General features: G+C 72.8%; 99 protein-coding genes, 1 tRNA gene, 2 pseudogenes and 1 riboswitch (1 of these 103 running past the window's edge). Of the genes and pseudogenes, 46 read left to right on the top strand and 56 right to left on the bottom strand.

Annotated features, from left to right (window positions below; translation table 11 throughout):
• Window positions 1–136: 136 nt before the first annotated feature.
• The 9 genes from pssA to IG86_RS0125445 form a co-directional block, all read right to left on the bottom strand.
• Window positions 137–997 carry a CDP-diacylglycerol--serine O-phosphatidyltransferase gene (gene pssA, locus IG86_RS0125485; RefSeq protein ID WP_376506802.1) on the bottom strand — a complete coding sequence of 287 codons (861 nt, stop codon included), beginning with the start codon at window positions 995–997 and terminating at the stop codon, window positions 137–139.
• Entirely contained in the window at window positions 984–1,640 is a 657-nt protein-coding gene (locus IG86_RS0125480) for a phosphatidylserine decarboxylase (RefSeq protein ID WP_030649744.1), read from the bottom strand. Before IG86_RS0125480 ends, pssA begins: the two co-directional genes overlap by 14 nt.
• A gap of 186 nt (window positions 1,641–1,826) precedes the next feature.
• Complete coding sequence (locus IG86_RS0125475) at window positions 1,827–3,032, bottom strand: acyl-CoA dehydrogenase family protein (RefSeq protein ID WP_030027413.1); 1,206 nt, start codon at window positions 3,030–3,032, stop codon at window positions 1,827–1,829.
• A gap of 2 nt (window positions 3,033–3,034) precedes the next feature.
• Window positions 3,035–3,547 (bottom strand): MaoC family dehydratase, encoded by a 513-nt coding sequence (locus tag IG86_RS0125470; protein WP_030027414.1) that lies wholly within the window; start codon window positions 3,545–3,547, stop codon window positions 3,035–3,037.
• Between the two features lie 5 nt (window positions 3,548–3,552).
• Window positions 3,553–4,527: an HpcH/HpaI aldolase/citrate lyase family protein gene (locus IG86_RS0125465; protein WP_030027416.1), complete on the bottom strand. Its 975-nt coding sequence runs from the start codon at window positions 4,525–4,527 to the stop codon at window positions 3,553–3,555.
• Window positions 4,524–6,602, bottom strand: coding sequence for a protein meaA (locus IG86_RS0125460; RefSeq protein ID WP_030825489.1), 2,079 nt, complete (start codon window positions 6,600–6,602; stop codon window positions 4,524–4,526). Before IG86_RS0125460 ends, IG86_RS0125465 begins: the two co-directional genes overlap by 4 nt.
• 31 nt (window positions 6,603–6,633) lie before the next feature.
• Window positions 6,634–7,971 (bottom strand): crotonyl-CoA carboxylase/reductase, encoded by a 1,338-nt coding sequence (gene ccrA / locus IG86_RS0125455; RefSeq protein WP_030825492.1) that lies wholly within the window; start codon window positions 7,969–7,971, stop codon window positions 6,634–6,636.
• A 389-nt stretch (window positions 7,972–8,360) separates the two neighbouring features.
• Entirely contained in the window at window positions 8,361–9,173 is an 813-nt protein-coding gene (locus IG86_RS0125450; RefSeq protein WP_030649720.1) for a TetR family transcriptional regulator, read from the bottom strand.
• Window positions 9,174–9,336: 163 nt separating this feature from the next.
• A complete protein-coding gene (locus IG86_RS0125445; RefSeq protein WP_030825495.1) occupies window positions 9,337–11,133 on the bottom strand; it encodes a 3-hydroxyacyl-CoA dehydrogenase family protein in 1,797 nt (598 codons plus the stop codon).
• Between the two features lie 397 nt (window positions 11,134–11,530).
• Between IG86_RS0125445 and IG86_RS0125440 the strand changes: the two genes are divergently transcribed.
• Window positions 11,531–12,085, top strand: coding sequence for a HEAT repeat domain-containing protein (locus tag IG86_RS0125440; RefSeq protein WP_030899963.1), 555 nt, complete (start codon window positions 11,531–11,533; stop codon window positions 12,083–12,085).
• A gap of 12 nt (window positions 12,086–12,097) precedes the next feature.
• A complete protein-coding gene (locus IG86_RS0125435) occupies window positions 12,098–12,511 on the top strand; it encodes a RidA family protein (protein ID WP_030825499.1) in 414 nt (137 codons plus the stop codon).
• 49 nt (window positions 12,512–12,560) lie between these two features.
• On the opposite strand, the gene IG86_RS0125430 is transcribed toward IG86_RS0125435, so the two are convergent.
• Both IG86_RS0125430 and IG86_RS0125425 read right to left on the bottom strand, forming a co-directional pair.
• The gene (locus tag IG86_RS0125430; protein ID WP_030899961.1) at window positions 12,561–14,135 is read right to left on the bottom strand and encodes an alpha/beta hydrolase; all 1,575 of its coding nucleotides are present in this window, start codon (window positions 14,133–14,135) and stop codon (window positions 12,561–12,563) included.
• Window positions 14,136–14,247: 112 nt separating this feature from the next.
• Entirely contained in the window at window positions 14,248–15,279 is a 1,032-nt protein-coding gene (locus IG86_RS0125425; protein WP_030899958.1) for an Rv2578c family radical SAM protein, read from the bottom strand.
• 164 nt (window positions 15,280–15,443) lie between these two features.
• Here IG86_RS0125425 and IG86_RS0125420 point away from each other — a divergent pair, with 164 nt between their 5' ends.
• From IG86_RS0125420 to IG86_RS0125405, 4 genes are all read left to right on the top strand, one after another.
• The gene (locus IG86_RS0125420; protein ID WP_030649710.1) at window positions 15,444–15,893 is read left to right on the top strand and encodes an SRPBCC family protein; all 450 of its coding nucleotides are present in this window, start codon (window positions 15,444–15,446) and stop codon (window positions 15,891–15,893) included.
• A gap of 188 nt (window positions 15,894–16,081) precedes the next feature.
• Complete coding sequence (locus tag IG86_RS0125415; RefSeq protein WP_030825502.1) at window positions 16,082–16,918, top strand: M55 family metallopeptidase; 837 nt, start codon at window positions 16,082–16,084, stop codon at window positions 16,916–16,918.
• 1 nt (window position 16,919) lies between these two features.
• Window positions 16,920–18,302 carry a M20/M25/M40 family metallo-hydrolase gene (locus IG86_RS0125410; RefSeq protein WP_107056280.1) on the top strand — a complete coding sequence of 461 codons (1,383 nt, stop codon included), beginning with the start codon at window positions 16,920–16,922 and terminating at the stop codon, window positions 18,300–18,302.
• Window positions 18,303–18,315: 13 nt separating this feature from the next.
• A complete protein-coding gene (locus IG86_RS0125405; RefSeq protein ID WP_030899953.1) occupies window positions 18,316–20,313 on the top strand; it encodes a S9 family peptidase in 1,998 nt (665 codons plus the stop codon).
• Between the two features lie 3 nt (window positions 20,314–20,316).
• Here the strand turns inward: IG86_RS0125405 and IG86_RS0125400 are convergent, their stop codons facing one another.
• Window positions 20,317–21,375, bottom strand: coding sequence for a vWA domain-containing protein (locus tag IG86_RS0125400; RefSeq protein WP_030899950.1), 1,059 nt, complete (start codon window positions 21,373–21,375; stop codon window positions 20,317–20,319).
• A gap of 200 nt (window positions 21,376–21,575) precedes the next feature.
• On the opposite strand from IG86_RS0125400, the gene IG86_RS0125395 reads away from it, so the two are divergent.
• The 3 genes from IG86_RS0125395 (at window position 21,576) to IG86_RS0125385 (ending at window position 25,137) form a co-directional block, all read left to right on the top strand.
• On the top strand, window positions 21,576–22,133 hold the full coding sequence (locus tag IG86_RS0125395; protein WP_030899948.1) for a GNAT family N-acetyltransferase: 558 nt from the start codon (window positions 21,576–21,578) through the stop codon (window positions 22,131–22,133).
• Between the two features lie 69 nt (window positions 22,134–22,202).
• Window positions 22,203–23,102: an arginase family protein gene (locus IG86_RS0125390; protein WP_030825511.1), complete on the top strand. Its 900-nt coding sequence runs from the start codon at window positions 22,203–22,205 to the stop codon at window positions 23,100–23,102.
• A 64-nt stretch (window positions 23,103–23,166) separates the two neighbouring features.
• The gene (locus tag IG86_RS0125385) at window positions 23,167–25,137 is read left to right on the top strand and encodes a DUF5107 domain-containing protein (RefSeq protein WP_030899945.1); all 1,971 of its coding nucleotides are present in this window, start codon (window positions 23,167–23,169) and stop codon (window positions 25,135–25,137) included.
• Between the two features lie 108 nt (window positions 25,138–25,245).
• On the opposite strand, the gene IG86_RS0125380 is transcribed toward IG86_RS0125385, so the two are convergent.
• Entirely contained in the window at window positions 25,246–26,112 is an 867-nt protein-coding gene (locus IG86_RS0125380) for a methyltransferase domain-containing protein (protein WP_030899942.1), read from the bottom strand.
• 192 nt (window positions 26,113–26,304) lie between these two features.
• Between IG86_RS0125380 and IG86_RS0125375 the strand changes: the two genes are divergently transcribed.
• From IG86_RS0125375 to IG86_RS0125365, 3 genes are all read left to right on the top strand, one after another.
• The gene (locus tag IG86_RS0125375; RefSeq protein ID WP_030825517.1) at window positions 26,305–26,877 is read left to right on the top strand and encodes a TIGR03086 family metal-binding protein; all 573 of its coding nucleotides are present in this window, start codon (window positions 26,305–26,307) and stop codon (window positions 26,875–26,877) included.
• A 122-nt stretch (window positions 26,878–26,999) separates the two neighbouring features.
• The gene (locus IG86_RS0125370; protein WP_030899939.1) at window positions 27,000–28,217 is read left to right on the top strand and encodes an aminotransferase class I/II-fold pyridoxal phosphate-dependent enzyme; all 1,218 of its coding nucleotides are present in this window, start codon (window positions 27,000–27,002) and stop codon (window positions 28,215–28,217) included.
• Between the two features lie 62 nt (window positions 28,218–28,279).
• Window positions 28,280–29,431 (top strand): MBL fold metallo-hydrolase, encoded by a 1,152-nt coding sequence (locus IG86_RS0125365; protein WP_078906027.1) that lies wholly within the window; start codon window positions 28,280–28,282, stop codon window positions 29,429–29,431.
• On the opposite strand, the gene IG86_RS0125360 is transcribed toward IG86_RS0125365, so the two are convergent.
• Window positions 29,428–29,886 (bottom strand): winged helix DNA-binding protein, encoded by a 459-nt coding sequence (locus tag IG86_RS0125360; RefSeq protein WP_030899936.1) that lies wholly within the window; start codon window positions 29,884–29,886, stop codon window positions 29,428–29,430. The genes IG86_RS0125365 and IG86_RS0125360 overlap by 4 nt on opposite strands.
• Before the next feature lie 235 nt (window positions 29,887–30,121).
• On the opposite strand from IG86_RS0125360, the gene IG86_RS0125355 reads away from it, so the two are divergent.
• Complete coding sequence (locus tag IG86_RS0125355) at window positions 30,122–31,066, top strand: virginiamycin B lyase family protein (RefSeq protein ID WP_167751166.1); 945 nt, start codon at window positions 30,122–30,124, stop codon at window positions 31,064–31,066.
• Window positions 31,067–31,082: 16 nt separating this feature from the next.
• Here IG86_RS0125355 and IG86_RS0125350 read toward each other — a convergent pair whose 3' ends face one another.
• Together IG86_RS0125350 and IG86_RS0125345 are read right to left on the bottom strand one after the other, a co-directional pair.
• Window positions 31,083–31,679: a VTT domain-containing protein gene (locus IG86_RS0125350; protein WP_030899931.1), complete on the bottom strand. Its 597-nt coding sequence runs from the start codon at window positions 31,677–31,679 to the stop codon at window positions 31,083–31,085.
• A gap of 62 nt (window positions 31,680–31,741) precedes the next feature.
• Window positions 31,742–32,518, bottom strand: a complete 777-nt coding sequence (locus IG86_RS0125345) for an MBL fold metallo-hydrolase (protein ID WP_030899928.1) — start codon at window positions 32,516–32,518, stop codon at window positions 31,742–31,744.
• Window positions 32,519–32,658: 140 nt separating this feature from the next.
• Between IG86_RS0125345 and IG86_RS0125340 the strand changes: the two genes are divergently transcribed.
• From IG86_RS0125340 to IG86_RS0125315, 6 genes are all read left to right on the top strand, one after another.
• The gene (locus IG86_RS0125340) at window positions 32,659–33,063 is read left to right on the top strand and encodes a hypothetical protein (protein WP_030825535.1); all 405 of its coding nucleotides are present in this window, start codon (window positions 32,659–32,661) and stop codon (window positions 33,061–33,063) included.
• A 111-nt stretch (window positions 33,064–33,174) separates the two neighbouring features.
• A complete protein-coding gene (locus tag IG86_RS0125335; RefSeq protein WP_078906026.1) occupies window positions 33,175–35,340 on the top strand; it encodes a phage holin family protein in 2,166 nt (721 codons plus the stop codon).
• A 75-nt stretch (window positions 35,341–35,415) separates the two neighbouring features.
• Entirely contained in the window at window positions 35,416–36,789 is a 1,374-nt protein-coding gene (locus IG86_RS0125330) for an amino acid permease (RefSeq protein WP_030899923.1), read from the top strand.
• Window positions 36,790–36,843: 54 nt separating this feature from the next.
• A complete protein-coding gene (locus tag IG86_RS0125325) occupies window positions 36,844–37,278 on the top strand; it encodes an SRPBCC family protein (protein WP_030825545.1) in 435 nt (144 codons plus the stop codon).
• A gap of 100 nt (window positions 37,279–37,378) precedes the next feature.
• Window positions 37,379–38,440 carry an ATP-binding protein gene (locus IG86_RS0125320; protein ID WP_030825548.1) on the top strand — a complete coding sequence of 354 codons (1,062 nt, stop codon included), beginning with the start codon at window positions 37,379–37,381 and terminating at the stop codon, window positions 38,438–38,440.
• Window positions 38,437–40,254, top strand: a complete 1,818-nt coding sequence (locus IG86_RS0125315) for a vWA domain-containing protein (RefSeq protein WP_030899918.1) — start codon at window positions 38,437–38,439, stop codon at window positions 40,252–40,254. The genes IG86_RS0125320 and IG86_RS0125315 overlap by 4 nt, the downstream gene beginning before the upstream one ends.
• Before the next feature lie 59 nt (window positions 40,255–40,313).
• Here IG86_RS0125315 and IG86_RS39045 read toward each other — a convergent pair.
• Both IG86_RS39045 and IG86_RS0125305 read right to left on the bottom strand, forming a co-directional pair.
• Window positions 40,314–41,835: pseudogene (locus IG86_RS39045) on the bottom strand (RNA polymerase sigma factor).
• 215 nt (window positions 41,836–42,050) lie between these two features.
• Entirely contained in the window at window positions 42,051–42,812 is a 762-nt protein-coding gene (locus IG86_RS0125305; protein WP_030899914.1) for a methyltransferase domain-containing protein, read from the bottom strand.
• A gap of 57 nt (window positions 42,813–42,869) precedes the next feature.
• A riboswitch (ZMP/ZTP riboswitch) is annotated at window positions 42,870–42,968 on the top strand.
• Between the two features lie 72 nt (window positions 42,969–43,040).
• Between IG86_RS0125305 and IG86_RS0125300 the strand changes: the two genes are divergently transcribed.
• Window positions 43,041–43,886, top strand: a complete 846-nt coding sequence (locus tag IG86_RS0125300) for a bifunctional 5,10-methylenetetrahydrofolate dehydrogenase/5,10-methenyltetrahydrofolate cyclohydrolase (RefSeq protein WP_030825557.1) — start codon at window positions 43,041–43,043, stop codon at window positions 43,884–43,886.
• An 89-nt stretch (window positions 43,887–43,975) separates the two neighbouring features.
• On the opposite strand, the gene IG86_RS42420 is transcribed toward IG86_RS0125300, so the two are convergent.
• The 4 genes from IG86_RS42420 to IG86_RS0125280 are packed head-to-tail and all read right to left on the bottom strand — an operon-like array spanning window position 43,976 to window position 48,369.
• Window positions 43,976–45,184: an MAB_1171c family putative transporter gene (locus IG86_RS42420; protein ID WP_037943007.1), complete on the bottom strand. Its 1,209-nt coding sequence runs from the start codon at window positions 45,182–45,184 to the stop codon at window positions 43,976–43,978.
• The gene (locus IG86_RS0125290) at window positions 45,181–46,695 is read right to left on the bottom strand and encodes an NAD(P)/FAD-dependent oxidoreductase (RefSeq protein WP_037943005.1); all 1,515 of its coding nucleotides are present in this window, start codon (window positions 46,693–46,695) and stop codon (window positions 45,181–45,183) included. The genes IG86_RS42420 and IG86_RS0125290 overlap by 4 nt, the downstream gene beginning before the upstream one ends.
• 16 nt (window positions 46,696–46,711) lie before the next feature.
• The gene (locus IG86_RS0125285; protein WP_157854882.1) at window positions 46,712–47,347 is read right to left on the bottom strand and encodes a toxin-antitoxin system, toxin component; all 636 of its coding nucleotides are present in this window, start codon (window positions 47,345–47,347) and stop codon (window positions 46,712–46,714) included.
• Window positions 47,344–48,369, bottom strand: a complete 1,026-nt coding sequence (locus IG86_RS0125280; RefSeq protein ID WP_030899904.1) for a hypothetical protein — start codon at window positions 48,367–48,369, stop codon at window positions 47,344–47,346. Before IG86_RS0125280 ends, IG86_RS0125285 begins: the two co-directional genes overlap by 4 nt.
• A 258-nt stretch (window positions 48,370–48,627) precedes the next feature.
• Here IG86_RS0125280 and IG86_RS0125275 point away from each other — a divergent pair, with 258 nt between their 5' ends.
• Complete coding sequence (locus IG86_RS0125275; protein WP_030825572.1) at window positions 48,628–49,044, top strand: hypothetical protein; 417 nt, start codon at window positions 48,628–48,630, stop codon at window positions 49,042–49,044.
• On the opposite strand, the gene IG86_RS0125270 is transcribed toward IG86_RS0125275, so the two are convergent.
• Entirely contained in the window at window positions 49,030–49,824 is a 795-nt protein-coding gene (locus IG86_RS0125270) for a helix-turn-helix domain-containing protein (protein WP_030825576.1), read from the bottom strand. The genes IG86_RS0125275 and IG86_RS0125270 overlap by 15 nt on opposite strands.
• A 46-nt stretch (window positions 49,825–49,870) precedes the next feature.
• Entirely contained in the window at window positions 49,871–51,664 is a 1,794-nt protein-coding gene (locus tag IG86_RS0125265) for a hydroxysqualene dehydroxylase (RefSeq protein ID WP_030899901.1), read from the bottom strand.
• A gap of 175 nt (window positions 51,665–51,839) precedes the next feature.
• Between IG86_RS0125265 and IG86_RS0125260 the strand changes: the two genes are divergently transcribed.
• Together IG86_RS0125260 and IG86_RS0125255 are read left to right on the top strand one after the other, a co-directional pair.
• A complete protein-coding gene (locus tag IG86_RS0125260) occupies window positions 51,840–52,145 on the top strand; it encodes a 4a-hydroxytetrahydrobiopterin dehydratase (RefSeq protein ID WP_030825582.1) in 306 nt (101 codons plus the stop codon).
• A 29-nt stretch (window positions 52,146–52,174) separates the two neighbouring features.
• On the top strand, window positions 52,175–52,909 hold the full coding sequence (locus IG86_RS0125255; protein ID WP_030825585.1) for a class I SAM-dependent methyltransferase: 735 nt from the start codon (window positions 52,175–52,177) through the stop codon (window positions 52,907–52,909).
• Window positions 52,910–52,957: 48 nt separating this feature from the next.
• Here IG86_RS0125255 and IG86_RS0125250 read toward each other — a convergent pair whose 3' ends face one another.
• The 7 genes from IG86_RS0125250 to IG86_RS0125220 form a co-directional block, all read right to left on the bottom strand.
• Window positions 52,958–53,383, bottom strand: a complete 426-nt coding sequence (locus IG86_RS0125250; protein ID WP_030825587.1) for an RICIN domain-containing protein — start codon at window positions 53,381–53,383, stop codon at window positions 52,958–52,960.
• A gap of 10 nt (window positions 53,384–53,393) precedes the next feature.
• Window positions 53,394–54,242, bottom strand: coding sequence for an aldo/keto reductase (locus IG86_RS0125245; RefSeq protein ID WP_030899898.1), 849 nt, complete (start codon window positions 54,240–54,242; stop codon window positions 53,394–53,396).
• A 120-nt stretch (window positions 54,243–54,362) separates the two neighbouring features.
• Entirely contained in the window at window positions 54,363–55,133 is a 771-nt protein-coding gene (locus IG86_RS0125240) for an ABC transporter ATP-binding protein (protein ID WP_030899896.1), read from the bottom strand.
• The gene (locus tag IG86_RS0125235) at window positions 55,130–57,805 is read right to left on the bottom strand and encodes an ABC transporter permease subunit (RefSeq protein WP_030899894.1); all 2,676 of its coding nucleotides are present in this window, start codon (window positions 57,803–57,805) and stop codon (window positions 55,130–55,132) included. Before IG86_RS0125235 ends, IG86_RS0125240 begins: the two co-directional genes overlap by 4 nt.
• Window positions 57,806–57,814: 9 nt before the next feature.
• Window positions 57,815–59,083 carry an ABC transporter substrate-binding protein gene (locus IG86_RS0125230; RefSeq protein ID WP_030899891.1) on the bottom strand — a complete coding sequence of 423 codons (1,269 nt, stop codon included), beginning with the start codon at window positions 59,081–59,083 and terminating at the stop codon, window positions 57,815–57,817.
• A gap of 134 nt (window positions 59,084–59,217) precedes the next feature.
• Window positions 59,218–61,041: an AMP-dependent synthetase/ligase gene (locus IG86_RS0125225; protein ID WP_030899889.1), complete on the bottom strand. Its 1,824-nt coding sequence runs from the start codon at window positions 61,039–61,041 to the stop codon at window positions 59,218–59,220.
• A 276-nt stretch (window positions 61,042–61,317) separates the two neighbouring features.
• Window positions 61,318–62,169, bottom strand: coding sequence for a LysR substrate-binding domain-containing protein (locus tag IG86_RS0125220; protein WP_030649589.1), 852 nt, complete (start codon window positions 62,167–62,169; stop codon window positions 61,318–61,320).
• 159 nt (window positions 62,170–62,328) lie between these two features.
• On the opposite strand from IG86_RS0125220, the gene IG86_RS0125215 reads away from it, so the two are divergent.
• The 3 genes from IG86_RS0125215 to IG86_RS0125205 are packed head-to-tail and all read left to right on the top strand — an operon-like array spanning window position 62,329 to window position 64,291.
• Entirely contained in the window at window positions 62,329–63,369 is a 1,041-nt protein-coding gene (locus IG86_RS0125215) for a bile acid:sodium symporter family protein (RefSeq protein WP_030899885.1), read from the top strand.
• Between the two features lie 9 nt (window positions 63,370–63,378).
• A complete protein-coding gene (locus IG86_RS0125210) occupies window positions 63,379–63,810 on the top strand; it encodes a hypothetical protein (RefSeq protein WP_030899883.1) in 432 nt (143 codons plus the stop codon).
• 1 nt (window position 63,811) lies between these two features.
• Window positions 63,812–64,291, top strand: a complete 480-nt coding sequence (locus tag IG86_RS0125205) for a hypothetical protein (RefSeq protein ID WP_030825611.1) — start codon at window positions 63,812–63,814, stop codon at window positions 64,289–64,291.
• Here IG86_RS0125205 and fdhD read toward each other — a convergent pair.
• The gene (gene fdhD, locus IG86_RS0125200) at window positions 64,281–65,108 is read right to left on the bottom strand and encodes a formate dehydrogenase accessory sulfurtransferase FdhD (protein ID WP_030825614.1); all 828 of its coding nucleotides are present in this window, start codon (window positions 65,106–65,108) and stop codon (window positions 64,281–64,283) included. The two genes, IG86_RS0125205 and fdhD, sit on opposite strands and share 11 nt — an antisense overlap.
• 206 nt (window positions 65,109–65,314) lie before the next feature.
• Here fdhD and IG86_RS0125195 point away from each other — a divergent pair, with 206 nt between their 5' ends.
• The gene (locus IG86_RS0125195; RefSeq protein WP_030899879.1) at window positions 65,315–66,256 is read left to right on the top strand and encodes a beta-ketoacyl-ACP synthase III; all 942 of its coding nucleotides are present in this window, start codon (window positions 65,315–65,317) and stop codon (window positions 66,254–66,256) included.
• Here the strand turns inward: IG86_RS0125195 and IG86_RS0125190 are convergent.
• On the bottom strand, window positions 66,243–67,424 hold the full coding sequence (locus IG86_RS0125190) for a low temperature requirement protein A (RefSeq protein WP_051785395.1): 1,182 nt from the start codon (window positions 67,422–67,424) through the stop codon (window positions 66,243–66,245). The genes IG86_RS0125195 and IG86_RS0125190 overlap by 14 nt on opposite strands.
• Window positions 67,425–67,703: 279 nt before the next feature.
• On the opposite strand from IG86_RS0125190, the gene IG86_RS0125185 reads away from it, so the two are divergent.
• Window positions 67,704–67,788 (top strand) — tRNA-Leu (locus IG86_RS0125185).
• Window positions 67,789–68,193: 405 nt separating this feature from the next.
• On the opposite strand, the pseudogene IG86_RS45115 reads toward IG86_RS0125185, so the two are convergent.
• Window positions 68,194–68,937 (bottom strand): annotated as a pseudogene (locus IG86_RS45115) (IclR family transcriptional regulator domain-containing protein); the annotation flags it as partial.
• A 773-nt stretch (window positions 68,938–69,710) separates the two neighbouring features.
• Complete coding sequence (locus tag IG86_RS0125175) at window positions 69,711–70,286, bottom strand: sigma factor-like helix-turn-helix DNA-binding protein (protein WP_234315975.1); 576 nt, start codon at window positions 70,284–70,286, stop codon at window positions 69,711–69,713.
• Between the two features lie 461 nt (window positions 70,287–70,747).
• Between IG86_RS0125175 and metG the strand changes: the two genes are divergently transcribed.
• The gene (metG, locus tag IG86_RS0125170; RefSeq protein WP_030825629.1) at window positions 70,748–72,463 is read left to right on the top strand and encodes a methionine--tRNA ligase; all 1,716 of its coding nucleotides are present in this window, start codon (window positions 70,748–70,750) and stop codon (window positions 72,461–72,463) included.
• An 81-nt stretch (window positions 72,464–72,544) separates the two neighbouring features.
• Here the strand turns inward: metG and IG86_RS0125165 are convergent, their stop codons facing one another.
• Window positions 72,545–72,982: a hypothetical protein gene (locus tag IG86_RS0125165; protein ID WP_030825632.1), complete on the bottom strand. Its 438-nt coding sequence runs from the start codon at window positions 72,980–72,982 to the stop codon at window positions 72,545–72,547.
• Between the two features lie 239 nt (window positions 72,983–73,221).
• On the opposite strand from IG86_RS0125165, the gene IG86_RS42415 reads away from it, so the two are divergent.
• A complete protein-coding gene (locus tag IG86_RS42415) occupies window positions 73,222–73,821 on the top strand; it encodes a hypothetical protein (RefSeq protein WP_030899869.1) in 600 nt (199 codons plus the stop codon).
• Between the two features lie 84 nt (window positions 73,822–73,905).
• Window positions 73,906–74,682 (top strand): bestrophin-like domain, encoded by a 777-nt coding sequence (locus tag IG86_RS0125155; RefSeq protein ID WP_030825636.1) that lies wholly within the window; start codon window positions 73,906–73,908, stop codon window positions 74,680–74,682.
• Window positions 74,683–74,761: 79 nt separating this feature from the next.
• On the opposite strand, the gene IG86_RS0125150 is transcribed toward IG86_RS0125155, so the two are convergent.
• From IG86_RS0125150 to IG86_RS0125140, 3 genes are all read right to left on the bottom strand, one after another.
• Window positions 74,762–75,931: an MAB_1171c family putative transporter gene (locus IG86_RS0125150; RefSeq protein ID WP_030899866.1), complete on the bottom strand. Its 1,170-nt coding sequence runs from the start codon at window positions 75,929–75,931 to the stop codon at window positions 74,762–74,764.
• Entirely contained in the window at window positions 75,928–76,485 is a 558-nt protein-coding gene (locus IG86_RS0125145; RefSeq protein WP_030649553.1) for a hypothetical protein, read from the bottom strand. The genes IG86_RS0125150 and IG86_RS0125145 overlap by 4 nt, the downstream gene beginning before the upstream one ends.
• Window positions 76,486–76,549: 64 nt before the next feature.
• Window positions 76,550–77,218, bottom strand: coding sequence for a helix-turn-helix domain-containing protein (locus IG86_RS0125140; RefSeq protein WP_030825642.1), 669 nt, complete (start codon window positions 77,216–77,218; stop codon window positions 76,550–76,552).
• Between the two features lie 216 nt (window positions 77,219–77,434).
• Between IG86_RS0125140 and IG86_RS0125135 the strand changes: the two genes are divergently transcribed.
• The 4 genes from IG86_RS0125135 (at window position 77,435) to IG86_RS0125120 (ending at window position 82,980) form a co-directional block, all read left to right on the top strand.
• The gene (locus IG86_RS0125135; protein ID WP_234350460.1) at window positions 77,435–78,427 is read left to right on the top strand and encodes a helix-turn-helix domain-containing protein; all 993 of its coding nucleotides are present in this window, start codon (window positions 77,435–77,437) and stop codon (window positions 78,425–78,427) included.
• A 231-nt stretch (window positions 78,428–78,658) separates the two neighbouring features.
• On the top strand, window positions 78,659–80,014 hold the full coding sequence (locus tag IG86_RS0125130; protein WP_030899858.1) for a family 4 glycosyl hydrolase: 1,356 nt from the start codon (window positions 78,659–78,661) through the stop codon (window positions 80,012–80,014).
• 96 nt (window positions 80,015–80,110) lie between these two features.
• On the top strand, window positions 80,111–82,207 hold the full coding sequence (locus IG86_RS0125125) for an MDR family MFS transporter (protein WP_030899856.1): 2,097 nt from the start codon (window positions 80,111–80,113) through the stop codon (window positions 82,205–82,207).
• A 107-nt stretch (window positions 82,208–82,314) separates the two neighbouring features.
• Window positions 82,315–82,980, top strand: a complete 666-nt coding sequence (locus tag IG86_RS0125120; RefSeq protein WP_030899853.1) for a GOLPH3/VPS74 family protein — start codon at window positions 82,315–82,317, stop codon at window positions 82,978–82,980.
• A gap of 4 nt (window positions 82,981–82,984) precedes the next feature.
• Here the strand turns inward: IG86_RS0125120 and IG86_RS0125115 are convergent, their stop codons facing one another.
• The 3 genes from IG86_RS0125115 to IG86_RS0125105 form a co-directional block, all read right to left on the bottom strand.
• Window positions 82,985–83,410, bottom strand: a complete 426-nt coding sequence (locus IG86_RS0125115; protein WP_030899850.1) for a hypothetical protein — start codon at window positions 83,408–83,410, stop codon at window positions 82,985–82,987.
• Between the two features lie 154 nt (window positions 83,411–83,564).
• A complete protein-coding gene (locus IG86_RS0125110; RefSeq protein ID WP_030899846.1) occupies window positions 83,565–84,071 on the bottom strand; it encodes an NUDIX domain-containing protein in 507 nt (168 codons plus the stop codon).
• Window positions 84,068–84,685: a helix-turn-helix domain-containing protein gene (locus IG86_RS0125105; RefSeq protein WP_030899844.1), complete on the bottom strand. Its 618-nt coding sequence runs from the start codon at window positions 84,683–84,685 to the stop codon at window positions 84,068–84,070. The genes IG86_RS0125110 and IG86_RS0125105 overlap by 4 nt, the downstream gene beginning before the upstream one ends.
• Before the next feature lie 64 nt (window positions 84,686–84,749).
• Between IG86_RS0125105 and IG86_RS0125100 the strand changes: the two genes are divergently transcribed.
• Complete coding sequence (locus tag IG86_RS0125100; RefSeq protein WP_030899841.1) at window positions 84,750–85,760, top strand: NAD(P)/FAD-dependent oxidoreductase; 1,011 nt, start codon at window positions 84,750–84,752, stop codon at window positions 85,758–85,760.
• Between the two features lie 112 nt (window positions 85,761–85,872).
• Window positions 85,873–87,285 carry an NAD(P)-binding protein gene (locus tag IG86_RS45110; protein WP_030899838.1) on the top strand — a complete coding sequence of 471 codons (1,413 nt, stop codon included), beginning with the start codon at window positions 85,873–85,875 and terminating at the stop codon, window positions 87,283–87,285.
• 88 nt (window positions 87,286–87,373) lie between these two features.
• On the opposite strand, the gene IG86_RS0125090 is transcribed toward IG86_RS45110, so the two are convergent.
• Window positions 87,374–88,447 (bottom strand): ATP-dependent DNA ligase, encoded by a 1,074-nt coding sequence (locus IG86_RS0125090; protein WP_030899836.1) that lies wholly within the window; start codon window positions 88,445–88,447, stop codon window positions 87,374–87,376.
• Between the two features lie 75 nt (window positions 88,448–88,522).
• Between IG86_RS0125090 and ligD the strand changes: the two genes are divergently transcribed.
• Complete coding sequence (gene ligD, locus IG86_RS0125085; RefSeq protein WP_030899833.1) at window positions 88,523–89,542, top strand: non-homologous end-joining DNA ligase; 1,020 nt, start codon at window positions 88,523–88,525, stop codon at window positions 89,540–89,542.
• Window positions 89,543–89,684: 142 nt separating this feature from the next.
• Window positions 89,685–89,936, top strand: a complete 252-nt coding sequence (locus IG86_RS0125080) for a WhiB family transcriptional regulator (protein ID WP_030649504.1) — start codon at window positions 89,685–89,687, stop codon at window positions 89,934–89,936.
• 1 nt (window position 89,937) lies between these two features.
• Here the strand turns inward: IG86_RS0125080 and IG86_RS0125075 are convergent, their stop codons facing one another.
• The 9 genes from IG86_RS0125075 to ssgD all read right to left on the bottom strand — a co-directional run bounded on the left by IG86_RS0125075 (window position 89,938) and on the right by ssgD (window position 97,415).
• Window positions 89,938–90,519: a hypothetical protein gene (locus tag IG86_RS0125075; protein WP_030899830.1), complete on the bottom strand. Its 582-nt coding sequence runs from the start codon at window positions 90,517–90,519 to the stop codon at window positions 89,938–89,940.
• Window positions 90,516–91,136 carry a hypothetical protein gene (locus IG86_RS0125070; protein ID WP_030899829.1) on the bottom strand — a complete coding sequence of 207 codons (621 nt, stop codon included), beginning with the start codon at window positions 91,134–91,136 and terminating at the stop codon, window positions 90,516–90,518. The genes IG86_RS0125075 and IG86_RS0125070 overlap by 4 nt, the downstream gene beginning before the upstream one ends.
• The gene (locus IG86_RS0125065; RefSeq protein WP_030899826.1) at window positions 91,133–92,266 is read right to left on the bottom strand and encodes a hypothetical protein; all 1,134 of its coding nucleotides are present in this window, start codon (window positions 92,264–92,266) and stop codon (window positions 91,133–91,135) included. The genes IG86_RS0125070 and IG86_RS0125065 overlap by 4 nt, the downstream gene beginning before the upstream one ends.
• Complete coding sequence (locus tag IG86_RS42410; RefSeq protein WP_037695436.1) at window positions 92,259–92,561, bottom strand: hypothetical protein; 303 nt, start codon at window positions 92,559–92,561, stop codon at window positions 92,259–92,261. Before IG86_RS42410 ends, IG86_RS0125065 begins: the two co-directional genes overlap by 8 nt.
• Before the next feature lie 77 nt (window positions 92,562–92,638).
• Window positions 92,639–93,610, bottom strand: a complete 972-nt coding sequence (locus IG86_RS0125055; RefSeq protein WP_030825697.1) for an acyl-ACP desaturase — start codon at window positions 93,608–93,610, stop codon at window positions 92,639–92,641.
• Between the two features lie 166 nt (window positions 93,611–93,776).
• Window positions 93,777–94,079, bottom strand: a complete 303-nt coding sequence (locus tag IG86_RS45395; RefSeq protein WP_324618451.1) for a hypothetical protein — start codon at window positions 94,077–94,079, stop codon at window positions 93,777–93,779.
• Between the two features lie 25 nt (window positions 94,080–94,104).
• Window positions 94,105–94,956, bottom strand: a complete 852-nt coding sequence (locus IG86_RS0125045) for a helix-turn-helix domain-containing protein (RefSeq protein WP_030899823.1) — start codon at window positions 94,954–94,956, stop codon at window positions 94,105–94,107.
• Window positions 94,957–95,089: 133 nt separating this feature from the next.
• A complete protein-coding gene (locus IG86_RS0125040) occupies window positions 95,090–96,730 on the bottom strand; it encodes an ABC-F family ATP-binding cassette domain-containing protein (protein ID WP_030825706.1) in 1,641 nt (546 codons plus the stop codon).
• A 268-nt stretch (window positions 96,731–96,998) separates the two neighbouring features.
• Window positions 96,999–97,415 carry a spore wall synthesis regulator SsgD gene (ssgD, locus tag IG86_RS0125035; RefSeq protein WP_030825709.1) on the bottom strand — a complete coding sequence of 139 codons (417 nt, stop codon included), beginning with the start codon at window positions 97,413–97,415 and terminating at the stop codon, window positions 96,999–97,001.
• 329 nt (window positions 97,416–97,744) lie between these two features.
• Here ssgD and IG86_RS0125030 point away from each other — a divergent pair, with 329 nt between their 5' ends.
• Entirely contained in the window at window positions 97,745–98,827 is a 1,083-nt protein-coding gene (locus tag IG86_RS0125030; protein ID WP_338116755.1) for a WD40/YVTN/BNR-like repeat-containing protein, read from the top strand.
• Between the two features lie 77 nt (window positions 98,828–98,904).
• On the opposite strand, the gene IG86_RS0125025 is transcribed toward IG86_RS0125030, so the two are convergent.
• Window positions 98,905–99,204, bottom strand: coding sequence for a YciI family protein (locus tag IG86_RS0125025; protein ID WP_030825714.1), 300 nt, complete (start codon window positions 99,202–99,204; stop codon window positions 98,905–98,907).
• Window positions 99,205–99,229: 25 nt separating this feature from the next.
• Between IG86_RS0125025 and IG86_RS0125020 the strand changes: the two genes are divergently transcribed.
• Window positions 99,230–99,907, top strand: coding sequence for an endonuclease V (locus tag IG86_RS0125020; protein WP_030899816.1), 678 nt, complete (start codon window positions 99,230–99,232; stop codon window positions 99,905–99,907).
• A gap of 13 nt (window positions 99,908–99,920) precedes the next feature.
• On the opposite strand, the gene IG86_RS0125015 is transcribed toward IG86_RS0125020, so the two are convergent.
• Complete coding sequence (locus IG86_RS0125015) at window positions 99,921–101,120, bottom strand: saccharopine dehydrogenase family protein (protein ID WP_030899814.1); 1,200 nt, start codon at window positions 101,118–101,120, stop codon at window positions 99,921–99,923.
• A 168-nt stretch (window positions 101,121–101,288) separates the two neighbouring features.
• A complete protein-coding gene (locus tag IG86_RS40590; protein WP_063761566.1) occupies window positions 101,289–102,896 on the bottom strand; it encodes a PKD domain-containing protein in 1,608 nt (535 codons plus the stop codon).
• Between the two features lie 362 nt (window positions 102,897–103,258).
• On the opposite strand from IG86_RS40590, the gene IG86_RS0125005 reads away from it, so the two are divergent.
• The 5 genes from IG86_RS0125005 (at window position 103,259) to IG86_RS0124985 (ending at window position 110,133) form a co-directional block, all read left to right on the top strand.
• Complete coding sequence (locus tag IG86_RS0125005; protein WP_030825723.1) at window positions 103,259–104,422, top strand: CaiB/BaiF CoA transferase family protein; 1,164 nt, start codon at window positions 103,259–103,261, stop codon at window positions 104,420–104,422.
• The gene (locus IG86_RS0125000; RefSeq protein WP_030825727.1) at window positions 104,422–105,447 is read left to right on the top strand and encodes an LLM class F420-dependent oxidoreductase; all 1,026 of its coding nucleotides are present in this window, start codon (window positions 104,422–104,424) and stop codon (window positions 105,445–105,447) included. Before IG86_RS0125005 ends, IG86_RS0125000 begins: the two co-directional genes overlap by 1 nt.
• Window positions 105,448–105,486: 39 nt before the next feature.
• The gene (locus IG86_RS0124995; RefSeq protein ID WP_030899811.1) at window positions 105,487–106,629 is read left to right on the top strand and encodes an acyl-CoA dehydrogenase family protein; all 1,143 of its coding nucleotides are present in this window, start codon (window positions 105,487–105,489) and stop codon (window positions 106,627–106,629) included.
• 73 nt (window positions 106,630–106,702) lie between these two features.
• On the top strand, window positions 106,703–107,917 hold the full coding sequence (locus tag IG86_RS0124990; RefSeq protein WP_030899809.1) for an acetyl-CoA C-acetyltransferase: 1,215 nt from the start codon (window positions 106,703–106,705) through the stop codon (window positions 107,915–107,917).
• A 44-nt stretch (window positions 107,918–107,961) separates the two neighbouring features.
• Complete coding sequence (locus IG86_RS0124985) at window positions 107,962–110,133, top strand: 3-hydroxyacyl-CoA dehydrogenase NAD-binding domain-containing protein (protein WP_030825734.1); 2,172 nt, start codon at window positions 107,962–107,964, stop codon at window positions 110,131–110,133.
• 54 nt (window positions 110,134–110,187) lie between these two features.
• Here IG86_RS0124985 and IG86_RS0124980 read toward each other — a convergent pair whose 3' ends face one another.
• Window positions 110,188–110,416, bottom strand: the final stretch of a protein-coding gene (locus tag IG86_RS0124980) for a maltokinase N-terminal cap-like domain-containing protein (RefSeq protein WP_030825737.1). The gene runs 443 nt beyond the window's last position; the window shows 229 of its 672 coding nt (coding positions 444–672); its start codon lies beyond the right edge, outside the window; the stop codon is at window positions 110,188–110,190.

The following is a 110,416-nucleotide window of genomic DNA, read 5'->3' as shown; positions in this document are numbered from 1 at the left end:
GTCCTGGGGGATCCCGCCGGGGGGCCATGAATCATGCCTACCCCGGACCCTCCCCGCCCCGCCGCCGGCCCCCACCCCCGGACATGCAGAAGGCCCCGGACGCCATGGCGTCCGGGGCCTTCTCACATCTGCCGAGCTAGCGCAGCGACGTCGCGCGCGCTTCGCGGCGGTTGTGGCGGAAGGTGTTGGCCCTCCGCGTCGTCGCGAACAGCGGAATGGTCGCCGCCATCGCGATCTGCAGGGCGCAGCCGGTCTGGAGCAGCAGCTGACCGCCCGGGGCGTCGAACGCCCAGGCCGCCAGCAGCCCCATCGCGCTGATGATCCAGCAGAGCATCGCCACCGCGAGGACACCCCGCGGCTTCGGGTACTCGACCCGGCTCACCATCAGCCACGCCACCCCGATGATCGCCAGCAGCGTCGGGATGAACGGGAGCTCCAGCAGCACGATCGAGACGACCGTCAGGGCGCCGAAGGGGCTCGGCATGCCCTGGAACATGCCGTCCTTCATGGTCACGCAGCTGAATCTCGCGAGCCGGAGCACCACGGCGAGCAGCACCACGATCGCGGCCAGCGCCGACATCTTCTGGTCGGCGTCGACGGCGACCATGCCGTAGACGAGGACGAAGTAGGCCGGGGCCAGGCCGAAGCTGATCAGGTCGGACAGGTTGTCCAGCTCGGCGCCCATCGGGGAGCTGCGCAGCTTGCGGGCCACGATGCCGTCGAAGAGGTCGAAGACCGCGGCGAGCAGCATCAGTATCACCGCCGTGGCGGCGCTGTTACGGGCCATGCCCGTCTCGCCGCTCCCGGTGAGGTGCGGGATGAGGATTCCGGTGGTGGTGAAGTACACCGCCATGAATCCGCACGTCGCGTTGCCGAGGGTGAGGGTGTCCGCTATCGACAGCCGCAGCGAGAGCGGCATGTCGTCCTCGGCGGACTCCTCCTCGGCGGACTCGGGCACCCAGCCGGTGGCCGGAGTCTCAGGGTCAGTCACGGTCAATTCGTGTCACCCCCGCGGTGGTGGCCTGACCGACCTCGACCGCGACCTCGACGCCCTCCGGGAGGTAGATGTCGACGCGGGAGCCGAAGCGGATCAGACCGATGCGTTCGCCCTGCTCCACCTTGGTGCCGGCCGGCAGGTACGGGACGATGCGCCGGGCGACGGCGCCGGCGATCTGCACCATCTCGATGTCACCGAGCTCGGTGTCGAAGTGCCAGACAACGCGCTCGTTGTTCTCGCTCTCCTTGTTGAAGGCCGGGACGAATCCGCCGGGGACGTGCTCCACGGACGTCACCGTGCCCGCGAGGGGCGCGCGGTTGACGTGGACGTTGAGCGGGCTCATGAAGATCGCGACCCGCGTCCGTCCGTCCTTCCACGGCATGATGCTCTGCACCACACCGTCGGCGGGCGAGATGACACGGCCCTGAGCGATCTCACGCTCGGGGTCGCGGAAGAACCACAGCATGCCCGCGGCGAGCGCGGTTGCGGGCACGGCCACAGCGGCCCAGCGCCCGGACTTGCGGGCCCGGGTGAGGCTGAGCGCCGCGGTGGCGACGGTCGGCAGAAGCCACGGCGATGCTCCGCGGGCGAGACGTACGCCGAGTCGGCTGTCGCGAGGTGCAGAGGTTTGGCTGTGGGGCATGGATGACCTTCGTAGCGGGTGATTGCCGCGCCGCAAACAGGGGGACGGGACGGCGGCTTTACTGGAATGCTATCGGTTGCGCGCAACAACTGGGCAAGCCAGAAGCCGAGTCGATGACCGTCGGCCAGTGACTGGGAGTGACCTTGTTGCGACGGACCCAGGGAGGATCCGTCGCAAAAGGGACTTTCAGCCCTGGAGTCGGTACTCCTCGAGCAGGCGTCGCCCGATGATCATTTTCTGGATCTCGGCGGTACCTTCACCGATCAGCAGCATCGGAGCCTCGCGGTAGAGGCGCTCGATCTCGTACTCCTTCGAGAATCCGTATCCACCGTGGATACGGAAGGCGTCCTCCACCACCTCCTTGCAGTACTCGGAGGCGAGGTACTTCGCCATCCCTGCTTCGAGGTCGTTTCGTTCCCCGGAGTCCTTTTTGCGTGCTGCATTCACCATCATCGCATGAGCGGCTTCGACCTTGGTAGCCATCTCGGCCAGCTTGAACTGGATGGCCTGGTGTTCGGCGATCGCCTTGCCGAAAGTGTGACGTTGCTGGGCATACGAGACACCCAGTTCGAAAGCACGCTGCGCGACGCCACAGCCACGCGCCGCCACGTTGACGCGGCCGACCTCGACCCCGTCCATCATTTGGTAAAACCCTCGGCCCGTCTGGCCGCCGAGGACGCGATTGGCCGGAATGCGCAGTCCGTCCATGATGAGCTCGGTCGTGTCGACGCCCTTGTAGCCCATCTTGTCGATCTTGCCGGGGATGGTCAGGCCGGGGCGGACCTCACCGAAGCCGGGCTCCTTCTCGACGAGGAAGGTCGTCATCGACTTGTGGGGCGCGGTGCCCTCGGGGTGTCCTTCGTCACTTCGCACGAGAACGGCCACCAGGGTGGAGCTGCCGCCGTTCGTCAGCCACATCTTCTGGCCGTTCAGGACGTACTCGTCGCCGTCCTTCACCGCCTTGGAGCTGATGGCCGAGACGTCGGAGCCCAGCGCCGGCTCGGACATCGAGAACGCGCCGCGCACCTCGCCCAGCGCCATGCGCGGGAGGAAGTGGTCCTTCTGTTCCTGCGTGCCGTGCTGCTTGAGCATGTACGCCACGATGAAGTGCGTGTTGATGATGCCCGAGACGGACATCCAGCCCCGCGCGATCTCCTCGACGCACAGGGCGTAGGTGAGGAGCGACTCACCCAGGCCGCCGTACTCCTCCGGGATCATCAGCCCGAAGAGGCCGAGCTCCTTGAGGCCGTCGACGATCTGCTGCGGGTACTCGTCGCGGTGCTCCAGCTCGGTGGCGACCGGGATGATCTCCTTGTCGACGAACTCGCGGACGGTCTTGAGGATCTCCCGCTGGACGTCGGTCAGCCCGGCGGTCTGGGCGAGTCGGGCCATGGCTACTTCTCCTGGGTCTTCAGCTGGGGGCGGCCGGGCTGCTCGCCGCCGCGCTCCTTGATGTACGTCTCGGTCGGGACCATCACCTTGCGCCGGAAGACGCAGACGAGGGTGCCGTCCTGCTTGTAGCCCTTGGTCTCGACGTAGACGATGCCGCGGTCGTTCTTCGACTTCGACGGGGTCTTGTCGAGGACCGTGGTCTCGCCGTAGATCGTGTCGCCGTGGAAGGTCGGCGCCACGTGCCGCAGGGACTCGATCTCCAGGTTGGCGATGGCCTTCCCGGAGACGTCCGGCACGGACATGCCGAGCAGCAGCGAGTAGATGTAGTTGCCCACGACCACGTTCTTGCCGAAATCGGTGGTGTTCTCGGCGTAGTTCGCGTCCATGTGGAGCGGGTGGTGGTTCATGGTCAGGAGACAGAAGAGGTGGTCGTCGTACTCGGTGACCGTCTTCCCGGGCCAGTGCTTGTAGACCGCCCCGACCTCGAACTCTTCGTACGTGCGTCCGAACTGCATGGCGGTCAGGCCTCCGGGATCTCGAACTTGGTGGTGCGCTGCATGCCCGCGGCCCGGCCCTTGCCCGCGATGACCAGGGCCATCTTGCGGCTGGCTTCGTCGATCATCTCGTCGCCGAGCATCGCGGAGCCCTTCTTGCCGCCGGCCTCCGAGGTGCACCAGTCGTAGGCGTCGAGGATCAGCTCGGCGTGGTCGTAGTCCTCCTGGGAGGGGGAGAAGACCTCGTTGGCCGCGTCGACCTGGCCGGGGTGCAGCACCCACTTGCCGTCGAAGCCCAGCGCCGCCGCCCGGCCGGCCACCTCGCGGTAGGCGTCCACGTCGCGGATCTGGAGGAAGGGGCCGTCGATCGCCTGGAGGTTGTGCATGCGCGCCGCCATCAGGATCCGCATGAGGATGTAGTGGTAGGCGTCCGCCGGGTAGCCGGGCGGCTGCATGCCCACGACCAGGGACTTCATGTTGATGGAGGCCATGAAGTCGGCCGGGCCGAAGATGATGGTCTCCAGCCTGGGGGAGGCGGCGGCGATCTCGTCGACGTTCACCAGGCCCTTGGCGTTCTCGATCTGCGCCTCGATGCCGATCTTGCCGACCTCGAAGCCCATCGTCTTCTCGATCTGCGTGAGCAGCAGGTCCAGGGCGACGACCTGCTGGGCGTCCTGGACCTTCGGCAGCATGATGCAGTCGAGGTTCTGGCCGGCGCCCTCGACGACCGTGACGACGTCGCGGTAGGTCCAGTGGGTGGTCCAGTCGTTGACGCGCACGACGCGGGTCTTGCCGGTCCAGTCGCCGTTGTTCAGCGCGTCCACGATCGTGTGGCGGGCGCCTTCCTTGGCGAGCGGCGCGCAGGCGTCCTCCAGGTCCAGGAAGACCTGGTCGGCCGGCAGGCCCTGGGCCTTCTCCAGGAACCGCGGGTTCGATCCGGGCACCGCGAGGCAGGAGCGGCGCGGGCGAAGGCGGTTCACCGGGTGGACTGGCGTGGTCATGCGGGGACCTCCGTGCTTGCAATGATTGCGGCGTTGTCGAGTGGGTCGAGCTTGTTGGCCTTGCGGATCTCGTCGACGATACGGCCGATGATCTCCGTGATGCCGAAGTCCTTCGGCGTGAAGACGGCGGCGACCCCCGCGGCCTTGAGCGCGACGGCGTCGGCGTTGGGAATGATGCCTCCGACGATGACGGGGATGTCACCCGCCCCCGCCGTGCGCAGCCGTTCCAGGACGTCCGGGACGAGGGCGCTGTGCGATCCGGACAGGATGGACAGTCCCACGCAGTGCACGTCCTCGGCCAGCGCGGCGGAGGAGATCTCCTCGGGCGTCAGCCTGATGCCCTGGTAGACCACCTCGAAGCCGGCGTCGCGGGCGCGGACGGCGATCTGCTCGGCCCCGTTGGAGTGGCCGTCCAGGCCGGGCTTGCCGACCAGCAGGCGCAGCCTGCCCGAGCCGAGCTCGTCGGCGGTGCGGGCCACCTTCTCGCGGACCTCGTGCATCGGGGTGCCCGGCTCGGCGGTCACGGCGACCGGGGCCGAGGAGACCCCGGTCGGTGCGCGGAACTCGCCGAACACCTCGCGCAGCGCGCCCGCCCACTCGCCGGTGGTGACACCGGCCCGGGCGCACTCCAGGGTGGCCTCCATGAGGTTCTCGGTGCCCGCCGCGGCCTCCTTGAGGCGCTCCAGCGCCTGCTGGGTGGTGGGGAAGACGAACGGGTCGCCGTTCCCCTGGCGGTCCGAGGACTCCTGGCGCTCGGCGCGCCAGCGGCCGATCCGCTCGACGGTGAAGGCCTCCACGGCCCCGTCCACCGTCATGATGGCGCCGTCGAGGTCGGCCGTCAGCGGGTTGGGCTCGGTCTGCTCGAAGCAGTTCACGCCGACGATCTTGTCCTCGCCGGCCTCGATGCGCGCGCGCCGCTCGGCGTGCGAGGAGACCAGCTGGGACTTCAGGTACCCGGACTCGACGGCGGCCATCGCGCCGCCCATCTCCTGGATCCGGTCGATCTCGGCCAGGCAGTCGGCGACCAGGGAGTCGACTTTGGCCTCGATGACGTGGGATCCGGCGAAGATGTCGTCGTACTCCAGCAGGTCGCTCTCGTGGGCGAGGACCTGCTGGATGCGCAGCGACCACTGCTGGTCCCAGGGCCGGGGCAGGCCCAGCGCCTCGTTCCAGGCGGGCAGCTGCACCGCGCGGGCGCGGGCGTCCTTGGAGAGGGTGACCGCGAGCATCTCCAGCACGATGCGCTGGACGTTGTTCTCCGGCTGCGCCTCGGTCAGTCCCAGGGAGTTGACCTGGACGCCGTAACGGAAGCGGCGCTGCTTCTCGTTCTCGATGCCGTAGCGCTCCTTGGTGACCTTGTCCCAGATGCGGCCGAAGGCGCGCATCTTGCACATCTCCTCGATGAAGCGGACACCCGCGTTCACGAAGAAGGAGATGCGGGCGACCACCTCGCCGAAGCGTTCCTCGGGGACCTGTCCCGAGTCGCGCACCGAGTCGAGGACGGCGATCGCCGTGGACATGGCGTACGAGATCTCCTGGACCGGTGTGGCCCCGGCCTCCTGCAGGTGGTAGCTGCAGATGTTGATCGGGTTCCACTTCGGGATGTGGTTGACCGTGTACGCGATCATGTCCGTCGTCAGCCGCAGGGACGGCCCCGGCGGGAAGACGTGCGTCCCGCGCGAGAGGTACTCCTTGACGATGTCGTTCTGGGTGGTGCCCTGGAGCTGGGAGATGTCCGCGCCCTGCTCCTCGGCGGCCACCTGGTAGAGCGCCAGCAGCCACATGGCGGTGGCGTTGATCGTCATCGAGGTGTTCATCTGCTCCAGGGGTATGTCCTGGAACAGCCGCCGCATGTCGCCCAGATGGGAGACCGGGACCCCGACCCGGCCCACCTCGCCGCGGGCGAGGATGTGGTCGGGGTCGTAGCCGGTCTGCGTCGGCAGGTCGAACGCGACCGACAGGCCGGTCTGGCCCTTGGCGAGGTTGCGGCGGTACAGCTCGTTGGACGCCTCGGCCGTGGAGTGGCCGGCGTACGTCCGCATGAGCCACGGACGGTCCTTCTGGCGCTCTGTCATCTCAGGCTGTCCCTTAGGCCTTTGAACGGTCTCAGACGTTGCGGAAGCGGTTGATGGCGTCGAGGTGCTCGGCGCGCATCTCGTGGTCGCGGACGCCCAGGCCCTCCTCGGGGGCCAGCGCGAGGACGCCGACCTTGCCCTGGTGGAGGTTGCGGTGGACGTCGTAGGCGGCCTGGCCGGTCTCCTCCAGGGAGTAGACCTTCGACAGCGTGGGGTGGATCTTGCCCTTGGCGATCAGGCGGTTGGCCTCCCACGCCTCGCGGTAGTTGGCGAAGTGGGAGCCGACGATCTTCTTGAGCGACATCCACAGGTAGCGGTTGTCGTACTGGTGCATGTAGCCGGAGGTCGAGGCGCAGGTGGTGATGGTGCCGCCCTTGCGGGTGACGTAGACCGAGGCGCCGAAGGTCTCGCGGCCCGGGTGCTCGAAGACGATGTCGATGTCCTCGCCGCCGGTCAGCTCGCGGATCTTCGAGCCGAAGCGCTTCCACTCGCGCGGGTCCTGGGTGTTCTCGTCCTTCCAGAACTTGTAGCCCTCGGCGTTGCGGTCGATGACCGCGGTGGCGCCCATGGACCGGCAGATGTCGGCCTTCTCGGGGGAGGAGACGACGCAGATGGGGTTGGCGCCGCCGGCCAGGGCGAACTGGGTGGCGTAGCTGCCGAGGCCGCCGCTGGCGCCCCAGATCAGGACGTTGTCGCCCTGCTTCATGCCGGCGCCGTTGCGGGAGACCAGCTGGCGGTAGGCGGTGGAGTTGACCAGGCCGGGGGAGGCGGCCTCCTCCCAGCTGAGGTGGTCGGGCTTCGGCATCAGCTGGTTCGACTTGACCAGGGCGATCTCCGCCAGGCCGCCGAAGTTGGTCTCGAAGCCCCAGATGCGCTGCTCGGGGTCGAGCATCGTGTCGTTGTGGCCGTCGGAGGACTCCAGCTCGACGGAGAGGCAGTGCGCGACGACCTCGTCGCCCGGGTTCCAGGCGTTGACGCCGGGGCCGGTGCGCAGGACGACGCCCGCGAGGTCGGAGCCGATGACGTGGTACGGGAGGTCGTGGCGCTTGGTGAGCTCCGACAGGCGCCCGTAGCGCTCCAGGAAGCTGAAGGTGGAGACGGGCTCGAAGATGGAGGTCCACACCGAGTTGTAGTTGACCGAGGAGGCCATGACGGCCACCAGGGCCTCGCCCGGGCCCAGCTCGGGGAGCGGGACGTGGTCCAGGTGCAGGGACTTGCGCGGGTCCTTCTCGCGCGTGGTGAGCCCCGCGAACATCTCGGCCTCGTCCTTGTGCACGGTGATCGCGCGGTAGGAGTCGGGCAGCGGCAGGGCCGCGAAGTCTGCGGCGGTGGCGGACTGCGACTGAATCGCGTCCAGGATGTCCTTCACGGTGAGCCTCCGGCTAGCGCTGATGAGGGTGCGCTGAGGTAAAGGGGGTGCGTGGAGCGGTTGCGGTGTGCCGTCGGTCCGGCGGTGCTGTGGTGCTGGGCGCCGCCCGTGGTGGGGCGTGCGGGTGCCTGGTGACGCAGGCGTCCGGGGCGCGTTCCGTGCCGTGTGGGCGTGGGTCGCGGGGACATCCGGACGAGATTCAACGTATGGCACCCCGTGTCACCCGGCAAGGCACCGCGTGCCAAAACTTTCTCTCATTTGCCTATTGACCTGCGCAGATGAGCGATGATCGATCAGAGTTACCGGCGAGTAGGGGCAAGCCGGACATACGAAAGCGGCCGCCCCCGGTTCGGGGACGGCCGCTGTGACGAGCATCGCTTCCTGTGTCGCTACCTCGGGCGCAGTGCCTCTTCGATGGTCCGCATGACCTCGTCCAGGGGCGCGTCGGTGCGGGCCACCGCCACCAGCACCTCGCCCTCCGTACGGACGGCCGCCGGAGCCGACGGCGCCGGGCTCAGGGTCCGGCCCGCGCCGATCCCCGTACCGAAGGTCTTGCGCACGATCGAGAAGGCGTGGTCCAGCTGCGCCTCCACGTCACCCTGACCGCCGGCCCGCAGCCAGCGCCGCAGCACGTGGTTGTGGGCCGTGACCACCGCCGAGGCGGCCACCTCGGCCAGCAGCGGGTCGTCGTTGCCGTCGTGGTGGTCGGTCTCGTCGAAGTGCGCCAGCAGGTAGCGCGTGAACAGCCGCTCGTACCGGGCCACGGAGGCGATCTCCCGCTCCCGCAGCGCCGGCACCTCGCGGGTGAGCCGGTAGCGCTCCACCGACACCGCGGGCGAGGCGGCGTACATCTTCATGACTTCCTTGATCCCGCGGCACACCGTGTCGAGCGGGTGCTCGTGCGCCGGGGCGACGTCGAGGACCGCCTCGGCGCGGATCAGGGTGTCGTCGTGGTCCGGGAAGATCGCCTCTTCCTTCGACCGGAAGTGCCGGAAGAAGGTCCGCCGCGCGACCCCGGCGGTCGCGGCGATCTCGTCGACCGTCGTCGCCTCGTACCCCTTGGTGGCGAACAGTTCCATGGCCGCCGTGGCGAGCTCGCGGCGCATCTTGAGCCGCTGGGCGGCAGCCCGGGTGCCGGCCGCGCTCTCCGGGGCGTCGGGGGCCGAGGAGGCGCGGGGCGAGGTCTTGGCGGGCTGGGACATAGAGCGAAAGTACTTCATTCGCGCAGGGGAGCGCGCCTGAGGGGGGTGGGAGAGGGGTGGATGCGGGGGAGAGCCCGCACTGGGCTCGGGAGGGTCAGTCCGCCGTGAGGGTCCGGCGGACCCGAGCAGCCCTCCCCACGCATCCGGCTCGTGGCCCGCTCGGTTACCGCCGGGCGTACTCACGGAATCCGCGGCCGGTCTTCCGGCCCAGGCAGCCCGCCGCCACCAGGTGCTCCAGCAGCGGGGACGGGGCCAGGCCCGGGTCGCGGAACTCCTTGTGGAGGACCTTCTCGATGGCCAGCGAGACGTCCAGGCCGACCACGTCGAGCAGCTCGAACGGTCCCATCGGGTAGCCGCCGCCCAGCTTCATCGCCGCGTCGATCTGGTCGAGGCTCGCGTAGTGCTCCTCGACCATCTTGATCGCGTTGTTGAGGTACGGGAACAGCAGCGCGTTCACGATGAAGCCGGCCCGGTCCCCGCAGTCCACCGGGTGCTTGCGCACCTTCACGCAGATCTCGCGGACCGTGGCGTGCACGTCGTCGGCCGTCAGGACGGTCCGGACCACCTCGACCAGCTTCATCGCCGGGGCCGGGTTGAAGAAGTGCATGCCGATCACGTCCTGCGGGCGCGAGGTCACCCGGGCCACCGCGATCACCGGCAGCGAGGAGGTGGTCGTGGCCAGCACCGCACCCGGCTTGCAGACCTTGTCCAGCGCCGCGAACAGCTCCTGCTTGACCGCCAGGTCCTCGGCGACCGCCTCCACCGCCAGGTCCACCTCGGCGAAGGCGTCCAGCGACCCGGCCGGGGTGATCCGGCCCAGGGTCTCGTCCGCCGCCTCCTGCGTCAGCCTGCCCTTGGACACCGCACGGCCCAGGGACTTGCCGATGGCGGCCTTGGCGGCCTCCGCCTTCTCCTGGCTGCGCGCCGCCAGGACCACGTCGAACCCGGACTGGGCGAACACCTGCGCGATGCCGCTCGCCATGGTGCCGGAGCCGGCCACGCCGACCGAGCTCACCGGGCGGCCCGCGCCCAGCAGGGACCCGTCCAGCGGGGTCTGCAGGTCGCGCACGATCACCGAGCTGCCGGGAGCCTCGTACGTGTAGAAACCGCGCCCGGACTTCTGCCCCGCCAGGCCGGCCTCGGCCAGCTGCCCCAGGATCGGGGCCGGGGCGTGCAGCCGGTCGCCGGAGGAGGCGTACATGGCCTCCAGGACCGTGCGGGCCGTGTCCACGCCGATCAGGTCGAGCAGCGCCAGCGGACCCATGGGCAGGCCGCAGCCGAGCCGCATCGCCGCGTCGATGTCCTCGCGGGAGGCGTACTTCGCCTCGTACATGGCGGCGGCCTGGTTCAGGTAGCCGAAGAGCAGGCCGTCCGCGACGAAACCGGGCCGGTCGCCGACGGCCACGGGCTCCTTGCCGAGCTCGCGGGCCAGCTCCGTGACCGCCTCCACGGCCGTCGGGGCGGTCAGGACGCAGGACACGACCTCGACCAGCTTCATCGCCGGGACCGGGTTGAAGAAGTGCAGGCCCAGAACGCGCTCGGGGCGCTGGGACTCGGCGGCGAGCCGGGTCACCGACAGGGCGTTGGTGCCCGTGGCCAGGATCGTGTCGGGCCGCACGACCGCGTCGAGCTCGCGGAAGACCTGCTGCTTGACCTCGTACGACTCCGGCACGACCTCGATGACGAGGTCGGCCTCGGCCGCGGCGGCCAGGTCGGAGAAGGTGCGGAAGCGGGCCAGGACGTCGGCGCGCTCCTGCTCGGTGAGGCGCTCCCGGGCGACGGAACGCGCCGTGGCCGCGGCGAGGGAGGCCGAGGCCCGGCGGGCGGCGCTCTCGCTGATGTCGATGCCGATGACCTCGCGGCCGGCGCGGGCGAGGACCTCGGCGATGCCGGTGCCCATCGTGCCGAGGCCGACGACGGCGATGGTCTGGAGGGTGGGCTGACTGGACTGACGGTCCATCGAGGGACTCCAGTGGAAGAGGGTGACGACTGAGGGAGCGCGCGGCGCACAGCGCGCGCGGATGCCGTACGGAGTGCCGTGCGGTGAGGAGCCCGGGGCGGGAACGGCCCGGACGGGAACCCGGCGGGAAAGAGCCCCGGGGGTGGAAGCGGCACGACCCTGTCCCGGGGTCATACCGTGCATGCGAAAACGAACCGACCGGCACGAGGCGGCTGCGTCACCAGGCCGCCCTCGTACGTGTTGCAACGACAGTAACTCGCCGGTAACTCGTGCGCCAGAGCGCGGAGATGTGACCTGTACCGCCGAAATGTACCGATCATCGATCATCGATCAACCGGGGCCGGTCATCTGCGCGAACCCGGCGTGGCGGCGGCCCCGCCCCCCTAGGGTGGGCCGGGTGAACGACGTGCTGGAGCGCCTGCGGGCGGAGGCGGGCGGATCGCCCGAGTACGAGGTGCTGCTCGCGGCCGGCCCCGACGGGCTGGCGGCCTCCCTGGCCTCCGCCGGGCTGCCCCTGTGGGCCCGCGAGCTGGCCGCCTACCGGCTCGGCCTCGCCGGGGACCGGCGCGCCTTCGAGTCCCTCGTGCTGCTCCTCAACCACCGCGACCCGCCCCGCTGCGCGGCCGCCGCCGAGGCCCTGGCCGTCCTCGGCGACCCGCGCACCGCCCGCGCCGCCGCGGCCCTCGCCACCAACGGGCTGCGCACGGCCTACGCCCTCCAGCCCGTCCGGCTGCTCACCGCCCTGCGCGCCCCCGAGTCCGTACCGGCCCTGATCACCACCCTGTCGCGGCTGCTGTCCCCGAACGACCCCTACTGGCGGGTGGCCCTGGCCTGCGTCGAGGGCCTGGGCGCACTCGCCGACCCCCGCGCCCGCGAACTCCTCACCCGCGCCCAGTCCCACCCCCGCCTGGCGGTGGCGGCGACGACAGCGCTGCGGGGCCTCGCGGACTGACAAGATCGGTCCATGACCGATCACAGCGGAAGCCACCTGACCCGCATATCCGCACCCGAAGGGGTCAGCCCCGGCGCCCACTACAGCCACGTCGTCCTCGGCACGGGACGGTTCGTCGCCGTCTCCGGGCAGTGCGCCCTCGACGAGAAGGGGTCGGTCGTCGGCGAGGGCGACGCCCGCGCGCAGGCCCGGCAGGTCTTCGAGAACCTACGGCGCTGCCTGGCCGCCGCCGGAGCCACCTTCGACGACGTCGTGAAGCTGACGTACTTCGTCACCGACGTCGCGCACCTCCCGGCGGTGAGGGAGGCACGCGAAGCCGTCATCCCCGCCGACCGGCTGCCCGCGTCCTCGGCCGTCCAGGTCTCGGCCCTGTTCCGGCCGGAACTCCTGCTGGAGGTGGAGGCCTTCGCGGTGCTGCCGGACTGAGGCCCGGCCGGCGGGCCGGCCGCTTGGCCGGCCCGCCGGCCCCGGACGGTCAGCCGCGGAAGCCGAGCAGGCCGTGCAGGGCCGCGCCGCCCGCCGAGGGGGGTACGGCCCGGGTCGCCGCCGTCGGCTGCGGGGCCGCCTGCGCGGGGCAGGTGGCGTCCGCGGCCTGCCCGGTCCTCAGGTAGGCCGCCACCTTCTCGTCCAGGCACTTGTTCCCGCTCAGGGCGATGCCGTGGTTGCCGCCGCCCTCCTCGACCACCAGGGCCGAGCCCGACAGCTTCTCCCGCATGCTGACCGCGCCGTCGAAGGGGGTCGCCGCGTCGTCCGTCGCCTGCAGGAGGAGGGCGGGCGGCAGGTCCGCGTTGGTCACGTCCGGCGCCCGCAGCGGCTCCGTCGGCCAGAACGCGCACGGGGCGTTGTACCAGGCGTTGTTCCAGGTCATGAACGGCGCCTTGGCGTGCGTGCGCCACATGTCCGCGCGCCACTCGTTCCAGTCCCGGGGCCAGGCCGAGTCCCGGCACTGGACCGCCGTGTACACGCTGTAGCTGTTGCCCGCCGAGGGCTCCACCGCACCGAACCGCTCGTACGCCGCCACCAGGGGCTTGGGGTCCTCCTTCACCGAGTACGCCGCGAAGGCCTCGGCGAGGCTGGGCCAGTAGCCGTTGTAGTAGCCGCCCGGCATGTAGGTGTCCTCCAGCTCCGACGGGCCCACCTTGCCGCCGGCCGGGGTCCGGCGCAGCGCCTGCCGCATCGCGTACCAGCGGGTCTCCACCGCCGCCGGGTCGGCGCCGAGCCGGTAGGTGGCGTCGTGCTGCGCCACCCAGGCCAGGAACGCCTTGTGGCGGGCGTCGAAGGCGAGGTCCTGGGAGAGGTTGTCCTCGTACCAGACGCCGGTCGGGTCGACGACGGAGTCCAGGACGAGCCGGTGCACCCGGCCCGGGTGCAGCTTGGCGTACACCGCGCCCAGGTAGGTCCCGTAGGAGTAGCCGAAGTAGCTGATCCGTTCCGCGCCGAGGGCGGTGCGCAGCACCTCGATGTCCCGGGCGGCGGAGACGGTGCCGATGTGGGGCAGTACGTCGGCGTGCTTGGCGCCGCAGGACTCGGCGAAGGCCCGTACGCGGTCCAGGTTGGCCCGCTCGGTGGCCTCGTCCTGCGGTACGGAGTCGGGCCGTACGGGGGTGAAGTGCCCGGACCCGCAGTCGAGGGCGGGCTCGCTCTTGCCGACCCCGCGGGGGTCGAAGCCGATCACGTCGTACTGCGCGGCGACGTCCTTGGGCAGGGCGGAGGCGACGAAGCCGGCGAGTGCGCGTCCGCTGCCGCCCGGCCCGCCCGGGTTGACGAGCAGGGGGCCCTGGGAGGTCTTGGCGGTGTGGGGGACCCGGGTCAGCGCGAGCGTGATCGTCCGGCCGGCCGGCCGGTCGTGGTCGAGAGGCACCTTGAGGGACGCGCACTGGAGCGTCGGGTAGCGGGGGGTCGCGCAGCCGGTCCAGCGCAGCGCGGCCTGCGCGGCCGTCCCGGCCGGGGCGGGCGCGGCCGGGGCGGCCGTCACCGGACTCGCGAGGGCGGCGGCGACGGTGGAGATCGCCAGCAGGACGGCGGCGCGCTTCTTCAAGGGGTGGAGCATGGGGCCTCCCAGCCGAGTGTTCTGGGCGGAATCGTCCCGGAAACCGTGCCTGGAAGACGGGATTGGAAGGGCTATTGGCCCGATGTGATGACCGTTCAGGGCGTGATGGACGTCAGAGGAGGGTCAGCTGCGTCGCCCCGGCGGGCGCGGGCCCGTCCGGGCCGTCGGGGCCGGCGATCCTGCGGGCCGCGCCCCGCCGGGCCGGCCCGATGCCGAATTCGGCCGCCAGTTCGTGGACTTGGCGGGTGATCATCCGCTGGTACCAGGTGGGTGCGTAGGCGCCGCCCGCGTACATCCGCTCGTACCGTTCGACGAGGTGCGGGTGGTGCTCGCCCAGCCAGGCGGTGAACCACTCGCGGGCCCCGGGCCGCAGATGGAGTACCAGGGGTGTCACGGAGGTGGCGCCGGACTCGGCGACGGCCCGGACGGTGTCCCGCAGCTGTGCGGGGGAGTCGCCGAGGAAGGGGATCACCGGGGCCATCAGCACCCCGCACTCGATTCCGGCGTCGGTCAGCGTCCGTACGGCGTTCAGCCGGGCGGCGGGGGAGGGCGTCCCGGGCTCCACGGTCCGCCACAGGGCCGCGTCGGTGAAGCCGACGGAGACGGAGATCCCGACGTCGGTGACCTCGGCGGCCTCGCGCAGGAGGGGGAGGTCGCGCAGGATCAGCGTGCCCTTGGTGAGGATCGAGAAGGGGTTGGCGCGGTCGCGCAGTGCCTCGATGATCCCCGGCATCAGCCGGTAGCGGCCCTCGGCCCGCTGGTAGCAGTCCACGTTGGTGCCCATGGCGATGTGAGCACCGGTCCAGCGGGGCGCCGCCAGCTCGCGGCGCAGCAGTTCGGGGGCGTTGGTCTTGACGACGATCTGGGAGTCGAAGCCGAGGCCGGTGTCGAGGTCGAGATAGCTGTGGGTCTTGCGCGCGAAGCAGTACACGCAGGCATGACTGCAACCGCGGTAGGGGTTGACGGTCCATTCGAACGGCATGCGCGAGGCGCCGGGCACCCGGTTGACGATCGACCGGGCCCGTACCTCGTGGAAGGTGATCCCCCGGAACTCGGGGGTGTCGATCGTGCGGGTCACGACGGCGTCGGCCTCGAAGAGCGCGGCCGGCCCCGCGGGGCCCTCGGTCAGGTTCTCCCAGCGCATGGTGCGCCTCCCTCGGTAGCTCTGCCGAGAGAATAGAACAAACGTTCCCATGATCGTGCGGCTCCGGAGCCCCGCCGGCCGGCGGCCGGCCCGGATTTGGGCCACCGCCCCGGAGGTGGTTGGCTTCGCCGTGACGAGCGGACACAACTGCTGGAGGAACAGGTATGGCGCAGGTCGAGGCCACCACGGAGCGCATCATCGGGGCCGACGCGGAGACGGTCTTCGACACGCTGGCCGACTACAGCGGGACCCGGGGCAAGCTGCTGCCCGAGCACTTCAGCGAGTACGAGGTGCGCGAGGGCGGCGACGGCGAGGGCACCCTGGTGCACTGGAAGCTGCAGGCCACCAGCAAGCGCGTGCGCGACTGCCTGCTGGAGGTCACCGAACCCACCGACGGGCAGCTCGTGGAGAAGGACCGCAACTCCTCCATGGTCACCACCTGGGTGGTCACCCCGGCCGGCGAGGGCAGGTCCAAGGCCGTCGTCACCACCGTCTGGAACGGCGCCGGCGGCATCGGCGGCTTCTTCGAGCGCACCTTCGCCCCCAAGGGCCTCGGCCGGATCTACGACACCCTGCTGGCCAACCTGGCCGCCGAGGTCGAAGGCAAGGCCTGAGCAAGCCCGTTGCCCGGGCCCGGGCGGGCCCGGGCGGGGTCTGGCCACCTCACCGGTTCGGGTGGACTTTCCGCCCCGCCCCCGCCCGCGCGCTGATCCGCCGGGGAGCGCGGGACAGGACTTAGGGTGGGCGCAGTGCGTGCCGTCCGCGTCGCGCGCGACCGCGCTACCGACCGCACGGGGGCCCGATGAAGATCCTCATCTCCGCCGACATGGAAGGCGCCACCGGCGTCACCTGGCCCGCCGACGTGCTGCCCGGCACGCCCCAGTGGGAGCGCTGCCGGGCCATGTTCACCTCCGACGTCAACGCCGCCGTGCTCGGCTTCTACGACGGGGGAGCCGACCGGGTCGTCATCAACGAGGCCCACTGGACCATGCGCAATCTGCTGCTGGAGCGCCTCGACGCCCGCGCGGAGATGCTCACCGGCCGCCACAAGTCCCTCTCCATGGTCGAGGGCGTCCAGCGCGGCGACGTCGACGGCATCGCCTTCGTCGGCTACCACACGGGCGCCGGGTCCGAGGGCGTGCTCGCCCACACCTACCTCGCCAACTCCATCACCGGGGTCTGGCTCAACGGGACCCGCGCGAGCGAGGGACTGCTCAACGCGCACGTCGTCGCCGAGTACGGAGTCCCCGTCATCCTGGTCACGGGCGACGACCTGACCTGCGTGGACGCCGCCGGCTACGCCCCCGGGGCGGTGACCGTCGCGGTCAAGGACCACGTCTCGCGCTACGCCGCCGTCTGCCGCACCCCGGCCCGCACCGCCGCCGACATCCGGGCCGCGGCCAAGGAGGCCACCGCCCTCGCCGTCCGGCGCGACCCCGTGCCGGGCGGCGGCCCGTACACCGTGGAGCTGGAGTTCGACGCCGAACACCTGGCCATGTCCGCCACGGTCGTCCCGGGGGTCCGGCGCAGCGGGGAGCGCAGGGTCGCGTACACCAGCGAGACGATGTACGAGGGGATCCGCGCCTTCAAGGCGGTCACGACGGTCGTCTCGGCGGCCGTGGAGGAGCAGTATGGCTGACATGCGCGCAATCGAAACCGGGGCCCCCGTCGACGCCGACGGCGCCACCGTGGACGGCGTCACCGCGGTGGTGGACGCGGTGGCCCTCGACGAGGCCGTCGGCTTCACCTCGGACCTCATCAGGATCGACACCACCAATCGGGGCGGCGGCGACTGCCGCGAGCGGCCCGCCGCCGAATACGTCGCCGAACGGCTCGCGGCCGCCGGCCTGGAGCCGCTCCTGCTGGAGCGCACCCCGGGCCGCACCAACGTCGTCGCCCGCGTCGCGGGCGACGACCCCTCCGCCGACGCCCTCCTCGTCCACGGCCACCTCGACGTGGTCCCCGCCGAAGCCGCCGACTGGAGCGTGGACCCCTTCTCCGGCGAGGTCCGGGACGGTGTCGTCTGGGGCCGTGGCGCCGTCGACATGAAGAACATGGACGCGATGGTGCTGGCCGTCGTACGCGCCTGGGCGCGCGCGGGAGTCCGCCCGCGCCGGGACATCGTGATCGCCTACACCGCCGACGAGGAGGACAGCGCCGTCGACGGCTCCGGCTTCCTCGCCGACCACCACCCGGAACTCTTCGAGGGCTGCACGGAAGGCCTGAGCGAATCCGGCGCCTTCACCGTCCACACCGGCCCCGGGCGGACCCTCTACCCGATCGCCGCCGGCGAACGCGGCACCGCCTGGCTCAAGTTGACCGCGCGCGGCACCACCGGCCACGGCTCCAAGCCCAACAAGGCCAATGCCGTCAGCCGGCTCGCCGCCGCGGTCGCCCGGATCGGCGCGTACGAATGGCCGGTCCGGCTCACCGACACCGTCACCGCCTGCATCACCGAACTCGCCGCCCTCCAGGGCCTGTCGGTCGACCCGCGGCGCCCCGGCTTCGACCTCGAATCGGTCCTCGGCAAGCTGGGCCCGGCCGCCGCCCTCGTCGAGGCGACCGTCCGCAACAGCGCCAACCCGACCATGCTCAGCGCCGGTTACAAGCTGAACGTGATCCCCGGCGAGGCCACCGCCTTCGTCGACGGCCGCATGCTGCCCGGTGGCGAGGCCGAGTTCATCGCCACCCTCGACGAGCTCACCGGCCCCGACGTCACGTGGGAGTTCCACCACCGGGAGGTCGCGCTCCAAGCGCCCGTGGACGGGCGGACGTACGCCGTGCTGCGCGAGTGCGTCGAGCGGTTCGACCCGGACGGGCACGTGGTGCCCTTCTGCATGGCGGGCGGCACCGACGCCAAGCAGTTCTCCCGGCTCGGCATCACCGGCTACGGCTACTCCCCGCTGAAGCTGCCACCCGGCTTCGACTACTGGTCCCTCTTCCACGGCGTGGACGAGCGGGTCCCCGTCGAGGCCCTCCACTTCGGCGTCCGCGTCCTCGACCGCGCGCTGCGCACCCTGTGAGCGGGGCCCGGTGATGTCCGCCGCGCAGACCTGTCCGTACGGGAGCTGGCCCTCGCCGATCGACGCGAGCCTCGCGGCCTCGCTCGACGGACGGCCCGAATACCTCGGCACGATCGGCCCCGAAGTGTGGTGGACCGAGCCCCGGCCGCGGGAGGCGGGCCGCCGCACCCTGGTGCGCCGCCGCCCCGCCGGCACCGGCAGCGAGGTCAGCGAGCTGCCCGCACCGTGGAACGTGCGCAGCCGGGTCACCGAGTACGGCGGCCTGCCCTGGGCGGGGGCCGAGCGGGAAGCCGGCGGACCCCTGCTGGTCTTCGTCCACTTCGCCGACCAGCGGCTGTACGCGTACGAGCCGGACGCGCCCGGCGCCCCCGACCCGCGGCCCCTGACCCCCGTGTCCGCGACGGGCGGCGGGCTGCGCTGGGCCGACCCGGTGCTGCGCGGCGACGAAGTGTGGTGCGTACTGGAGGAGTTCACCGGACCCGCCCCGACCGATGTGCGCCGGGTCCTGGCCGCCGTACCGCTGGACGGGTCGGCGGCCGGGGACCGGACGGCCGTGCGGGAGCTGGGCGACGACCGTCACCGCTTCACCACCGGCCCCAGGCTCTCCCCGGACGGCCGGCGGGCGGCCTGGCTCGTGTGGGACCACCCCCGGATGCCCTGGGACGGCACCGAGCTGCAGCTGGCCGAGGTCACCGCCGACGGACGGCTGGCCGGGGTGCGGACCGTCCTCGGCGGCCCCGACGAGTCCGTCGCCCAGGTCGACTGGACGGCCGACGGAACCCTCCTCGCGGTCAGCGACCGCGGCGGCTGGTGGAACCCGTACCGGGTGGACCCGGACACGGGGTGGGCGGTCAATCTGTGCCTGCGGGAGGAGGAGTTCGGAGGAGCCCTGTGGAAGCCCGGACTGCGCTGGCTCGCCCCGCTCCCCGACGGGCTCGTCGCCGTGCTGCACGGCCAGGGCTCCTCGGTGCTCGGCATCCTGGACCCGGAGAGCGGCGACCTGGTGGACGCGGCCGGGCCGTGGACGGCCTGGCAGCCGACGCTCGCCGTGCACGGCAGCCGCGTCTACGGGGTCGCCGCCAGCCCGCGCAGCGCCTACGAGGTGGTCGAGCTGGACACCGCCAGCGGGCACGCCAGGGTCGTCGGCGCCCAGGGTGCGGACCCGGTGGACCCGGCCTACTACCCCGAGCCGCAGAGCCGCACCTTCCTCGGCCCGGACGACCGGCAGATCCACGCGCACGTCTACCCGCCGCACCACCCGGCCTGCCGGGCCGCCGCCGACGAACTGCCCCCGTACGTGGTGTGGGCGCACGGCGGTCCCACCGACCACGTGCCGCCCGTACTCGACCTGCACATCGCCTACTTCACCTCGCGCGGGATCGGCGTGGTCGAGGTGAACTACGGCGGCTCCACCGGCTACGGCCGCGCCTACCGGGAGCGGCTGCGCGAACAGTGGGGCGTGGTGGACGTGGAGGACTGCGCGGCGGTGGCCCGGGCGCTGGCCGTCGAGGGCACCGCCGACCCCGTCCGGCTCGCCATCCGCGGCGGCAGCGCGGGCGGCTGGACGGCGGCGGCCTCGCTGGCCGCGACCGACCTGTACGCGTGCGCGGCGATCATCTACCCGGTGCTGGACCTGGTCGGCTTCGCCGAGGAGACCCACGACCTGGAATCCCGCTACATCGACGCTCTGGCGGGGCCGCCGCAGACGCTGGCCGTCCTGTGCCGCGAGCGCTCCCCGGTGGCCCGGGCGGACCGGATCACGGCGCCGTTCGTCCTGCTCCAGGGGCTGGACGACCCGGTCTGCCCGCCGGCGCAGGCGGAGCGGCTGCTGGCCGCGATGCGGGGCCGGCCGGTGCCGCACGCGTATCTGGCCTTCGAGGGCGAGGGCCACGGCTTCCGCCGCGCGGACACCATGGTCCGGGCGCTGGAGGCGGAACTGTCGCTGTACGCGCAGGTCTTCGGGATCGAACGCACCGACGTGCCGCGGCTCGCGCTGGAGACCTCTTCGTGAATCTCAGACCATGACGAGCAGGCGGGTCTTCGCCTTGAGCTTCCTGTTCACCGAACGGCTCTGCACGTAGACCTCCAATTCCGGGTTGTGGCCCGCCTTCACGGAGACGGTCCCCTGAATGCCCGTGCCGAAGAGGAGGCTGCGCGCCGCGTCGCCCGTGTAGGCGCGGTCGGTGTTCTTCTCGACGACGATGACCTCCTTGTCGGGCTGCACCTGGACCCGGTTTCCCAGCTGGTAGTAGCAGGAGCCGCGTTCGTAGGTCACGTCGGGGTGGGAATCCACGAAGAGGCGGATGGCCATGTCCGCGTCGACCTCCAGCAGCCGGTACTTGTCCGCCGCGATCGGTTCGAGATTCGCCCGCACGTCGTCGACGGAAATGTCCTGGCCGACCGCGAACAGGTTCTTCGTGCCGCGCACGCCCTTCTCCCGGCCGCGCAGGAAGCTGGTGGCCGCGGCGCGCACGGTGCCGATGGCCTCCTTGACGCCCTCCTGGGAATCCGCGTCCCAGATGGCGATGTTCCCCGCCGGGAAGCCGTAGTTCTGGGCGGTCCGCTTCGCCAGGGAGTTCGGAACGAGGATCGCGGAGGTCCAGTGCTCCGGGAGCGAGCCCATCGTCGCCGCGATCCGGTCGAGCCACGGGCCGAGGATGGCCATGTCGCCGTCGTGCCGGCGGTCGCCTCCGGAGGCGTTCTCCTCGCCGTCGGTCACCACGATCTGGAGGAAACTGTGCTCGCCGTATTCCTCCCAGATGTGTCCCAGGTCGTCCAGGGATTTCAGGGAAGCCTCGATGAGAGCCGTGGCTCCGTTCTTCACCTTGTAAAGGCCGCGCATGGACGGCAGGTGTTTCACGTCCATGTCCCAGACCAGGTTTTCCACCCTGTGGTCGAAGGAATAGAGGCTGATCCGCGTCTCGTGGCCGAGGCTGTCCGACTCCGCCTTCAAGCCGGCCACGAACTCGTCCACGACGCGGATGAGTTGATTCTGGTGCTGACGCATGGAACCCGAACAGTCCACTACCAGCGCGACGTGATTCACCTTGTGCTGGATCCTGTTTGCGGACATGATTGCGCCCCTTTTCCGAAGCTCCCCGAGTGATGTGTCCACACTATGGGGAGCCACTGACAACGGAGCTTGACGGACGATCAGCCGTCGTGCCTCGAAGAGCACCTCGAAGCCGTCCCCCGCCAGGTCCACGGCGGCGAAGCTGTCCCTCACCGAGCAGCCGGGGGGAGCCGGTGCCGGGTTCGTCCTAGCCTTGTCCGATGACCCATTCCCTTCACGTCCGGGAGGGCGCCCGTGTCGGCCTGCGGCCCTACCGGCTCTCCGACGGGCCCGAGTTCACCGCGCGGGTGCGCGAGAGCCGGGACCTCCACCGCCCCTGGCTGTTCCCGCCGTCCACCATCGAGGAGTACGAGCCCTACGCGGCCCGGCTGACCGGGGACGACACCCGTACCGGGTTCCTCGTGTGCGAGCTCGCCACCGGCGCCCTGGCCGGCTTCGTCAACGTCAACAACATCGTGCGGGGCGCCTTCCGGTGCGGGGCCCTCGGCTACGGTGCCTTCGCGCACGCCGCCGGCCGCGGACTCTTCCGCGAAGCCCTCGGCCTGGTCCTCGACCACGCCTTCGCCCCCGTCGGGGAGGGCCTCGGCCTGCACCGGCTGGAGGCCAACGTCCAGCCCGGCAACACGGCCTCGATCGCGCTGGTCCGCGGCGCCGGATTCCGGCTGGAGGGGCTCTCCCCCGACTTCCTCCACGTCGACGGCGCCTGGCGCGACCACGAACGCTGGGCCGTCACGGCCGGGATGCGGCGCGCGGGGTGACGCCGCCCGGCGCGGCGGGCGACCGGCGATTGCTCCCCGCCCCGGCGCCGGATCCCGCAGGATGGAGGGATGCGCACCCTCGTACTGCTCGATGCACCGTCCAACCTGGGCCTGCGGCCGCCCGCGCCCGGGACCGTCCCCGGCGTCTACAAACTCGCGGGCGCCCTGCGCGAACAGGGCCTGCTGGGCAGGCTCGGGGCGCGCGAGGGAGGCGTCGTGGTGCCGCCCCGCTACGACCGCGGTGACTGGGCGGAGGGCGACGGCGTCTTCAACGCGGAGGCGCTCGCCGCGTACACCGTCACCCTCGCCGACCGCATCGAACGCCACCTGCGGGCCGGGGAGTTCCCCGTGGTCCTCGGCGGGGACTGCTCCATCCAGCTCGGCGCCTCGCTCGCCATGCGCCGCACCGGCCGCTACGGTCTCGCCGCCGTCGACGGCTCCGCCGACTTCCGCCACCCGGGCAACACCGCCGTCAACGGGCCGGTCGGGGCCGCGGGCGGCGAGGAGCTGGCCCTGGCCACCGGCCGCGGGCAGGCCTCCCTCAGCGACCTGGAGGGGCTCGCGCCGTACCTGCGGGACGAGGACGTGCGGCTCTTCGGGCTGCGCGACGGGGACGCGGACCTCCTGGAACTGGCGGAGGCCGGGATCTTCGCCGCCACCGTCGGCGAGATCCGCCGCAGGGGCGCGGAGGCTGTCGCGCGGTCGGCCCTGGACGGCCTGCACCCGCCCGTCACCGACGGGTTCTGGGTGCACCTGGACGCCGACGTGCTCGACCCGGAGGTGATGCCCGCCGTCGACAGCCCCGACCCCGGCGGCCTGCGGCCCGACGAGGTCGCCGGACTGCTGGCCGTCCTGGTGGGGTCACCGCGCTGCGTCGGGCTGAACGTCACCATCTACGACCCGGACCTCGACCCGGACGGCCGTGCGGGCGCGCTGCTGGCGGATCTGGTGGCGGGGGCCTTTGCGTAATCCTGACCGGTGGTGATCCGCGGAACCCCTGTGCACCGGCCGCCGTGACGTGTTCCATTTCCTCATGGCCACCACCGTCCGACGCGCCGTACTGACCCTCCCCGCAGCCCCGTTGGGCTCCGACAACCCGCTGCCCGCCCTGCGCGCCCCCGACGGCGTGCACGACCTGGACGAGCGCTCCCGCGACGGCCTGCCGCGCGACATGGCCCGGCAGATCGGCTACGAACCGCTGCGCTCCCTGCTGCCCGTACAGATCCGCGACGGGTACCGGCGCGAGCGCGCGGAGCGGGAGTTCGAGGCCGTCGTCATCGAGAACGAGCACCTGCGGGTGACCGTCCTCCCGGGCCTGGGCGGGCGCGTCCACTCGCTCGTCCACCTGCCGACCGGCCGCGAACTGCTCTACCGCAACCCGGTGTTCCAGCCCGCGAACTTCGCGTTGAACGGCGCCTGGTTCTCCGGCGGCATCGAGTGGAACACCGGCGCGACCGGCCACACCACGCTCTCCTGCGCCCCGCTGCACGCCGCGCTGGTGCCGGCCCCGGACGGCGGCGTGATGGTCCGGCTGTGGGAGTGGGAGCGGCTGCGCGACCTGCCCTTCCAGGTGGACCTGTGGCTGCCGGAGGACTCGCGGTTCCTGTACGTCGGCGTCCGCGTCCGCAACCCGCACGAGCGGCCCGCCCCCGTGTACTGGTGGTCCAACATCGCCGTCCCCGAGGACCCGGGCAGCCGCGTCCTGGCCCCCGCCGACGAGGCCTGGCACTTCGGGTACGAGCGCTCGCTGCGCCGGATCCCCGTGCCGGAGTGGGAGGCGGCGGACCGCACGTACCCGCTGCGCAGCGAGTACCCGGCGGACTACTTCTACGAGGTCGCCGACGGGGCCCGGCCCTGGATCGCCTCCCTGGACGCCGCCGGGCACGGCCTCGTGCAGACCTCCACCGGGCGGCTGCGCGGGCGCAAGCTGTTCGTGTGGGGCGCGGGCAGCGGCGGCCGGCGCTGGCAGGAGTGGCTGACCGAGCCGGGCACGGGCGGCTACGCGGAGATCCAGGCCGGACTGGCCCGCACCCAGCTGGAGCACGTACGGCTGGAGGGCGGGGCGGAGTTCAGCTGGCTGGAGGCGTACGGGCCGCTGTCGGCGGAGCCGGCGGCGGTGCACGGCGCGGACTGGCCGGCGGCCCGCACCGCCGCCGAGGACGCGCTGGAGGCCGTACTGCCGCGCGAGCGCGTGGACGCGGCGTACGAGGCGTGGCGCGGCCGCGCCGACACCGAACCGGGGGAGCGGCTGGCGGTGGGCTCGGGCTGGGGGGCGCTGGAGGTGCTGTGCGGGGGCCACCGGCTGCCGGGTACGCCCTTCGAGGAGTCCACGCTGGGCGACGAGCAGGAGCCCTGGCTGGAGCTGTGGCGCACGGGCGTCCTGCCCGCCCCGCGCCGGGTGGTGCCGCCGGGCCCGAGCCTGGTCGCCGCGCACTGGCGGGACATGCTGGAGACGGCCCCCGCGGACCCGCTGACGGAGTACCACCTGGGCGTGGCCCAGTGGCACGCGGGGGACACCGCCCAGGCGGTGCGCAGCTGGGAGCGCGGGCTGGCGCTGGCCCCCTCGCAGTGGCCCCTGCTGCGGTGCCTGGCGGTGGCGGACGCGCTGGCGGGCGACGCGTCGCGGGCCGCCGACGGATTCGCGGCGGCCTTCGAGGACCTGGCCGCGGAGAGCCGCGGGGGCGAGCCGTGGACGGCGGCGGAGTCGGCGCTCGGCCAGGAGGCGATGGCCGCGCTCCTGACGGCGGGACGTCTGGCGCAGGCCCGGTCCGTCTGGGACCGGCTGCGGCCGGCCCTGCGCGAACAGGGCCGCTTCCGGCTGCTGGCGGCCCGGCTGCTGGCGGCGGAGGGCCATGTACGGGCGGCCCGCCGGGTCTTCGAGGACGGCTTCGAACTCCCCGACCTGAGGGAGGGCGAGGAGACCCTGTCCGAAGTCTGGTCGGCCCTCACCGACTGCCCCCTGCCGGCCCGCTACGACTTCCGGATGCGGCCCGCCACCTCTTGATCCCGTCGAGGAGCCGATGCCGTCTGCACGGGGTGGTGCCCGGTGACGGCACGGCCCCTTCCGGTGAGCGGTGAGCGGTGAGCGGTGAGCGGTGAGGACGGGGCGGGGTCAGGCCCGGCAGAGGATTTCGGCGTTCAGGACCGAGAACCAGCCGTCCGGGGAGGCGCCCCAGCTGTGCCAGGCGTTCGCGGCCGCCTCCAGGTCGGCGGCGCTCGCGTGGCCGCCGTGGACGGCGATGTCCGCGTACGCGGAGGCCTTCGTACGGTCGGCCCACAGGGCGGACCACCACGCCGTCTCCTCCGGGGTGGCGAAGCACCAGGCGGTGGCCGAGGAGGTCACGTCCGTGAAACCGGCCTGCCGGGCCCAGGCCCGCAGGTGGCGGCCCGCGTCGGGCTCGCCGCCGTTGGCGCGGGCCACCCGTCGGTACAGGTCCAGCCACGCGTCCAGTCCCGGCGTCGCCGGGTACCAGGTCATCGCCGCGTAGTCGGCGTCGCGCGCGGCGACGACCCCGCCCGGCCGGCACACCCGCCGCATCTCGCGCAGCGCCCGTACCGGGTCCCCGACGTGCTGCAGCACCTGGTGGGCGTGGACCACGTCGAAGGAGTCGTCCGGGAAGTCCAGGGCGTGCACGTCCGCGACGGCGAAGGTCACGGAGCCGTCCAGGCCGCGCTCCTCCACATGGGCCCGGGCCTGTGCCAGGACGTCCTGGGCCGCGTCGACGGCGGTGACCCGGCCGCCCGGTGCGACCAGCTCCGCCAGGTCCGCCGTGATCGTGCCCGGCCCGCAGCCGACGTCCAGGACCGCCATCCCGGGGCGCAGCTCGCCGATCAGGTAGGCGGCGGAGTTCCGGGCCGTGCGCCAGCGGTGCGAGCGCAGGACCGACTCGTGGTGACCGTGCGTGTAGACGGCGGTCTCCCCGGCGGCGTTCGCGGCGGCGTTCGTAGCGGCGTTCGTGGTGGCGTGCGTGGCGTCCATGACCTCGGCCCCTCCTCGTCGAAGCGTTGGCACCACCGTAAGCGATCAGTTCGTCATGTGAGATATGCGTTTTGACATGTGGACACGCTGCTTGCCTGCCAACAGGGTTGGGCGGGGCGGTGGCAGGGCCGGGTGGGGGCGAGGAGAGTTGCTGCAGGGGGATGTCACCCCCGGCGGAGGGCGGTGGGAGCCATGTCCGACGCGCTGCTCGAACGGCACGCCGAAGCGCTGCGCCTCTTCGGCGAGCGGGTGCGCGCCGTCAGGGCCGACCAGTGGGGCGCGCCCACCCCGTGCACGGAGTGGACCGTGCGGGACCTGGTCAACCACGTCACCGGTGAGCAGCTCTGGATCCCGCCGCTGATCACCGAGGGCCGCACGATCGAGGAGCTCGGCGACGCCTTCTCCGGGGACGTGCTGGGCGACGACGCGGTCGCCGCCTGGGACCGGGCCTCGGGCGCCGCGCACGCCGCCTTCGCCGCGTCCGGCGCGCTGGACCGGACCGTGCGGCTCTCGTACGGGCCCGCGCTCGGTTCCGCGTACTGCTCGGAGCTGACCGCCGACTGCGTCGTGCACACCTGGGACCTCTGCCGCGGCATCGGGGTCGACGACCGGCTGCCCGACACCCTCGTGGAGTTCTCCGTCAAGGAGGTCATGCCCTACGCCGACGGGCTCGCGGCCAGCGGTATGTACGCCGAGCCGGTCGACGTCCCGCCGGGCGCGGACGCGCAGACCAGGCTGCTCGCGATGGTGGGGCGCAAGGGCTGAGCCCCGAGGGGCGGCCGACGGGCGGCGCCCGACGACGGGCATAGCCGTCCAAATAATCGTATAAAGGTCAGGGTCGGCGGAGTGCGGCGCGACGAAGCGGAAGGCGGACAGCGGTGGAGGGGATGCAGCGCACGACGGCGGAGGGCCGCGGCCCGGTCCGCTACGGCCCGCCCACGCCGCAGCCGGGCCTGCCCGTGCTCTCCGAACTGATCTCCGTCCTCGGCGCGGCCGCCGGGCGTTCCTCGCCCCAGCCCGCGGGCGGCGGGGCATCGCTGCGCGAGGCCGCCTGCCGGTACTGGGGCCGACGCGGACTGGCCACCTCACCGGAGAACGTGGCGGCGGGTCCGGGCGCCCCGGCCCTGCTCCTGGCCCTCCTCGGGGCGTACGGGGGCGACGTGATGCTGCCCCGGCCCTGCCCCGCCTGGTGGACCCCTCAGGTCCGGCTGCTCGGCCGGCGGGCCTACCACGTACCCACCCCCGCCGAGTGCGGCGGCGTACCGGACCCCTACGCCCTGCTGGAGACCGTACGGCGGGTGCGCGCCGAGGGCGGCGCCCCGCGGGTGCTGCTGCTGTCGGTCGCCGACGACCCGACCGCGACCGTGCCGCCGCCCGAGCTGGTGCGCGAGGCGTGCGAGGCCGCCGAGGCCGCCGGGCTGTTCGTCGTCAGCGACGAGAGCTGGCGCGACACCGTCCACCGGCCCCACGACGACATCGTCCTCAGCCCCGCCGAGATGCTGCCCGACCAGGCGGCCGTCCTCGTCGACCTGTCCGGCGCGCTGCTGCCCGCCGGCTGGCCCGCCGCGGTGGTCCGCTTCCCCGCCACGGGGCAGGGGGCCCTGCTGCGCGCCCACACCCTCGACGTCCTCACCGCCACCGGCGCGATGGTCGCCGGGCCCGTCGCCGGCGCGGCCGCGCACGCCCTCGACGAACCCGACGCCGTCGCCGCCCGCTCGTACGCGGCCGCCCGCCTGCACGGCCTGGTGGCCGCCGCCGCGCACCGCGAGATCCGCGCCGCGGGGGCCCTGGCCCGGCCCCCGCAGGCCGGGCGGCACCTCTACGCCGACCTCACCCCGCTGCGCGCCGGACTCGCCAGGCACGGGGTCGGCGACGCCCTGGAGCTGGAGGACTGGCTCGGCGGCCGGCTCGGCGCACCCACTCCCGGCGGACAGCGGTTCGCGGACGAACTGGGCGCGCTGCGGGTGAGGTTGTCCACCGGCCCGCTGCTGGGCGCCACGCCTGAGGAGCGGCTGGCCGCCCTCACCGCCCGCGATCCGCTCGAACTGCCGCACGTGCGGAGTTCCCTGGACCTCCTCGGATCGGTCCTGGCCGGGCTGGCCTGACCCCCGGGGCCGGCCGTCCCGGCCCGTCCCGACCCCTCGACCAAGGAGAACGGAGACTCTCGATGAGGGACCGGACGGACGCCGCCCCCGCACCCGCCCCGGCCGCCCCCTCCGCGGGGCCCGTACGCCCGGCCGCCACCCCGCGGGCCCCCCGCCCGTCCGCGCCGCGCCCCATCGGCGAACACCGCCGCTGGCCCCGCTCGTTCGCCGACCGGCTGACCACCCCGCTCCCCGGCGTCCGCGCCTTCGCCCGGCTCGCCCGCGAGGGCGCCTTCCGGCCCGGCCCCGAAGGGCTGCGCGGCATCCCGGACCTGCCGTACGAGCCGGGCCCGCTGCCCGGGGCGGGCCCCGGCACGGTGTCCGTCACCTGGGCCGGGCACGCCAGCTGGGTCGTACGGACCGGCGGACTGACCGTGCTGACCGACCCCGTCTGGTCCCGGCGGATCCTCGGCACCCCGGCCCGGATGACGCCCGTGGGAGTGCGCTGGGAGGACCTGCCGCCCGTGGACGCGGTCGTGATCAGCCACAACCACTACGACCACCTCGACGCCCCCACCCTCAGGCGGCTGCCCCGGGACACGGCCCTCTTCGTCCCGGCGGGCCTCGCGGGCTGGTTCCGCCGCCGCGGATTCACCCGGGTCACCGACCTCGACTGGTGGGAGGCGGCCGAACTGGGCGGCGTACGCTTCGAGTTCGTCCCCGCCCACCACTGGTCGAAGCGGTCCCTGACCGACACCTGCCGGTCCCTGTGGGGTGGCTGGATCCTCACCGACACCCTGAGCCCGGTCCCGAGGAAGGTCTACTTCGCCGGGGACACCGGCTACGGCCGGTGGTTCCGCGAGATCGGCCGCCGCCACCCCGGCATCGACCTCGCGCTCCTGCCCGTCGGCGCCTACGCCCCGCGCTGGTGGCTCGGCGACGTGCACGCCGACCCGGAGGAAGCCGTCCAGGCCTGTCTCGACCTCGGGGCCCGGCGGATGGCCCCCATGCACTGGGCCGCCTTCGTGCTCTCCGCCGAACCGGTCATGGAGCCCCTGCACCGCACCCTGGCCGCCTGGTCGCGTACGGGCCTGCCCCGGGAGGACCTCTGGGACCTCCCGGTCGGAGCCTCCCGCACCCTGCCCGACCCCCAGCCGGCCCAGAACCCCGGCCCCGGCCCGGAGCCCGACCCGGACCCGGACCCGGGCCCCGGTCCGGGTCCGGACACCCCCTAGTGGTGCCAGGCCCGACCGCCCGTGTTGTGGACGAAGCGCTGCAGCACCTTGAGGGTGATCAGGTACTCCTCGTCCGAGACGCCCTCGTGCCGCTCGTCCCACAGCTCCTTCTGGAGCGCCTCGGCGCGCCCGTAGAAATCCAGGCCCTCCGGAGTGAGCCCGAGGCGCCCCTCGGCGTCCTGCGTGATCCAGCCCCGTGCCACGGTCGTGTCGATCTCCTCCGCCAGGGCCTCGTCGCCCACGGAGAGGTAGCCGCGCAGGGTCCGCGTCACCTCCTCACGGGTCTTCACCTCCTCGGCCCGGGCCACCTGGGCCAGGACCCACCACTGGGGCTGGGTGGTGCCGATCCCGGCGAGCGCGCTCCGGGTCCGGTTGACGACCGCGTCGTAGGCGGCCCAGCTCCAGTAGCCGATGGGCTGCCGCAGCAAGCCGGCGTCGTCGTGCGAGTACTCCATGGCGATCAACTCCCCGTTGACGGTTCAGATGTCGTGCTGGTCCGCTCCGGGCAAGACCCTACGAACTCAACCGCACTTGAGGTCCAGCGTTCCGTGGCCCGCGACGGCGCGCATTGGAGTGGCCGGGTCCCGTGCCGTGGCGTGGCTCCCGCACCGGCGGGCGGGGGTTCCTAGGGTCGGCGGGGGTACGGCACCGGGCCGACCGTCCAGATCAGGTGGGTGAGTCGTGGAACGCATGACGGCCGAGTCGCGAACGATCGACCCCCCGGCCCCCGCGGGCCGCACCGCCGCCCGCCGGTGGACGCGCCGGCTGGCCGCCGCCGTCGGACTGCTGGTGCTGTGCGCGCTCCCCGTGGGGTCGGCGGGCGCCGCACAGCCGGGGGACGCGGGATCGCCCGCCGGCCGGCCGCTGTACGTGTCCGACTACGGCAACAACCGCGTGGTCGCCCTGCCCGCGGACGGCGGCGACCAAACCACCGTGCCCCTCGACGGCCTCGTGCGGCCGACGGGCATGGCCTGGGACGCCGCGGGCCGCCTCTACGTCTCCGACACCGGCAACAACAGGGTGCTCGTCCTGCCCCCGAACGGCGGGCAGCAGTCGGTCGTTCCCACCGTGGACCTGTCGCGCCCGCTGGGACTCGCCGTCGACGCCGCCGGGGACCTCTTCATCGCCGACAGCTTCAACGACCGGGTCGTGAAGGTCCCGGCGGACGGGAGCGGACAGACCACCGTCCCCACCACCGGCCTGCTGCACCCCTGGGGGCTGGCGACCGCGCCCGACGGGAGCCTGTACGTCTCCGACTTCGTCAACGACCGCGTCGTGAAGGTGGCCGCGGACGGGAGCGGCCAGAGCACCGTGGCGACGACCGGACTCTCCCAGCCGACCGGGCTGGCCCTGAACGCCGCCGGTGACCTCTACATCGCGGACAGCGGCAACAACCGGGTCGTGAAGGTGCCCGCGGGCGGCGGCCCGCAGAGCACCGTGCCCACCACCGGCCTGAACTCCCCGCTCGGCCTCGCGCTCGACGGGTCCGGCGGCCTGTACGTGGCCGACGGCTTCAACAACCGTGTCGTGCGGGTCCGGGAGAGCGGCGGCGGACAGGTCACGCTCGCCTTCACCGGCCTCAACACGCCGACGGGCCTCGCCTTCCCCCCGACCACCGCCCGACCGAAGGACTAGGAGGTGCCCGGGCGGATCAAGGCCCGCTCCGGGGGCGCAGGCGGCGCCAGGCCGCGGGGGCCGTGCTGATCAGCAGCGTCAGGCCGACCGCCAGGGCCACGCCCTTCCACGGCTCCGAGAACAGCGAACCGCCCAGGATGCCGATCAGGCAGTACGTGGCGGCCCAGGCCAGGCACGCGGGGCCGTCCCCGCGGCCGAACCGGCGCAGGGGCAGCTCCGCCAGCAGGCAGGCCAGCATCACCGGGATCCGGCCGGCCGGGACCAGGCGGGAGAGCACCAGCACCATGACCCCGTGCTCGTCCAGCTTGGTCTGCGCCTGCTCCAGCCGCTCGGGCGCGGCCCGGTCGCGCAGGGCCTCCAGCCACCGCGAGCCGCCCCGTGACCGCACCCCGCGCCGCCCGAGCCAGTACAGCGCCAGGTCCCCGGTGAAGGCCGCCAGCGCCGACACCGCGAACACCAGCAACACCCCGTACGGCGACTGGTGGTGGAACGCCACCACCGCCGCTGAACTCACCAGCGCCCCGGTGGGAATCACCGGCACCAGCGCGCCCAGCGCCACCAGCACGAACAACGCCGGGTAGCCCACCGCCTGCTGGGTGGTCTCCGGCGGCACCTGGCCGGTCCCCGCCGCCGAGGCCGCCGCGGCCAGTGCCGCCGCCGTGAGGTCGTGGAGCGTCACGGCAGCCGCACCCGCTCGCCGTGCGCCGGTACCCGTACGGTCACCTTCGGCGCCAGCCGCCGCGCGAGCCGCTCGAACTCCGCGCCCGGTGCGTGGAACTCGTGCGGCCGCACCGCGTCCATCCCCACCGGCCAGTACGTCCCGTAGTGGACCGGTACCGCCGCCGCCGGTGCCAGCCGGGCCAGCGCCTGCGCCGCCCGCCCGGGGTCCAGGTGCCCGGGCCCCAGGTACGGGCCCCAGCCGCCCACCGGCAGCAGGGCCACGTCCACCGGCCCCACCTCCTCGGCCATCGTGTCGAACAGCCCGGTGTCCCCGGCGAAGTAGGTCCGCGCCGCGCCCTGCACCACGTATCCGAGGGCCGGCGCGAGGCGCGGCCCGAACGGCAGCCGCCGCCCGTCGTGCCGGGCGCTGACCGCGCGGACCCGTACGCCCTCCCCGACGTCGCTCTCCTCGCCCGGCGCCGTCTCCGTCACCGCGAGCCCGCGCTGCCCGGCGAGCCGGGCCAGTCCCGGGACCGCCCGCCGCGCCCCGCGCGGCACCAGGAGCCGCGTCCCCGGCGCGAGCCGCGCCAGCGAGGGCAGGTGCAGATGGTCCGCGTGCAGGTGAGACACCAGCACCACGTCCGCCACCGCCGCCTCGGGCGGCGGGAGCGCCCCGCGGCGCCGCCGCAGGTGCGCGAGCCGCCGTGTGAACAGCGGGTCGGTCAGCACCCGCACCCCGGAATCCTCGACGGTGCACGCCGCATGGCCCCACCAGGTGATCTCCACCGGCACCAGGCCCTCCCTCCCTCGCCGTCCCAGCAGCCCGGACTGTTCCACCCATCATGCCGGGCCCGAGGCTCCCGCCACCGCTTCGGAACAGGAACCCGGCAGCCCCTCCTCTCGGGCGGCGGATCGGAGTAGGGTCCGGCGGCATGGAAGAGTTGCGCGTGGCCTCGATCGCCAGCCTGGCCCCGCTCGAGGACCTGGACGCCGACCCCTTCGCCGTGGACACCCGCGGCCAGTACGCCGTGTGCGCACGCTGGGCGGCCGACCGGGGCTACGTCGTGACCAAGCAGCTGCTCGTCTACGGGTTGCGCGCGGACCACTGCGGCTTCTGGTCCGACATCGACGCCGCCGGGGTCGATCTCTTCGTCGCCGCCAACCAGCGGGTGCTGGCCCGCGCCCTGAGCTGCGTCGAGGAGTTCACCGCCGAGTGCGAGCGGCGCGGCGTACGGCTGGAGACCGCCGGGGACGAAGAGCCCCGGTACACCTCCGAGATGAAGGCCGAGGTGCACCGGCGGCTGTCCATGCCGACCGCCGGCTACGACGGCACCTGACCGCCGCACCCACCCGGCCGCGGCCGCCCCGGATCCGCCCTTTCCCGTCGCCCGGCCGGGCCGCCGCCGCTGTGCGAGCCTGGAGGCGGAGACGACCCAGGGGGTGGCGCGGTGCGGCGACGAAGGTGGCGGACCACGGGCAACGCCCTGGTGCGGGTGCTCCTGGTCTGGGCGGTGTCGACCCTCACGATGCTGGCCCTGGCGGGGATCCTGCCGGACTTCAGGCTCCGGTCCGACGACCGCGACAGCGTCACGCAGATCGGCCTCACCGCGGCCTGGGGGGCCGGCGCCTTCGGTCTGCTGAGCGCCCTGGTCTGGCCCGTGGTCGTGCGGGCCCTGCTGCTCGTGCCGGCCCTCGTGCTCGGGCTGCTCGTCTTCTTCCTGAACGGCTCGCTCCTGCTGATCGCTCTCAGGCTGATTCCCGACGGGCGGGGCGAGGCGGCCCCCGAGACCGCGGTCGTCGTGGCCGCCGTGATGTCCGCGGTGGCCTCGGCGACCTCCACCGCGCTCGCGGTGCGCGACGACGAGGCGTACCGGCGCCGGCTCTACCGGCTCGCCGACCGCCGCCGTAGACGGCAGGGCCGCGGGGCCGCGCCCCGGAGCGGGGCGCCCGCGCCCGGGCTGGTGGTCATCCAGCTCGACGGGGTCGGGTACGAGGTGCTGCGCGGGGCCTGCAACAGCGCGCTGATGCCCACCGTCGCCGGCTGGCTGGAGCAGGGCCACCGCGTCATGCCGTGGCGCACGGACTGGTCCAGCCAGACCGGCGCCAGCCAGCTCGGCATCCTGCACGGCTCCACCTTCGACGTGCCCGCCTTCCGCTGGTACGAGAAGGAGACCGGCGAGGTGATGGTCTGCAACCGGCCCACCAGTGCCGCGGAGCTCCAGCGGCGGGCCGTCGAGCGCACCGGTGACGGCGGACTGCTCACCCTCGACGGGGCCAGCCGCGGCAACCTCTTCAGCGGCGGCGCGGACCAGCTGGCGCTCGTTCTCTCGGTCTCGGCGCGGCGGGGCCGGGCCAACCGGTCCCGCGCCGGCTACTTCGCGTACTTCTCCGATCCGGCCAACGCCGTGCGCACCGCCCTGTCCTTCGTCTCCGACGCCGTCCGGGAGATCGTCCAGTCCCTGCGGGCGCGGATCCGCGGCGACCGGCCCCGGGTGTCGCGCGGCGGGCTCTACCCGCTGATCCGGGCCTTCGCGACCGTGGTCGAACGGGACGTCGTCGTGGCGGCGGTGATCGGCGACATGCTCGCCGGGCGCGCCGTGGTCTATGCCGACCTCGTCGCCTACGACGAGGTCGCGCACCACTCGGGCCCGCGCGGCCGGGACACCGACCAGGTGCTGGAACGCCTCGACCGCAGCCTCGCGCTGATCGCCCGGGTCGCCGAGCACGCGCCGCGCCCGTACCGGATCGTGCTGCTGTCCGACCACGGCCAGAGCCCGGGGGAGACCTTCCTGGCGCGGTACGGGCTGACCCTCAAGGACCTGGTGCGGGCGGGCTGCGGACTGCCCGTCTCCCGCAAGGCCGGCCGTACCCGCAGTGGCGCCGAGGCCCGCGCCGCGGTCCTCGCGGCGCTGCACCGGCCGGTGGAGGAGGACGAGGAGGCCCGCCCGGGGCCGGGCTCCGACCCGGTGGTGCTGGCCTCGGGCAACCTCGCCCTGATCTCCTTCCCCGACGTCCCCGGCCGGGCCTCGCGGGCCCGCATCGAGCGCACGCACCCCGCGCTGCTGGCGACCCTGGCGAACCACCCGGGGGTGGGCTTCCTGCTGGTGGACGGGGTGGTGCTGGGTCCGGACGGGGCGCAGGCCCGGCTGGACGTGCCCGGCGAGGCCGAGGAGCTGCTCGCCGGCTTCGGCCCGAGCGCGGCGGAGGCCGTACGCCGGGCCGACGCCTTCCCGCACGTGGCCGACATCATGGTGAATTCGGCGTACGACCCGGACACGGGCGCGGTGCACGCCTTCGAGGAGCAGATCGGCTCGCACGGCGGCCTGGGCGGGGAGCAGGGGCGCCCCTTCCTGATGTGGCCCGCCGAGCTGTCGGATCCGGGGGCGGAGCCGGTCGGCGCGGAGGCGGTGCACGGCGTACTGCGGCGCTGGCTCAGGGAGGCGGACGGCCCGCAGGTACCGGTGGCACCGCCGGCGGGCACCTCGGCGGGGGAGGCCGCCGGGACGGCCGGCGAGCCGCCCCCGCGAGCGGTGCCGCAGAATTCCCGGCCGGACGGCCACATCAGCGGAATCCTTCCTTCCGAGGGGTCGCCCGCACGGGACGAAACCCGCTGATTTGGTACGACCCGCACGGTGGCCGACCATGTGTCGACCCGCCCACCATGTGAGACGACCCGAGGCGCACCACCGATGACCAGCACCGCAGCCCTGCCCGCCGAGGCCACCGCACCCCCCGAACAGGGCCGCGACCCCCATGCCCGACGCTTCGGCCTGCCCATCGCGACCTGCCTGGTCATGGGCAACATCATCGGCGGCGGGATCTTCCTCCTCCCGGCCTCGGTCGCCCCCTTCGGCACCATCAGCCTCGTCGCCTTCGCGGTTCTCACCCTCGGGGCCGTCGCCCTCGCGCTCGTCTTCGGCCGCCTCGCCCACCGGCACCCGCAGACCGGCGGCCCGTACGTCTACGCCCGCGCCGCCTTCGGCGACTTCGCCGGCTTCCTCGCCGCCTGGAGCTACTGGATAACCTCCTGGGTGTCGAACGCGGCCCTCGCCGTCGCCTCGGTCGGCTACCTCTGCGTCCTCTTCCCGGCCATCGGCGCGCACAAGTGGTCGATGTGCCTGGCGGCGCTGGCCATGCAGTGGCTCCCCGCGCTCGCCAACCTGGCCGGCACCCGCTACGTCGGGGCCGTCCAACTCGTCGCCACCGTACTGAAGTTCGCCCCGCTGATGCTGGTCGCCGTGGGCGGCCTGTTCTTCTTCGACCCCGCCAACCTCGGCCCGTTCCAGGCCACCGGCCAGAGCCCCGCCGGCGCGCTCTCCGCCTCCGCGGCGATCCTCCTCTTCAGCTACCTCGGCGTGGAGTCGGCCGCCGTCAGCGCCGGGGAGGTCCGCGACCCCGCCCGCAACGTCGGCCGGGCCACGATCCTCGGCACCGCCGGCGCGGCCGTCGTCTACCTGCTGGGCACCCTCTCCGTCTTCGGACTCGTCGCCCACGAGAAGCTGGTCACCTCCGAAGCCCCCTTCACCGACGCCGTCAACGCCATGTTCGGCGGCACCTGGGGCGGCACCCTCGTCGCCTGCGCCGCCGTCATCTCGATGGCCGGCGCCCTCAACGGCTGGACCCTGCTCAGCGCCCAGACCCCGTACGCCGCGGCCAAGGACGGGCTCTTCCCCCGAGCCTTCGAGACGAAGCGGCGCGGCGTCCCGGTGGTCGGCGTCGTCGTCACGACCTCGCTGGCCTCCGCCCTGACCGTCTACAACTACACGGCCGGCTCCGAGGGCGTCTTCGAGATCCTGGTCCTCGTCACCACCTTCACCGCGACCGTCCCCTACCTGCTCTCCACCGCCGCGCAGATCTACTTCCTGCTCTCCGGCCGGGGCGAGCGCGTCCACCGCGGGCGCCTGGCCCGTGACGGCGCCCTCGCCGTCCTCGCCTTCGCCTTCTCCATGTGGCTGGTGGCCGGCTCCGGATACGCCGCCGTCTACCAGGGCGTGCTCTTCCTCTTCGCGGGTGTCGCCGTCTACGCCGTGATGGCCGCGCGCAGGCAGCGGACAGCCGCCTGACCTGCGCGGTAGCGTGGAAGGACAGGGCCTTTCAGGGGGCATGAAAGGGTCGCCATGTCCGCGATCAGGGAAAGCATCGAAATCGACCGGAGTCCCGAAGAGGTCTTCGCCTACCTGTCGGACGCCTCCCACCTGCCGGAGTGGCAGAAGAGCGCCGTGTCCGTCCGGGGCGCCGACCACCCGGCCGTCGGATCGCTCATCGCCGTACGGCGGCGGATCGGCCGCCGAGAGTTCCCGACGACCATGGAAGTCACCGAGTACGACCCGCCCAGGACCTGGCACCTCCACGGCATCGACGGCCCCGTCCGCGGCGACGTCCGCGGCACCGTCGAGCCCCTGGGCGACGGGACGCGCACCCGCCTCACGCTGAGCCTCGACTTCGAGGGCCACGGCATCGGCAGGGTCCTCGTACCGCTCGTCGTGAAGCCGCACGCGCGCAAGGAGATGCCGCTGAACGAGGAGAAGCTCAAGCACCTCCTCGAAACCTGAACCGGGCGGGCGCCCGGGGAAAACCGGATGCCGGACGGTGTGCGGTGCGACCACACTGGCCGCACCACACACCGTCCCACCCCGAAGGACATCCGCACCCGTGCAGGCCGCCGTCACCGTCACCCCCGCCCAGATCCCCGAACTGCTGCTCGGCCTCGCCACCGTGCGGCCCGTTTTCCTCTGGGGGGCGCCCGGCATCGGGAAGTCCTCGCTCGTGCGGAAGTTCGCCGACTCCCTCGGCCTGGAGTGCGTCAGCCTCCTCGGCACGCAGCTCGCCCCCGAGGACCTGATCGGCGTACCGCAGATCCGCGACGGCCGCTCCGTCTTCTGCCCGCCCGAGGCCATCGCCCGCGACGAGCCGTACTGCCTCTTCCTCGACGAGCTCAACGCCGCGGGCCCGGACGTCCAGAAGGCCTTCTACTCGCTGATCCTCGACCGCCGGATCGGCTCCTACGAACTGCCCGCGGGCTCCATCGTGATCGGGGCCGGCAACCGCGCCACGGACAACGCGCTGGCCCGCCCCATCGCCTCCGCCCTGGTCAACCGCCTCACCCACGTCCACCTGCAGGCGTCCGCACAGGACTGGCTGGTGTGGGCCGGCGAACACGGCATCCACCCCTGGGTCACCGACTACCTCACCGACCGCCCCGACCACCTCTGGTCGCAGCCGCCCAAGACCGAGGAGCCCTTCTCCACCCCGCGCTCCTGGCACATGCTCTCCGACGCCCTGCACTCCTTCGGCGCGGAGCTGGACGAGCAGACCCTCAAGGTGGTCGCGCACGGCACCCTCACCCCCGCGCACGCCGTCTCCTTCTGCGGCTACGCCAAGATCGTCCGCCACACCTTCGGCATCGAGGCCATCCTGAAGGGCGACGCTTCCTGGCCGGCCCGGCTCCAGGACCGCGACCTGCTCTACTACCTCGCGGAGGCCTTCCGGGGCCGCCTGCTCAAGGAACTGCCCGCGCAGAAGGAGCACGTCTCACCCGCCCTGCGCCAGCACACCCACCGTTTCAAGTCGCTGCTCGTCCAGCTCGCCGAGATCTCCGTCGAGGTCGCCCAGACCGTCATCGCCGACGACGCCGACGGCCGGCCCGTACTGCCCGGCTGGTTCCTGATCGAGGCCGCCCGGGACATGCCGCGACTGGTCGAGGCACGCCGGTGAGCCGGAGCGGAAAGGCCCGCGCGAAGGCCGCCGCCACGCCCGACCCGGCCACCCAGGCCTTCGCCGAGGGCCTGGCCCTGGTCAAGCAGAACCCGGCCCTCGGCGCCCTCAACGGCAAGATCTGCCGCGAGGCCGGCTGCCCGCAGTCCCCGGAGGGCGGCCTGGCCACCATCACCTCCAACGGCGTCGTCCACGTCCACCCCACCCGGCGGGCCGAACCCCGCGAATGGGCCTGGACGATCGCCCACGCCCTGCTCCACCTCGGCTTCGGCCACGTCCCGGCCGCCAAGGACGAGGACCGGCCCCAGCCGGACCGCTTCGACCTCGCCGCCCGCTGCACGGTAGTCAACCGCTTCCTGCTGACCTTCCCGGTCGGCAGCGCCCCCGACCACCTGCCCGCCGCGTACCCCGGCGGCGACGAGGACGAGCTCGCCGCCCGCTGGCGCCGCGACGGCATCCCGCCCGCCCACGAGCACTGCGGCACCGCCGGCCGCCACCCCGACCAGGTCCTGGTCCCCTGGCGGAGCTGGGACACCACCGTCCCCGACTGGCAGACCGCCTTCGCCGCCGCCCTGACCCGCAGCGTCTCCGCCGCCATGGACGTGGCCGGCGGCCGCCGCGACCGGACCACCGGCGAACGCCTCGCCCAGGGCCCCTGGGACCGGGCCCTGAACTGGTTCGTGTCCTCCTACCCGCTGCTCGGCGGGCTCGCCGCCGGCCTGACCGTCGTCGCCGACGCCGAGCTGGCCCGCGCCCAGGGCATCTCCATCGCCGCCGTCAGCGCCACCGCCGGGGAGATCTACATCAACCCGCTGCGCACCTTCGACGACGACGAGTGGCGGTTCATCCTGGCCCACGAGATGCTGCACGCCGCCCTGCGCCACGGCGAGCGCCGCGGCCCCCGCGATCCGTTCCTGCACAACGTCGCCGCCGACTACGTCGTCAACGACTGGCTGGTGGAGATGCGGATCGGGAGCATGCCCGAAGGGCTGCTGCACGACCCGGCGCTGCGCGGGCTGTCCGTCGAGGAGGTGTACGACCGGATCGCCACCGACCTGCGCCGGATGCGGCGCCTGGCCACCCTGCGCGGCAGGGGCGCCGGGGACATCCTGGGCGAGCCGCTCGCCCACGGCGCGGGGCGCCCGTACACGGATCTCGACGAGTTCTACCGGCGCGGCCTCGTCCAGGGCTTCGACCTGCACGTGCGCGGCGGGCGCGGCCTGCTGCCCGCAGGGCTGGTCCAGGAGATCCGGGCCCTGGCCCACCCGCCGGTGCCGTGGGACGCCCGGCTCGCCCGCTGGTTCGACGAGTACGTGCCCAGGCCGCAGGCCGTACGGTCCTACGCCCGCCCGGCACGCCGTCAGGCCTCCACCCCGGACATCCCGCGCGCGGGCCGGTACTTCCCGCCCGAGGAGACAGCCCGCTGCACCTTCGGCGTGGTCCTCGACACCTCCGGGTCGATGAACGCCGCCCTGCTCGGCAAGGCGCTGGGCGCGATCGCCTCCTACGCCGAGGCCCGCGACGTACCGGCGGCGCGCGTGGTGTTCTGCGACGCGGCGCCGTACGACGCGGGCTACGTCCCGCCGACCGAGATCGCGGGCCGGGTACGGGTCCGCGGCCGCGGCGGCACCGTCCTCCAGCCGGGCGTCGACCTGCTCCAGCGGGCCGAGGACTTCCCGCCCGGAGCACCGCTGCTGGTGATCACGGACGGCTGGTGCGACACCCTCCGCATCCGCCGCGAACACGCCTTCCTGATCCCCCTGGGCGCCTGTCTCCCCTTCACCCCCCGCGGCCCGGTCTTCCGGCTGTCGTGAGACGCAGAACGCCCCCGGCCCGCTGGTGCGCGGGTCGGGGGCGTGCCGGACGGATCGGCTCAGTCGAGGTAGTCGCGCAGGACCTGCGAACGCGACGGGTGGCGCAGCTTCGACATGGTCTTGGACTCGATCTGGCGGATGCGCTCACGGGTGACCCCGTACACGCGGCCGATCTCGTCGAGGGTCTTCGGCTGGCCGTCGTTGAGGCCGTAGCGCATGGAGACCACGCCCGCCTCGCGCTCCGAGAGCGTGCCCAGGATCGACTGGAGCTGCTCCTGGAGGAACGTGAAGGAGACCGCGTCCGCGGGCACGACCGCCTCGGAGTCCTCGATGAGGTCACCGAACTCGCTGTCGCCCTCCTCACCCAGCGGGGTGTGCAGGGAGATCGGCTCGCGGCCGTACTTCTGGACCTCGATGACCTTCTCGGGGGTCATGTCGAGTTCCTTGCCCAGCTCCTCCGGGGTGGGCTCACGGCCCAGGTCCTGGAGCATCTGGCGCTGCACGCGGGCGAGCTTGTTGATGATCTCGACCATGTGCACGGGGATGCGGATCGTGCGCGACTGGTCGGCCATGGCACGCGTGATCGCCTGCCGGATCCACCAGGTCGCATACGTGGAGAAGGAAGAGCATGCCGCGGCCGGTGTAGCGCTTGGCGAGGGAGACCACGAGGCGGAGGTTGGCCTCCAGCAGGTGGTTCTTCGCGCGGCGGCCGTCCTCGACGAGGATCTCCAGCTCGCGCTTGAAGGCGGGCTTGTGGTCCTCCTCCTCTTCGAGCTTGTACTCGGAGAAGAGACCCGCCTCGATGCGCTTGGCGAGCTCGACCTCCTGCTCGGCGTTGAGGAGCGGCACCTTGCCGATGAGCTTGAGGTAGTCCTTGACGGGGTCGGCGGTGGCGCCGGCCACCATGACCGTCTGGGCCGGGGCGTCGTCCTCGTCGTCGTCGGACAGCACGAAGCCCTGGGCGCCGGCCTTGGGGGCCTCCTCCTCGGCCTCGTCGACGAGGTCCTCGGCCGCCCAGTCCTCGCCCTCGACGACCGGGGTCTCGCCCTCGTCGGAGTCCTTGGCGCTGGTCTTCTTCGCCGCGGCGGTCTTCTTCACGGCGGTCTTCTTGGCGGCGGTCTTCTTGACCGTGCGCTTCTTCGGCTCGGCGGCGGCCTCGGCCGGCGCCGCCTCCGCAGCCGCGGCGGCCGACGGAGCGGATATCGCCGAAGCCGTGGACGTGACCGTGGTGGCCGCGGCGGTGGCCGCGGTCTTGCGCGCACCGATGGGGCGGGGCGCGGCGGTGGCCTTCTTGGCCACGGTACGGGCGGGGGCGGCGGCAGCCTTGCGGGGCTTCTTCGCGGCAGCCTTGGTGGCGGGGGCCGCGCTGACGTGAAGGGCGACACCCTCCTCGTCGAGGACCTGGTTCAGGCTGCGCAGGACCCGCTTCCACTGGTCCACCGGGATGCGGCCGGCCTCGAAGGCCTGGCGCACGTCGTCACCGTTGATGTGACCCTGCTCGCGGCCGCGCTCGACGAGCGCTACCAGGGCCTCGGATTCGGCGATCTCCGGAGGGAACGTACGGGACGGGCTGAGCGACACAAGGAGCCTCTCGTTGCGAACAGATAAGGGGTGGGCGGGACATCATCGCGCGAACTCGGGAAACAGACCCGAGGGGGGTCTGTATTCCGGGCCGCGCGAGGACACCTGTCGGTTCATCGCATGCCCGAGTCGATTCGTTACGCGCTGAATTGAGTGACCTGCGCCACGCTGCGGCCGGGCAACCGGATCCGGCGTGGATCCGTCCGCCCTCCGCGTCAGCCCGTTTTGCGGGCTTCGATCAGAAAACGGGCGGTATGTGCGACGAACGGGCCGTCGCGCTCGATCCGCTCGTGCAGCTCGCGCAAGCGGTCCCGGTACTGCCCGACCGTGAAGCCCGGCACCATCCAGATCACCTTCCGTAGAAAATAGATCACAGCCCCGATGTCGTGGAACTCGGTGCGCAGCCGTTCGGAGCGCAGGTCGAGCACGTCGAGACCCGCCTTCGTGGCGTCCGCGACCGCGTCGTCGGGGTGCCGTGCGCGCCTGACCTCCTCCGGCTGGGGTCCGAGAAAGAATTCGACGAGTTCGAAGACGCTCGCCGGGCCGACCTGCTGCGAGAGGTACGTGCCGCCCGGCGCCAGCACCCGGGCGATCTCGTCCCACCAGATGGTCACCGGGTGCCGGCTGGTCACCAGCTCGAAGGCCTCGTCGCCGAAGGGCAGGGGCGGCTCGTCGGAATCCGCGACCACCACCGCGCCCAGCGGGTGCAGCAGTCTCGTGGCCCGCTCGACATTGGGCGGCCAGGACTCCGTGGCCACCGTCAGGCGCGGCAGGGGACCGGATCCGGCGAGGACCTCGCCGCCGCCGGTCTGGATGTCCAGGGCGGACCGGACCCGGGCCAGGCGCTCTGCCATCAGGCGCTGGTAGCCCCAGGAGGGACGCTGCTCGGTGGCGCGGCCGTCGAGCCAGGAGAAGTCCCAGCCGTCCACGGAGACGGACTCGGCCTCGGCGACAAGATGGTCGAAAGTACGCGTCATGCATTGATCGTCGCAGGTCGGGCGCCGGGCGACCACCGGTTTGGTCGACTACAGTGGTCGGCGGGCCGTGACTGGCGTTCGGGTGGATCACCACCGGGGAGCGGCCCGGCGTACCTCAGTCCCGTACGTCGACTGCCGCGCGCCTGGGCGAACCGCGATCCGCAGCGACGTTCAGGAGACCCCGTGACGACTGCCCAGACTGCCCCCGCCGCCGGTACCGCCCAGCTGATGGACGGCACCGCCCTCGCCCGCCGCATCTCGGAGCAGACCGCCGCCCTCGCGGCGAAGATCACCGAGCGCACCGGCACCGCGCCCTGCCTGGCGACCGTGCTGGTCGGCGAGGACCCCGCCTCCGTCACCTACGTCCGCATGAAGCAGAACCGCTGCGCCAAGGCGGGGATCACCTCCCGCCACGTGGAGCTGCCGGCCTCGACCACCACGCAGGAGCTGGTCGCGACGATCACGGCGCTCTCCGAGGACCCCCGGATCAGCGGCATCCTGCTCCAGCACCCCGTCCCGCACCACATCGACGAGCGCGCCGCCTTCGAGGCCATCGCCCCCGGCAAGGACGTCGACGGGGTCACCATGCACTCGTTCGCGGCCATGGGCTTCGGCCTGCCGGGCTTCGTCTCCTGTACCCCGGGCGGCATCATGCGCCTCCTCGCCGAGTACGACGTGGACCTGACCGGCAAGCACGCCGTGGTCGTCGGCCGCAGCGCGATCCTGGGCAAGCCGGCCGGGATGCTGCTGCTGGAGCAGAACGCCACCGTCACCTACTGCCACTCCCGCACCCGGGACCTCTCCTCGATCGTGCGCCAGGCGGACGTGCTGGTCGCCGCCGTCGGCAAGGCCGAGTTCATCCGGGGCGAGGACATCAAGCCGGGCGCGGTGGTCCTGGACGCCGGTTACAACGAGGGCAACGTCGGCGACGTCCACTTCGAGTCGGCGGCGGCCCGTGCCTCGCTGATCACGCCGGTTCCCGGCGGTGTCGGCCCGATGACCATCGCCGTCCTGCTGGAGCAGACCGTGCGGGCCGCCGCCGCGCAGGCGGGGCTGGACCTCGCGGCCCTCTGATCCGCCCGCCGATCCGGCTGCGCGCCGGTCGGCGCGCAGCCGCACCGCCCCGGACCCCGGTCCGGGACGGTGCGGCGTTTTTCCGGTACTCAGGCGACCAGGGGCTCCAGGCACGGGCCGGGCGTGCCGGCGGCGGCCGCGTCGCGGGCCGCGGCGACGACGGCGGACGTGCGGAACTCGTGGGCCAGCGCGGTCAGTGGGCGGCGGCCCAGGCGGTGCGGCTCCGGGACCGGGGCCGGCCCCGGGCCGGATCCGCGCGCGGCGGCGCCCTTGACGTGGCAGGCGGCGGCCACGACGGCGGCGTCCGCGACCGCGGCGGCCCGCGCCTCGTCCATGCCGCGGCTGCGGGCCGCCTCGTAGGCGGTGGCGTGCACCCGTGGGTCGAACCAGCCGGCCAGCGCCAGGATGCCGTCGTCGATGACGGACTCGCGGTGGATGAGCCGGATCCCCACCGGGGACCACCAGGCGAGCGGTACGGTCCGTCCCTGGGCCGCGGCGAACCCGCGCAGCGCCTTCCACAGCGGGCGCAGCCGCCGGTAGTCGCCGTAGGCGGTCCACGTCGCCGACCCGCCGATCAGCGGCACGACGAACCCGGCGCCCAGCAGCAGGGCGGAGGCCGAGGCCAGGGGCGGTGCCACGTCCGTGGACAGGACGACCCAGTCGCGGCCGGCCCAGCGGGCGACCACCGAGGCCCACTTGGCGGCCAGGTAGGCCAGGTCCAGCAGTCCCGCGAGGACGATCAGGGCCAGACCGGTGCGCAGCGGGCGCAGCGAGCGGTCGACGCGTGCGAACCACTTGGCGCACAGCCAGGTCAGCGCCGAGGTGCCCAGGGTGTGCGCCACCAGGAAGCAGACGATCATCTCGCGGATCCACGGCGTCGTGGCGTAGTACGTGTCCAGGTCCCGGAGGCGTTCCACCGGCGCGTCGCCGATCACGAACAGGGCGACGATCGCGGCGGTCGCCGCGGCGAACACGGCCGCGGTCAGCCGGGTGGCCCGGCGCACGGCAGCGGGCGGGCCGCCGCGCCACTGCAGGACCAGGACGACGCACAGTCCGGAGAAAACCGTGAGCAGGCCGAACACCAGCGGTGCGGAGAAGTTGACCACGCCGGTACGGCGGTTGACCGCGGCGATCGTCGGCGGCGACGCCAGGAAGGTGATGGGGGCGCCGACGACGAGCAGTGCGCACGCGGTCCGGTTCAGCGGCTGGTCCCAGTTCCGGCGCAGCTTCGGAGCTTTGATCAGCAGTGCCAGGACCATCAGGGAGCCGGGCAGGAGCAGGGTGATCTCGCGGCTCATCGGGCCTGTCCGACGGGGTCGGCAGGGCCGACCGGATCGCTCGCCGCACCGGTGGGGGCGGCTCCGGTCCCGGCCCCGGTGCCGGTGCTCCCGGCTCCGGTTCTCGTGCCGGGCGCCGGGTCCAGCCCGGCGACGGCCCGCTCCGCGGCGGTGAGGGGAGGCGCCTTCAGCGCGCCGCGGTCGGAGGCGCGCGCCACGTGCCAGACCACCGAAGGGCGCAGCCAGTGGGTGGGCTCGATGCTCATGGTGAGGACGTTGAACAGGGCGGCGGTGAGTGCCTCGTCGGTGGTGGCACCCGTCATCAGACGGTTGACGTAGCCGTTGAGCAGGCCGGTGCCCGCGCGCGGCTTCATCCCGGTGGCGCCCGGATAGAGGATGTCCTGCGACGTGGCGAGCTCCCAGGCGGTGGCGACCTGGGGGGCGATGACGCGCTGCGCCTCGCGGCCGATCCCCGGGTGGGCCAGCCCCTTCGCCCGCAGCAGGGTGCGGACGGCCAGGAGGCCCTGGGCGGCGACGGTCATGCCCTGCCCGTACAGCGGGTTGAAGGTGGCGACGGAGTCGCCGACGGCGAAGAAGCCGTCGGGCAGCTCTGCCTTCTCGAAGTAGATCCGGCGGTTGGCCGTGCCCTGGGTGACGGCGACGTCCGTCAGGGGCTTGCGGCCCTCCAGGAGCTCGCCGACGATCGGGTCGCGCACGGACTTGGCGAACGGGATGAACGCGTCGGGGTCGCCCGCCGGCTGGCCGCCGCGGGTGCCCGACAGGGTGGCCTGCCACTGGCCGTTCTCGATGGGCACGATCGTGGCGGTCTGTCCGGGCACGGGCACCCGGGGGTCGGACTGCACGTTGACGATGGGGAAGCCCATCTCGTGCGCGCCGGCCGGGGCCTCGAAGATCCGGGTCGCGTAGACGAGACCGGAGTCGACCTCGGCCTGCCGGATGCCGCTCACGCCGAGCGCCTGCAGCCACGTCCGGGCGCGCGATCCGCGGCCGCTGGCGTCGACCACCAGATCGGCCGTCACCAGCCGGTCCTGCTCCTCGGGGGTGTCGACGCGGACGCCGGTGACCCGGGCCGCCGTACCCTCCAGGCCCCGGACCCGGCTCTGCTGGAGGGTGGTGACCCCGGCGAGGCCGGTGACCCGGGCGCGGACCACCGAGTCGAGGAGGTCGCGGCTGCAGGAGATGTTGAACTGCTTCTCGCCGCAGCGCGGGATCCAGCCCTGAGCGGTCTTGGTCACCAGGTCGGTGGGCAGGCTGCGGCGGATCGCGCCGGCCTTCGTCCAGTCGTCGGTGATGCCGGGCAGGATCCGCTCGATGGCCCGGGCGCCGCCCGACCACAGGAGATGGGTGTGCCGGGCCTGCGGGAGTCCACGGCGAGGGGCCGGCCCCTCGGGCAGCGGGTCGGCGTCGATGACGGTGACCGTGGCGTGCTCGGCGAGGACAGCGGCCGCGAGGAGGCCGGCCAGACTGCCGCCTATGACGACGGCGTGGCGGGGCGGGGAGGACTGGTTCATCGTGGCGGGCTCTCTGTCAGGGCCGTGCTGAGGGCATCGGCGTGAGGGATGCTGCGACTGGCTGGTGCTGGTCACGGCGTGGCACGGGGCTTCCCCAGCCGAGTGAGGACTTGATGCGCTCGATCGCCTCGGGGAACTGCTGCTCCCGGGGCGACGGCAGGTGGGAACGCAGGATGTTGCCGAGGTGCAGGCCGAAGGTCTCGGCCCGGATTTCCGCCGGATCCCCCTGGTCGGCGCGGGCGGCGGCCTGCCGGACCACCGCGTCCAGCCCGGAGCCGGGGGCCAGCAGTTCGGCGAGGCTGCCGTGGCGTCCCGCCAGCCGGGCGGCCACGAGCATGCCCGGACCGACGCTGTCGCAGGTCCCCTCGTCCAGGTGCCACAGCTCGTGGCAGGCGATGACGAGCTGGTGCTCGGGCCGGGTGTGCTGCTCGACGACGATCAGGTCGACGTCGTCCAGCTCCAGCCACAGGCCGCTCGCGGTGTCGGGCGGGAACGAGGTGAAGTGGAAGTCCACCTTCCGCTCTGTGCCGCGCCGTTGGGCGTAGGCGGCGCACAGCGCCCCGATGATCTCCCCGACATCGGCCGGCGCCGTCAGGCGTGCGCCCTCCAGCAGTTCGGAGCCCAGCTTGCGCATGGCCCGTGTGGTCCTCATGGTGTTTCTCCCTCGGCGGCGGCGCCATCGGTCGGCGCCCCGCCCTTCGTGCCCGGAAGTCCGAGCTGCCCCTCGCGCGCGAGGAGGTCGTCCAAGTGGTCGGCCAGTGACTTCCACCCCTGGGGCGACAGCCGGCCGGCCCGCGTGACGATGCTCCGTACGTCATGCGCACGCAGCACGGCCAGCATCGGATTCTCCCGCTCCCGTTCGACGCACTCCAGTTCGCCCTCGATCAGCGCGAGTGCCGTGGCGAGCGCCTCGGTGTCGTCGGCGAGCAGGAAGCCGCCGTCGACGCCGTAGAAGCGCTGGATCCCGGCGGCCGCGGCGAGGTTGGGCATGCCCTCGCCCTGGGCAAGGCGGGTCAGCGACTGCCCCGACGCGTCGAAGGACTTGGCGATGGCCGTGAGCGAATGGGCCTGGCCGTCCTCCCGCGGCCTGGTGCGCCGCAGGTGCTCGAACCGCTGGTGCACCTGCTCCTTCAGGGGGAGCCGGGGCGGCCTGCCGTCCAGCGTCTGCCGGACCGCCTGGGGCGTGATGCCGGTCAGGTACGAGAGGTGCTCCAGGTCGTCCCGGCCGTCGGAGACGGTGGTCACGGACAGGGCGAGGGCGCGTTCCACCGCGCTCTTGCAGTCGGCCAGCAGGAAACCGGCGTAGACGCCGAAGAACCGCTGCACGCCCGCCGCGTGGCCCAGCCGCAGCAGCCCGGTGCCCGCGTTGAGGGGGCCGAGGGAGGCACCGGGGGCGTCGAAGTCGTGGGCGATGGCGGCGAGCGGCCATTCCCGCCCGTGCTTGTCGCGGCGGGTCGCGCGCAGCAGCCGGAACCGCTGGTGCACCCGCCGTTCCAGCGGCACTTCGGCAGCCGTGCCCGCCACCACCGGTGGGATGCGCCGGGGTTCGACCCCGGACAGGTGGCTCAGCCGCCCCACGGCCAGCACCTCGGCCGGGTCCTGGCCGCACCGCTCCGCGAGTGCCCCGACGCGCCGCCAGATCGCGGCGAGGTCGGGTCGGGCGGCGGCTCGCACCGGCTGATTCTCCATATGTCGACAAGGCGTTCGAGTGGATCGGGCTGCGTGAAGCCTAGCCCCCCACCCCCGGCAGAACCACGGGAACCCCAATGTTTCCTGCCGCCCACCTCAAAAACCGTTGGCATGACCTCAGAGGTAATCGACCCCCGGCGAGGGTGCCCGGCACAGTGGGGGCGTCGGGTTCCGGGGCCGCGCACTCGGTTCCGGGGCCCGGCTCCCACCTGGCCGTTCGACCTCGACGGAGGCTGATTCCCCATGTCCGCGACCCTGCTCGCCGGTTTCGCCCGTACCGCCGTCCCGCAGCTCGCGCTGCGTCGCTTCCTCGCCCTCGACGCCGTCGTCACCACCGGCAACGGCCTCGCCTACGTCGCCTTCTCCGCGCCCCTGGGACGGCTGCTCGGGGTCGGGCCCGGGCTGCTCCTGGCCCTCGGCGTCCTGCTGGTGCTGTACGGCTCGGCCGTCGGCCTGCTGGCCTCGCGCCGCCGGCCCCCGGTGCTCGCCGTGAAGGCCGTCGTCGAGACCAACTGCGCCTGGGCCGCGCTGAGCCTGGTCTCCCTCGTCGTGTGGTTCTCGCCGACCCTCGCCGGGACCGTGTGGATCCCGGCGCAGGCCCTCACCGTCGCCGGCTTCGCCCTCCTCCAGCAGCTCGCGCTGCGCTCAGTCGCCGAGTGAGCGCAGGTACTTCACCGTCGCCGGGTCGGCCGGGAGCATCGTCTCGATGGCCAGCTCGGCGACGGTCACGTCCATCGGGGTGTTGAAGGTCGCGATGGACGACACGAAGGACAGCAGGTGGCCGTCGTGCTCGATGACCAGCGGCAGCGCGATGTAGGGGACGGGCTCCTCCGGTGCGCCGTCGCCGGGGCGTTCGGCCACCGGATAGGAGGACACCTCCTCGTACAGCGCGCGCAGCGGCTCGGAGCGGGCCAGCGCGATCTGCCGCTCCATCTGGGCGAGCAGGTGCCCGCGCCACTCGCGGAGGTTGCGGATCCTCGGCGCCAGGCCCTCGGGGTGCAGGGTGATCCGCATCGCGTTCAGCGGCGGCGTCAGCAGGTGCTCCGGCAGGCCGTCCAGCAGCATCAGGATGCCCCGGTTGGCGGCGACGACGTCGTAGGTGGCGTCCACGACCAGGGCGGGATAGGGCTCGTACCCGGTCAGCAGCCGCTCGATGCCCTCGCGCAGCGTCTCCATCGACGGGTCGTCCAGCGCGGTCTGCGCGTAGTGCGGGGCGTAACCGGCCGCCAGCAGCAGGGCGTTGCGCTCCCGCACCGGGACGTCGAGGCGGTCGGCGAGCCTCAGCACCATCTCCTCGCTCGGCCGGGACCGCCCCGTCTCGATGAAGCTGATGTGCCGGGACGAGGAGTCGGCGCGGCCCGCCAGCTCCAGCTGGCTGATGCCGCGCCGCTCCCGCCATGTGCGGAGCAGGGCGCCGACCGTGGGCGTCGAGGTGGTCATGGCTCCGACGGTAGCCGAGCCCCCTGGGGCGGGCCCTGCGCCGCGGTCAGCCGACATCGAAGACGTTGCGCAGGCCGAGGCGGTGGCGCCACAGGTCGTGCCGCTTGGCGGACTCCATCTCCGGCGCCCGGTACAGGGGCCGTACGGTGCACCGCGGGGCCGTGGAACCGTCCCGGTCCAGGAGGCTGTTGACGGCCGCGCGGGCGGAGGCGTTTGCGCCCTCCATCGTCGCGAGGTCGATGTCGACGGCGACGTAGTCCCCGCTGAGGAAGAAGTTCGCGACGCGCGTGCCCGCGCTCGGCCGGTTGGCGAGGGTGCCGACCGGGTGGATCAGCAGCTCGTCCTGGTTGGTGGGGTTCGGGGTGCCGAGCCCGTCCACGCCGGGGTCCAGGAACCACGAGTGCAGCTTCGTGTCGGACAGCAGCGTCCTGCCGGTGTCGTTGAGGGAGGCCTTCAGCTGGGCCCACACCTCGCGCGCCACCTCGTCGCGGGTGCACTGCTTGGCCGTCCTGCCGTACAGGATCCCCGGCTTGTCCCACTCGGAGATGTCCACCGACAGGCAGTCGACCGCCGCCCCGTCCCCGTAGTCGGCGGGGAAGTCCCGCGCCGGCCAGTGCTCGGCCTGCTGGATCGCCGTCAACGACCACGGCGAATCGATGCAGTTGAGATGGCCGTGCACCAGCGGGGCCCGTTCGGTCAGATAGAACTGGATGCCGGTCATCCAGTCGGTCCGGAGCCTGTCGCAGCGCCCCAGCATCGGGTCGGCGGCGCGCAGCCCCGGGCTCCAGGTGCGCCGGGCGTGCTCGACGGGCAGCGCGCTGACGTAGTGGTCGGCGGTCACGGTCTGCCGGGCGCCGTCGGGGCCCTCGACCGCGACCCCGCTCACCCGGCCGCCGGCGTACTGCACCTCCCGTACGGTCCAGCCGATCCTGAACTCCACCCCGAGGGAGCGCAGATGGGCCTCCCACGGGTCGATCCACGCCTCGTTGGTCGGCAGGTTGAGGATCCGGTCCGGCGGGCCGTCCGCCCCGCGGCCCAGGAGGTTGAAGACGAAGGCCTCGCCGAGGGTGCCGACCGTGCGGGTGGAGGCCTCCTCCGCCTTGGTCGCCACGATGTTGCGGGTGACGCCGACGGCCAGGATGCGCTGGTACTCGTTCGACATCCGCGCGGCCCGGGTGAACTCCCACCACGGGACGTGCTCCCAGACCTCGGCCCGCCGCTCGTCGCAGCTGGTGAGGAAGACCAGCACGCGGTCGACGAAGTACGCCGTCTCGTGCGGAGGCAGCCTGACCAGGGTCTGCAGGATGCCCGACAGGGCGCGCCGTACCTCGTCGGGCGTGAGCGGGGCGGGGGAGTGGCCGGGCCAGGGGATGGGGCCGCGCAGGTCCTCGCGGCCCCCGGTGCGGGCGAACATCATCTCGGGCGGGGCCACCAGGTTGTCCCACACGCCGTTCGCGTTGCCGGCGAAGGGGATGCGCCGCATGGTGTCGGGCAGGTTGTGGTAGATGCCGGGGATGAAGCGGAAGCCGTGTTCCGCGGGAAGCGGCCTGCGGCCGCCGCGGGCGCTGCCCGGTACGTCCATGCTGCGGGCCTTGCCGCCGAGCGCCCGGCGCTCGTACACGGTGACGGCGTAGCCGCGCTCGGCGAGTTCGTGCGCCGCGGTCATCCCCGCCACCCCGCCTCCCAGTACGGCGACGCGCCGGCCGTTCGGCGCGGCCGGTGCCCCGGCGGGCGCGGCGGCCGCCGTCGGAGCCGCCAGGGCCGCCGCGGCCTGGGCCGACAGGGCCGCGGCGCCCGTGCCCGCGATGAACGTACGCCTGGAACTCCCGGTGCCGGCCATGGCGAATGCCCCTTCGTTACCGCTGGTAACAGTCACGTCCGGCGCAGGAGCCTAGGGGGCGGCCGCCGGGGGCGGAAGGTGCAGAAGTACCCGAGCGCACTATGGCGCGAAAGGTTCGCTCCGGCGTGCACTGTGGGAACCTTGACTACACGTCACGGGGAAAAGGAGCCGGTGCATGCCGAGTGAACCGCTGTCGCAGAAGGAGATCGAGGACCGGTTGCGGGAACTTCCCGGCTGGGCCTTCGAGGACGACCGGATCATCCGTACCTACCGCCTGGGCACGCATTTCGCCGCGAGCGCCCTGGTCGCCCACATCGCCTCCGTCCAGGAGGAGTTGAACCACCACTCCGATCTGACGCTCGGTTACAACACGGTGCGGCTCTCCGTGAACAGCCACGACGCCGGAGGCGTGGTGACGGAGAACGACTTCGCCCTCGCCGAGCGCGTCGAGTCCCTCGCCCCCGCCCACGGCGCGAGCTGATGACCACGCACATACCGACCGCGAAACCCCTGCTCGACTACGACGCCGAGGCCGAGGTCTACGACGCCTCCCGCGGCGGCACCCCGCGCGCCGAGGCCGCCGCGGCGGCCGTCCTCAGCCTCCTCCCGGCCGAGGTGGCCACCCTCCTCGACCTCGGCTGCGGCACGGGCATCGTCACCGCCCGGCTGGGACGCCCAGGACTGCGCGTCCTGGGCGCCGACGCCTCCCACGGCATGGCCGGCGCGGCGCTGCGCCGCGGCGTCCCCGTGGCCCTCGCCGACGCCGCCCGGCTGCCCGTGCGCTCGGGCTCGCTGGACGCGGTGAGCGCGGTGTGGCTGCTGCACCTGCTGCGGGAGCCGGGACTGGTGCCCGCGGTGATCGCCGAGGCCGCCCGGGTGCTGCGGCCCGGCGGGGTCCTCGTCACCACCGTGGACAAGGACTCCGCGCACGACGTCGGCAGCGACATCGACGCCGTGTTCGCCGCGCACCTGACCCCGACCCCCTCGGACGCCTCCGGAGAGGTCGAGGCCCACGCGTCCCGGGCGGGCCTGCGCCCCGGCGGCGAGGCCCGCTTCACCGGCCACGGCCAGGGCCGCACCCCGCGCGGCTCCGCCGAGGCGCTGCTCGCCGGGCGGTACGCCTCACGCATCGTCCCGCGCGGCATCACCGCACCGGAGCTGGCGGCCCGGCTGGAACTGCTGCCCGACCAGGACGCCCCGCGCCCGGAGCCGACGTACCGCCTGCGGAGCTTCGTCCGCACATGACCGCCCCGGGCGGGCCCGGCGCCACGGCCGGGCCCGCCGGGCCGGCCCCTACGCCGGTTCCAGCCGCCACCACTGCGACGGGGAGTCGGTGTCCTCGCCCTGCCGGACCCGGCCCTCCGCGTCGGCCTCCAGCAGCAGGCCGCTGATGCAGGCGATCAGGGACACCACCCCCGGATCGTCGAGGTGCTCCTCGACGATCCACTCCTGCGCGCCGAAGGCGTTGGCCCGCCACACCTGCACCCGGGCGCCGCTGTCCGTGGACGCGTTCGCCACGTCAAGGCGCCGTTCGTTGTCCTCGCTCACCACGTGGAAGATCCCGCCGCCGCTGTGCACCGGCGCGATCAGCCACCGGCGGGCGGCCGCCGGAGCGGGCGGCCCGTCCGGACCGACCCGCACCCGGGAGGCGCCCTCCAGCTGGAGCACCAGGGCGCTGGCCACGTTGCGGATCCGGTAGAGCCCTTCGGGAAGGTTCACCCGCCCGTCCTCACACGTCGAATTCGGCCGGGTCCGGGCCGATTCGGCGGGCCGCCGCGCCCGCGCCCAGGGCGTCCAGCGCGGCCGTCTCGGCGGCGTCCAGCTCGAAGCCGAAGACGTCCAGGTTCTCCCGGATGCGGGCGGGGGTCACCGACTTCGGGATCACGACGTTCCCGTGCTGGAGGTGCCAGCGCAGCACCACCTGCGCGGCGCTGCGGCCGTGCCCCTCGGCGATCGCGGTGACGGCCGGGAGCGTGAGCAGCTCCTTGCCCTGGCCCAGCGGCGACCAGGCCTCGGTGACGATCCCGCGCGCGGCGTGCTCGGCGCGCAGTGCGGCCTGCGGGTGCAGCGGGTGCAGCTCGACCTGGTTGACGGCCGGCACCAGGGAGCTCTCGGCGGCGATCCGGTCCAGGTCCTCGGTGCGGAAGTTCGACACGCCGACCGCCTTGGCGCGGCCGCTCGCCGCGATCTCCTCGAAGGTCTTCCAGATGGCGACGAAGTCGTCGCGCATCGGGCGCGGCCAGTGGATCAGGTACAGGTCCACGTGGTCGAGACCCAGCTTGGCGAGGGAGTCGTCGAAGGCGCGCAGCACCGCGTCGCGGCCCCACGTCTGCTTCGGACCGTTCCACAGCTTGGTGGTGACGAACAGTTCCTCGCGCGGCAGCCCGGAGGCGGCGATGGCCTTGCCCGTGCCCCGCTCGTTGCCGTAGATCGCGGCCGTGTCGATGCTGCGGTAACCGGCCTCCAGGGCCGTTCCCACGGCGCGCTCCGCCTCGGCGTCCGGCACCTGCCAGACGCCGTAGCCGAGCTGGGGCATGAGCGTGCCGTTGTTGAGCTTGATGGCCGGGACCTGGTTCACGTCGGGTCGTTCCCTCACGTCGGCGCGTTGGTGCGCGGTGGTACAGCGTCGTACGAGGGGCGACAACCGGCCCCTCGCACGACGTATTCCCGCCGGCCGGATCATGCCCCGGGACACCCCCTAGGCAGCCCCGAGGTACGCCTCCCGCACCAGCGGGTCCGCCCGCACCTCGGCCGGCGTGCCCTCGGCCAGCACCGTACCGAGGTCCAGTACGACCACCCGCGTACAGAGGTCCATCACGAAGGCCACGTTGTGCTCGACCAGCAGCACCGCGCAGCCGTCCTGCGCCGCCAGCCGCCGCACCACCGCCGCGAGCTGCTCGCGCTCGGGCGCCGACATCCCGGACGCCGGCTCGTCCAGCAGCAGCACCCGCGGCGGATCGGCCACCGCGCGCGCCAGCTCGACCATCCGGGCCTGCCCGACGGGCAATCCGCCCGCGTACGAGGTCCCCAGCGCGCCGATCCCGCAGTCGTCCAGCACCCGCTCGGCGCGCACCCGGCGGGCCCGCTCCCGGGCGCGCCGGGACGGGAGGGCGAGGAGGTCGGCGGCCGGCCCGCCCCCGCCGCCCCGCCACTCCTGCGCCACCAGCACGTTGTCGGCCACGCTGAGCTGCCCGAACAGCTGCTGGCGCTGGAACGTCCGGCGCATCCCGTGCCGGGCCCGCCAGACGGGGGAGCGGCGCGTGATGTCCGCCCCGTCCAGCAGGACCCGCCCCCGGTCCGGCCGGCGGATCCCCGACAGGACGTCGAAGAGCGTGGTCTTCCCGGCCCCGTTGGGTCCGATCAGCCCGCACACCTCGCCCGCCCGGATCCCGAGGTCCACCCCGCTCAGCGCCCGGACGCCGCCGAAGCGCACGCCGACGCCGCCCGCGTGGAGCACGTAGCCGTTCATGTCCCCATCCCCAGGTAGGCCTCGGTGAGCCGGTCGGCCTCCACCTCGTCCCGCGGACCGCACCAGGAGACCCGGCCCTGGGAGAGGTAGGCCACGGTGTCGGCGACGCCCAGGATCCCGGCGGCCTTCTCTTCCACCAGCAGCAGCGCGGTGCCGGCGTCGCGGAGTTCGGTGAGCAGCGCGTACACCTCCTCCGCCACGCGCGGGGCCAGCCCGAGCGAGGGCTCGTCGGCGATCAGCACCGCGGGCGGCCGCTGCAGCAGCGGAGCCAGGGCCAGCATCTGCTGCTCCCCTCCGGACAGGGCGCCGGCGCTGACCCCGCGGCGCTCGGCGAGCCGGGGGAAGCGGTCGTAGACGGCGGCCCGGGCGTCGGGCTCCCTGAGGTACAGGGCCAGGTTCTCCTCGATGGTGAGCGACGGGAAGATGCCCCGGCCCTCGGGGGCGAGCAGGACCCCGGCCCGAGACCGGCGCACGGACCCGTCGCCGGTCGCGTCCCGGCCGCGTATCCGTACCTCCCCGCCGGTGACGGGCAGCAGCCCGGCCGCGACCTTGCACGCGGTGCTCTTCCCGGCCCCGTTGGGCCCGAGCACGGCGAGGATCTCCCCGCGCCGCACGACCAGATCGACCCCGTGCAGCACGAGCCCGCCGTCGTACCCGGCCGTGACGCCGCGCAGTTCGAGGGCGGCATCGGCCTCGCCGGCCCGCGAGGCGCGGGGGTTGGGGAGCGCGGGCCCCGACGGGTCCGGGGCGGAGCCCCGGGACCCGGCGGCGCGCCGCCGCGCCAGCCGTACCGGGACGGCCGCGCAGTACCCGTCGGGGTCGTTGGCGAGGGCCAGGCCGGCCAGGCCGAACAGGATCACCGGCAGGTGCGCGGACGCGGTCACGTAGTCGGACAGCAGCCGCGGGGCCACGGCGTACACCAGTCCCGCCACCACCGCGTACTGCGGGCGCCGCACCCCCGCCGCCACCACGACCGCCAGCCACACCAGCCCCGTCATCGCCGTGAAGTCCGTCGCCGTGATCCGGGTGTTGTACGAGGCGTACAGCACGCCCCCGAAGCCGGCCAGTCCGGCCGACAGCGTGAACAGCAGCAGCTTCGTGCGCAGTACGGACACCCCGGAGGCGACGGCCGCCGCCGGGGCCGACCGCACCGCGAGCATCGCCCGCCCCGACGGCGATGCGCGCAGCGCCGTCAGAGCGGCGGCGACCAGCGCGACCAGCACCACCAGGGCCACCCCCAGGGCCCGGTCGTCGGACAGGTCCACCGGCCCGACCACCGGCCGCGGAACCGACCAGCCCGTGTCGCCGTTGCGCAGCCACCGCAGCTGGAACAGCGCCTGGTCGGCGAGGAACGCCAGCGCCAGCGTGGCCAGCGCCAGCGACCGGCCGCCCAGCCGCAGCGCCGGCAGCGCGACCAGCGCCCCCAGCAGCGCCGCCGCGCACGTCCCGACCGCCAGCGCGGCCACGAACGGCCAGCCCCGGCTCATCAGCAGCCCGGCCACGAGCGCGGCCCCGGTCACGAAGGTGCCCTGGGCGAGGGACACCATCGCCCCGAGCCCGGTCACCACGGTGAAGGACATGAACACCAGTGCCACGGCCAGCCCTTGCGCCAGCAGCCCGGTCCAGAAGGGTGTCGTCACCGTGTAGAAGGCGGTGCACAGCAGCGCGGCGCCCGCTGCCCACACCCCCCACCGCCGCCCCCAGGACGCCCCGGCCAGGTGGTCCACCGGCGGGGCGTCCACGGCCGCGACCCCCGCGGTCCGTGACCTGCGGGTCAGCACGAGCAGTCCGCCGAACAGGATCAGGAAGGGCACCGCCGTACGGAAGCCGGTGACGGATTCGGCGAAGGACGCGTACCCGGCCACCAGGTTCTGCAGGACCCCCAGCCCCAGCCCGCCCGCGAAGGCGAGCGGCACGGACGCGAACCGTCCGATGACGGCCGCCGTGGCCGAGACGAACAGGAACAGCGTGAAGTCGTGGGCCGACAGCCCCAGCAGGGGGGTCGCCAGCACACCCGCCAGCCCGGCCAGCACCGACGCGATCATCCACGCCACCGACGACAGCCGGTCGGCGCTGATCCCGCGCAGCTCGGTCAGCGAGCGGTTGTCGACGGCCGCCCGCAGCAGCAGCCCGATCCGCGTGTGCCGCATCAGCACCCACAGCGCCACCGCCACCAGCGCGGTGACCACCCAGGTGATCAGCTGGTCGGAGTCGATGCCGACACCGTCCGTGAGCTGCCAGGACTTCGCCGGGCTCGGCCCGACGCCCGGCAGCCCGAACCGGTTCTCCGCCGGCTTCACCGGGACGCCCGCGTCCGCGAGCAGCTCGACCGCCCACAGTCCGGCGGCGGGCAGGGCCACCAGCAGCCCGATGGTCGCCACGATCTGCGCCGTCTCGCCGACCCGCGCGAGCCGCCGGAACATCAGCCGGTCCAGCCCCCAGCCGAGGCCGGGGGCGAGGACGAACACCACCAGCAGCGACGCCGGGACCGCCGGCCAGCCCAGCCCGGAGTGCAGTTCGTAGAAGGTGAGCGCGCACAGGTAGGCGGTGGCCCCGTGCGCGAAGTTGAACAGCCCGGACGCCGAGTACGAGAGCACCAGCCCGGTGGCGAGCAGCGCGTACAGGGCGCCGGAGACCAGACCGCTCAGGACGAGGACGAGCAGATCCCCCATGCCGCGGTCCTACTTGAAGGGGATGGGCTCGTGGCACGTGAACGGGACGGAGACCTCGTACGCGCCGTTCTTCAGCTGTACGAGGGCTCCGCAGCCGAAGCTGTCCTTCTGCCCCTTGGGCAGCGCGCGGTCACCGACGAGCGTGCCGGTGTCGGAGAAGCCCTGCGCGGCGGCCTGGAAGGACTCGACGGTCAGGTCCTTGCCCGCCTTCTGCGCGATGGACAGGAACAGGTCGGCCGACATGTACCCGGTGAGCATGTGCATGTTGAGCGGCACGTCCTTGCCGCCCGCGGCTGCCTTGATGTCGGCCTTGAACCGGGCCATCTCCGGGTCGGCCGACTCGAACGGCTGGAACTGCAGCAGCACGTGGACCCCGTCGAGGGCCTGCCGGGTGGCGTCCTGGGCGAGCAGCCCGGGGTCGTAGTCGGTGGGGTCGGAGAGCAGCCCCTTGTACCCGCCGCGCTTGAGCGCGGTGAAGAGCCCGATGTTGTTGGGCGTCTGCATGACGGAGACCACCGCGTCCGGGGCCCCGCCGTCGTTGCTGGAGAGGATCTCCTTCACGTACGCGGACCAGTCGCTGGGGACGGCCGTGCCGGGTACGGAGGCCTTGGCGTAGGACACCTCGAAGCCGGCGCTGGCGAAGCCCTGCTGGAAGGTCCGGATGCCGAACTTCCCGGCGTCGCTGTCGTTGGCGATGACCGCGACCGACTTGCCCCGGGCCCCGCCGAGGATCCGGGCGATGCCCTCGGGCCAGGTCTGGTTCAGGGTGCCGCCGGGGGAGGGGACCAGGCAGCCGTTGAAACCGTAGACGTACTTGGGCCCGCAGAAGGAGGGCAGGGTGCCCCAGCCGAAGGTGGGCACCTTCTCCTGTTCGAGGAAGTCGGCGCCGGAGAAGGTCACGGAGCTCATGGGGGACACCGCGAAGACCTTGTCCTGCTGGACGAGCTTGCGGGCGGCCGCCATGTTCTTCGCGGGGTCCTGGCCGTCGTCCTCCGCGCCCAGGTATTCGATCTTTCGGCCGTTGACGCCGCCCTCGGCGTTGGCCCTCAGGTAACGGGCCCTGGCGCCGAGGTCGGTGTCCTTCTTGCTGTAGCCGCTGGCGGTGGTCATCGACACGATGCCGCCGACCTTGATCGAGTCGGCGGTCACCCCGCGCGTGTTGCCGGGCGCGTCGCCGGGCCCGCCCGGAGCCGTGCCGTTGGTGGAGGCGGAGTTGCAGGCGGAGACGAGCGCGATGGCCGTCGCCGCGGCGGCCAGGGTGCGGATCGGTCGCAACATGTCGGGGATCCCCTCCCGTCGGAATCCCCGCATTCTGTGTGTGACCTGACGCATCGTCAATATTGATGACCAGGTGAAGTGACGAACCGTCAGACGCGGTCGGCTGGGGCGGCTCCGCGCTCCGGATCCGCCGCTCACGTCTGGTAGAGCGCCGCGACCTCCTTCTCGTACACCTTCTCGATCGCCCGGCGCTTGAGCTTCAGCGAGGGGGTCAACAGCCCCCGCTCCTCCGTGAACTGCTCGGCCAGCACCCGGAAGGTGCGGATCGCCTCCGCCTGTGAGACCAGGGTGTTGGCGGCCACCACCGCCCGCCGGACCTCCGCCGTCAGCTCCGGGTCGCTCACCAGGTCCGCGGCCGGCATCTGTGGCCTGCCGCGCATCGACAGCCAGTGCGCTATCCCCTCCATGTCCAGCGTGAGCAGCGCCGCGATGTACGGCCGGTCGTTGCCGACCAGCACGCACTGCGCCACCAGCGGATGGGAGCGGACCCGCTCCTCCAGCGCCGCCGGGGCGACGCTCTTGCCGTTGGACGTCACCAGGATGTCCTTCTTGCGCCCGGTGATGACCAGGTAGCCGTCCTCGTCCAGCCGCCCCAGGTCCCCGGTCGCCAGCCAGCCGCCCCGCAGCACCGCCTCCGTGGAGCGGGGGTCGCCCAGGTACCCGGAGAAGATGTGCCCGCCGTGCAGCCAGACCTCCCCGTCGTCCGCGATGTGCACCGTGCTGCCCGGGATCGGGCGGCCGACCGTCCCGTACTTCGTGGCCTCCGGGGGGTTCGCCGTGGCCGCCGCGCAGGACTCGGTCAGCCCGTACCCCTCGAAGACCGTGATCCCGGCGCCGTCGAAGAACAGCCCGAGGCGGCGCGACATCGCCGACCCGCCCGACATGGCGTACCGGACCCGCCCGCCCATCGCCTCGCGGACCTTCCCGTACACGAGCTTCTCGAAGAGCTGGTGCTCCATCCGCAGCGCCGCCGAGGGACCCGGCCCGGTGCCGAAGGCCTTCCGCTCGCGCGCCTCCGCGTACCGCACGGCCGTCTCCACGGCCCGGTCGAAGGGTCCCGTGCGGCCCTCCGCCCCCGCCTTGCGGCGGGCGGCGGCGAAGACCTTCTCGAAGACGTACGGGACGCCGAGCACGAAGGTCGGCCGGAACGCCGCGAGGTCGGGCATCAGCTCGGCCGCCGCCAGCACCGGCTGGTGCCCGAGCTTGACCCGCGCCCGGACGGCCGCCACCTCCACCATCCGCCCGAAGACGTGCGCCAGCGGCAGGAAGAGCAGGGTGGAGGGCCGGTCGCCCTGCCTGCCCTGGAACACGGACTCCCAGCGGGCCACCAGGGTGTCGGCCTCATACATGAAGTTGGCGTGCGTCAGCACGCACCCCTTGGGGCGGCCGGTGGTCCCCGAGGTGTAGATGACCGTGGCCGTCGCGTCGGGCGTCACCGCGCCGCGGTGACGGTGCACGACGTCATCGGCGACCGAGCGGCCGTCCTCGACGAGCGCGTCGACGGCCCCGGCGTCCAGCTGCCACAGCCGTCTCAGGTGCGGGAGCCGGTCGATGACCGAACCCACCGTCATGGCCTGGTCCTCGTTCTCCACGACACAGGCCGTGCAGTCGGTGTCGTAGAGGATCCAGTGCACCTGCTCGGTGGAGGACGTCGGATAGACGGGGACGGGCTGGGCGCCGATCGCCCACAGGGCGAAGTCGAACAGCGTCCACTCGTACCGGGTGCGCGACATGACGGCCACCCGGTCCCCGAAGCGCACGCCCTGGGCCAGCAGTCCCTTGGCGAGCGCCAGCACCTCGGCCGCCAGCTCGCCGGAGGTCACGTCCCGCCACACCCCGCCGGTCTTGCGGCCCATGACCACCCGGTCCGGCTCCTCGCGGGCGTGCTGGAAGACGACGTCGGCCAGCCCGCCGACGGGCGCGCCCGTGACGATCGGTGGGACGGTGATCTCACGCAAGGCCCCGCTCCTCTCCGCGCGCCGCGGTGAACGTACCTCAGCGTCAAGGGGGGTAGATCGGCGTTCGGATTCCTCCACAAGACCTCCCCAGTGATCACGCCGTTCACGCCGCTGACGTGCGGGTCGGACGGCGCGGGCGGCCCGCCGCGCGCCCGGCGGCCACCCCCGCGCGCCGGTCCGCGCCCGGCCGGTACGCGCATCGGCGGTACGCGCGTCGCCGGTACGCGTCCGGGCTGTACGCGTCTTGCCCGTACGCGTCCGTGCGGTGCGCGGCGGTCAGCCGCTGCGCGTGAGCCGGTCCGCGCCCGACAGGACCGCCGCCGCCAGGGCCTCGGCCGCGGGCGACGCGCGCGGCCCGCGCACCAGCGCGAACTCCACCGGCCCCAGCTCGGGCAGCCCGCCGACCCGCACCAGGCCCGGCGGGATCAGCCCCCGCGTGTGCGCCATCACGCCCAGTCCGGCCCGGGCCGCCGCCACCAGACCGCTCAGGCTGCCGCTCGTGCACGCGATCCGCCACGCCCGGCCGTCCCGTTCGAGCACCTCCAGGGCCCGCGCCCGGGTGATGCCCGGCGGCGGGAAGACGATCAGCGGAACCGGCCGCTCGGGATCCACCCGCAGCCCCTCCGCGCCGATCCACACCATCCGGTCCCGCCAGACGAGCCGGCCCCGCTCGTCGCCCGGCCCCCGCCGCTTCGCCAGCACCAGGTCGAGCCGCCCCGCGTCCAGCCGTTCGTGCAGCGTGCCCGACAGCTCCACCGACAGTTCGAGGTCCACCTCGGGGTGCTCGTGCCGGAAACCCTCCAGGATCTCCGGGAGCCGCGACAGCACGAAGTCCTCCGAGGCGCCGAACCGCAGCCGCCCCCGCAGCCGCGTCCCCGTGAAGAAGGCCGCCGCCCGCTCGTGCGCCTCCAGGATCGTCCGCGCGAAGCCGAGCATCGCCTCGCCGTCCTCCGTCAGCTCCACGCTGTGCGTGTCCCGCAGGAACAGCGGCCGCCCGGTCGCCTCCTCCAGCCGCCGCACGTGCTGGCTGACCGTGGACTGCCGTACGCCGAGACGCCCCGCCGCCTGCGTGAAGCTCAGCGTCTGGGCCACCGTGAGGAACGTACGCAGCTGCACCGGGTCGTACATCCCCCCATCGTAGGACGCTCATCCCGATCCGTGATGACAGTGAGAGCGGTGTACGGGTTTCCCGATCACCGCCGCGGCCCGACCATGAAGGGACGAAGAGCACCCGGTCCCACCCGGCCGGGGTCCCGCCCGTCCCGACAGCAAGTGAGCACCCTGCGCATGCGCCGCCCGCACCTCCCCGCCCGGCTCCCCCTGGACCCGTACGTCCTGGCCCTGCTCGGCACCGTCGGCCTCGCCGCCCTCCTGCCCACCCGCGGCGCGGCCGCCACGGCCGCCGGCGCCGCCTCCACCGCGGCCGTGGCCCTCCTCTTCTTCCTCTACGGCGCCCGGCTCTCCACCCGCGAGGCACTCGACGGCCTGCGCCACTGGCGGCTCCACCTCACCGTGCTCACCTGCACCTTCCTGCTCTTCCCGGTCCTCGGCCTGGCCCTGCGCGCCCTCGCCCCCGGCCTCCTGCCGCCACCGCTCCAGAGCGGGCTGCTCTTCCTCTGCCTGGTCCCCTCCACCGTCCAGTCCTCGATCGCCTTCACCTCGATCGCCCGCGGCAACGTCCCCGCCGCCATCTGCGCCGGCTCCTTCTCCAGCCTGGCCGGCATCGTGCTCACCCCGCTGCTCGCGGCCGTCCTGCTCGGCGGCCGCACGGGCGGCTTCTCCCTCGACTCCCTCCTCAAGATCACCCTCCAGCTGCTGCTGCCCTTCCTCCTGGGCCAGGCCCTGCGCCGCTGGGTCGGCGGCTTCCTCACCCGCCACAAGAAGACCCTCGGACGCGTCGACCGCGGATCGATCCTGCTCGTCGTCTACACCGCCTTCAGCGCGGGCGTGGCGGCCGGCATCTGGCAGCAGGTCAGCCCGCTGCGCCTCGGCGCGCTGATGCTCCTTGAGGCCGCGCTCCTCGCGGTCATGCTGCTCGTCACCTGGTACGGCGCGGCACGCCTCGGCTTCGGCCGCGAGGACCGCATCGCCATCCAGTTCGCGGGGTCGAAGAAGAGCCTGGCCGCCGGACTCCCCATGGCCAGCGTGCTGTTCGGGGCCCAGGCCGCCCTCGCCGTGCTCCCGCTGATGCTCTTCCACCAGATGCAGCTGATGGTCTGCGCCGTCATCGCCCGCCGCCGCGCCGCGGACCCGCGGCCCGAACTGCCCGCCGACCGTGTGGCGGAGGTCTCCCCCACCGCTCAACAGGCTGCTTCCCAGGCCCGGTAACGTGCGGTGGTGACCTGGATACGCCCGCTCGGCGCCCACGCCGAACGCCCCTGCACCCTGGTGGTCTGCCGCGGCTGCTGCTGCGGCGACCCCCGCAAGAACCCCGGCTCCGACCACGCGGGCCAGCTCGCCCGGCTGCGCGAGGCCGCGGCCGCCTCCGGGGGCCGCCTGGCCGTCCGTACGAGCGACTGCCTCGGCCCCTGCGCCCAGGCCAACGTCATCGTGGTCCAGCCCACCACCGAGGCCCGGCGCCGCGGCGCCCGCGCGGTCTGGTTCGGCTGGGCCCTCGACGACACCGCCACCGACGAGATCATCGCCTGGGCCGAATCCGGAGGGCCGGGCTCCACCCCGCTCCCGGCCACCCTGGACCTGCACCGCATCGACCCGCCGGCCCCGAAGCCGCCGGCCGACGCCGGCCGCCGCTCCCGCCGCAGGCGCTGACGTGCACAACCCCGCCCGCGCGGTGACCATGGCGCTCAGCCTGCTGTTCGGTCTGCTGTTGCTGCCGGCCCTCGCCCTGGCCCTGACCCTCGGCCTGTTGGGCGGGTCCTCCGCCCCGCTGACGGAGGAGGACGTCATCGGCACCTGGCACGGCGACCGCGGAGCCCGGCTGGAAGTGCTGTCCGACGGCCGGGCGCTCCTCTCGAACGCTTCGGGCTGGCAGTGCGCACGGGGCCCGGAGCCGGGAGTGTTCACCGGCGAGGGCAGCTGGACCCTCGCCCACCTCCCCGACGAGAACCCGGGGATCCGGATCCGGTTCAGCCCCGAAGGAACGCCCGAGGTCCAGCAGTGCAACGACTGGTTCAACCTCGGCGGGACGGGCAAGGAGGACTCCGCGGGCGACGGCAGCCGCGTATGGGCCACCTTCCTCGGCTACAAGCAGGGCGCCGCGGAGCGGTTCCGGCGCGCCCCTACAGGGTGATCCGCTCCTCGCCCGCGTAGATGTTCATGTCCGGGCCCCGCAGGAAACCGACCAGGGTCATGCCCGACTCCACCGCCAGGTCCACCGCCAGCGAGGACGGCGCGGAGACGGCCGCCAGCACCGGTATGCCCGCCATCACCGCCTTCTGCGCGAGCTCGAAGGAGGCCCGGCCCGACACCAGCAGGACCGCGCCCGCCAGCGGGAGGCGTCCCGCCTGCAGCGCCCGGCCGACGATCTTGTCCACGGCGTTGTGCCGGCCCACGTCCTCGCGCAGGTCGAGCAGCTCGCCCTCCGCCGTGAACAGCCCGGCCGCGTGCAGGCCGCCCGTACGGTCGAAGACCTTCTGGGCCGCCCGCAGCCGGTCCGGAAGCCCGGTCAGGACCTCCACCGGCACCCGTACCGGGTCGGCGGCGATCCCCGGGAAGCGGCTCGCCGTCCGGACCGCGTCGAGGCTGGCCTTCCCGCACAGACCGCAGGACGAGGTGGTGTAGACGTTCCGCTCCAGCGTGATGTCCGGCACCGGGACCCCGGCGGCCAGCTGGACGTTCACCACGTTGTAGGTGTTGGAGCCGTCCTCGGTCGCACCCTCGCAGTACGTGACCGCCTGCACGTCCGACGCGCCGGCGAGCACCCCCTCGCTCACCAGGAAGCCCACCGCCAGGGCGAAGTCGTCGCCCGGCGTCCGCATGGTGATGGCCAGCGGTTTGCCGTTCAGCCGTATCTCCAGCGGCTCCTCGGCCACCAGTGTGTCCGGGCGGACACCCGCCCCGCCGTTCCGGATCCGGACGACGCGACGGCGCTCGGTGACCCGTCCCATGGTGATCAGCCCACCCCTTCTGTTTCTCGCCGATGTCCGACGTACTCATTCTCGCGGTTCCGCATCCGACCAGGTCCCGGGCAGGGAGCTCCTCGGGAAGCTCCAAAATCAGGGGCCGGAATCCTGTTGGGTCACACGCACACGTACCCATCAGTAGCAGGCAAAGCTGGGTGATCCTGACTTCCGTACGAGGGGGGACCCCGCCCATGACCGGTTCACGCGTGGTGGCGCTAGGGCACTACCAGCCCGCGAGAGTGCTCACCAACGAGGACCTCGCGGCCATGGTCGACACCACCGACGAGTGGATCCGGTCCCGCGTCGGCATCCGCACCCGCCACGTCGCCGGCCCGGACGAGCCGGTGGACGAGCTGGCCTACCACGCGGCCGGAAAGGCGCTGGCCGGCGCAGGTCTGACCCCGGACGACATCGACCTCGTCCTGGTCGCCACCTCCACCGCGATCGACCGTTCGCCCAACATGGCCGCGCGCGTCGCCGCCAAGCTGGGCATGGGCGCCAGCCCCGCCGTCATGGACATCAACGTCGTCTGCTCGGGCTTCACCCACGCCCTCGCCACGGCCGACCACGCCATCCGGGCCGGTTCCGCCACCCGCGCCCTGGTCATCGGCGCCGACAAGATGACCGAGATCACCGACTGGGCCGACCGCACCACCTGCGTGCTCACCGGCGACGGCGCGGGCGCGGCCGTCGTCGAGGCCTGCGACGAGCCGGGCATCGGCCCGGTGCTGTGGGGTTCGGTCCCGGAGATGGGCAACGCGGTCCGCATCGAGGGCTCGCCGCCGGTCTTCGCCCAGGAGGGCCAGTCCGTCTACCGGTGGACCACCAGCCAGCTCCCGCCGCTCGCCCGCAAGGTGTGCGAGAAGGCCGGGGTGGCTCCCGAGGAGCTGGCCGCGGTCGTCCTCCACCAGGCGAACCTGCGGATCATCGAGCCGCTCGCCGCGAAGATCGGCGCCGTCAACGCCGTCGTCGCCCGCGATGTCGTCGAGTCCGGCAACACCTCGGCCGCCAGCATCCCGATGGCCCTGTCGAAGCTGGTCCAGCGCGGCGAGATCCCCTCCGGCGCGCCGGTCCTCCTCTTCGGCTTCGGCGGCAACCTCTCCTACGCCGGCCAGGTCATCAGCTGCCCGTGACGCTTTCCGTGGCCGCTGCCCGCGCCCGCCCGGCGGGGGAGCGGCCACCCTCGGCGATCACCGCGCAGACCAGGACGACCGCCAGGGCCACCAGCTGGCCCGCCCCCGTCCAGCCGGTCCCCACGGGCACGGTGGCGAGCGCGAGCACCAGGGCCGTCGCGCGGTAGCGGGCCGGCCCGAGGCCCAGCACCGCCCGGAAGACCAGGTTCCCGGCCAGATAGAGGGCGACCCCGCCGGCCAGCGCGACCGCAGGGCCGGTGTGCAGGTGCTCCCCGAGGTGCCCGATGGTCTTCTTCACCCCGGCCGCGAAGACGGCGATGCCCAGCAGCACCGGCAGGAACGCGTAGTAGTACGCGGCCATCGCCAGCTTGAAACGCCGCTCCGGCGGGGTGTGCGCGAAGACCTCCTCGGCCCGGCCCTCGTCGCGCACGAAGTACATCCACCACATCGCCGACGCGATCGTGAGGGCCAGGAACGCCCCGCCCGCGATGCCGGCGGACAGGGGCAGCGAACCCACCCCGATGCCGATCGCGATCACGGACTCGCCGAAGACGATGATCAGCAGCAGGCCGTGCCGCTCCACCAGGTGCGCCGCGTTCATCCCGCCCAGCTGGTCGCCGACCGTCTGCTCGGGCACCTTCGGCTCCGCCGCGGCCCCGCTGGCGGCGACCCGCTGCACGACCACCGGGGTCACGAACTGCAGCAGCAGCGCCAGCAGCCACAGGCCCCAGGCCGGCAGCCCGTCGAAGAACCCGGCGGCCGTCACCGCCAGCGCGCACAGCACGTTGGGCAGGGCGAACCACAGCACCCCGCGGCCGTGCGCCTGGGTGAACAGCGCGCCGTGCACCAGTACGACCAGCAGGTACCCCAGGCCGAAGGCGACACCGCCCGCCCCGAACGCGGTGGGCACGGCCAGCGCGCACACCATGAAGGCGCCCATGGCCAGCATGAGCAGCACCCGTCTGACGGTCCGGTCCGGCGGCACCTGATTGGTCAGGTGGGCGTAGCCCCCGTACATCCAGAACAGCACGGTGAAGATGAGCACGACCTGCCCCGCGCCCCGCGGGGTCAGGTCGTCCGCCAGCAGCACCGTCAACTGCGTGATGGTGAAGACGAAGACGAGGTCGAAGAACAGCTCCAGCGTGCTGACGCGGTGCTCGGTTTCCATGCGCGGCTCCCCCCGGATGTGTGCGCAGCCATCCGACCGCCCGGCGCCCGCCGTTGTCCACCCCGATACCGACATCCGGGGGCCCGACCGGGCCCGCCCGTCCCCTGCCGCACGGGCCCCCGACCTCGGCGAGACGGCCCGTCTTGCCGACCCCGTCCGGGCATGCCCGCAGGTCAGCCCGGCGTGGCGGACCGCGGCCGCCCGGATAAGTGGTCGGAGACCCGCCGATCCTTTGCTATTGTTGTCCATGTCGCCGCGGGAAACCGGGGCCGACCACCGGTCCGGGTGGCGGAATGGCAGACGCGCTAGCTTGAGGTGCTAGTGCCCTTTATCGGGCGTGGGGGTTCAAGTCCCCCCTCGGACACAAGCAAGAGCCCCACACATCGTGTGGGGCTCTTCGTGTTGCTCCGGCGCGGTCCCCCACTCACGTACCCAGGACCACCAGCCCCGTCGGGCGGGTCAGGCTGCCCGGGGTGACCGAGGTGAAGGTGTGCGGGAGGGACAGGCGGGGGGCGTCGCCGTCCGGGGCCGCGTCGAACAGGTAGGCCGCCCCGGCCGTGGTGTCGCTGACCAGGTGCGGGCCCTGCGGCGCCGCAGCGGCCTCCGCGAGCGGGGTCCGGAAGAGCTGCCGGAGGTGGCGCAGGGTCTCCGGGGTGACCGGCGCCCGCATCGGCTGGGGCCGGGCCGGGGTCGGGGTTTCGGGCCGGTCGGGTGCGCGGCCGGGCTCGACGGCGGGCGCGGGCGCGGGGTCCGGGGGGACGGCGCCGGTCAGGAGCAGGGCGAGGAGGACCGGTACGGCCTTGCGGCGCAGCGTCTCGGTCGCCGACCGCAGCCGGTGGGCGTGCGTCGCGGGCAGCGACAGTGCGAGGCTCCCCGCGGCGCCGCCCATGGCGAGGGGAACGGCCGAGCAGACGACCCCGGGGGAGTATTCGAGCAGGTCGAAGACGGGTGCGCCGGGGGCCACCGCGTCCAGCGCCGTGAACAGGGCCCGGCTGTCGGTGATGGTCTGCGGGGTGAGCCGCGCGGGCCGGTGCCGGGCCACGTGGTCGGCGCGGCGGTCGTGGTCGAGCTGCGTCAGCAGACACTTGCCCACCGCGCTGGCGTGCGCGGCGTCCCGGAAGTCCACCCACTCCCGGACCGGCGGCGTCGCCGGCCCGGCCGCCATCTGCGTGATGTGGACCTCGCCCCCCGCGTACCGGCTGAGGTACACGGCGGCGCCCGCGCTGTCCCGGGCCAGGGCCAGCGTCCGCTGGAGCTGCCCGGCCAGGCCGTGGCCGCCGGGACCGGCGAGCCGGTCCAGGGCCGGGCCGCGCGCGTACGCCCCCACCCCCAGCCGGTACGCGTACTCCTCCTCGCACAGCATCGCCAGGAGCGGCCGCAGTTGCGCCTCCGCGAGGCCCGACTCCCGTGCGAGCTGGGCGGCCCGGACCCCCAGCGGGTGCTGCTCCAGCACCCGTACGACGGCCAGGGCGCGGCGGGCCTCCACCAGCGCCTCGCCCGAACCGCCCTGCACGACGGTCCCGCGGGCCGCGGCCGTCAGCGCGGGATGGCGCAGCGGCCCGGTGCCGGGCCGGCCCGCCGCCGTCGGCGCCACGACCGTGACGGGCGGCGGCGGCAGGAACGCGCCCAGCGCGAGCGACAGCCCGGCCCTCGGCAGCGGCACCGGGCCCAGGTCGGGGTCCTCGCACTGGTCGACGTAGCGCAGGACGGCGGCCTGCGCGCACAGCCGGACCTCGCGCAGGTCCCGCCGGCCGCCCGGGCGGTAGCCGCGGCGGCCCAGCTCGCGCGCCCAGTGCCGGGCGTCGTGGTGCTCGCCGCGCCGGGAGTGGTCGAGGAAGAGGCAGTAGGCGGCCGCGGCGGCCTTCGCGCTGCCGGACGCTGCGGCGAACTGCCACCAGAACCGGGCGCCTTCGCGCATCCCGGCGAGGTGCAGCAGGCAGCCGAAGACGACGGCGCCGGACAGGTCGGTGCGCACCCCGGTGAAGGAGTCCAGGTGCGCCGCGGCGTCGGGCTCGCACACGGAGGCCAGACAGATCGCCTTGAGGTCGCGCCGGGCCCGCTCGGCGTCGAGAGGACGGTCCCGGACCGGGTCGCTCCAGCCGTGGGACGCGCGGCGCCGGGCGCGGTGCGGGACGGACGGGTGCGGTGTGGCGCGCAGCAGCCTGGCCTCGGCCGCGCCGAGGTCGTAGTGGCGGTAGCGGTCGCGGACGCCCGCCCGGGCGAGGAACTCGGCCAGTGAGCGGGGCGCGGGGTCGCCGTCCGGCCGCTCGAGCCGATCGCGGCGCCTCATGAGGGGGCTGGTTCGGACGGACCGGCCGATCCGGCCGCTTCCGGCGGATCGGCGGTGGTGTCGAGCAGCCGGGCGAGGCGCCGGTGGGCCTGGCCGAGGTGGGAGCGGACCGTGGCCTCGTCGACGCCCATCACGGAGGCCGCCTCACCGGGGGTGCACTGCAGGCCGTACCGCAGGAGCACGGCGTCGCGCTGGCGCTCGACGAGCCGGGAGACGGCGGAGTAGAAGCGGATGGTGTCGGTCAGCACCTCGTACTGGTCGGCGTGGGCCTCCTTCAGCGCCGCCTCGAAGGCGCTGATGTCCATCGGCTCGGGCTCCTGCTGCCAGGGGTGGCGCCGGTGCTGCCGGTCGACCAGGCAGTGCTTGAGCACGGTCCACGCGTAGGCGTCCAGGCGGTCCATGTGGAGCATGCGCAGCCAGTCGCCCATGATCGAGTCGAAGGTGGCGTCCACCGCCTCCTCGGCCGCCGCGTCCGAGCCCAGCTGCAGATACGCGAAGCGCATGTACGCGGGGCGCCGGTTGGCGTGGAAGGCCCAGTACGACAGGCGTGCCGTCGGGTCCCACTGGCTCATGGGAGTCGGCCGCCGACGCCGGCTCGGCAGTCCCACGGCCCCTCCGGACTCCTCCGGTCCGCCATCGCTCACCGCTCCACCTCCGCTCCACCTCGTCCCCCGGTGCGCACAAGCAGGAAAGCAGCGCGGGCGCACTCGGGGGGCGCAGAGAAGAAACCTGGGAAGCATTCCGTCGCCGATGATCGAACCGTGATCGTTCTCGATCACACAGGGCTCCAGCCAGCACGTATGCATATGCCTCCTGCCGGTGCCGCCGTACCTCGGGTCAGGCGCGCCGTCGGCCCGCTGTAGCATGGGCCCGATCGCGAGGGCCGTGACGGAGAGGTCACTGTCCTCGCTTTTGCGTTATGCCCACCAGGAACAAATGCGGCGCGTGGCCGATCGGCGGTTCGATACGATGAACCGCACTCACAGTCCGTGACGTCACGTCGTACCGCACATAGGAAATGGAGCATCCGAGGATGGCTCGACACCTGATCACCAGCGCGCTTCCGTACATCAACGGGATCAAGCACCTGGGCAACATGGTCGGGTCGATGCTTCCGGCGGATGTGTACTCCAGGTACCTCCGCCAGCGCGGCCACGACGTCCTCTACATCTGCGCCACCGACGAGCACGGCACCCCCGCCGAGCTCGCCGCCAAGGAGAACGGCGTCCCGGTCGCCGAGTTCTGCGCGCAGGCCCACGACGCCCAGAAGGCGGTCTACGACGGCTTCGAGCTGTCCTTCGACTACTTCGGCCGCAGCTCCTCGCCGCAGAACGCCGAGATCACCCAGCACTTCGCGCGCCGGCTCCAGGAGAACGGCTTCATCGAGGAGCGCGCGATCCGGCAGGTCTACTCGCCCGCCGACGGCCGCTTCCTGCCGGACCGCTACGTCGAGGGCACCTGCCCGCACTGCGGCTACGACAAGGCCCGCGGCGACCAGTGCGAGAACTGCACCCGCGTCCTGGACCCCACGGACCTGATCGAGCCCCGCTCGGCCATCTCCGGCTCCACCGAGCTGGAAGTCCGCGAGACCAAGCACCTCTTCCTCCTGCAGTCCAAGCTCCAGCACGAGGTCGAGGCCTGGGTCGCCGAGCACGAGGAGGAGTGGCCGCAGCTGGCCTCCTCGATCGCCCGCAAGTGGCTGACCGAGGGCCTCCACGACCGCGCCATCACCCGTGACCTCGACTGGGGCGTCCCGGTCCCGGCCGACACCTGGCCCGACCTGGCGGCCGAGGGCAAGGTCTTCTACGTCTGGTTCGACGCCCCGATCGAGTACATCGCATCGACCAAGGAGTGGGCCGACGCCGACCCGGCGAACCGCGACTACAAGTCCTGGTGGTACGAGGCCGAGGACGTCCGCTACACCCAGTTCATGGCCAAGGACAACGTCCCGTTCCACACGGTGATGTTCCCCGCCACCGAGCTGGGCACCCGCGAGCCGTGGAAGAAGGTCGACTACGTCAAGGCCTTCAACTGGCTGACGTACTACGGCGGCAAGTTCTCCACCTCGCAGAAGCGCGGCGTCTTCACCGACCAGGCGCTGGAGATCCTCCCGGCCGACTTCTGGCGCTACTTCCTCATCGCCAACGCCCCCGAGTCCGACGACTCCTCCTTCACGTGGGAGCACTTCGCCGCCACGGTCAACAAGGACCTCGGCGGCACCCTGGGCAACTTCGTCAACCGCGTGCTGACCTTCTCCCGCAAGAAGTTCGGCGACGAGGTCCCGGCCGGCAGCCCCGCGGGCGAGGCCGAGGCGAAGCTCGGCGAGCAGATCGCCGAGCTGCTGGCCGAGTACGAGGGCCACATGGAGACCCTCCAGTACCGCAAGGCCGCGGCCGCGCTGCGCGCCCTGTGGTCGGCCGGCAACGCCTACCTGGACGAGAAGGCCCCGTGGCTGGAGGTCAAGACCGACCTCGACGCCGCCGCGCTCACCCTGCGCACCGCGATGAACCTCATCCACCTCTACTCGGTGGTCTCCGAGCCGTTCATCCCGGCCTCGGCGCGCGCCATGCGCTCGGCGTTCGCGCTCGCCGACGACACGGCGACGTGGGTGACCCCGGAGCAGGCCAAGGCCCTGGACGCGGTCCCGGCCGGAACCCCGTTCACCGTCCCGCCGGTGCTCTTCGCCCGGGTCACCGAGGAGGACCTGGAGTCCTACCGCGAGCGTTTCGGTGGCACCGAGGCGGGCTGACACCCCGGTGACCGGCTGACGCCGGTCCTGCCGGCCGAAGGGGCGCGACCACACCGGTCGCGCCCCTTCGGCGTCGGAGGGTCAGTAGGTCAACAGCGGTGAGGACACGAACTGCGCGAATTCGTAGTTCTTTCCGTTGGGCAGGATCTGCAATTCGGCCCGGTACACGTGCCCCTCGGTCGGGTTGGGGAGAACGAATTCCTTCCGCTGCGACCCGGGTCTGTTGCACGGCGCGAAAGAGGACTCCCAGCGCCATCCGGTGGTCTCGTCGAAGGAAACGAGCCGTAGCCGGCACGACGGGGCGGTCGCGGTGCCGAGGTCGGCACGCGCCTCGAAGACGAGATCCTCGTCCGCGTCGCCCTCGATCACCGTGATACAAGCCTGCATGGACGCGGGGCCGTTGCAGCCGCCGCCCGTGGACGCCGCCGCGGGTCCGGCGGCGCCCGAGAGCGCCGCGCCCGCGAGGAAGGTGGTGGCCGAAGCCGTGACGAAGAAGCGCTGGAATGTGATGACAGACATGAAGGCAATTCCCCTCTGAAGGATTTCCGAAAGAACACGCCGAGCATAAATGGCCTCTACATCGATCGGCGTGTGAATTTCCCTCCCGGGAGCGGCCGGGCTCCGGCGTGGGGTGGCGGCCCCTTGGTCTGTTTCCGGACGGATTCGATCTTCACCGGTCCGCCGCGTGTCGAAGCCGGGACGTGATCGTTTCTTCAGGCGTAACCCTCATGTCTGCTGCGGATCAGGGAGGACGCGCGGTGACCGCTTGGCAGTACTTCGCCGGGGCGGGGCTGGTGGCGGCGCTCTGTCCGCTCCACGGCCACGTGGCGGTCGCGGGCGACGGCCACGGCCGCGGAGCCCGCGTCGACCTGTGCGTGCCGGCCGGCCAGCCGAAGCGGCCCGTCGTACCGCCGGCCGGCCGGCCCCCGGTGCGGGTCGCCGTGCCCTGGGTCGGCGGGCCGACGGTGCGCCACCCCGGGCGGATCCCCGAGATGGCCGCCGGGGTACGGCCCGGGCGGCCCGCGCCGGCGGAGCCGCCCGGGCCGGCGCAGCCGCCTGCTGCCGTGGATCCCGCCGGGCCTTCAGCGGAGGCCGTGGCCGCGCGGGCGGAGCCGCTGGCGCCCGCGCCGGGTCCGCAGGAGGGTTCCGGGCCGGCTCCGGCCGAAGCGTCCGCCCCGCCCCGGCCCAGGGCCGCCGCCGCGCCCGTGAGCGCCTTCCACGTGCGCCCGTACCGCTCTGTCGCCCTGCAGCGGCGCGGCCCGGGCGGGATGTCCACCGTGATGCTCATGGTCGTCGTCACCACGCCGGCCGTTCTGGCCGCCGCCGCGCTGCGCCCCCGCGGCAAGAGCCGCCGCTGACCGCCGCACCCCCGACCGTCCACCGCTCCGTCCGCCCACCGTTGCGCCACCGTCCGTCCACCGATCCACACCGGGAGAATCCACGTGTCCGAATGGCTGGTCCTGGCCATTGCCATGGCGCTCGTCTGCGCCCTCGTCCTCGCCTTCACGGCGATCCGGCACCGCCGGGCCGCCGCCGACGAGGACACCAGCGAAACCCCCGACGTCATCGAATACATGACGATGATGGTGGGCGTGGTCTACGCGATCGTGCTGGGCCTGGCCATCGCGGGCGTATGGGAGGCGCGCGGCGCCGCCGAGGACAGCGTGCGCCGGGAGGCCCAGGCGCTGTACGAGGTCACCCAGCGCGCCGACGTCTACCCGGCCGCGGTCCGCGACCGGATCCGCGGCGAGGTGGACGCGTACGTCTCCCACACCGTCGCCGTGGACTGGCCGCTGCTGACCTCCGGCGAGGGCGCGTCGGCCGAGGGCGGCGAGCTGCTCGGCAAGCTCCGTACCTCCGTCACCCACCAGAGCCCCGCCACCGAGCTCCAGGCGCAGGCCTACCAGCCGCTGCTGGACCACATCGCGGCCGCCGACGAGGCCCGCCACTCGCGCACCCAGAGTTCCGAGTCGACGCTGCCGAGTGTGGTGTGGTTCGGGCTGCTGGTCGGCGGGGTGGTCACCGTCGGGCTGATCTTCACACTGCAGATCCGGCGCTCCGGACGGGAGCTGCTGCTGGCGGGGCTCTTCAGCGCGCTGATCGTGTTCCTACTGTTCATGGTGTGGAGCTTCGACGCGCCGTACGGGCGGGACGGGATGGATTCGGCCGGACCGTTCCAGGAGCTGTTCCCGAAGACGGCGGTGGCCGCGGCCCGCTGAGCGGGACGGCGGCCGGGTGGTGGCCGGGTGGTGGCCGGTGCCCCCGCCGGGGCCCCAGGCCGCCCGTGCACCGCACCCGCTAGACCGTCACCTGTCGCCTGGCCGCGTGCACCACGGGCGAACGCCGCAGGGCGTCGGAGATCCGCAGGAGGTCGCGCGGCCCGTCGGAGGCGGTCGGCAGGACCTCCTCGTCCTCGCCGATGATCTTTCCCTCGGGGTCCGCCGAGCGGGCCCGTACGGCGGCCGCGACCATGGCCGCGTCGGCGACCGCGCGGGCCGTCTCCTCGTCGGCGCCGTCGGCGAGGGCGGTGTCGTAGGCGTCGTCGCGCAGGCCCTTGTCGAAGTAGGGGCCGAGGTGCAGGAACCCGTCGTGGATGTCGGACTCCCGCTGGATCACGCGCAGTTCCCCGGCCGTCCACCAGGCCATCTGCACGGAGGGTGTGCCGACGGGGGCGGAGATCTGCACCTCCTGCCACAGCGGGCCGAGCCGGCGGTACGTCGCCCAGGTCTGCCAGTGGTCCGAGAGCCGCTGGCAGACGAGCGGCACCACGAAGCCCATGGCGCTGATCAGCGCGCCCAGCGAGGCGAGCGGCGGGGCCACGTAGGTGCTCAGGCCGTCGAGGTCGTGGCCGAGCCAGCGGGCGACGACGGCGGACATCTTCGTGGCGTCGTAGCCGAGGTTGAAGATGTAGCCGGCCACGATGATCATCAGCCCGACGCGGAGCCAGCCGCGGACCTGGAGCGACCAGCGCCAGCACAGGACCACCATCACCACCGCCGCCACGTGGTGGGCCAGCAGGTAGAGGGCGATCATGTGGCCGACGTAGGGCGTGTTCGCGTAGAAGGTGTCGAAGTCCCGCAGGCGTTCCTCGGGGGTCTCGCCGAGGGCGAACAGGACGATCAGGGCCACGATCACGATGCTGTAGCCGAGGATCCAGCGGCGCGAGACGCGCTTGGTCTGCTCGGGCGGCCCGCCCCGCCAGTTGACCATCAGGACCAGGCAGGACGCGCTGAAGGCGGTGATCAGGCAGTACACCAGCGGGGCCGAGAAGTTGACGATCCCGGTCCAGCGGTTGACCGCCGCGATGGTGGGGGGAGCGGCGAAGGAGAACACCGCCCCCGCCAGGGCCAGCAGGGCGACGACCGAGCGCAGCAGCGGGTCGCGCCAGTTGTGCCGCAGGGCCGGCAGCTTGAAGGCGAGCGAGATCGCCATCGCCGCCGCCGGTATGTAGTAGTCCTCGCCGGTCAACGGTCGTTCCTCAGTCCCCGGTAGCCGAGCGAGGCCTCGATCCGGCCCGCCAGGTCGTCGCGCTGGACGGGGGGCCGATGGCTCGCCGATCCGGCCAGCCAGTTGCGGCAGCGGCTGCCCAGCAGTAAACCGAAGGTCTCGGCCTCGGTCTCCTCCTGGACGTCGGCGCGCGTACGCGCGGCGACGCGGCGGACCGTCTCGCCGATGTCGGCCTCGTCGGACAGCAGCCGCGCGGCGACGGCGGCGCCGTCGACGTGGTGGCTGCAGTGGCCGGCCTTCATGTGCCACAGCTCGTGGCCCAGGATGACCAGTTGGTGGTCGGGCGCGGTGCGTTCCTCGATGACCACGAGATCGCGGTCCGCCATGTCGAGCCACAGACCGCTGGCCGTCCGGGGCGGGAAGGAAGCCATCCGGAAGTCGACCCGACGGCCGCGGTGTCTGCTCATGCCCTCACAGAGGGCAGCGTAGAGGTCCACGGGTTCCACGGGGGCGGTCAGCCGGATGCCGGCCACCAGCTCCCCGCACAACCGCCGCTGCTCTCTGCCTATGCTCACCGTTCTCCCCGTCGGCGCGGATCCGGATCAGGACTCAAGGATCAGACCCAGACTTTCGACTGGGTCAGGATTCGTTCGGTTTTACGCTTTCGAGGAGCATGTCCAGCCATTCGGTCACCTTGTCCCGGTGCTTGTCGCTGGGCAGTTGGGCAGCGCGCCAGGCGATGCCCCGTACACCGTGGTTCTGCAGGAGTCTTGCCAGCGGATCGCCCGCCGATGCGGCCGAGGCCGGTACGGTTTCCCGCGCCCGCCCCGCATAGTCCTGGAGCAGCTGTTGTTCGGTCCGCTGGAGCGCGTCGGTGAGGGCGTCGGCGTCGTGGGCCGTGAGGAACCCGGCGTGCACCCCGAAGAAGCGCTGGATCGCGTCGCAATGCTCCATGGTGGGGCGGCGGTCGCCGTTGATCAGGGCTCCCGCCTGCTGCCTCGACATGCCGGCGCCGTCGGCGATCTCCTGCTGGGTGTAGCGGCGGCCGTTCGCCTTGACGCGCGTGCGCCGGAGCAGGTCGAGGCGCTGCAGGAAGCGGGCCTGGAGGTCGGGTTCGCCGGCCGGCCTGCCTTCGAGCAGGGTCTTCACCACATCCGTGGGCACGCCCGAAGCCTCCGAGAGGCGTCGCAGGTCGAAGACCTGGTTCAGCTCGCGGCCCATCTTGCCCGCGAGTTCGGCGACGCGGGTGATGGTCGCGGCCAGGGGTGCGTCGGCCACCGCGACGGGAGCCGGGAAGCCGTCTGTCACCAGTGGTTCTCCTAGATCGCGCGAAGTCGGTACGGCACATGGTCGGCTTCTGGAATCTAGCCGCTCTCGCCCGGAAGGGCTAGAACGTGCCACAGCTGTGGCGGGAATGAGCTGTCAAGAGGCTGGAATTGCCACAATAGTTGACACTCGAATGAAGTCGGTAGCAGGATCGCCACACGGAAATGAAGATCCAGACCGGAGGAGGGGGAGCTCTCAGTGCCACATCTCGCAGCGGTGGGCCCGTCCGATGGCCTCGCCCGAGCCGGTGAGGAACGCCTGGCGGGCGAGGAGTCCGCGCGCGGCGCCGTGCGGTCCGAGCGACGCAAGGAGATTTTGCGCCAGCGTCGCGAAGAGCTGGGGCTGAGCCAGGAGGACCTCGCCGCCCGGCTGCGCATCAGCGTGCGTGCGTACGGCAACTGGGAACGCGGCCTGGTCAAGGAGTGGACCGACCGCAAGCTCCTCGCCCTGGCCGAGGCCCTGGAGATGAGCGAGCGCCAGTGCTTCTGGCTCTTCCGCGTCATGGTCGACCGCGACCCGCCGCCCACGTGGCGGGCCTCCGACGAGAACCGGCTCCCCGAGGACCCGGCGCAGCGCGACTACCTGTGCGACTACGCGGCGCTCATGGAAGCCGTGCCCTACCCGAGCTTCCTGGTGGACCACCGGTGGGACGTTGCCCTCACCAATTCGGCCTTCGACCAGCTCTTCCAGTCCGTGCGGCCGCACCCGACGGCCCTGCCGGACGACAACTTCCTGCGCTTCGTGCTGTTCCACCCGGACGCTGCGGCCGTGCTGGAGGACCACGAACCGGCCTGGTGCGTACCGCTGCTCGCCCAGTTCGCGGCGGCGCTCGCCGAAGCCCCGGAGGACGAGGGGCTGTGCAGCATCCGCCAAGAGGTGGCCCGCGACCCGTTCATGGAGGCGGCCTACCGGTACGGCGTCCCCCACTGGCTGAGCAAGAGCGGGCCGGATGCCGCCGAGCAGGACGGCGCGGTGCGCACCGTGCGCCATCCCGACCCGCGGTGGGGTCTGGTGCGCTGCCGGATGGTGGCCGAGACCAGCCGCATGCTGGACGAGATGGGGCTGACCCGGATCACCCTGATCCTGTCCGGGCCGCAGGGCGTGCCGACGGGCCCCGGACGCGGTGGCGCGGCCGTCACCTACCCGCCGCAGGGCGCCAGGCTGCGCGCCGTGCCGTCGCTGGGGGACTGACCGGCCGGGGCAGACTGGTCCTGCGGGCGGGAACCGCCGCCTGCCGGACCACGTGTCGCCGATCGTGTGATCGTGGCACGGGTCCTGACACGGATCGTGTCACCGATCGTGTCACCGATCGTGGCACTGGTGCCTCAGGGGTGCGGGTGGTGGTACGGGTTACGGGTACTGCCACCGGTACGGGCATCCGTACCGGCACCGGCATCTGCACTGGCGAAGGGCGGTAGGGGCGTGCGGCTGACGATCCTCGGCGGAGGCGGCTTCCGGGTACCGCTCGTCTACGGCGCACTGCTCGGGGACCACGCCGAGGGGCGGGTGTCCCACGTGACGCTCTACGACGAGGATCCCGACCGGCTCGCCGCCATGACCCGCGTCCTCGCCGACCTGGCCGCGGCCGCGGCGGTGCCCGACGCCCCGGCCGTCACGGCCACCCGGGACCTGGAGGAGGCCCTGCGGGGGGCCGACTTCGTCTTCTCGGCCATTCGCGTCGGCGGCCTCGAAGGACGTGCCGCGGACGAGCGCGTCGCCCTGGCCGAGGGCGTGCTGGGCCAGGAGACGGTGGGCGCGGGCGGGGTCGCGTACGGACTGCGGACCGTTCCGGTGGCCCGTGCGATCGCCCGCAGGATCGCCCGCGTGGCCCCCGAGGCCTGGGTCATCAACTTCACCAATCCGGCCGGCCTGGTCACCGAGGCCATGGCCGAGGAGCTCGGCGACCGGGTGATCGGCATCTGCGACTCGCCGGTGGGCCTCGGCCGGCGCATCGCCCGGCTGCTGGGAGCCCGCCCGGAGGAGGCCTGGATCGACTACGTCGGCCTCAACCACCTGGGCTGGGTACGCGGCCTGCGCATCGGCGGCCGGGACGAACTGCCCCGGCTGCTGGCCGACACCAAGGCGCTGGAGTCCTTCGAGGAGGGCCGCCTCTTCGGCGCCGAGTGGCTGCGTTCGCTGGGCGCGATCCCCAACGAGTACCTCCACTACTACTACTTCAACCGTGACACCGTACGGGCGTACCAGGAGGCCGGGCAGACCCGCGGGGCGTTCCTGCGCGACCAGCAGCGCGGCTTCTACGCCGAGGCCGGCCGGGCCGGGCTGCCGGCCGGCGCGGCGCTGGCCGCCTGGGACCGGACCCGGGCCGAGCGCGAGGCCACGTACATGGCCGAGAACCGCGAGGCGGCCGGAGTGGGCGAGCGCGACGAGAGCGACCTGGAGTCCGGCGGCTACGAGAAGGTGGCCCTGGCGCTGATGCGGGCCATCGCCCGGGACGAGCGGGCCACGCTCATCCTGAACGTCCGCAACGGCTCGACGCTCTCCGTCCTGGACGCCGCGGCGGTCATCGAGGTGCCCTGCCTGGTGGACGCGAACGGCGCCCACCCCATGGGCGTGGAGCAGCTGCCGCTGCACGCGGTGGGGCTGGTGACGGCCGTCAAGGCGGTGGAGCGGGAGGTCCTGGCGGCGGCTGCGAGCGGTGCGCGGGCGGACGCCGTCAAGGCCTTCGCGCTCCACCCGCTGGTCGACTCCGTGGCGGTGGCCCGACGGCTGCTGGACGGCTACGCGCAGGCCCATCCGGGCCTGGCCCACCTGCGCTGATCCGCCCCTGCGGGCGCCGGGACGGGCCGGGCGCGGGCACGGGTGGGGGGCCGGGCTGGGGGCCGGGTACGGGTCCCTCCGACGGCCCAGCGCCGCATGCGGCGCGGCGGGCCGCCTGTGAGAGTGCGAGATGTGACCACTGCCCCCGCCGCAGCCGCCGCGCCCCCCGTGCTCGACCGGCGGCGGCGCAACGTCGTCTTCGGCACGATCATGCTGGGCGTGCTGCTGGCGGCGCTCGACCAGACGATCGTCGGGACCGCCCTGCCCACGATCGTGGGGGACCTGGGCGGCGGCGACCACATGTCGTGGGTGGTGACGTCCTACCTGCTCGCGGAGACCGTGGCGACGGTCCTGGTCGGCAAGTTCGGTGACCTCTTCGGCCGGAAACTGATCTTCCAGATCTCCGCCATCGTCTTCATCAGCGGCTCCTTCCTGTGCGGCCTGTCCGGCAACATGACCTTCCTGATCGTGTGGCGCGGCGTCCAGGGCGTCGGAGCCGGCGGCCTGATGGTCACCGCGATGGCCCTGATCGCCGACGTCGTGCCCCTGCGCGAACGCGGCAAGTACCAGGGCATGATCGGCGCCGTCTTCGGCGTCGCCACCGTCATCGGGCCGCTGCTCGGCGGCTTCTTCACCGACCAGCTGACCTGGCGGTGGTGCTTCTACGTCAACGTCCCGATCGCCATCCTGGTGGTCGTGGCGGCCGCCAAGACGATCCCGGCGGTACGGGCCTCGGGCAAGCCGGTCATCGACTACCTGGGCATCGCCCTGGTGGCGATCGGCTCCAGCGCCCTGATCCTGGCCACCAGCTGGGGCGGCAACGAGTACGCCTGGACCTCGCCCGTGATCATCGGCCTGTTCGCGGGCGGGGCGGTCGCGCTGGCGCTGTTCTGCCTGGCCGAGACGCGTGCCGTCGAGCCGATGATCCCGATGCGGCTCTTCCGCAACCCGGTCTTCGCCGTGTGCTCCGTGCTGAGCTTCGTCGTCGGGTTCGCGATGCTCGGCGCGCTGACGTTCCTTCCGACCTACCTGCAGTACGTCGACGGGGACTCGGCCACGATCTCGGGCGTCCGGACCCTGCCCATGGTCTTCGGCCTGTTGATCGCCTCCGTCTTCAGCGGCAACGTCGTCAGCCGGACCGGCCAGTACCGGATCTTCCCGATCGTCGGCAACGCGGTCATGGGCATCGGCCTGTACCTGCTGTCGCGGATGGAGCCGGGTACCAACAGCCTGCTGGAATCGCTGTACATGTTCGTGCTCGGCACCGGCATCGGCCTGTCCATGCAGGTGCTGACGATCGCCGTGCAGAACACCGTCGACTACGCCGACCTCGGCACCGCCACCTCCGGGGTCACCTTCTTCCGTACGCTCGGCAGCGCCTTCGGGACGGCGGTCTTCGGAACGATCTACGCCAACCAGCTGGGACCCGCCCTGGAGGCGGCGGTCGCCGACGCGGCGAGAGCGACCGGGCAGGACCCGGCGCAGCTGGCCGGGGCCGCCTCGACCCCGCAGGGGGTGCACGAGCTCGATCCGGCCGCCGCGACACCGGTCATCGAGGCGTACGCGGGGGCCCTGCAGACCGTGTTCCTGTGGACCGTGCCGGTGGCGGTGTTCGGCTTCGTCGTGGCGCTCTTCCTCAAGCAGGTCAAGCTGCGCGACAGCGCCCGGGCGGGATCCACCGACATGGGCGACGGCTTCGGCTCGCCGGCCACGGCCTCGGGGGACTCGGCCAAGCTGCTGGAGCTGGCGGTCGGCAAGCTCGTACGGAACATGGGGGCGGACACGGCGCGGGCGATCGTCGAATCCTCCGACACCCGGCTGGACATCGCGGGCGCGTGGACGGTGATGCAGGTGGAACTGATGACCAGGACGATCGGTTCCTGCACCATCGGCCTGGTCGCCGGGCGGCGTTCGCTCCCGCCGGAGGTACTGCTCCCGGTGTTCGACCGGATGGTGGAGGAGGGCTTCCTCACCCGGGAGGGCGCCTTCTTCAGCCTCACGACCGCCGGGCAGCGGGAGGCCGACGTCATCTCGGCGGCGTGGGCCCAATGGCTCGGCGACCAGCTGGAGAAGGACCGGGGCCGGCCGCGCAGCGCCGAACTGCGGGTCGCGGCGGACGCGATCGCCAAGCGGCTGCTGGCCGAGGACCTGGGCGACGGGAACTTCGCACCGAAGGTGGTCGTACGGCACTAGGGCGTGTCTTTCGGACGCCTTGTCGATCATGCTGGCAGGTGGGGAACTCGGGGCGGCCTCACGTCGTCCTTCCCTTCGAGAAGCACGAGGACCTGGGGGCGACGCACATGGGGAACACGATCACGCTGGCCGAGGAGGTCATGCTCCTGTCCCTGGACGACGGGTCCGGGGTGGTGAGGCAGCGCCAGTCGGTGGCACCGGCTCTGGCGGGCGCGATCCTGCTCGAACTGGTCCTGGCGGAACGGGTGTCGATCTCGGGGAAGCACCTGCAGCTCAGGAGCACCGAGCCGACCGGGGAGCCGCTGCTCGACGGGCGGCTCCGGCTGATCGAGACCTGGCTGCGCGGCCTCGGCCGGCGCCGGGTGACGGACTGGCTGACGAAGGACTACATGAAGGCGACCGGCCCCGTGCTGGAACGCCTCGGCGAGCGCGGGCTGGTGGCGGAGCAGGTGCGCAAGGTGCTGGGGGTGTTCCCCCAGCGGCGCTACCCCGAGGTCGACGGCACGGTCGAGCGCGCACTGCGGGAGCGGCTGACCGCGGCCGTCATCGGGTGCGCCCCGCCCGACGACCGCACGGCGGGCCTCATCGCCCTGCTCCACGGAGCGAAACTGCACCGCCTGGCCTTCCCGGGCCACAACCCCGCCGCGGTGAAGCCGAGGATGGCGGAGATAGCCGGCGGCCAGTGGGCGGCCGACGGCGTCCAGGCGGCCATCCGCGACATGCAGGCCGCCATGGTGGTGATGATGGCGGCCACGGTCGTCGCGGTCAGCTGAGCCGCTACTCCGACTCCGGATGCATCTGGACCCACCGGCCGCCGACGGACTTCATCTCCACCCCGTAGTAAGGCTGGGGCGCGGTGGGGCGGCGGGCCGCGCCGGCGCCGGGCCGGGGAGCGGCCTTCGCCTTGGTCGTGGCCGCCGGCTTGGGTTTCGGCTTGGCCTTCGGCTGGGGCGATCTGGGCTGGGGCCGGGCGGCGGCCTTCTTCCTGGCGTCGCGCGCCCGCAACTCCTCGATCCGCTTGAGGAGTTCGGCGCGGCTCATCGGCTTCTGCTTCTGCTTCGGCTTCTGCTGCTTGGCGAGGGCAGTGGCGGCAGGGGCAGCGCCGGGGGACGGGGCGACGCGTGGCCGGCCGACGGCCGACGGCCCGCAGGCGCGGTGCGCCGACCGTCCTCCCTTGAGGGTGATGAGCTTCTTCCTGGCCACCGGATTTCCGCAGACGGCACACCGGTTGGGTATGGCAGCGCCCGGCACGGTTCCCCCCGATCTCAGCATCTCGTCGAGGCGGAACGATAGCCGCCGCAGGGGCGCTTCGGGGGCGAACCGTGGCCGCGGGCATGAGGGAGCCGCCCGGGAGGGCTCAGGCGCTCGAAGTCCGGCCCGTCGTCGGGTAGTCGTACGAGGGGACGGGCGGGAGTTCCGTGAGGTCCGGGCGCCAGGCGCGGAGCACCGCCGCGGAGGGGGCGTACAGCGCCGACGGGATCTCGGCGGGCGCGAACCACTCCCAGCGGGCGATCTTGTGGGGTTCGGTGACGGAGAGCACGCCCTCCGCCGTGGTGGTGACCGCGGCCGCCGTCAGCCGGGTCAGGGTGGACTTCGCCTCGATCTGGACGGACAGGACGCGCACGCCCCCGGGGGCCACCCGCAGGTCCGTTTCCTCGGCGAGTTCACGGGCGGCGGCCTCCTCGAAGCCCTCTCCCGGGTCGACCTTCCCGCCGGGCAGTTCCCAACGGCCGTCGTGCGCCTGGCCGAGCAGCACGCGGCCGTCGTGGCCGACGACGACGAGGCCGACGCCGACGACGGCGTTCGGCTGCGGAACGGCCCGTTCGGGACGCTCGCGCTCGGGGTGCTCGGGGGTGGTGGTCATGGACGTCCTTCCGGAGGAGTGGCGGGACGGGCGCGGACGTGGATCCGCTCGCCCTGGGGGCCGAAGAGGCTGAGGAACTCCGCAGGCTGCGGACCGGCGTTGCAGAAGGCGTGCGGCGTACGCGTGTCGAACTCGGCGGCCTCTCCGGGTTCGAGCACCAGGTCGTGTTCCCCGAGCAGCAGCCGGACGCGCCCGGACAGCACGTACAGCCACTCGTACCCTTCGTGGACCTTCAGTTCGGGTACGGGCGGGGCGCCCTCGACGGGCGGGAGGATCTGCTTGAAGGCGTGCACCCCGCCGAAGTTGCGGGTCAGCGGTACGTAGGTGTGGCCGTGCCGGACGAAGGGGCGCGGGCGGATCCGGGGGTCACCCGTCTCCGGCGCGCCGACCAGCTCGTCCAGTGCGACCCGGTGCGCCTTGGCCAGCGGCAGCAGCAGCTCCAGCGTCGGTTTGCGCTGTCCGGACTCCAGCCGGGAGAGCGTGGAGAGGGAGATCCCGGTGGTTTCGCTGAGCTGGGCCAGCGTGGTGCCGCGCTGCCGGCGCAGGGCCCGCAGCCGCGGGCCGACGGCGGTGAGCACGTCGGTGAGTTCCTCGTCCTGCTTCTCGGGGGCCATGGCTCCATTTGCCGCTTCGGCAAGAACATTTGTCAAGTGAGGCATTCGGGCGGACCCTCGCACCATGGACAACGCAAGGGACGCAAGGGATGCAAAGGGCGAATCGTTCGACGTGGTCGTCGTCGGTGGCGGCGCGGCCGGACTGGCCGGGGCGCTCACCCTGGTCCGGGCCCGCCGTTCGGTACTGGTGATCGACTCCGGCAGCCCGCGCAACGCCCCGGCCGCGCACATGCACGGCTACCTGGGCCTGGACGGCGGGAGTCCGGCCACGCTGCTCGCCACGGGGCGTGCGGAGGTGGAGGGCTACGGAGGCCGGATCCGGCCCGGCACGGCCGTCGCCGCGGACCGGCTGCCCGACGGGGGCTTCCTGGTCCGCTGCGGGGACGGCTCGACCGTGCGGGCGGGGCGGCTGCTGGTCGCCACCGGCCTGGTGGACGAGCTGCCGGCGGTGCCGGGGCTCGGGGCCCGCTGGGGGCGGGACGTGCTGCACTGCCCGTACTGCCACGGCTGGGAGGTCCGGGACCAGCCGGTCGCGGTGCTGGCCGACGGGCCGCTCGCCGTGCACCAGGCGCAGATGTGGCGGCACTGGAGCGACCGGACCACGCTGCTGGCGCACACCTGGCCGCTGGGGGAGGACGAGCGGGAGCTGCTCGCGGCCCTCGGGATCCGGGTCGTCGAGGGCGAGGTGACCGGCCTGGCCGTCGAGGACGACCGGCTGACCGGGGTCACCCTGGCCGGCGGGGCGGGGGTGGAGTGCCGGGCGCTGGTGGTGGCCCCGCGGTTCACGGCCCGTTCGGGGGTCCTGACCAGCCTGGGCCTGCCGACCATCGACATGACGCGGGACGGGCACGTGATCGGCCGTAGCGTCGAATCCGACCCGGCCACCGGCGCCACCACGCTCCGCGGGGTCTGGCTGGCGGGCAACGTGACCGCGCCGCTGGAGAAGGTCGCGGGGGCGGCCGCCCAGGGCGCGCAGGCTGCCGCCGCCATCAACGCCGACCTGATCGAGGCTGAGTCCAGGCGGGCGCTGGCGGCCCACCGCACGGGCGCGGCCGCCGGTGCGCTCCACGGCTGACCGGACGGACGGCGGTGGGGCGGACATGTGTGCGGGTTTCGGCCCCTCTCCATACGCGCAGGCTCTGAGCGGTGTGATCGTCGTACGGTCCAACGGTTCGGGGGGACGCTCCATGGCACATGTGCTGGTCATCGGCGGAGGGATCGGCGGCCTCGCCACCGCCCTGCTCGCGGCGCGGCGCGGACACACGGCGGAGCTCTTCGAGCGCGACACGCGCGCCCCCGGCAGCGCGCTCGACCGCGACTTCTTCGGCTGGCGGCGGCCGACCGTACCGCAGGCCGTCCAGCCGCACGCGCTGCTGGGAGCCGCCCGCAACGTCCTGCGGGACGAGCTGCCCGACGTCTACGGGGAGATGCTCCGGCTCGGCGCCCGCGAGCGGCACGAGCTGGACTGGTTCGAGGTACGGCCGCCCGAGCTGCCCGGCGACGAGGACCTCGTCATGCTGCAGGCGCGGCGCATCGTGCTGGAGAGCGCGCTGGCCACGGCACTGCGCGCGGAGCCCGCAGCGGTCCTCCGCCACGGGGAGCCGGTCTCGGGACTCACCACCGCGCCGCAGTCCGGGGACGACCCCGGCGCCGCTGCCGGTATCCGGGTGACGGGAGTGACCACCGAGGCGGGCAGCTACGAGGGGGACCTCGTCGTGGACGCGGGCGGCCGCCGCGGCGGCATCGAGCGCAGGCTCGGCGCGGCGGGGTGCCGGCCGCCCGTCGTGGAACGGCACCGCACGGGGCTCGCGTACTTCTGCCGCTGGTACCGGCTGCCCGCGGGCATGGACGAGGGGCCGCGACGGCCGTGGGCGGTGACCGGCGGCGCTTTCGCCGGGTGCGCCGTCTTCCCCGCCGACAACCGGGTCTTCGCCGTGACGCTCTTCGTGCACACCGCGGACACCACGCGGTCGGCGCTGCGCGACCCCGCGGTCTTCGAACGGGCCGCACGTTCCTTCCCGCCCGGTGAGGCCTGGCTGGCGCTCGGCGCCGAGCCCCTGTCGGGCGTACTGGCCACGGCGAGCCTGGACAACCGCTGGAGCGCGCTCGTGGACGAGCGGGGACCGGTGGTGACCGGGCTGGTGCCGGTCGGCGACTCGATCACGCACACCAACCCGACCCTGGGGCAGGGCACCTCGCTCACCCTGTGGGCGGCGCGCAGGGTGGCCCGTACGGCGCACATGGAGCCCGGGTCCGAGCGGTTCGCCGTGGCGCACCACGAGTGGGCGGTGCGGACCCTGAAGCCTTGGTTCGACTTCCAGGTGGTCGCCGACGCGGCCATCGGCGAGCGCTTCGCGACGCGGGCGGGGCGTACCGGGACGGCGCGCGAAGTGGCCGCGCTGTTCGACTGCGCGCTGGAGGACCCCGACGTGATGCGGGCCCGGGCGCGGGTCAGGCACCTGGCCGAGCCTCCGGAGCGGGCGTACGCGGACCCGGAGATCCGGGCCCGGGTGGCGCGCTGGCTGGCGGCGCGGCCGGAGTACGAACCGAACGAGGTGGGACCGGACCGGGAGGAGTGGGAGAAGCTGACGGCGGGCTGACGCGCCGGCCCCCGGACCCGGCGGCCCCCGGACCCGGCGGCCCCGGACCCGGCGGCCCCGGACCCGGCGGCCCCGGCGCCGTCCCGCCTCAGCCGGCAGGGGCCGGGCCCAGCACCTCGGCGAGGTCGTAGCCCACGACCTCCTCCAACTGGGAGTAGGTGCAGCTCTCGGGGGCCCGGTCGGGCCGCCAGCGCCGGAACTGGGCGGTGTGCCGGAAGCGGTCCCCCTCCATGTGGTCGTAGGCGACCTCGATGACGCGCTCCGGGCGCAGCGGTACCCAGGAGAGGTCCTTCTTGCCGGTCCAGCGGCTCTGTGCGCCGGGAAGACGGGCGCTCTCGTGCGCCGACTCCTCGGCCCAGGCCGCCCACGGGTGCCCCGTCGGGTCGGGCATCCGCAGGGGTTGGAGCTCGTCCACCAGCTCGGCCCGGCGTTTCATGGGGAAAGCGGCGCAGACGCCCACGTGCTGGAGGGTGCCCTGCGCGTCGTGGAGGCCGAGCAGGAGCGATCCGACAATCGGACCGCTCTTGTGGAAACGGAAACCGGCGACGATGACGTCGGCGGTACGTTCGTGCTTGATCTTGTACATGAGGCGCGCATCGGGCCGGTAGGGGAGATCGAGCGGTTTGGCGATCACCCCGTCGAGCCCGGCGCCCTCGAACCGCTCGAACCACTCCTGCGCGAGCGCGGGGTCGGTGGTTGCGGGCGCGACATGAACGGGGGGCCGAGCGGTGGACAGGGACGCGACCAGGGCGGTACGGCGGTCGGTGAGCGGGGTTTCGAGGAGCGCCTCGTCGTCGAGGGCGAGCAGGTCGAAGGCGACGAAGCTGGCGGGGGTGGTCTCGGCCAGAAGGGCGACACGGGACTGCGCGGGATGGATCCGCTCGGTCAGCCGGTCGAAGTCCAGACGCCCCCCATGGACGATCACGATCTCGCCGTCCACGACGCACCGGCCGGGCAGATTCGCCTTCAGGGCCTCCACCAGCTCGGGAAAGTACCTGGTCAAGGACTTACCCGTGCGGCTGCCGATCTCGACCTCGTCGCCATCGCGATGCACGACCGCCCGGAAGCCGTCCCACTTGGCCTCGTACTGCATGCCGGGCGGGATCTTCGCCACTGACTTGGCGAGCATCGGCTTGACCGGCGGCATCACTGGCAGATCCATGCCTCCGATTCTGCGGTGGTGCGTCCGGACCCGCCCGGTATGCGCCCGCGGTCCGGCCCGCCTACCGTGGCGCACATGGGTGCTGCTGGCAATGCGATCGAGCTGGAGGCGGCCGGGCGGACGGTACGCCTGTCCAGCCCGGACAAGGTCTACTTCCCGGAGCGGGGCCTCACCAAGCGGCACGTCGCCGAGTACTACCTGGCGGTCGCCGACGGGATCGTCCGTGCCCTCCGCGACCGGCCGACGACCCTGGAGCGCTATCCCGACGGGGTGGAGGGCGAGTCCTTCTTCCAGAAACGGGCTCCGAAGAACCTCCCCGACTGGATCCCGACCGCCCACATCGCCTTCCCGAGCGGCCGCACGGCCGACGAGATCTGCCCGACCGAGCCGGCCGCCGTCCTGTGGGCGGCCAACCTGGGATGCCTCACCTTCCACCCCTGGCCGGTCCGCCGCGAGGACACCGACCGGCCCGACGAGCTGCGCATCGACCTGGACCCGCAGCCCGGCACCGACTACCACCACGCGGTGGCCGCCGCCCATCAACTGCGCGCCCTGCTGGAGGAACTGGGACTGCGCGGCTGGCCCAAGACCTCCGGCGGCCGGGGACTGCACGTCTTCGTCCCGATCGAGCCGCGCTGGACCTTCACCGAGGTCCGCCGCTGCGCCATCGCCCTCGGCCGGGAACTGGAGCGCCGCATGCCGGGCAAGGTCACGACGGCCTGGTGGAAGGAGGAGCGCGGCGAGCGGATCTTCGTCGACTACAACCAGACGGCGCGCGACCGCACGATCGCCTCCGCCTACTCGGTCCGCCCGCGCCCGCACGCCCCGGTCTCAGCGCCCCTGCGCTGGGACGAGGTGGACGACGCCGAGCCGCGGGACTTCGACATCGTGACGATGCCGGCCCGCTTCGCGGAACTGGGCGACGTGCACGCGGACATGGACGACCACGCCTTCACCCTGGACTCCGTACTGGAACTCGCGGACCGCCTGGAACACGAACACGGCCTGGGCGACATGCCCTACCCCCCGGACTACCCGAAGATGCCGGGCGAACCCAAGCGCGTCCAGCCCAGCCGGGCCAAGCACGAGGACTGAACCCCGGGCCGCCCCGGGCCCGTCCACGAGTCGACGGCGAGCAGCTTGTCAGTGGGGGATGCGATGCTCTCGGGGCGGCGGCGTACGCCGTGTTGATCAGGCGTATAGCGGACGTCCATCCGCGCTGAGCAGTATCTGCGGCATGTCTATCAACACCTCTACCGCAGCCACCGACACCGCCGCCTGGTACGAACTCGCCCTGTGCGCCCAGACCGGCCCGGGCTTCTTCTTCCCGGAGCCGGGCTCCTCATTGCGTGATGCGAAGCGGCTGTGCGGGGCGTGCGAGGGGCGGGCGGCGTGCCTGGAGTACGCCCTGGCCAATGACGAGCGCTTCGGGGTCTGGGGCGGCCTCTCGGAGTCGGAGCGTCTCGCGCTGCGCCCCGGCCGCCGCTGATTCAGGTCCGCGTGGCCTTCCCACTGGCACGGACCAGCCCCACCCGCCGCGCGAGGTCGAACCCCTCGCCACCGCACTCCTCGCGCCGCGGCGTATGGGGTACGACCCGCACGGGGTAATGCCCCCCGACGGGCGACACGACCCCACCGAATCGAGGATCCCCCGCGAACCAGATCCTGTCCGGGTGGTCGTTCTCCAACTGCGCGAGCGCGATGGGGAACGGGAGAATCCGCAGCGTGGCAGTGAAGTCCTCCCGGAAGGGAATCGCGATGGTCGCGGGGCTCCCGGGCGGCCGGCGAGGGTACTGGCACGGCCACTCGCACCAGGGGTAGGCCCGTAGTACGGCTCTGACGCGCTGGCGCCGGAAGAAGGCGATGATCACCCAGGGCAGGTAGGGCGCGACGGCCAAGATAGTCAGGGCAGAGACCATCCCCGCGTGGGGGACGAGGTCGATGCAGGCTAAGGCGACCAATGGTGGGGCGCCGAGGCTGATCACCCACCCAAGGCGGCGGATGACCAATCGCCTGTAGCCGACTTCCGTGGGCGGGTGGTCCCAGGCCACCTTGGTGAGTGCGAGGCTCACAGCAGCACCTCCAGAATCCGCGAGGTACCGGCTGCCTTCGGCGCGTTTGCCTCGGGGTCGGAAAAGAGGATCGTGTGTGCGACTGCCTCCAGGATGTCCGTGTACGCGTCGGCGTGCTGGGTGGAGGCGCTAGTCAGATCGAGGACGAGCAGGTGGAGTCCATCCGGAGGAACGGTCGCGACTCTGGCCTGAAACAGACGATGTTCGACGTCCGGCACGGAAAGAGTGCCCGCAACCAGGCAACAGGGGAGACCCGACGCGAGATCGATGAACCGACGGACAGAACTGGTCCAGTGTGGCGAGCGTGCGATGCCCAACCCTGCTCGCGCCACGGTGAGCCGAGGATTGGGCTGTTCGGCTGGCTGCACGGTCAGTGAGAACAACGAGGTTGCAACGCCTACCGGTTCTTCCGGGTGAAGGCCGATCGCGGTGTGAACGACATGGTGGTCGGCGAGTTCTTCAAGGCCATCGATGAGCTGGGACAGTTCCCGCTGGGTGTCGGGGCTGCCCAGGGCCTCGGCGAATGCGTCCAGTGCCGACCTGTCTTCGGGGCCGATGTCATGGAAGCCCGGGGGCAGACGGAACCAGACCGGCGGGGTTGAGATCTCAAGGGTCATGGCCTCAACACCGACCAGGCGCGACCGGACCTCTTGATGGCCGAGGGGGCATCGTCGAGGACTCCTCGGGTGCCGTCCACCGCTGTGGAGCCGTGTTCCAGGTCCTCGTTGTCAGGGCCATAGTCGCACCCCGCGGTTACCGCTCCTGTAGTGGCCACGAGCACCCCCACACGGTCGCGGGTCTCCTGGGTCGATGACCGCATTGCCCATCCCGTGAGCGGGCTCTCGATCTGACGTAGGTCGTCCGATGTGGACCAGGCCGCCTGTCGGAAGGCAGTGGTTCCCGGGGCGAGTCCCGTCAGCGCGCTGGCTTCAGGGGCGGCCGCCGTTGCCGCGCGGGCGGCCGCCGTGCCGGCCTTGGCGCCGGAGGCGATCGCGGCCACGCCGGGGACGGAGCCGGCGGTGTCTCCCAGGAGGGTGACGCTGCTCTTCCAGAAGTCCGCGTCGAACTGGCCCTTGGTGAAGCCGTCCGTCAGGGACTTGCGGAACTTCGCGTCCGAGACGTGCATGGCCAGGGCGGCCAGGGATAAGCCGCTGCCCACCAGCATGATCGCCAGGCCCGCCGGTGGGAAGAACAGGGCTACGCCGGCGCCGATCGCGCCCAGGATCGCCGAGGCGTTGGAGAGGGCGTCGGCCGGGTCTTCGGTGATCTTGTGCCAGATCGAGGACAGGAGGCCCGGTTCCTTGGGGGCCAGCTTGTCCGTCGCCGCGTTCAGCGTGGCCGCCACGCGGCGGGCCGCCGCCGCGTGTTCCGCGGCCAGTTCGCGGGCCAGGCGGCGGACGTCGGTGAGGGCCTCCGGCGTCTTCGCCGCCGCGGCCTGCGCCTCGTACCGGGCGGCCAGCTCGCGGTGGGCGACCAGCGTGTCGTGCCACCCCGTGAGCCGGCGGGCGGCCTCCGCCAGGGAGGTGTGGGCCGAGGCCAGGTAGCGGGGGAGGTCCCGGGAGAGGGAGGCGCGGAAGGCGGTCGCCGCCTCGCCCTGCCAGGACGAACTGTGGGAGACGAGGTCCGTCACCACCCGCGAGGCCTCGCCGAGGGACTTCGCCGACGCGCCGAGCTTCCCGGTCAGTGCCAGGACCGCGGCGGGGTTCCCGGGGGCCGGGTCGAAGCCCAGCGCCGCGTGCTCAGCCATGGGTGGCCGCCGCCCGGAGGAAGGCCGCGCGGACGGCCTCCTCCAGCTCCGCGTACTGCGCGGCGCTGCGGTCCACGCCCTCCCGTACGGTCTTGACCCGTTCGGTCAGCTCCCGCGTGCCGTAGGCCCACCGTTCCTGGAAGCCGTCGCACGCCGCATCGAGATCCGCCGTGCCCAGCTGGTCGGGCCGTACGTGGGCCAGTGCCCGCCGGGCCTCCCGCAGGGAGCTCAGCGAGGAGTCCAGGGCCCGGGTCAAGCGGGTCAGCTGGTCGATGTCCACCTGCAGTGACGTCATGACGCGAAACCCTGGCAGAGCAGTGCTCCACCAGGGCAATCGGCGTCACTCGCCCGAGCGGGCGGAATCCGGTCAGGTCAGCCCTTGCGGGCCGCCAGGCGGGCCGCGCGGGCGGCCAGGCGCTCGTCGAACTTCTTGGCCTCCGAGTCCAGGCCGTTCATGAACAGTCCCAGCTCGTCCTGGGCCTTCTGCCCCTCCGGTCCGAGGTCGGCGATGTCCATGACCTTGAGGAAGCGCAGCACCGGGGCCAGCACGTCGTCGTGGTGGATCCGCAGGTTGTAGACCCCGCCGATGGCCATCTGCGCGGCCATGCGCTCGAAGCCGGGCATGCCGTGTCCGGGCATCCGGAAGTTGACGACGACGTCCCGCACCGCCTGCATGGTCAGGTCGGGGGCGATCTCGAAGGCCGCGCCCAGCAGGTTGCGGTAGAAGATCATGTGCAGGTTCTCGTCCGCCGCGATGCGCGCCAGCATGCGGTCGCAGACCGGGTCACCGGACTGGTGGCCGGTGTTGCGGTGCGAGATGCGCGTGGCGAGCTCCTGGAAGGCCACGTACGCCACCGAGTGCAGCATCGAGTGGCGGTTGTCGGACTCGAAGCCCTCCGACATGTGCTGCATCCGGAACGCTTCCAGCTTGTCCGGGTCCACGGCGCGCGAGGCCAGGAGGTAGTCGCGCATCACGATGCCGTGGCGGCCCTCCTCGGCCGTCCAGCGGTGCACCCAGGTGCCCCAGGCGCCGTTGCGGCCGAAGAGCGTGGCGATCTCGTGGTGGTAGCTGGGGAGGTTGTCCTCGGTCAGCAGGTTCACGACCAGCGCGATCTTGCCGATGTCGGTGACCTTGGACTGCTCCGGGTCCCAGGCTTCGCCGTCCTCGAAGAAGCCCGGGAAGTTCCGGCCGTCGCTCCACGGGACGTACTCGTGGGGCATCCAGTCCTTGGTGACCTTCAGGTGGCGGTTGAGCTCCTTCTCGACCACTTCTTCCAGCGCGTACAGCAGCTTGGCGTCGGTCCACGCCTCCGAGCTGCCGAGGTGGGGAGAGGTGATCGTCACGGGTACTCCTGGGTGCAAAGCGAATTACCTACGGTTCCGTAGCCTACGGAGTCGTAGGTTAAGCGCGACATCAAGGCCAGCCAAGCCCCGGGTGTACCTATGTCCGGTTACGTCCAGTTATTTACGCAGTTTGGGGGGGCTCAGACGGGGCAGCGAAAGGGCAAAATCACGCCAGCAGGTGGTCCGCCTCTCCCGCCTTGACGGCCGCGACGAGCGCGCGGAGGGCGTCGACGGAGTCGGTCACGAACGCGGCGGACCCGGTCGTTCCGATGTACGCCCGCCCGGCGGTGTCGCGGCCGAAGCGGAAGCAGTTCGCGCCCTCGCTGCAGAAGGGCACCGACCAGACGATGTCCGACCAGGCGACGGCCGGCCCGGTGACGCCCGGCCGGAAGGCGCCCGTGCCGTCCGGCGCCGCGGTGGCCGGAGCGGCCTCACAGGTGGCCTCGAAGGCGGCCTCGGGGGTGCTCATGTCGTTCTCCGGTCTGCGCGAGGGGTCACAGGTCCCGCACGACGGTGCGGATGAAATCGCGGGAGGCGGCCTCCGGCAGCGCCAGGGCGCGCAGCCGCTCCAGCAGCCCCCGGTAGCGCGTGAGCGTCGGGCCCGAGTCGATCAGCGCCGAGCCGTGCGAGCTGTCCAGCTGCACGGTGTCCAGCCGGCTCAGCGCCGCCGCGGCGTACGTGAAGGACTGCCCGGACCCCGGGAAGCCGCCGGCGCTGAACGGGATGACCAGGATCGTCGTACGCTCCCGCTCCGACTGTGCCAGTACGTGCTCCAGCTGCTCCCGGACCACCCCCGGCCCGCCGAAGCGCATCCGTAGCGCCGCCTCGTGCACCACCGCCTCGTACAGCGGCGGCCGCTCCCGCGCGAACACCTGGCGGCGGGCCATCCGCAGCGCGAGCCGGTCCTGCAGCTCGGGCTCCGCCAGCGGCGGGTCGGCGACGCCGAAGACGGCCCGCGCGTGCGCCTCGGTCTGGAGCAGCCCCGGTATGTGCGTGGTCACCGCGGTGTGCAGCCCGACCGAGTGGTGCTCCAGTTCGCAGATGTCGAGCAGCCCGGGCGGCAGGGCCCCCCGGTGCTGCTCCCACCACCCCTTGTCCCGCTCCCGCGCCATCGCCGCGAGCAGGTCCACGAGCTCGGGGTCCGCGCAGCCGTAGTGGCCGGCGAGGGTGCGGACGCGCTCCGCGCTGACGCCGATCCGGCCCGATTCGATGTTCGGGATCCTGGTGCGGTCGACGCCCAGCAGGCCCGCGGCGTGCCGGACCGACGTGCCCGACTCCTCGCGGAGTCGGCGCAGCTCGGAACCGAGGCGCCGCTGCCTGGCGGTCGGTGTGCTCCTGGGCGGCACGGTTCCCCTCTCCCGCTGCACCGCGTTTCGCTACGGTGTGTAGCGCAAGTCTCACACGGGGCGACCGTCGCGCCCCGTATGACTCACCCTGGCGCGGGGAGGGAACCCGCAAGCGCCGTGCCCCGTCAGGCGGTTATCCGTGCCACAGCGCCTCCCGGACCTCTTCGGCCGTGGTCGGCCGGAGCTCGCCGTCCAGCAGCAGCCAGCGCGTGACGCCGATCGACTCCAGGAACGGCACGTCGTGGCTGGCCACCACGAGCGCGCCCTGGTAGGACTCCAGGGCGTCCGTCAACTGCCGCACGCTCGACAGGTCGAGATTGTTCGTCGGCTCGTCCAGCATGAGGAGCTGCGGGGCGGGCTCCGCCAGCAGCAGCGCCGCCAGCGCCGCCCGGAACCGTTCGCCGCCCGACAGGGTGCCGGCCGGCCGGTCCGCCCGCCCGCCCCGGAAGAGGAAGTGGGCGAGGCGGGCCCGGATCATGTTGTTCGTGGCCTGCGGGGCGAACCGCGCCACGTTCTCCACGACCGAGCTGTCCTCGTCCAGTACGTCCAGCCGCTGCGGCAGGAACCGCGTGGCCACATGGGTCACCGCGGTCCCCGACTCGGGTGCGAGCTGCCCCGCGATCGTGCGCAGCAGGGTGGTCTTCCCCGAGCCGTTGCGGCCCACCAGGGCGATCCGCTCCGGGCCCCGCAGTTCCCACTCGCCCGGTACGGCGGCCCCGTGGGGCAGGCGCAGATCGCTGAGGGTCAGGACGCGCCGCCCGGGCGGGACCAGGGTGGCGGGCAGCTGGATGCGGATCTCGGCGTCGTCGCGGACCGCCTCCACCGCCTGGTCCAGCCGCTCCTTCGCCTGGGCCAGCTTCTCGGTGTGCATGATCCTGTGCTTGCCGGCCGATTCCTGCGCCGCACGCTTGCGTGCGCCCATCACGATCTTCGGCTCGCGCTTGTTCTCGAACATCTTCTGGCCGTACCGCTTGCGACGCGCCAATTTGACCTGGGCGTCGGCCAGTTCGCGCTTCTGTCGCTGCACGTCGGCCTCCGCCACCCGGACCATCCGCTCGGCCGCCTCCTGTTCGGCGGCGAGCATGTCCTCGTAGTCGCTGAAGTTCCCTCCGTACCAGCGGACTTCGCCGTCGCGCAGATCGGCGATCTGGTCGACCCGTTCCAGCAGCTCCCGGTCGTGGCTGACCAGGAGCATCACCCCGGACCAGGACTCGACGGCCGCGTAGAGGCGGCCCCGGGCGCGCAGGTCGAGGTTGTTGGTGGGTTCGTCCAGCAGCAGGACGTCGGGCCGGGCCAGCAACAGCGCGGCCAGGCGCAGCAGGACGGACTCGCCGCCCGAGAGCTCACCCACGGTGCGGTCCAGGCCGATCCGGGCGAGACCGAGCTGGTCGAGCGTGGCCAGGGCCCGCTCCTCCACGTCCCAGTCGTCGCCCACCGCGGCGAAGTTCGCCTCGGTGGCCTCGCCCGCCTCGATGGCGTGGAGGGCGGCGCGGGCGGTGCGGATGCCGAGTGCCTCGTCCACGCGCAGCGCGGTGTCGAGGGTGACGGTCTGGGGGAGGTAGCCGACCGAGCCGGCGACGGACGACTGGCCCTCGGACGGCTTCAGTTCGCCGGCGATCAGCTTCAACAGGGTGGACTTGCCACTCCCGTTGAGTCCGATCAGGCCGGTGCGGCCGGGGCCGACGGCCAGCTGGAACCCGTCGAACACGGGAGTGCCGTCGGGCCAGTCGAAGGACAGGGCGGAGCAGGTGATGAAAGCAGGGGCGTGACTCATGGAGGCCTCCAGGTTGCGTGAGTGGTGCGTGCAACGCGGGGAGACAGCCGACGCTCGGATCAGCGACCGTGACGGTGATGCGGGATCACGGTGGTGTTGACGGTCGCGGTGGTCGCGGGGGTCGCGGGTTTCGCGACGGTCGCGGTGGTCGCGGTGGTCGGTGTCTCGGACCTCAGAAGAGCAACGTCCTGCTCCGTTCGACGGCAATGGGGCGTCTACGAAGCTACGGGCGGCCCCGGCCGCCCGCAAACGATTTACGGCGGGGGTGTCAGCAGGTGTCGCGCATGAGCTCGGCGAGGCTGTGGTCCATGTCGAGGTAGAGGTGCTCCAGGCCGGGCGGGACCACGGTCGCGGCCCGCTCCAGGAACCGGTGCAGCTCGGCCGTCAGCATCAGCACGATCGCGACCCCCTCCACCGCGTGGAACTCGATCGTGGTCCGGTCCCCGTCGTACGGCCGTACGCGCACGTCACCGCAGCCGGACGGGCGGTCCAGGCCGGACTCCAGCAGTTCGCGGGAGAAGGTCCACGAGACCTCGACGCCTTCCAGCGTGGCCGGGGCGGGGAAGGCCATGCGCACGGCGAAGGGATCCGCCCGGTCGTAGCAGAGGGTGACGGGAACGCTCTCGACCTTCGGCGCGGTGGCGACCAGACGGGCCTGCGCGGCCTGCTCGATGACAGTGATCAAGGCTCACTCCCTTGCGGCGGATCTGCTGCCGGACTGTGGGGTGGGGCCCGGCAACCCGATAGACGCCGGAATCGGCAAATCCGTGCATGGGCGTTTGAGTGAGCTGTGTCACCGACTGGCCGGAACCAGCCTGTGCGATCGCACAGAGTGACCGGCGGGCGGAAGTGCCCGAAGGCGGGCCGGTGTGCCGCGCGGGGACGGGAGGCGCCGCAGAAGGGCCGGTTGTCGCTCACTCCACCGGCGCAACGTGCGGTCGGACGCCCTCTGGACGGCGGATCCGGGGTGCGTTAGCTTCCGGCGCCATGAGGCTTCTGGATGTTGGAATTGGCATGTCCGTGGCAATCCTGGCGGTCGGGGTGCTCGCCGGACCCGCACACGCCGCCCCGGGCCCCGGCACCGAGCCGGGGCCCGGCCAGGGACAGGACGTGACGACCGCCGAGTGGGCCCTCAAGGAGACCGGGAAGACCGCCCGCTTCCGGGGACTCTCCGCCGTCAGCCGGAGCACGGCCTGGGTCGCCGGCTCCAAGGGCACCGTGCTGCGCACCCTCGACGGCGGCCGCAGCTGGCAGGACGTCTCCCCGCCCGGCGCGGTCGCGGAGGAACTGGAACTGCGTGACATCGAGGCGTTCGACGCGCGCCGCGCGGTGGCCCTGTCCATCGGCGAGGGCGAGGCCTCCAGGGTGCTGCGCACCGAGGACGGCGGCGCCACCTGGACCGAGACCTTCCGCAACCCCGACCCGCGGGCCTTCTACGACTGCCTCACGTTCTTCGACGCCCGGCACGGGCTGGCCATGAGCGACCCGGTGGACGGGAAGTTCCGCATCCTGTCCACGGACGACGGCGGCCGCCACTGGCGGGTGCTGCCCAGCGGGGGCATGCCCGACGCACTACCGGGCGAGGCGGGCTTCGCGGCGAGCGGCCAGTGCCTGGTCAGCGCCGGCCCGCGCGACGTATGGCTGGCCACGGGGGGCGGGGCGAGCGCGCGGGTCCTGCACTCCGCGGACCGCGGCCGCACCTGGCGGGTGGCCGAATCCACCCTGCCGGCGGGCGACCCGGCCCGAGGGGTCTTCGCCCTCGCCTTCCGGGACCGTACGAGGGGCCTCGCCGTGGGCGGCGACTACCGGCCCGGGCAGGCCTCCCCGCAGGCCGCCGCGGTGTCCTCGGACGGAGGACGCACCTGGCGCCGGGCGACGACACCGCCGCCGGCCTACCGGTCCGGCGCGGCCTGGTACCCGTACAGCGGGGGGACGGCCCTCGCGGTCGGGCCCACGGGCACGGACGTGACCACGGACGGCGGCCGCAGCTGGCGGCCGCTGGACGCCGGTTCCTTCGACACGGTCGACTGCGCCGCCGACACGGGATGCTGGGCGGCGGGGGAGAAGGGCCGGGTGGCACGGCTGGAACGCCACTGACCGGCGGCCCCGCGCGGACCGCGGACGCCCCGGCGGACACCCCCTGGGGTGCCCGCCGGATCAGGGCCGGACACCCCCTAGACGACCGGGTTCTCCCGTACCGTCGCCAGGTCCGCCGACGTCTTCGTCGCGATGAACTCGGTGATGCGGTATTCGCAGACGCCCGCGACCGCGAAGGGGTCCTCGGCCGCGATGCTCTCGATCTCGGCCCGGGACACCCCTCGCGCCAGGATGAGGCCCCCTTCGCGCGGGACCTTGCGTCCCGACGCGAGGAAGACGCCGGAGGCGTAATGGCCGTCGAGCCAGGCGATGTGGGCGTCCATCTCGTCCTCGACGGCTTCGAGCGGCGCGGTGTAGGTGAGCTCCATGACGAACATGATCGCCAGGCTACTCTCGCTCGTCATGACGAGTGTGAAGACCCCCGCCGACGAGGCCGAGGCCCGGGCGATACAGGACGAGCTGCGCCACCGCGTCGTGCTCACCGAGTCCGGACCCCCGCCCGGCCACGGGCTCGTGACGGGAGTGGACGTCGCCTACGACGACACCCGCGACCTGGTCGCCGCCGCGGCCGTGGTCCTCGACGCCGCCACCCTGGAGGTCGTCCAGGAGGCCACCGCCGTCGGGCACGTCAGCTTCCCCTACGTGCCCGGGCTGCTCGCCTTCCGCGAGCTGCCGACCGTACTGGCCGCCCTCGACGCCCTGACCGTCGAGCCGGGCCTCGTGGTCTGCGACGGCTACGGCCTGGCCCACCCCCGCGGCTTCGGCCTCGCCTGCCACCTCGGAGTGGTCACCGGGCTCCCGTCCATCGGCGTCGCGAAGAACCCGTTCACCTTCACCCACGAGGAGCCGGGCACCCGGCGGGGCGACGTCGCCGCGCTGCTCGCCGCCGACGGGACCGAGGTCGGACGGGCCCTGCGGACGCAGGACGGGACCAAGCCGGTGTACGTCTCCGTCGGGCACAAGGTGTCGCTCGACAACGCCTGCGCGCACGTCCTGGCCCTGAGCCCCCGCTTCCGGATCCCGGAGACCACCCGCCGCGCCGACTCCCTGTGCCGCAGGGCGCTGCGCGAGGCCTCCTGAGCCGGGCGGTCCGTCAGCGGGCGTCGGCCACCCGGAAGGTGATCCCCGCCTTCTGGAGGCGCTGGGTCAGGGCGTCGCCCATCGCCACGGCCGTCGTCACCTGGCCGGCGGACTCCGGCAGGGCGTCGTGGGCCAGGCAGAGCGCCGACTCCGCCAGCATCTTCGCGGTCTCCCCGTAGCCGGGGTCGCCGCCCGACACCTCGGTGAACACGCGCCGGCCGCCGCCCTCGCCCACGAACCGCACGGTGAACCAGCTGCGCGCGCGCCGCTCCGCGTCCGGACCCCGGCCCGGCTCCCAGCGGTTCGTCAGCCACCGCCGGGCCGGCGGCACCTGCGCCAGGGCCGCCGTCGCGCCCACCGCCGCCGTACCGCCCACCGCGACGGGCAGGTGCTTGACGGAGGCGTAGTGCCGGTAGCGGAAGTCCGGGCCGTAGCGCTCCAGCGCGGCCGCCGAGCGCGTCACGATCCGCGGGTCCAGCGACGGCAGCGGCAGCGCCCACGTGCCGGTCTCGCGGCTGAACCGCGGCACGCCCAGGGGCCCGCGGGCCCGCCGCCCCAGCAGCCGCGGTTCGTGCAGGCGGCGGGCGTGCCCGGCCGCCAGGGTCTGGGGGCCGCGGCCCAGCGCGGTCAGCGCGGAGGCCAGGGTCCCGCCGGAGAAGAACGCGTTGGAGCGCATGAAGCCGTCGACCTTCAGCGGGACCCCCTCCGGCAGCCGGCGGACCGTGAAGTACGCGCCGAGGTCGGCCGGGATCGAGTCGAAGCCGCAGGCGTGCACCAGCCGGGCCCCGGTCTCGCGGGCCCGCGCGTCGTGTTCCACGTACATCCGGTCCACGAACTCCGGCTCGCCGGTGAGGTCCACGTAGTCGGTGCCGGCCTCGGCGCAGGCGGCCACGAGCCCGGCGCCGTACCAGATGTACGGACCCACGGTCGTGGCCAGTACCCGGGTGGACGCGGCCAGTTCGCGTACGGCCGCGGCGTCCTGGGCGTCGGCCCGCAGCAGCGGCAGCGTCGCGCACCCGGGGTCGATCGCGGCCAGCCGCTCGCGCAGCCGCTCCAGCTTCGCGAGGTCCCGGCCCGCGAGGGCCCACCGGCAGCCGGCGGGCGCGTGCTCGGCGAGGTACTCGGCGGTCAGCGCGCCGACGAACCCGGTGGCGCCGAAGAGGACGACGTCGTAGGCACGTTCCGATCGGTCCTGCGGGACCCCTGCGTTCATGAGCGCTCCTCCGAGTGGGTGTCGGTGGCCGAGGCTAGCGCGGGACCCGGCCGTTCGCGCGGGCAGGTGGCCGGCGCGTGCCGGGAACCGGCCCCGCCGCGACGACGGCGCCCCGGGAACGGCCGTGCGGCCGCGCCCGGGGCGCCGTGGGGTTCACCTGCCGGTGGATCAGCCCTGCTGGTAGAGGCCGAAGAGGTCGACGATGAGGTCGATGTCGTCCCAGCCCCGGTTCCAGAGGTCGATGATGCCGTTGCCGCCGGTGCTCGCCTGGACCAGGTTCGGGACGGTGGCGCCCTTCGTCCAGTTCAGGTTGGAGGAGTTCGGCGGCGTCGGCCAGACGTCCACGCGGTTGATGTAGTCGTCCATCGAGTTCGGGTCCGGGGTGACCGTGAGGTACCCGTCGCCCTCGGTGTTGGTGACCGTGGAGTTCAGCACGAAGCCCGTGATGCTCGGGTCGTCGTAGGACATCGGCATGTAGATGTAGCTCTGGCCCCACAGCTTCCCGTAGACCGGGTCGTTGGGGTCACGGGTGTCGACCAGGCGCTCCGGCGAGAGCGGCAGGAAGGCGCTCGTGCTGTCGGTGCTGTAGTAGCCGACGACGTCGACGACGACGTCGGCGCCCGCCCAGGCGCCGTTGAAGACGCTGATCTTGCCGTCCTGGCCGACGGGGACGATCACCGAGTTGGCGATGGTCTGGCCCGCGGTGAAGTTCAGGTTCGACGCGGTCGGGGTGGCGCCGCCGCCCGGGAAGACCGACAGGTGGCCGGCCTCCTTCGGGTTGGTGACCGTCACGTTCAGCGCGACGGCGCTGATGCCCTGGGGCACGCCGCGCAGGCCGCTGATCTGGGTCGAGAAGGTCTTGCGGCCGCCGAGCTGGCCCTTCGCCGTGCCGAGGCCCTCGCGGGTGTCGACGAAGCGGGACGGGGTGACCGGCGTGTAACCGCTGGAGGCGGTCTTGGAGAAGTAGCCGGTGACGTCGGCGATCAGGTCGACGGGCGCGCCGCCGCGGTTGGCGATCTCGACGTAGCCGTTCTTGCCGACCGGCACGATGACCAGGTTCGGGACGGTCTGACGGGCCTTGTAGTTGACGTTCGACGTGGTCGGACGCTCGGTGCCCTCGGGGAAGGCGGTGATGTGGCCGTCGGTGGAGGTGTTGGTGACCGTGACGTTGAGGACCACGGCGGTGACGCCGGCCGGGATGCCGCCGTTGCCGCCGATCTTCACGCGGGTCGAGCTGTACGGCTGGACCATGCCCATCGGCGCGCCGGTGCCGTTGCGCGTGTCCAGCAGACGGGTCGGGGCGTACGGGGTGAAGTCGGAGCCGTCGGTGACGAACGTGACCTCGTTGACGGCCGAGACGTTGTTCGCGGCGTCGGCGACGGTGACCTTGATCTTGTAGGAGCCGACCTCGGCGTAGACGTGGGCCGTGGTCCGGTTGTCGGAGCCGTAGGCGTCGAAGACGTCCGTCTTCCCGTCGCCCCAGTCGACGGTGACCTTGAGCGCGGTGTCCGCGCTCGAGATGGTGGTGTCCACCTCGGTCCCGTGCGCCGTGGTGCCGTAGGCCGTCACGCCGACCGCGAGGGTCGGGTTGCCGGCGACGGACTGGGCCTGCGGGGCTGCGGCCGCACCGGTCTTGGCGGACGGCAGGGCCTTGCGGACCGAGCGGTCCGCGGGGCTGCTGAACGCATGGCCCTTGGCCTTGGCGTCCTTGCCCAGGTCCAGGTCCGGCTTGGTGGTGCCGCGCGCGTCCGGCTTGGCCGGTTCGGCCTGGGCCACGCCCGGTATGAGACCAACGCCCGCCGCGATGGCGGCAGCGGAGATTACAAGACGGCGACGACGCACCGGTCCCCCATTTATCTGATTGAACGCTTGATCAGCTCGAAAGCGAGTTCAGAGTACAGAGTCCGGGGGCGATCTTTCAGGGGGGTGGCCCATGGATCTTGCGGCCGTTCCGGGGGGCCGGATCCGCCAAAGCCGGCCGATCCCGCCGGAGCCCGGCCAGGGGGCTTGTGCTCGGTGGAACACGTTCCTAGCATCACCGGTGTTACATCAGTTGTGTCACACAGTCGCACACCAGGCACACGAGGCGTACCAGGCACACGAGGCATACCAAGCACACCGCAGACGCTGGGGGCTCGATGGCAGTGACAGGGAACGGGACCGGGACCGGCACCGGGACGGCCCGCGGCCGCGGCCCGCTCGCCGGAGTGCGCGTCGTCGAGCTGGCCGGCATCGGCCCGGGACCCTTCGCCGCCATGCTCCTCGCCGACCTGGGAGCGGACGTCGTACGGGTGGACCGGCCCGGCGGGGGCGCACTCGCGGTCGACCCTGCCTACGACATCACCAACCGAGGCAAGCGCTCCGTCCTGGTCGACCTCAAGTCCGCCGACGGGCCCGCCCGCGTCCTGGACCTGGTCGAGCGCGCCGACGTCCTCGTCGAGGGCTTCCGCCCCGGGGTCGCCGAGCGGCTCGGCGTGGGCCCGGCCGACTGCCACGCCCGCAACCCCCGCCTCGTCTACGGGCGGATGACCGGCTGGGGCCAGGACGGCCCGCTCGCGCACGCGGCCGGCCACGACATCGCCTACATCGCCGTCACCGGCGCCCTCGGCATGATCGGCAACCCGGGAGAGCCCCCGGCGGTCCCGGCCAACCTGGTCGGGGACTACGCGGGAGGCTCGCTCTACCTGGTGATCGGCGTCCTCGCCGCCCTCCAGCACGCCCGGGCCACCGGCACCGGCCAGGTCGTCGACGCGGCCATCGTCGACGGCACCGCCCACCTCACCGCCATGATCCACGGGATGATGGCGGCGGGCGGCTGGCAGGACCGGCGGGGCGCCAACCTCCTCGACGGCGGCTGCCCCTTCTACGGCACCTACGAGACCTCCGACGGCGGGTACATGGCGGTCGGCGCGCTGGAGCAGCAGTTCTACGACACCTTCACGGAGCTCCTCGGCATCGCGGAGGGGACGCCGGCCCGCAAGGACGTCGCCCGCTGGGGCGAGCTGCGCGAGGCCGTCGCCGCCCGCTTCCGGACCCGTACGCGGGAGGAGTGGACGGCGGTCTTCGAGGGCACCGACGCGTGCGTGGCCCCGGTGCTGTCGCTGCGCGAGGCCCCGGACCACCCCCACCTCGCCGCCCGGGGGACCTTCACCGACTTCGGGGGGATCGTCCAGCCCGCCCCCGCCCCGCGGTTCTCCGCGACCCCGGTGTCCGTCACGAGCGGCCCGGCCCGACCCGGCGCGCACACCGAGTCGGTGGCCGCCGACTGGGACGTACCGGCCCTGCTCCCGAAAGAGGCCTGATGGAACTGTCGATGATGCTCGACTACGCGGGGAACCCGCGCCGGGCAGCCGACGAGGCCGCCGCCCTGGAGTCCGCCGGACTCGACGCCGTGTGGGTGGCCGAGGCCTGGGGGTTCGACTCCCCGACGATCATGGGCTACCTCGCCGCCCGCACCGAGCGGCTGAAGATCGGCTCGGCGATCATGAACGTCTATTCGCGCACCCCCGGCCTCATCGCGCAGACGGCCGCCGGACTGGACGCCCTCTCGGGCGGCCGGGCGCTCCTCGGCCTCGGGGCCTCCGGCCCGCAGGTCGTCGAGGGCTGGCACGGGAAGCCGTACGACAAGCCGCTCGGCCGCACCCGCGAGACCGTCGAGCTGTGCCGGCGCATCTGGCGCCGGGAGACGATCGACCACCACGGCATCACGGACATGCCGCTGCCGCCCGACAAGGGCGGCCGGCACGGCAAGCCGCTGAAGATCCTCACCCGGCCGGTGCGCGACGCCATCCCCGTCTACATCGCCTCCCTCGGCCCGGCGAACGTGCGGCTGACCGCCGAGATCGCGGACGGCTGGCTGCCGACGCTCTTCATCCCGGAGAAGGCCGCCGCCGTGTGGGGCGGCCCGCTCGCCGAGGGCGCGGCCAAGCGCGCGCCGGAACTCGGCCCGCTCCAGACCGTCGCGGGCGGCCTGCTCGCCATCGGCGAGGACGCCGCCGCGGTACGGGAACGCGCCCGCCCGCAGATCGCGCTGTACGTCGGCGGCATGGGCGCGGTCGGCAAGAACTTCTACAACGACCTCGCCGTCGCCTACGGCTACGGGGACGCGGCCCGCCGGATCCAGGAGCTCTACCTCGCCGGACGCACGCGCGACGCCGCGGCGGCCGTGCCGGACGAGTTCTGCGAGCTGATGACCCTGTGCGGGCCCGAGGGCTACGTACGCGAGCGTGTCGAGGCCTTCCGAGAGGCGGGCGTCACCATGCTCAACGTCACACCCGTCGGCCCCGAGCCCGCCCGGCTGGTCGAGACCGTCAAGAACTGGCTTTAACCGGCTTTAAGGAGCCTTTCCGATGCAGCGAGCCGTCCGATGAAGCGCCGGATCTTCGACGCCGACCACGAGGCGTTCCGCGAGACCGTCCGCACCTTCCTCACGAAGGAGGTGCTGCCGCACTACGAGCAGTGGGAGGAGGACGGCATCGTCAGCCGGGAGGCGTGGCGGGCGGCCGGCCGCCAGGGACTGCTCGGGCTCGCCGTCCCGGAGGAGTACGGGGGCGGCGGTAACACCGACTTCCGCTACGCCGCCGTCATCGCCGAGGAGTTCACCAGGGCGGGCGCCCCCGGACTGGCCATCGGCCTGCACAACGACATCATCGGGCCGTACCTGACCTCGCTCGCCACCGAGGAGCAGAAGCGCCGCTGGCTGCCCGGCTTCTGCTCAGGCGAGACCATCACCGCCATAGCGATGACCGAGCCGGGCGCGGGCTCCGACCTCCAGGGGATCCGGACCACCGCCGAGGACCGCGGCGACCACTGGGTGCTGAACGGCTCCAAGACCTTCATCTCCAACGGCATCCTCGCCGACCTGGTGATCGTGGTCGCCAAGACCACCCCCGAGGGCGGGGCGCACGGCCTGTCGCTGCTGGTCGTCGAGCGCGGCGCGGAGGGCTTCGAACGCGGCCGCAACCTCGACAAGATCGGCCAGAAGGCACAGGACACCGCCGAGCTGTTCTTCCACGACGTGCGCGTGCCGAAGGAGAACCTGCTCGGCGAACTGAACGGCGCCTTCCTCCACCTGATGACCAATCTGGCGCAGGAGCGGATGGGCATCGCGATGGCCGGGATCGCCGCCGCCGAGTACCTGTTGGAGATCACCACCCAGTACGTGAAGGAGCGCGAGGCCTTCGGGCGTCCGCTGTCCAAGCTCCAGCACATCCGGTTCGAGATCGCGGAGATGGCCACCGAGGTCGCCGTCACCCGGACCTTCCTCGACCGGTGCATCACCGACCACTCGAACGGCGAGCTGGACCACGTGCACGCCTCGATGGCCAAGTGGTGGGCCACCGAACTGCAAAAGCGCGTGGCGGACCGCTGTCTGCAACTCCACGGCGGATACGGCTACATGACCGAGTACCGGGTGGCGCGGGCCTTCACCGACGGCCGCATCCAGACGATCTACGGCGGCACGACCGAGATCATGAAGGAGATCATCGGCCGGTCCCTCCTCAGCTGAACCCCCTCATCCCGCACCGCGGCCCCGCCGAGGACCTTCCCAGGACCTTCCAGCACACCGAAAGGCTTGACCAGTGAGCACCGAAGCTTACGTATACGACGCGATCCGCACCCCGCGCGGCCGCGGCAAGGCCAATGGCTCCCTGCACGGCACCAAGCCGATCGACCTCGTCGTCGGACTCATCGACGCCCTGCGCGAGCGCAACCCCGGCCTGGACCCCGCCACCATCGACGACATCGTGCTCGGCGTCGTCGGCCCGGTCGGCGACCAGGGCTCCGACATCGCCCGCATCGCGGCCATCGCGGCCGGGCTCCCGGACACGGTGGCCGGCGTACAGGAGAACCGGTTCTGCGCCTCCGGCCTGGAAGCCGTCAACCTGGCCGCCGCGAAGGTCCGTTCCGGCTGGGAGGACCTGGTCCTGGCGGGCGGGGTGGAGTCCATGTCCCGCGTACCGATGGCCTCGGACGGCGGCGCCTGGTTCGCCGACCCTATGACCAACTGGGACACCGGCTTCGTCCCGCAGGGCATCGGGGCCGACCTGATCGCCACCATCGAGGGCTTCTCCCGGCGCGACGTCGACGAGTACGCGGCCCTCTCCCAGGAGCGCGCCGCCGCCGCGATCAAGGACGGCCGCTTCGCGAAGTCCGTCGTCCCGGTCACCGACCGCAACGGCCTGGTCGTCCTGGACCACGACGAGTTCGTCCGTCCGGGGACCACCGCCGACACCCTCGCCAAGCTGAAGCCGTCCTTCGCGGACATCGGCGAGCTCGGCGGCTTCGACGCCGTCGCCCTCCAGAAGTACCACTGGATCGAGAAGATCGACCACGTCCACCACGCGGGCAACTCCTCCGGCATCGTCGACGGCGCCTCGCTCGTCGCGATCGGCTCCCGCGAGGCGGGGGAGCGAAACGGCCTCACCCCGCGCGCCCGCATCGTCTCGGCCGCCGTCTCCGGCTCCGAGCCCACCATCATGCTCACCGGCCCCGCTCCGGCCACCCGCAAGGCCCTCGCCAAGGCCGGCCTGACCATCGACGACATCGACCTGGTCGAGATCAACGAGGCCTTCGCCGGCGTCGTGCTGCGCTTCGTCAAGGACATGGGCCTCTCCCTCGACAAGGTCAACGTCAACGGCGGCGCCATCGCGCTCGGCCACCCGCTCGGCGCCACCGGCGCGATGATCCTCGGCACGGTCGTCGACGAGCTGGAGCGCCAGGACAAGCGCTACGGCCTCGTCACCCTCTGCGTCGGCGGCGGCATGGGCGTCGCCACCATCGTCGAACGCCTCTGAACCGTCCTGTATCCCCCGACCCCTCCGACACGGAAGTAGCGAACATGAGCGAGTCCACCACGATCCGCTGGGAACAGGACGAGACCGGCGTCGTCACCCTGATCCTCGACGACCCGGACCAGTCCGCCAACACGATGAACCAGGCCTTCAAGGACTCCATCGCCGCGGTCGCCGACCGCGCCGAGGCCGAGAAGGACTCCATCCGCGGCATCATCTACACCTCCGCGAAGAAGACCTTCTTCGCCGGCGGCGACCTCAAGGACATGATCCGCCTGCGCCCCGAGCACGCGCAGCTCGCCTTCGACACCGGCACCGAGATCAAGCGGTCCCTGCGCCGCATCGAGACCCTCGGCAAGCCGGTCGTCGCCGCCATCAACGGCGCCGCCCTGGGCGGTGGTTACGAGATCGCGCTCGCCTCCCACCACCGCGTCGCCCTCGACGCGCCCGGCTCCAAGATCGGCCTGCCCGAGGTCACCCTCGGCCTCCTCCCGGCGGGCGGCGGCGTCACCCGCACCGTCCGCCTGATGGGCATCGCCGACGCGCTGCTCAAGGTGCTGCTCCAGGGCACCCAGTACACCCCCCGGCGCGCCCTGGACAACGGCCTCGTGCACGAACTGGCCGCCACGCCCGAGGAGATGCTCGACAAGGCCCGCGCCTTCATCGACGCCCACCCCGAGTCGCAGCAGCCCTGGGACGTACCCGGCTACAAGATCCCCGGCGGCACGCCGTCCAACCCGCGCTTCGCCGCCAACCTCCCGGCCTTCCCGGCCAACCTGAAGAAGCAGCTGAACGGGGCCCCGTACCCGGCGCCGCGCAACATCCTCGCCTGCGCCGTCGAAGGTTCCCAGGTGGACTTCGAGACCGCGCTGACCATCGAGGCCCGCTACTTCACCGAGCTGGTCACCGGACAGACCGCCAAGAACATGATCCAGGCGTTCTTCTTCGACCTCCAGGCCGTCAACGCCGGCCGCAGCCGCCCGCAGGGCGTCGAGCCGCGGCAGGTCCGCAAGGTCGCCGTCCTCGGCGCCGGCATGATGGGCGCCGGCATCGCCTACTCCTGTGCCCGCGCCGGGATCGAGGTGGTCCTCAAGGACGTCACCGCCGAGGCCGCGGCGAAGGGCAAGGCGTACTCCGAGAAGCTCCTCGACAAGGCGCTGTCCCGCGGCCGGACCACAGAGGCGGGGCGCGCGGAGCTGCTCGCCCGGATCACCCCGACCGCCGACGTCGCCGACCTCGCGGGCTGCGACGCCGTCATCGAGGCCGTCTTCGAGGACACCGCCCTCAAGCACAAGGTGTTCCAGGAGATCCAGGACGTCATCGCGCCCGACGCGCTCCTGTGCTCCAACACCTCGACCCTGCCCATCACCGGGCTCGCCGAGGGCGTGAAGCGGCCCGCCGACTTCATCGGACTGCACTTCTTCTCGCCCGTCGACAAGATGCCCCTCGTCGAGATCATCAAGGGGGCGCGGACCGGCGACGATGCCATCGCCCGCGCCTTCGACCTGGTGCGCCAGATCAACAAGACCCCGATCGTGGTCAACGACTCGCGCGGCTTCTTCACCTCGCGCGTCATCGGCCAGTTCATCAACGAGGGCGTGGCGATGGTCGGCGAGGGCGTGGAGCCCGCGTCGATCGAGCAGGCCGCCGCCCAGGCCGGCTACCCGGCCAAGGTGCTCTCCCTGATGGACGAGCTCACCCTGACGCTGCCGCGCAAGATCCGCAACGAGAGCCGCAAGGCCTTCGAGGCGGAGGGCCGCACGTGGACCGAGCACCCCGCCGACACCGTCATCGACCGGATGGTCGACGAGTTCGGCCGCCCGGGCCGCAGCGGCGGCGCCGGCTTCTACGAGTACGACGAGTCGGGCAGGCGCACCCGCATCTGGCCGGGCCTGCGCGAGCACTTCGCCAAGCCGGGCCACGAGGTGCCCTTCGAGGACCTGAAGGAGCGGATGCTCTTCTCCGAGGCCCTGGACACCGTCCGCTGCCTCGACGAGGGCGTCCTCACCTCGGTCGCCGACGCCAACATCGGCTCCATCATGGGCATCGGCTTCCCGGCCTGGACCGGCGGCGTCATCCAGTACATCAACGGCTACGAGGGCGGCCTCGCCGGCTTCGTGGCGCGCGCCCGCGAGCTCGCCGGCACCTACGGCGAGCGGTTCACCCCGCCGGCCTCCCTCGTGGAGAAGGCCGAGCGGGGCGAGACCTACACGGACTGATCCGGTTCGGACACCCCCGGGCCCGCGCGAGCGGGGGCCCGGGGTGTCCTGCGGTCAGCGCTCGGACGCGGCCAGGCGGGCGAACTGCCCGTGCCGGCGGGCGCCGTCCGGGGCGGACCACCCGGCCAGTACCCGTCCCGCCGCGCCGTCACCCGCGGGGGCGGGACCGGGACGGAGCACCCGGCACAGGGTCAGGGTCGAGACCGGGCCGTCCTGCGTCGACGGGCCCACGGTGACGAGGCTCGCGTCGGCGGTGTCCGTCACGGCCCCGGGGCCGGTCAGG

This window comes from Streptomyces virginiae (genome assembly GCF_000720455.1).
In the GTDB taxonomy this organism is placed as follows: domain Bacteria; phylum Actinomycetota; class Actinomycetes; order Streptomycetales; family Streptomycetaceae; genus Streptomyces; species Streptomyces virginiae.
Note: the sequence above shows the minus strand (reverse complement) of the source record. Positions and strands in the feature narration are given on the sequence as shown.

Excerpts from the sequence above, each read along its gene's own strand:
- IG86_RS0125340 (WP_030825535.1), top strand. The coding sequence starts at position 32,659 with ATGGAAGAGTTGCGCGTGGCCTCGATCGCCAGCCTGGCCCCGCTCGAG.
- IG86_RS0125370 (WP_030899939.1), top strand. The coding sequence starts at position 27,000 with ATGCAGCGCACGACGGCGGAGGGCCGCGGCCCGGTCCGCTACGGCCCG.
- fdhD (WP_030825614.1), bottom strand. The coding sequence starts at position 65,108 with ATGGGACGGGTCACCGAGCGCCGTCGCGTCGTCCGGATCCGGAACGGC.
- IG86_RS0125220 (WP_030649589.1), bottom strand. The coding sequence starts at position 62,169 with ATGTACGACCCGGTGCAGCTGCGTACGTTCCTCACGGTGGCCCAGACG.
- IG86_RS0125265 (WP_030899901.1), bottom strand. The coding sequence starts at position 51,664 with ATGGCCGGCACCGGGAGTTCCAGGCGTACGTTCATCGCGGGCACGGGC.
- IG86_RS0125405 (WP_030899953.1), top strand. The coding sequence starts at position 18,316 with ATGTCCGCCGCGCAGACCTGTCCGTACGGGAGCTGGCCCTCGCCGATC.
- IG86_RS0125470 (WP_030027414.1), bottom strand. The coding sequence starts at position 3,547 with ATGCAGTTCGGACGCACGTACGAAGAGTTCGAGGTCGGGGCGGTCTAC.
- IG86_RS0125030 (WP_338116755.1), top strand. The coding sequence starts at position 97,745 with ATGTCCGTGGCAATCCTGGCGGTCGGGGTGCTCGCCGGACCCGCACAC.
- IG86_RS0125230 (WP_030899891.1), bottom strand. The coding sequence starts at position 59,083 with ATGTTGCGACCGATCCGCACCCTGGCCGCCGCGGCGACGGCCATCGCG.
- IG86_RS0125460 (WP_030825489.1), bottom strand. The coding sequence starts at position 6,602 with ATGACAGAGCGCCAGAAGGACCGTCCGTGGCTCATGCGGACGTACGCC.
- IG86_RS0125285 (WP_157854882.1), bottom strand. The coding sequence starts at position 47,347 with ATGAGGACCACACGGGCCATGCGCAAGCTGGGCTCCGAACTGCTGGAG.
- IG86_RS0125020 (WP_030899816.1), top strand. The coding sequence starts at position 99,230 with ATGACGAGTGTGAAGACCCCCGCCGACGAGGCCGAGGCCCGGGCGATA.
- IG86_RS0125395 (WP_030899948.1), top strand. The coding sequence starts at position 21,576 with ATGACCCATTCCCTTCACGTCCGGGAGGGCGCCCGTGTCGGCCTGCGG.
- IG86_RS0125380 (WP_030899942.1), bottom strand. The coding sequence starts at position 26,112 with ATGGACGCCACGCACGCCACCACGAACGCCGCTACGAACGCCGCCGCG.
- IG86_RS0125305 (WP_030899914.1), bottom strand. The coding sequence starts at position 42,812 with ATGACGCGTACTTTCGACCATCTTGTCGCCGAGGCCGAGTCCGTCTCC.
- IG86_RS0125070 (WP_030899829.1), bottom strand. The coding sequence starts at position 91,136 with ATGACCCTTGAGATCTCAACCCCGCCGGTCTGGTTCCGTCTGCCCCCG.
- IG86_RS0125025 (WP_030825714.1), bottom strand. The coding sequence starts at position 99,204 with ATGTTCGTCATGGAGCTCACCTACACCGCGCCGCTCGAAGCCGTCGAG.
- IG86_RS0125190 (WP_051785395.1), bottom strand. The coding sequence starts at position 67,424 with ATGGAAACCGAGCACCGCGTCAGCACGCTGGAGCTGTTCTTCGACCTC.
- IG86_RS0125410 (WP_107056280.1), top strand. The coding sequence starts at position 16,920 with ATGCGCGCAATCGAAACCGGGGCCCCCGTCGACGCCGACGGCGCCACC.
- ligD (WP_030899833.1), top strand. The coding sequence starts at position 88,523 with ATGGGTGCTGCTGGCAATGCGATCGAGCTGGAGGCGGCCGGGCGGACG.
- IG86_RS0125415 (WP_030825502.1), top strand. The coding sequence starts at position 16,082 with ATGAAGATCCTCATCTCCGCCGACATGGAAGGCGCCACCGGCGTCACC.
- IG86_RS0125040 (WP_030825706.1), bottom strand. The coding sequence starts at position 96,730 with ATGAGTCACGCCCCTGCTTTCATCACCTGCTCCGCCCTGTCCTTCGAC.
- IG86_RS0125425 (WP_030899958.1), bottom strand. The coding sequence starts at position 15,279 with ATGCGCTGGGAGAACCTGACCGAGGGCCCCGCGGGGCCGGCCGCGCTC.
- IG86_RS0125165 (WP_030825632.1), bottom strand. The coding sequence starts at position 72,982 with ATGTCTGTCATCACATTCCAGCGCTTCTTCGTCACGGCTTCGGCCACC.
- IG86_RS0125445 (WP_030825495.1), bottom strand. The coding sequence starts at position 11,133 with ATGGACCGTCAGTCCAGTCAGCCCACCCTCCAGACCATCGCCGTCGTC.
- IG86_RS0125175 (WP_234315975.1), bottom strand. The coding sequence starts at position 70,286 with ATGAGCCAGTGGGACCCGACGGCACGCCTGTCGTACTGGGCCTTCCAC.
- IG86_RS0125385 (WP_030899945.1), top strand. The coding sequence starts at position 23,167 with ATGGCCACCACCGTCCGACGCGCCGTACTGACCCTCCCCGCAGCCCCG.
- IG86_RS45395 (WP_324618451.1), bottom strand. The coding sequence starts at position 94,079 with ATGAGCACCCCCGAGGCCGCCTTCGAGGCCACCTGTGAGGCCGCTCCG.
- IG86_RS0125100 (WP_030899841.1), top strand. The coding sequence starts at position 84,750 with ATGGACAACGCAAGGGACGCAAGGGATGCAAAGGGCGAATCGTTCGAC.
- IG86_RS0125215 (WP_030899885.1), top strand. The coding sequence starts at position 62,329 with ATGCGCCGCCCGCACCTCCCCGCCCGGCTCCCCCTGGACCCGTACGTC.
- IG86_RS0125125 (WP_030899856.1), top strand. The coding sequence starts at position 80,111 with ATGCGGCGCGGCGGGCCGCCTGTGAGAGTGCGAGATGTGACCACTGCC.
- IG86_RS45110 (WP_030899838.1), top strand. The coding sequence starts at position 85,873 with ATGGCACATGTGCTGGTCATCGGCGGAGGGATCGGCGGCCTCGCCACC.
- IG86_RS42410 (WP_037695436.1), bottom strand. The coding sequence starts at position 92,561 with ATGACGTCACTGCAGGTGGACATCGACCAGCTGACCCGCTTGACCCGG.
- IG86_RS0125090 (WP_030899836.1), bottom strand. The coding sequence starts at position 88,447 with ATGGATCTGCCAGTGATGCCGCCGGTCAAGCCGATGCTCGCCAAGTCA.
- IG86_RS0125120 (WP_030899853.1), top strand. The coding sequence starts at position 82,315 with ATGGGGAACACGATCACGCTGGCCGAGGAGGTCATGCTCCTGTCCCTG.
- IG86_RS0125005 (WP_030825723.1), top strand. The coding sequence starts at position 103,259 with ATGGCAGTGACAGGGAACGGGACCGGGACCGGCACCGGGACGGCCCGC.
- IG86_RS0125300 (WP_030825557.1), top strand. The coding sequence starts at position 43,041 with ATGGACGGCACCGCCCTCGCCCGCCGCATCTCGGAGCAGACCGCCGCC.
- IG86_RS0125270 (WP_030825576.1), bottom strand. The coding sequence starts at position 49,824 with ATGACCACCTCGACGCCCACGGTCGGCGCCCTGCTCCGCACATGGCGG.
- IG86_RS0125065 (WP_030899826.1), bottom strand. The coding sequence starts at position 92,266 with ATGGCTGAGCACGCGGCGCTGGGCTTCGACCCGGCCCCCGGGAACCCC.
- IG86_RS0125105 (WP_030899844.1), bottom strand. The coding sequence starts at position 84,685 with ATGGCCCCCGAGAAGCAGGACGAGGAACTCACCGACGTGCTCACCGCC.
- IG86_RS0125360 (WP_030899936.1), bottom strand. The coding sequence starts at position 29,886 with ATGGAGTACTCGCACGACGACGCCGGCTTGCTGCGGCAGCCCATCGGC.
- IG86_RS0125080 (WP_030649504.1), top strand. The coding sequence starts at position 89,685 with ATGTCTATCAACACCTCTACCGCAGCCACCGACACCGCCGCCTGGTAC.
- IG86_RS0125375 (WP_030825517.1), top strand. The coding sequence starts at position 26,305 with ATGTCCGACGCGCTGCTCGAACGGCACGCCGAAGCGCTGCGCCTCTTC.
- IG86_RS0125430 (WP_030899961.1), bottom strand. The coding sequence starts at position 14,135 with ATGCTCCACCCCTTGAAGAAGCGCGCCGCCGTCCTGCTGGCGATCTCC.
- IG86_RS0125480 (WP_030649744.1), bottom strand. The coding sequence starts at position 1,640 with ATGCCCCACAGCCAAACCTCTGCACCTCGCGACAGCCGACTCGGCGTA.
- IG86_RS0125420 (WP_030649710.1), top strand. The coding sequence starts at position 15,444 with ATGGCGCAGGTCGAGGCCACCACGGAGCGCATCATCGGGGCCGACGCG.
- IG86_RS0125400 (WP_030899950.1), bottom strand. The coding sequence starts at position 21,375 with ATGTCCGCAAACAGGATCCAGCACAAGGTGAATCACGTCGCGCTGGTA.
- IG86_RS0124995 (WP_030899811.1), top strand. The coding sequence starts at position 105,487 with ATGAAGCGCCGGATCTTCGACGCCGACCACGAGGCGTTCCGCGAGACC.
- IG86_RS0125275 (WP_030825572.1), top strand. The coding sequence starts at position 48,628 with ATGTCCGCGACCCTGCTCGCCGGTTTCGCCCGTACCGCCGTCCCGCAG.
- IG86_RS0125435 (WP_030825499.1), top strand. The coding sequence starts at position 12,098 with ATGACCGATCACAGCGGAAGCCACCTGACCCGCATATCCGCACCCGAA.
- IG86_RS42420 (WP_037943007.1), bottom strand. The coding sequence starts at position 45,184 with ATGAGCCGCGAGATCACCCTGCTCCTGCCCGGCTCCCTGATGGTCCTG.
- IG86_RS0125240 (WP_030899896.1), bottom strand. The coding sequence starts at position 55,133 with ATGAACGGCTACGTGCTCCACGCGGGCGGCGTCGGCGTGCGCTTCGGC.
- IG86_RS0125390 (WP_030825511.1), top strand. The coding sequence starts at position 22,203 with ATGCGCACCCTCGTACTGCTCGATGCACCGTCCAACCTGGGCCTGCGG.
- IG86_RS0125290 (WP_037943005.1), bottom strand. The coding sequence starts at position 46,695 with ATGAACCAGTCCTCCCCGCCCCGCCACGCCGTCGTCATAGGCGGCAGT.
- IG86_RS0125450 (WP_030649720.1), bottom strand. The coding sequence starts at position 9,173 with ATGTCCCAGCCCGCCAAGACCTCGCCCCGCGCCTCCTCGGCCCCCGAC.
- IG86_RS0125325 (WP_030825545.1), top strand. The coding sequence starts at position 36,844 with ATGTCCGCGATCAGGGAAAGCATCGAAATCGACCGGAGTCCCGAAGAG.
- metG (WP_030825629.1), top strand. The coding sequence starts at position 70,748 with ATGGCTCGACACCTGATCACCAGCGCGCTTCCGTACATCAACGGGATC.
- IG86_RS0125195 (WP_030899879.1), top strand. The coding sequence starts at position 65,315 with ATGACCGGTTCACGCGTGGTGGCGCTAGGGCACTACCAGCCCGCGAGA.
- IG86_RS0125365 (WP_078906027.1), top strand. The coding sequence starts at position 28,280 with ATGAGGGACCGGACGGACGCCGCCCCCGCACCCGCCCCGGCCGCCCCC.
- IG86_RS0125000 (WP_030825727.1), top strand. The coding sequence starts at position 104,422 with ATGGAACTGTCGATGATGCTCGACTACGCGGGGAACCCGCGCCGGGCA.
- IG86_RS0125330 (WP_030899923.1), top strand. The coding sequence starts at position 35,416 with ATGACCAGCACCGCAGCCCTGCCCGCCGAGGCCACCGCACCCCCCGAA.
- IG86_RS0125235 (WP_030899894.1), bottom strand. The coding sequence starts at position 57,805 with ATGGGGGATCTGCTCGTCCTCGTCCTGAGCGGTCTGGTCTCCGGCGCC.
- IG86_RS0125355 (WP_167751166.1), top strand. The coding sequence starts at position 30,122 with ATGACGGCCGAGTCGCGAACGATCGACCCCCCGGCCCCCGCGGGCCGC.
- IG86_RS0125465 (WP_030027416.1), bottom strand. The coding sequence starts at position 4,527 with ATGACCACGCCAGTCCACCCGGTGAACCGCCTTCGCCCGCGCCGCTCC.
- IG86_RS0125475 (WP_030027413.1), bottom strand. The coding sequence starts at position 3,032 with ATGGCCCGACTCGCCCAGACCGCCGGGCTGACCGACGTCCAGCGGGAG.
- IG86_RS0124985 (WP_030825734.1), top strand. The coding sequence starts at position 107,962 with ATGAGCGAGTCCACCACGATCCGCTGGGAACAGGACGAGACCGGCGTC.
- IG86_RS0125015 (WP_030899814.1), bottom strand. The coding sequence starts at position 101,120 with ATGAACGCAGGGGTCCCGCAGGACCGATCGGAACGTGCCTACGACGTC.
- IG86_RS0125110 (WP_030899846.1), bottom strand. The coding sequence starts at position 84,071 with ATGACCACCACCCCCGAGCACCCCGAGCGCGAGCGTCCCGAACGGGCC.
- IG86_RS0125260 (WP_030825582.1), top strand. The coding sequence starts at position 51,840 with ATGCCGAGTGAACCGCTGTCGCAGAAGGAGATCGAGGACCGGTTGCGG.